The sequence below is a fragment of the Spirosoma horti genome (genome assembly GCF_054776595.1).
This window is the reverse complement of record NZ_BAAHBQ010000005.1, coordinates 634,388-749,730: the sequence shown is the minus strand read 5'-3', so window position 1 is coordinate 749,730 and position 115,343 is coordinate 634,388. Positions and strand designations below refer to the sequence as shown.

Below are 115,343 nucleotides of genomic sequence, written 5' to 3'. Positions count from 1 at the left end.
GTTATCGAGTACAAGGGAAAACTTTATGCGGCCTGGTCAGGTTGGGAAGGCTCTACGAATGGTCGGCAGGACATATTTATTGCCCGGCTTAAAAACCCCTGGACGATGGACGGTAAACGAGTGAAAATCTCCCAACCCGATCAACCCTGGGAACGCCACGGCGATGTGCCGCAGGCCTGGCAAAACAATGGTGAAATCCCGAAAATATACGTAAACGAAGGACCGGAGTTTCTGCCCCATAACGACCGGTTATTTATTGTTTACTCAGCTAATGCCTGCTGGCTCGATTACTGCCTTGGCCTGCTCACCCACGACGGGAAAGGCGACTTGCTGGACCCGAAAAGCTGGACAAAGAGCGCCGGGCCCGTTTTTGCTCAGGCACCCGAAAACGGCGTTTGGGCACCCGGCCATGGCGGTTTTTTTCGCTCGGCCGACGGCAAACAAGATTGGATGATTTACCACGCGAACGCATCGGCAGATGATGGATGCGGCAACAAACGGGCACCCTATATTCAACCCTTCACCTGGAATGCCGATGGCTCACCTCACTTTGGTAAGCCTGCTCCCAGAACACCCATGCCCGTGCCGGCTGAGAATTGATGGACTTATTTATTGGATACTCGCAAAGCCACTCCTTACTAATTCTAATTACTTATTTATGAGCCGTTTAACAACCTTACTTCTTCTTTTCATTTCCACCCTTTCGCTGGCACAGCCAACTGCCGAAACAGGCCGATGGTCGTCAGCAAAAGCAAACGCCTGGTATGCCAAAGAACCGTTTCTCGTTGGCGCAAATTATGCCCCGGCCAACGCCATTAATGAACTGGAAATGTTTCAGGCAGACACGTTCGATCCGGTTACTATCGACAAGGAATTGGGCATGGCCGAACAGATTGGCATGAATACCATGCGTGTTTTCCTGCACGATTTACTTTGGGAAGACCCGGCCGGTTTCACCAAACGGCTTGATCAGTTTCTGGGGATTTGTGCCAAACATAAGATTCGGCCAATGCTTGTTCTATTCGATTCCTGCTGGGATCCCTATCCAAAGCTGGGCAAGCAGCACGAACCAACACCTGGCATCCATAATTCGGGTTGGGTACAAAGTCCCGGGGCTGATGCGCTCAGCGATGTTTCGCAGTACCCTCGTCTGGAAGCGTATGTCAAGGGCGTGGTAAGTGCCTTCAAGAAAGACAAGCGTATTCTAGCGTGGGATGTGTGGAATGAGCCCGATAACACCAATGATAATAGTTATGGCCAAAATCACACCATCAAAACGGAGCTATCGAAACCTCGTAAAATAGCGATCATAACACGACTGTTACCACATGTATTCCAATGGGCCCGGGCAGCCGGAGCCACGCAACCCCTGACCTCGGGAGTATGGGTTTTCCGAACCCCTGACGAATGGCAGAATCCGGCTAAATGGACACCGATGGAAAAAGTACAACTGGAGAATTCAGACATTATCACGTTTCACCAGTACCTGAGCCCTGAAACGCTGGAAGAAACCATAAAGGCGATGCTGACATTTGGCCGACCGGTTATCTGCACCGAATACATGGCGCGGGGCGTCAACAGCAAGTTCCAGTCGCACCTGCCCATTGCCAAGCGGGCGAAAGTTGGTATGATCAACTGGGGATTCGTGGCGGGCAAAACCCAGACATTCATTCCCTGGGATAGCTGGCAAAAGCCTTACGTAAATGGTCGCGAACCATCCATTTGGTTCCACGAGGTGTTTAAACAGGATGGAACCCCCTACGATCCGGCCGAAGTAGCAGCTATCAAAGCGGCAACGGGTAAGTAAGCCTTCTCTTTTAGCTTAAACGAAAAAAATTAACCACATAAACCAACTGATTCCCAACGTATAGGCTAAAGCTGATAAATTTTATCGCATTTTTTTTCAACGAGTCCTTGCACTGAATCCCCTAAACGCCTACTTTTGTGCCACGATAAAGGAAGACGGCAACGTCAACCAGACATCGAAAGTTGGTTCGGTAGTTCAGTTGGTTAGAATACCTGCCTGTCACGCAGGGGGTCGCGGGTTCGAGCCCCGTCCGGACCGCCACTGAAAAAAGGGTTACATCAGAAATGATCGTAACCCTTTTTTGTTGTCATACATTTTTATAAGTAAAAGCGACTAGGTGCTTTGCCTCATTTTTTGCCTTCTCACAACCCCGATCCTTACTTTTCTTTACCTTCTTAACGCTTCACGTTTTTTGCTCAAACTAACTTCATCGGCGTGCCCAACTCGACCTCCTTGGAGCCTATAATGTTTAAATTGATCTTAGAGTCAGCTAATCAATGGTCCAGAATGGCTGGTACAACATGTTTTCCCCGCTGGTTTGTCTAACCAGTAACAGGCTTAGCATCATTGCTTTGTATGTCCTATTGTCGATAAAAAACGCTGGCCCCAAAGAGGCCAGCGTTTGGCTATTTCCACATGATGTTCAACATTACCTATTGTCCATATAAAGATAGACCTGTAACAAAACAGGTACGTTAAGATGAGATTATAATAGACAAACTGGGTAAAATGTCTGTTCATTCCGGAAGCATTGCTTTATCGAACGTTTCACCCGCTATAGGATCAAAAAAAGGCCACAAGGCAACGGTCGTTAGATAAATGAGCCGAATAGGTATAACTTGGCCTTCCTGTTCGGGATGCGGCATTTGCCGAATATAAGGTGGCATAGCGACAATGTATTGACTGGGTTCATCGTCAATTTCGCTAAAAAGCAGTTTGTGCTTAGTGCCATAATCATACGTGTCATCGAATATTTTTGTACGGTCAACCCAAGTGTCCTGCCCAACCTGGGTGGCGCGTCTTCGGTTGACGTCCGTATAGAGCATATAGCGAATTATAGCCTTGGGCTCGATAGCATCTACCTCACTTTTTATATTTGACATTTGCTATTTATATGTTTCATTTATAACATAAAGATAATTGAAAAAACATTATTTTCTACCAAATTCGCGAATTAAATAAATACAAATTAACGAGCTAACTTATTTGCTTATCAAGTGTTTAGCATAAAACTCAGTATGAACTTAAACGAATCAGCCTTCGATATAGCTGAACAGAAAAGACTCACTTGCTGCTTTTCAGTAAAAAAAAATTTACTTATGTAAATCTTTCTTACTCGAGACCCCGTATGTATACACGGATAAAAAGAGGAAGGTTTTCACCGGTCTGCGCTTAGCAGGCCGGCTGATTTTTTTATACCGGTTTACTACACAATTCCCGCCCCGCCATTAATTTTCCTGATTCGACGAACATCTTCCGACTGTGCCCGATTGACCGGGTCCGATCAGCGTCCTGAGCTAACATCTTCTTATTAATTAAGTCCAATTCAACCAAAAGGCCTCTACGTCCAAGCCGCCTGTAAGGAATACGTATGCCTGTAACGCATAAAAAAACCCTGGCATTGCCAGGGCTAAAACGAGGAAACCAAGCTGATATACGAGCCTAATATTCAAACAAGTAGCTTATTAATAATTCAAACGCCTTTTTGAACAACCGATCTGCTGATATACCAGAGGCCATTTACGACGTGAAATTGGGCATTTCATTCCCGTTGTTAAATAGACCGCTACACCATCCAGATCATTATCTACTCGTTCAATAAACCGGCGATTGACCAGATACCGGCGGTGTAAACGAACGAACCAGTTTGCAGGCAATTTAGCCTCGAACGACTTTAAGGTATAAGGGACCAACAGCCGACGTCCATCGGACCAATGTAACCAGGTGTAACTCGTTTCTCCCTCCAGATACACCAAATCAGCAATAGGTATCCACTGGGTTCCAGCGTTGGCCGTGTATACACGTAAGGGGGGCCAGGAGAGCAAATCAGGCGCAGTCACTGGTTCAGGATCAGCATAAAAAGCCATAATAAGTAGTCGTTATACCATGTATTGGGAAGTATATACTAGTAATACGTAATTAACCGTTCGTTAGATTTATGAGATTCCTACCATTTATAAGAAACTTAAATCAATAATCAGGAACATAGATTAACCAGCTAGTTCTCAAGCTATGGGAACAGCCATTTCAAGAAATAAAGTAAAAAGATAACTATCCCACGTAACCTGTCTCCTCTTTGAATTCAGGGGAGAAAATCTGATCCAATGAGTACGATCTATTTGGACAGGCGGATCTTCCGGGTCGACTGCTGAAGTGTCCGGACCGGCCAATAACCCGAAGTTGTTTCGTCCAGAAGCGGTTTTATCCGACGGTAAACGGGTTGTATGGACTCCATTCGACCGGTATAATCGATGTGAGGCTGGAAGGAATAACTTGTTATTTCAATAGAATCAATCTCGTTCAGGTAAAAAATTCCCCATCTGCTGGGCGTCATAAAGTCCGGAACTATATCCCGGCAATACCCATACAGAACTGGACTCTGTGTAACCCCATGAAGACCCATCAGGTAGGGCTCCACCGTACGCCATGCATTCCTTACTTTGATCTGGACTACTTGCTGCCTCCCTATAGCCGCATCGAGGGTTCTGAAAACAACGTCTTTTTGTAAAATTTCCATCATTGAAACTGGTTGAGTCCTGGTTGAAAAGGAAAAGCAATCTATTAGGTGCACAATTTGTGCCAATGCCCTTAACAATACTATAAATGTTAATCTATTAATTTTTTCTTAACATGTACTAGCCCTGTCAATTGGTAGGCATGAGAACACAACAGGCCGTCCCACGATAGCGGTAACGGCCTGACTAGTACAAAAGAAGGTATAACGTTTTTCAATCCAGAAAGTACATTCATATACGTACGTACGAATAACTTGGATTGTCATCAACACCAATTTCCGACTATTCTAATGCCTTATTCTACCGATCACCCAACGGAGTAACCTCAACAGTATAGTGGCATATACGAGCCAGACGTCTGCCAGGATTGACCGGTAACTCAATAGTTGGGAAAATTCTGGCTAACCAAATTGGCTGAACGAGCTTTCTTTCACGGATCCCGCTAAACATCCGCCAGTTGCTTAACGCTACGCTACAACCATCACCCGTTCAGACTTATCGGCAGAACAAGGTCGCCGTTAAATTTCACATTTTCAGGAAATAATAGAACCCTTTTCTACTTGTCAAGAATAATTCTAAATAACCTTTGCTTTATTTAGCACGACCCGTAGCTTTGCGATTACTTATAATTAATCTAAATAAATGAAGCTGTCTTATACTCTTTACACTTGCTTGCTGGCGTTATCTATTCTTTCTGGAACTCCGTCATTTGCCCAAAACCAGGGTTCTATCCGAGGTATGGTTAAAACCAGCGATGGAGCGCCCGCATCGTTTGTTACTATTGGGTTTAAAGAAATCCGCAAAGGAACTACCACCGCGGAGGATGGATCTTTCCACGTGACAGGTATCAACAAGGGTACCTATACGCTACACGTTAGTTTTGTTGGCCTGCAGACACAAGAAAAAACAGTTTCGGTACAGGTAGGAGAAACAACCAACGTTGATTTTACACTGGTTGAAAACACAGCTCAACTAAATGAAGTAGAGGTTACGGCTACCAACAAAGCCGTAACGATGGGAAAAGCAAATTTGGCTCCCCTGGATATGCCTCAAATGACGGGCGTTGTCAGTAGCGTTGTCATTGAAGATCAACAGATTTCACGCCTTGGCGATGCTCTCAAAAACGTGAGTGGGGTTTCGTTGACGCAGCAGCGGGGCGGTGTGGCCGAAACGTTCTCGGCCCGTGGGTATAGTATCGGAATTGCCGGTGCAGGCGGTAACATTTTCAAAAATGGGGTCATTACCAACACAATGGGTTTTCCGGAAGCCAGTACATTAGAGTCGGTAGAGGTTCTGAAAGGCAGTTCGTCACTTTTGTATGGGAACGTGTCGGGTGGTCTGATCGTGAACATGGTGACCAAAAAGCCGAAATTTAATTTTGGTGGTGAGGTGTCCATGCGTGCGGGCAGCTACGATCTATACAAACCCGTTGTCGATGTTTATGGTCCACTGGCGAAAAATCTGGCGTTTCGGGTCGTTGGCACCTACGAGGATGCCAAAAGCTACCGGGATGTTGTGAAAACCAACCGCGTGTATGTCAATCCATCGTTACTCTACAAGCTTGGCCAGAAAACAACGATCCTGCTTCAGGGCGATTACCTGAAATCGAATCTAACGCCCGATAATGGCATCGGCTCCCTGAATCTCAATCAGGATGCCATTATTCCGGATGTTCCCCGCTCGCGGTTTATCAATACGACCTGGGCCTACAATAACCTGAACCAAACTACCGGCTCGCTCAACCTCGATCATGCGTTCAATAATAACTGGAAGCTGACCTTCATCGCTTCCGCGCAAGGCACGAAGGTAACCGCTTACGGAGCGGGCGTACCCAACAACAACGTAGCCGCCAATGGTGACTGGAGTCGTTCGCTGAGCCGGACCCAAACGGCCGAAAACGATTATACGGGACAGGTTAACCTCAACGGTCGATTTACGACTGGCTCACTTGGCCACCAGCTTTTAGTCGGTAGTGACCTGGTCGGTATTGTCAGCGAGACTAACACATTTACCATTACCAGCAATGGCGTTGCTGTAACGACCTACGATAAGATCAATATTCTTGACCCGAACAAATACGAAACCCGTTCCGACATTCCGGATGCAAGAGCTATTTCCCGGACAACATCACCGTCGACCCGGCTCGGCTTTTATGCGCAGGACTTGGTTAGCCTGTCCGATAAAGTCAAGGTGCTGGTTGGTTTACGCTGGTCACAGCAACGGACGATTCAGACGACCATTCTCAACCTGAACAATCAGGTAGAAACGAGAGGAACTGCCGAAACCAAAACCGATGCAGCGCTGTCGCCCAAAGTAGCGCTGATCTATCAGCCACTCAAAACGACGTCGTTCTTTGGTAGCTATGCCAATAATTTTACCATCAATTCGGGCGTTGACATCACGGGCCAATTACTAAAACCATCGATCATTGACCAATATGAGGTGGGCGTAAAGAACGAGTTTTTGGGCGGACGGCTCACCGCCAACGTTGGCCTGTACCATATCGTCAACAGCGATTTAGCACAAATGGCGCTGTTTAAAGCCGATGGTTCGCCAAACACGGATGCGAACGTGAAAGAGTTTACGGGGCAAACAACCAGTGACGGTCTGGAAGTCGATTTGACCGGTACCCTATCGAAAAACCTGTATTTCATAACCGGCTATGGGTATAACAACATGCGCTATACGAAAACAACGCAGGTAAAAGGATCATTCATTGAAGGCGAACGCCTGACCAACAACCCGGCGCATACGGGTAATTTCACGCTCTTCTATACCGTCGACCGGTCGGTGTTGCGGGGTCTTAAACTGGGCGCGTCGGCCTTTTATACCGGTGCTCGCTACGGAGGCAACAACAATACGTACGGCCAGACGCCGGAGTTCAGCCGCCTGATTCCGCTAACCGGTTTTGCCACGTTCGACCTGTCGGCAGGGTATACGTACCAGAAGGTTTCATTGCTGGCGAAAGTCTCGAACATCACCAACGAATTGAATTACCTGATTCACGACCGGTATAGCATTATGCCGATTCCACCCCGGCAATTCGTTACCACTCTTTCCTATCGTTTCTAAACCAGGTCGCTCAAATCGACTTACGATCTAAGAACGTACAGAACGCGAAAAAGCCGTGACGCCCAAACAGGATCACGGCTTTTTCGCGTTCTTTGTCATTATGTTCCAAATCCGTCATCTGGCTGCTCACATCGAAGCACTAGCTCCCCTTGCCTATCAGGAGTCCTACGACAACGTTGGTTTACTGGTTGGTGACCCAAGTACGATCATTACGGGTGTGCTGGTCACTTTGGATGTTACCGAAGCCGTGGTTGATGAAGCCATTGCCAAAGGTTGTAACGTCATTGTCGCGCACCACCCGATTGTGTTTAAAGGCCTGAAAAAACTGAACGGTAAAACGTACGTTGAACGGACAGTTATCAAAGCAATTAAACACGACATTGCCCTCTATGCGGCTCATACTAACCTCGATAACGTAGCGGGGGGCGTCAACTTTAAAATTGCCGAGAAGTTAACCCTGCAGAATGTCAGGATACTGGCGCCCAAAACCCAGGTCTTGACCAAGCTGGTTACGTTTGTTCCTGTAGCGGCTACCCAGACTGTACTGGATGCCCTGTATGAAGCCGGGGCCGGGCAAGTGGGCGAATACAAGAACTGTAGTTTTCGTGTTTCCGGAATCGGTACCTTTCAGCCCTCCGAAAAGGCTCAACCCGCCATTGGTCAGGCGGGAGAATACCACGAAGAAGCCGAAAACCGCGTTGAAGTGATCATTCCGACCCATCAGCAGGGGCAGTTACTTACGGCTCTGCGTCGTGCGCATCCGTATGAAGAAGTGGCTTATTACCTCACCGGTCTTGATAACCAGCATCAGGAAGTAGGCTCAGGCGCCGTGGGTGATCTGGCCGAGCCGCTGGCGGGAGAAGCGTGGCTTTCCTATTTGAAGGAGCACATGAGCCTGAATCTGATTCGGTATACGCCCCTCCCCGACCGACCCATTAGCCGCATAGCGGTGTGTGGCGGAGTGGGAAGTTTCCTATTACCCGACGCCATACGGGCGGGAGCCGATGTTTTTGTGACGGCCGATTATAAATATCACGAATTTTTTGATGCTGAAAACCGCATCAGCATATGCGATATTAGCCATTACGAAAGCGAAGTCTTCACTAAAGACTTAATTCGCGGGCATTTAGCAAAAAAATTCACTACTTTTGCGGTAATTTTATCGGAAACGGACACGAATCCGGTTCGATACTTCATATAGCACTAACTACATTCCGAATGGAACTGACGATTGCGCAAAAATTAGACGCTCTTCTGAAACTGCAATCCCTTGATTCTCAATTAGACGAACTCATCAAAATTCGTGGTGGCCTGCCCGAAGAAGTCCGTGATCTTGAAGACGATATCGCTGGCTTTGAAACCCGGATTGGCAAGTTTCAGAGTGAAATCAAGACCCTGGAAGAAGAAATTGAACGCAATCGCGTGGCAAAAAAAGACGCTGAAAAGCTGATCACCAAGTACAAGGATCAGCAGATGAACGTCCGGAACAACCGCGAATTCGACGCCATTTCTAAAGAAATCGAACTCCAGTCGCTCGAGATCGAGCTGGTTGAAAAACGGGCCAACGAAGCTCAATTCCGGGTTCGGGGTAAAGAGGAAGAAATCAAAACGACCCAGGCCGCGCTTAACGAACGGAAAGAAGACCTGAAAGCCAAACGGCAGGAGCTTGACCAGATCACGTCGGAAAGCCAGGAAGAAGAAAAGGAGATCATCAGACAACGCGACGAGCAGGCAACGACCATCGAACCACGTCTGTTGAATTCCTACAAAAAAATTCGCGGCAACGCACTGAACGGCTTAGCCGTGGTCATGGTGAAACGCGGTGCCTGTGGCGGTTGCTTCAACGTAGTGCCTCCCCAGCGCCAGGCCGACATTAAAGACAAAAAGAAAATTATCGTCTGCGAACATTGCGGCCGGATTTTCGCGGATGTCGAAGGTGTTCCCGAACCAGCACCAACGGGCCGGGGCCGGTAGAAAAGCACTGGACCAACACGTCTTGTCATCGTATGAACCGTTTTTTTGCAACAGCACCGGGTTTGTTCCCGGTGTTTTTGTTTTTATTCATGCCAATGCTGGTCGGTGCTCAGGACTTTACCTGGACATCCGGCTTGCAGCGTGCGTATGCTGATCTGCAAAAACTCGATGTTCAGTCTGCCCAGACTATAGTCGCTCATGAAGCGTCCGATAATGGCGTACGTATGTTCGTTGACGATTACACGGACATGCTCCGGCTGGTCACCTCCGACGATGAGCAGTTATTTTCGACCATCAGTGACCGGGAAGACGACCGGCTCGACGCCCTGAAAAAATTAGACGATCGTTCGCCCTGGCAGCGTGTATTGCAGGCTGAAGTTCGGCTCCACTGGGCGTTCGTTAAGTTAAAGTTTGGCAAAGAAGTGAGCGCCAGTTGGGATGTGATTCGGGCCTATAAGCTACTGGCCGACAATCAGAAGCGCTTTCCGACCTTCCTGCCTACCTATAAATCGCTTGGAACGCTGCATGTCATGATTGGCTCCGTGCCCGACAATTATGCCTGGGTTGCCAGTCTGTTAGGGTTGCATGGTAACGTCAGGCAGGGGCAGCAGGAATTGGTACAGGCTCAGCAAGACGCCACCTTTGGCCTCGAGGCCCGATTAATCGACCTGATGGTGCGCGCTTATGTACTCAAATTTAGCCCTGCCGACGGCCAGACGTTGAAGCAGTTGGTCAATGACCATCCTGATAACCTGTTGCTTCACTTTTTTGGGGCTACCATCGAGCAGAAAAATGGCCATAGTGAACAGGCGTTGGCGTATCTGTCAGCCCGACCAGTCGGTAAAAATTACCTCACACTACCAGTCATCGAAAATATTCTGGGCGATATTTTCCTCCAGAAAGGTGACTATTCAACCGCAACGACTCATTTCCAGCAGTTTCTGGCAACCTACAAAGGGCGCAACTTCCTGAAAGACTCCTACTACAAACTCTTTCTCTGCCACTGGCTAGCCAACAAATCAGAAGCAGGCAGCCTTCCGCTACTGCAAAAAGTGACAACTGTTGGCCGCACAACGGTCGAGTCGGATAAAGCCGCGCAGAAGTTTGCTGAATCGTATTTGCAGAAAGGAGCTACTGCAAACCAGAAAGTCCTGATGCGCGCTCGCTTGGCCTCCGATGGTGGGTTTACGGATAGTGCGCTGGCCTATTTGCGTCCTTACACCGAAACCGCCTTTCCGCTAACGGTTGAAAAAGCGGAGTACACGTATCGAATGGGTCGCATTTTTCAACGCCGGAACGATAACGATGCAGCTATTCCTTATTTGAGCCGGGCGCTTACCCTGAGCGAACCAGACCAGCTTTCCTTTGGGGCGACATCGGCCTTACAACTGGGCTACATTTACCAGCAGAAAAATGATCGTATTCGGGCACGGTCGTTCTTTCAGAAAGCCTTAAGTTTCAAACGCCACGAGTATAAGAACAGCATCGATAATAAGGCGCGGGCTGCCCTGAGTCAGCTATAATAGGACTCCTCATCAAGATCATTCTATTATTACCAATAAAGCGAAACCTTTCTTAGGCCAAACTAGTTGATATAACAACGTAATTATAACATACAATGACGTTCGTAAAAGAACAAGAACTTCAGGCTAGGTTTGCTGAACGGATGGGCACACAAGCTATTTTCATGGTTAGTCATGTGAGTCATTTACTGGCGCGTAAGGCCAATCGTGAACTGGCCCGGTTAGGCTTCACCCTGCAGATCGAACAGTTCCCGATCTTGTTTATAGCGTACTTCTCGGGCGAAGATCTTTTGTCTCAACAGGACATCGCTAATTTTTTGCAGAAGGATAAATCGGGCATACAACGCTCTATCCGCACATTAGAGCGTGATGGTTATCTTCGTATAGTGCCCGATAGCGAAGACCGGCGAAAAAACCTGGTTCGCTTAACGCCCGCCGGGAAAATGATTATTGAACAGGCCTTGACTACAACGGAAACTATAGATCATGAAGTGATGAGTCAATTGACTACCGATGAACGCGAGACATTCGCCAGGATAACCCGGAAGATTGCCGGGTTACTAGAAAAGTAATTTTTTTATTTTATTAGTTGATATATCTACAGTAGACGGATCAACGATTGGATTTATGAAACGATTAATTGCACTTGGTTTAGTTTTTTCGCTGGCATCGACCGGTTTGGGATGGGCACAGGCTCAGCCCCAGGTGCCCGCCCCGGCAAACTTTCGGTTGAAAGACTGTATCGATTACGGCCTCAAGAATTTTGGTAGCATCCGCATTGCCCAATATCAGATCGAAACGGCTAACCAACAAGCTCGTCAGGCATTGGGTCAATATTTACCGCAGGTGAGCGCCACGGGAACATCGACCAATAATATTAAACTCCAGCAGAGTGTTATTCCGGCCGGAGTGTTCGGTCCTGAGCCGCAAGTGCTCATCATCGGCCAGAAATTCCAGACAAACTTAACTGCCCAGGCCACGCAGACAATCTTCGACCGGTCGCTGTTGATCGGTATCAAAGCAAACAAGCCAAACCAGCAACTGGCCTCCCTGAATACCCGCCAAACGCAGGAGGACGTTATTTATAACATTGCCAGCAACTACTACCAGGTTTTTGTTGCCCAGCAGCAGATCGGGTTGTTACGCGACAACCTCGAACGGACCCAACAGGTGCTCAACATTCTGAAACTACAGCGCGACAATGGTGTTATTCAGCCGGTCGATTATACGCGTACGGAAGTCAGTTACAACAGTACCCAATCGCAGTTGACCCTGGCCGAGAATGATCTGAATCTGGCGCTCAACCGGTTGAAATACCAAATGGGTATGCCGCAGGAGCAAACGCTGGTCCTGTCGGACTCAACATTACTGACGCAACTGCCTTCATTGGAACAGGGCGAATTTTCGGCAGGCAATCTGGTTTCGTTTCAACAGGCAGAAACGAATATTCAGTTACAGGAACTGCAATTGCAGCGGATTCGGGCGGGTTATTTGCCCACACTGAGTCTGACGGCCAACTATGGTACGGTAAACCTGGGCGCTCAAACCATCGACAAACTATTCACCAACTTTGTGGGATTTGGCAGTTTTGGCCTCCGGCTGAATGTTCCCATTTTCGACGGGTTTCAGCGCGACGCCCAGATAAAGCAACAACGGCTGACGCTATTAACCCAAAAGGAACAGCAGAAATTGAACGTATCGGCCTACCGGCTTCAGTTCAACAATGCCCAGTCGCAGATTCAGCGGGCGCAGACCAGCGTCCAGAACGATGACCGCAACGTGAAGCTGGCGCAGGAAGTGTATAACATCACAACGCTTCAATACAAGCAGGGAACCAAGCTGTTATCCGACGTAATCAACGCGGATAACTCGTATCGGGAAGCTCGAACAAATTACATCAACTCCCTCATTAACCTGTATCAGGCGCGGCTGGATCTCGAACAATCGCAGGGTAAACTGCTTACTTTTTATAACCAACTCTGATCAATACAACCGACTAATAGATCATGAAAAAGACAACGCTAATCGTCGTCGCAGCTTTGGTAGCCATTACCGCATTGATTGGCTTCCGACTGTCGTCGAACAAGAAGAAGATCGATGCGCAGAAAAAACCCGTCGTTCAAACCAACGTGGCTATTCCCGTAACCGTTGCCCCTGTCGCAGAAGGTACCGTGAGCCAGCAGCTCGTCAAAACGGGAAATCTGATTCCTTACAAAGAGGCCGACATTATTGCCACCACGGCGGGTAAAGTACAGAAAGTCAATTTTAACCTGGGCTCTTCGATCCGGCCGGGTGCCACCCTGGTTGAGCTTGACAACCGGCTCAAGGAACTGTCGCTGGAATCTACGCAGCTTTCCATTGACCGACTGAAGAAAGATGTAACGCGCTATAACACGCTTCTGGCGGGGAATGCCACGACGGAGATTCAGGTAAATGAGACGAAGTATAATTACGAAAACGCCGTTAATCAGGCTGAACAGATCCGGAAGCAAATAGCCGATGCAAACGTGAAAGCGCCTATCGGCGGACGGATCGTGCAGAAAGACATCGAGCCGGGCGAATATATTACCGTCGGTAAAGTGCTTGGTCGGGTACTGGACGTTGACCGGTTGAAAGTACAGGTTCCCGTCAACGAAAGCGATGTGTATCAACTGCGCGAAGGGCAAGCCGTTAAGGTATCGGCAGATGTATTTCCGGGCCGGACGTTTAATGGACGGGTTTCTTACATTGCTCCCCAGGGCAGCGATGAACATAACTATCCAGTCGAAATTACCATCGATAAGGCTAGTGGGTTAAAAGCAGGGACGTTTGTGAACGTCGATTTCTCGCAGAAATCCAATCAGAAAGCCCTTCAGATTCCGAGGTCGGCGCTGGTCGAAAGTATTAAAAATCCGTATGTGTTTGTTGTGAATAACAACGTAGCCACCCGACGTACAATAACGATAGGCCGGGACTTTGGCGATTCGATTGAAGTGCTTAGCGGCCTGAAGGCTGGCGATCAGGTGGTGACCACCGGTCAATTGAACCTGAGTGACGGAAAACCGGTACAAATCACAAAATAATTAACCGAAACCATGTCTATATCTGAAATAGCGGTTAAGCGGCCATTGCTGGTAACGACCATTTTTACCGTCCTGATTTTGTTCGGGGCGCTCAGTTATCAGCAACTATCCTACAACCTGTTACCCAAATTCGAGGCCAACGTCATCAGCGTGGTGACGACCTACCGGGGCGCTTCGGCCGACGAGGTTGAAACAAACGTGACCAAGCGCATTGAAGAAGCCCTCTCGTCGCTGGAGGGTCTGGACCGGATGACGTCTACCTCGCAGGAAGGTGCCTCGAGCGTGGTTATCCAGTTGAAAAATGGGGTGAATACGACCCTGGCGCAGCAGGACGCCCAACGCAAAATCGAGCAGATCATTAACCTTCTGCCTGACCAAGCCGATCGGCCCATCCTGAATAAATTCTCTACGGACGAAATCCCCGTCCTGCGGATGGGCGTGACCGCCAACATGTCGCCAACGGCCCTGTATGACCTGATCGACAACGATATCAAACCTCAGTTATCGAACGTGCCTGGTGTGGGGCAGGTGAACATCGTCGGTGGCAACGAGCGGGAAATCCAGGTAAATGTCAATACCGAAAAATTACGCGGTTATGGCATCTCGATTGGCCAGGTATCGCAGGCGATTAATGCGGCCAACGCCAGTTACCCGGCGGGTCAGTTGGAGACGCGGCAGGCGCAGTATTCGATTCGGTTCGATGCGTCCGTGCAAACCGTGAAGCGGCTGCGGGATTTGATCATAGCCCGCCGTACGGATGGCAGCCAGGTTCTGTTAAAAGACGTGGCTGAAGTCGTCGATGCATCGACTAAGCCAACGGCCATTAACCACATCAACGCACAACCGTCCATTGGTCTGCAGATTCAGAAGCAGTCCGATGCCAATGCCGTATCGGTGAGTCAGGGCGCACAGGTCAAAATCAAACAATTGGAGAAGCAGTATAGCAAGATTGGACTCAAATTCAACATTGCTTCCGACCAGTCGATCTACACGCTGGCCTCCGCCCACGCGGTGGTCGAAGATATGGGACTGGCCGTTCTGATCGTATCATTGGTGATGCTGTTGTTTTTACACAGCTTCCGGTCGGCATTATTCGTCTTGGTGGCGTTGCCATCCTCCATGATTCCAACTTTTGCTCTGATGTATCTGATGGGATTCTCGTTGAACCTGATGACCCTGATGGCTCTTTCCCTGGTGGTTGGTATTCTGGTCGATGACTCGATTGTGGTGTTGGAAAATATTAACCGACACCTGGAAATGGGCAAAGACCGACGACAGGCAGCTCTGGACGGACGTAGTGAAATCGGCTTTACAGCCCTTGCCATTACGCTGGTCGACGTGGTGGTATTCGTTCCGCTGGCCATGACGGGCGGTTTGATTGGGAATATCCTGCGCGAGTTTGCGCTGGTCGTCGTTTTCTCGACGTTGATGAGCTTACTCGTATCCTTCACGCTGACGCCCCTGCTGGCTTCTCGTTTTGGCAAAATCGAAGTATTAAATCCTAAATCGCTTTGGGGCAGCCTGAATATCGGCTTCGAACGCTTTTTGGATCGGTTGACCAATGCTTATGGTCGTATACTGGTCTGGGTGCTGGGCCACAAACGCTATATTTTCCTCGCGGTCATTGCCTTGCTGGTAGGCTCTATCGCCCTGGTACCGGCTGGTTTCATTGGCGGTGCTTTTATGCCGCAAAGTGATCAGGGCGAAATGAGCATTCAGGTTGAACTGGCGCCAACGGCATCCATTTACCAGACGAATACCATCGCGCAACGGGCGGAACAAATCATTATGAAGCACCCCGAAGTGACGAACGTCTTTTCGAATATTGGCTACAGCAGTAATGGACTGGCGACATCCTCAAACAGCAACCTGGCTGATATCAACGTCAAGCTGATCGACAAGAAAGAGCGAAAACTATCGACGGAAGCCTTTGGTCAGGTACTGAAGCAGGAGGTCGGGCGCATTCCGGGCGTGAAAGTAACCGTTAGTCCGGTTGGTATTGTTGGGGCCTCGCAGGCGCCCATCATGATTGCGGTAAAAGGCACAAACCTGGCCGACATTCGAAAGGCAGCCGCCATTGTCAAACAAGTGACCGAATCGGTGCCTGGTACCCAGGACGTTAAATATTCCGTGAAAGACCCAAAGCCAGAAGTAACCGTGAATTTGAACCGGGAACGGATGGCCCAGTTGGGGATTAGTGCCTCTGACGTGGGTATCGCGTTGCAAAATGCCTTCCGGGGTAATGACCAGTCAAAGTTCAAGCAAAACGGGAATGAATACGATATTCTGGTTAGTCTGGATCAGTTCGATCGCACGCAACCCGAGGACGTTAGCCGCCTGACGTTCGTGAACAACCAGGGCAAAACGTTTGAGCTTTCGCAGTTCGCTACGGTGCAGGAGCAGGTCGGTGAAAGTGTGCTGGAAAGGATCGACCGGCTCTCGTCGATCACGATCAACGCGCAGGTGGTGGGTCGCCCGGTGGGTACGGTAGGTACGGATATCCAGACTAAAATGGCGCAGCAGAAATTGCCGGAAGGAGTCAACATCCAGTATCTGGGTCAGTTGCAACAACAGTCCGACGCCTTTGGTAGTCTCGGGCTGGCGCTGATGATTGCCATTCTGCTGGTGTATTTCATCATGGTGGCTCTCTACGAAAGCGTGGTGTATCCGTTCGTGGTCCTGTTCTCCATTCCTGTGGCCCTGGTTGGCGCTCTGCTGGCTCTGGCCCTGACCATGGAAAGCCTGACGGTGTTCTCGATTGTGGGGATGATCATGCTGCTCGGCCTGGTGGCCAAAAACGCCATCCTGATCGTGGACTTTACCAACCAGCTTAAAGCTGAAGGCCACGATGTTGTCGATGCGCTGATTGAAGCGGGCAAAGAGCGGTTACGGCCTATTCTGATGACCACACTGGCTATGATTCTGGGTATGTTACCCATTGCCCTGGCGAGTGGTGCCGGTGCCGAAACCAAGAACGGTATGGCCTGGGTTATCATCGGTGGACTGACCTCGTCACTGCTGCTAACGTTGCTGGTGGTACCATCCACGTACCTGGTTGTCGACCGGATCATTGCCCGGTTCACCAAGAAGAAAGTCGTTCCGAAGAAACCCCAGGAACTGGAAGTCGCGAAAGCAATGGACTAAGCGAGTAGATGTACAAAACAGCCTCTGGCTGTTTGAGTTAAAGACTGATCATAACTATCAGAGCCTTTAATTCAAACAGCCAGAGGCTGTTTTGTACTATAGCGTTACTAAGCTTCCAGTGCGGCAACGCCTGGCAGGGTTTTCCCTTCCATGTATTCCAGCAGGGCACCGCCACCTGTCGATACGTAACTTACGCGGTCGCCATAGCCAGCCTGGTTGATGGCCGAAGCCGAATCACCACCACCGATCAGCGAGAAAGCGCCGTTTTCTTCCGTTGCTTTTACGACCGCTTCGGCAATGGCATTGGTGCCATGCGCGAAGTTTTCAAATTCAAACACACCCATCGGGCCATTCCAAAGAATCGTCCTTGATTTCAGAACGACTTCTTTGAACAACTCAATGGTTTCAGGACCGATGTCGAGACCTTCCCAGCCGTCCGGAATCTGGCCGGTTGCTACCACCTGCCGGTTGGCATCGTTGGAAAAATCATCGGCGCACAGGTTATCGACGGGCATGTAAATGTTCACCCCTTTTGCCTTGGCTTTTTCGAGCAGTTCCAACGCCAGTCCCTGCTTATCGGCTTCGAGCAGTGATTTACCAATGTTGCCACCCTGCGCTTTTGTGAACGTATACGTCATACCACCGCCGATGATCAGGTTATCGACCTTGTCGAGCAGTTTTTCGATGATCAGGATTTTATCGGAGATTTTAGCCCCCCCCATGATGGCCGTAAATGGCCGCTCGGCTTCTTCCAGAATCTTCTTGGCGTTCACCAGTTCCGCTTCCATCACATAGCCCGCCACGCGATCGGTAAAGAACTGTCCCATGACAGCCGTTGATGCATGGGCGCGGTGTGCCGTTCCGAAGGCGTCGTTGACCCAGACATCGCCGAGTTTCGACAATTTTTCGGCAAACGCTACGTCGCCTTTTTCTTCCTCTTTATAGAAACGCAGGTTTTCGAGCAGCAGGATTTCGCCCGGCTGCAAACTGGCTGCCAGATCCGTAGCCGACTGACCAATGCAATCGTCAGCAAATTTCACCTTGCGGCCAAAAGCGGCTTCGAGGGCTGGCAATAGATGTTTGAGGGAATATTTTTCTTCAGGGCCTCCTTTCGGCCGACCAAGGTGCGACATCAGGATAGCCGAACCGCCATCGTTCACGATTTTCAGGACGGTTGGAATCGTCGCCTTGATGCGCGTATCGTCAGTGATGTTAAACGCTTTGTCGAGCGGCACGTTGAAGTCGACCCGAACGAGGGCTTTCTTGCCGGCAAAATTGTAGGAATCTAAAGTTTTCATGCGACTGCGTATGGTCGTTTGTTTTCGAGGCCAAACTTAGCAGTTTTTACGCAGACGCAAGCGGTAAGTTTCGTGTAGCGCCCATTAAACAACGAGTCGAAGGGCTGTATGGCGGGCAATCTGATCAAAGTCTACATCGTTGTGCAGAACTGGAATATCATAGAAGATGGCATAATGGGCGATAAGACAGTCATTCGGTTTACGAATCGTTACGCCTTTTTTGCGCAATGACCGATACAGATCAGCCGCCCCAATGGCCGCTTCGACTGGATCAAGACGGAGCATCGCGATCCCGAGTAATGTCTCTTTTATAGTCAGGTACATATGCTCCTGCCGGACTCCCTGCAATACTTCCTGAAGAATCACAGCAGTAGAGTAAACTGGAACTCTCGCGTTAAAGTAAGCCTCAAGTATAGTTGTCTGGTCAGTATTGCTATTCTTGGTGCTGAACCAGTCAATCCAAACTGATGTATCGACTAAAATTGATTCCATTTAACTCTGGGGAGCTTGTGATGCATCTTCATCACCCCAGAACTCTACCTTTCCGCGTAAATCCAATAGCCTCTGGCTTTGCTGAAGAGTAGTCACGTAGCGCTCTAACGCTCTCTGAATCAGCTCCTCTGTGCTTTGAATATGACTCAACTGCTTCGCTTCATTCAAAAGTTGATCGTCTAGCCTAATATTCGTTTCCATATTTAGCTTGTTTAAGGCAAATCTAGTTAATATCAGTGAGTATCAATACTTGCCTTCGCTCCCCGCCCCGCCAAAGTCGCCACTGCCGTACCGAAGATTATCTTTTGGTGCCTGATGTGCGCTACTGGCTGCCTGAACGGCCACAATAGTAGCGGCATTGAGAAAGAGTTCGTTTGGCGAATCATCGTCCGGCGCATCGGTAAAGCCATGTTTTGGACTCGCCAGATATCGGATGCCGAACACGGCTATTCCGATCAGGGATAGGCCACCCAACGTCAGGGCAATATTGAGCGGAAAAAGTCCGATATACTCATGAAACGTCATGACGGCACCAATGAGCCCAAGCGTTCCCAGAATATTCAGCATGCGATTCCGCTTTGTTAACCCCTGCCACAGGTAAATAGCCGGAATGATGAAGGTCAATACCCAGAATAATCCGCGTAATCCAATTTCGGGCGCTTCGGTGGGACTGATAATGCCTGGATGAGATTCGAGCAAAAGCCCATTCAGCTCGCGAACAACGAAATAATTACCACTAGCCGCCAGGACAATGAGCGATAACCACTGCGCCAGATTCAATGGATCAGCGTAATAGACCTGCTTCGTATCCCGATTGATAATCTGCCGGACGGCTATATAAAGCGCCAGCGAAACTGCCATCATTACAAACGGCAAGGCATCTTTTCCCCAGCTTACTTTCAGCAGGCTGTTAAAAATAGCGGTGTAGAACGTGGCAATGGTAAAGAAGGCAATGAGCGTATCGCCGTAATACCAGAGTATCAGCAGTAAAAGGGGCAGTGTAAACAGGCAATGGGTGGCTAACGACAATCCATTCGGCAAAAATTGATTAAAGCCAAAGGCCAGAAAACCCGTTAAGGTAACCACAAAGGCATTATCAATGCCATTGCGATACAGAAGTCGGCGGTTGATAAGAAACTGGCCGATTATCCCTATGCCGATGCCAAACGCTATATTGAAGATGCCATACGCCTTCGGGTTATCCAGCATGGTGGAAAACAGGCTGGCCGGCAGCAGGTAACAGGCCAGAATGGCAACGGTCGTAAACAGAAACAACCCGATTTCGATGAAGCCGTTTGTCTGCCGAAACTCCACCGGGTAAGCGTTACGGGCGGCCTTGATCTGCTCATCAGACACCAGCGCCTGCCGATGCCAACGCTCGGCCTGCGCCAGTACTTCGCGATTATAAATCCACTGTTCGTTATATGCTCTCATTGGTGCGGTTGCCTTTCGGTAGTTGGGTCATCAGGTAATACACTAGGCCAATGCCGGTCAGGATGAAATACCAGTAATACGCATCGTCTCCCTGCGGACGCACATAATGAAAAAACAGGTAAGTGACGCCGATATAGCCATATACGGTACTCATCAGCAGAAACAGAAAGGAACCATCGCTCCCCTCCGCCGACTGCAACCGACGCCCCCGTCTGGAGTATTGATCAAATACGATACAAGCCGCAGCCAGCCCCAACGCAAACCACAAACGAACACCTTCAAAGTTGAACAGCCCCCCCAACAGCGCCACCATCAACAGGTTTCCGGCAATGGTCAGGTAGGTATACGTAAAATGGGGCTTAATTTTTCTACGCTCCAGGCCAATGGCTATCGCGATCAGGACTAACCCCAGGCCAATGGCAGAAAAGACCGTTTTCTGATCAAAAAAGTTGGTTTTGAAATAAAATTCCAATGGCCGGACCGTCACGCCTACCCACGAAATCAGGGCCGTCAGGGCCATACCCAGAACGCCCCGGTGGTCGAATCGGTAAGCTATTGGTAAAAATAGTAAAGCAGGCAGCAGGGTGACCAAGCCATACCGCGATCCAAATACATTATAGGTATACTGGGCGTACCCTTCGAGGGTTAGAAAAAGAAGGCAGGCCAGAATCAGGGCGTAATCGCCAAACGTTGATCGGCTTCGGGTTTGTGCCAATGTCCACTCGGGGCGAAATCGCCACGCGAAATAAAAACAACCCACACAGGCGGCTGCAATTCCCGTCAGTAAGGCTCCCTGACCAATCTGATCGAAGTTATCGTAGATCAACAGACCCAGTCCGGAACTAAGCAGTAGAATCCCAATGTACAGCATGGACCGGAATTCCCAATGGAGCGAAAAAGGCCGCTGGCGCTCGATTTCGGCTAGTTCAGCTTGCTGCTTGGGCGGTAAAATGCCTTGTTTACTTAGTTCATTCAGAACATCGGTTGGGGACATAAATGCTTGTTTTTTTGTTCTACTTATACCTTGTTGCACCTACGGGTTTTGATCCGTATCAGGCTGTTCACGAACCAAATCCCGCAGGCAGGTACATTCCAGTATTCTATGATCGGACGACAAAAGATTATCCTCACACCCCGGTATTATCTCGACAATTTCCGTTATGTACTGGACTTTGTCAAACGACTTTACGGCAATCTGTTAAACGACGCCGAGTGGGATTTCATCCACCGCTTCGAAGCCCTGAGCCTCGACGCCCAGTGCTTATATGTCCGGTTTAGCAACCGCAAAGGACTCTTTTTTCGGATCAACAAACTACAATATAACGAAATAACTGACCTACCGGCGGCCGTGGGTGAATTGCTCATGGCTGGATTTGTCGAGCGACTTTCGGCTCATCACGCGTCTATGGGCGAATTGGCGCTCTCTGCGTTTACAAAACCCGAGTTACTGAACCTGCTTCCTCTGGAACCGGAAGAGAGTCGCCCGCTGGCCAAAGAAAAAAAGGAATATGTTGTTCGTTACGCTCTTCATGAACTCGATTTTGCCGAAGTTGTTACGAGCCTCACTACCCATGAGACCGTGATCCGCATGAACTTCGAGTCCGAAGGGATGATGGTTAAATACCTGTTTTTTGGCAACCGGGGCAGCAATATGACCGAATTCGTGGTGCGCGACCTCGGCATGGTCAATTTCGAGCGCTACGATGAAAGTAAACTAACGGCCCGTTTTCGAAACCGGAAAGAAGTTGAAGACAAGCTGCTGATCTCGCTGACGAACGAAGAATTCTACGAACTCAAAGAAGCCGAAACGCCCGCCGACGATATCTACAATTGGTTTCTGAACTGGAACGAAACCCGCCCAGAGCTGACCGAAATTGCCATTCCGGGCTATCAGAAACTGGTGTGCCGGGTTGGCGCTTTTCTGGAAAAACAAAAATTACCTGAGCAGGCACTCGCCGTTTACGAACTATCGGATCGGGTACCCGCCCGCGAACGGCGCGTTCGCCTGCTGTTCAAAAATGGCTCGGTAGAGGAAGCCCTTGCTCTCTGCGATGAAATTGCGGTTAATCCGCTAAACGCCGAGGAACGCTATTTTGCCACCGATTTTCGGGAGAAGATTCTTGGGTTGAGCGAGAAGAAGCGTACGCGCAAAGCCACGACACGTTTCTTATCCGATGCAGAGAGTGTCAATATTCCGGCGGCCTACCGTCACCATGTCGAAGCGGGGGTCATGAACTACTACCTGGAGAACGATTTCGACGCGGCCTTTACCGAAAATTATCCCTGGCGCGGCCTATTCGGGCTGGTTTTCTGGGACATCATCTACGACGCCAATGTATCGGCCATTCACCATCCACTGCAACGGGCTCCGTCTGATTTTTACCTGCCCGATTTTTACATAAAACGGGAAGACTTATTAAAAAAACGCCTGCTCGAACTGGATACCAAAGACGACTGGCGCAAGCACGTCGGCCGTATGTTCAACGCCAAATATGGCATTACCAACGTATTGGTCGACTGGTCCGATGAGTTGCTGACGCTGGTTCAGCGCATGATCGAGTTGCTGGACATTGAGCAACTGCGCCTGATTCTGCTCGAAATGGCCCGCAATGTCCGCGAACACACGCGCGGCTTTCCTGACTTACTCGTCTGGAATGAAAAAGGCGAGTATGACTTTGTAGAGGTCAAATCCCCCACAGATCACCTCGGCCCGCAACAATTGCATTGGCTGGAGTTTTTCCAGACAATTGGCGTACGCGGAAAAGTAGTTCGGGTTATTTGGGAGTTATAAAATCCGGCCAACCCGCAGAAAAACAGGAAACTGAATGTTCCGCTCGCCATCGCCCCAAAGCGACTTCAAGTCCTCTCCTAACCCAATAACAGGATCTTCCTCATTTTCGAGGATGTACTGCCGCACGGCCGACCAGGTGCGCAAATAATTCAGAAAACGGTCCAAAGACCAGGTGCGCCGGGCAATGAAATCGGCCCGCTGAACATCGGCAAAAGGAAAGGGCAACGTAGCGTATGCATTGTCGATATACTTCCGCTGTGGATCCCAGTAGGGCCCAATCCGATTCCGATAAAAATCGAGCAGGATGGCATCAAGGACATCGCCGAGTTGCACCAGCCCGTATCCCCATTCGGCAATGACAGCGCCGGGTTTACCCACACGCCGAACTTCCTTATGGAAGGCGTTCACATCGAACCAGTGCAACGCCTGCGCCACCGTAATCAGATCGAAGGTATGATCAGCAAAAGGCGTTTGTTCGGCCCGACTGATTTGGTAATGAATGTTGTCTTTTTTGGTAGCCAGTAACAGTTGTGTTTCGCTGATATCAGTAGCCTCAACCCGGTCGAATCGATCAGCCAGAGCTCCGGCAACCTGCCCATTCCCTGTGGCGCAATCCCAGGCAACCTGATGGCTGCTGGTGAAGGCGTAAATGAACTCATATAAGTCGGCGGGGTAGTCGATCCTGTATTGCGCGTACAGATTGGCATGGCCCGAAAAGCGGTCGAGAGGCTGCATATTTTTTATTTTCAACAATAATTAAACGTTTTTTAAGAACAACTGTCTAATCTTTGGTTTAATAGGAAAAACCGAAGTCAAAATTGGGTTATCATCCCAAAGCATCTATTTTTGCGCGGTTAACTTATTGAGCTCAATCAATCTGTTTGTTCATTTATCGTTTACCCGATTCTCATGAAAAAATTTGTCGGCATTTTTATCGCTTCGGCTTCGCTGGCCCTGGCCGCTATCGACGCTAACGCACAGGCTCCATCCGATATTCCAGAGGAGATGAATACCCTGATGACGAAATACACCTGTATTGCTTGTCACCGTCCAAACCAACGGCTGGTAGGTCCGGCTTATTCAGACGTAGCTAAAAAGAAATACTCGAACGAGGAAATCGTCAACCTTATTTATAACCCAATTCCAGCGCACTGGCCTGGTTATCCGCCAATGGCCGCCATGAAGCAGGTGCCAAAGGAAGACGCCATGAAACTAGCTGTCTGGATTAACTCGCTCGATGGCAGTCCCGCTAAGAAAGGTGGTGCCACCAAAGCAAAACCAAAAGGCAAAAAAGCATAACGAAAAAGCACCGGTTTAAACACCGGTGCTTTTTTTAATATATGGCACTAGTTAAACGTTTAGCGTCAAGCCCAATTTGAGTCCTTTTAACTTGCCTTTTCCGCACTTCCGATCAGGCTCCGTTGCCGCACGGCCTCGTAGAGCACCACGCCCGTAGCCACCGATACGTTCAGGGAGCCAACAGCCCCCAGAAGCGGAATTTTAACGTGAGTATCGACCATACGGAGTAACTCAGGCGAGATACCGTCCTCCTCCGATCCCATAATGATCGCCATTGGTCCGGTCAAATCAGTGGTGCGTTCGTACAGATCGCGGGCTGATTTTTCGGTACAGGCCACAACCGCTATGCCTGATTCCTGCAAATATTTTACCGTCTCGGTCAAATCGGGTTCGCGGCAAACGGAGATGTGGTTCAGCGCCCCCGATGAGGTTTTCATGGCATCGGAGTTGATGGCGGCTGCGCCCCGGCCCGGAATCACAATGCATTGAATACCCGTACACTCAGCCGTACGGGCAATGGCCCCGAAGTTTCGCACGTCGGTAATACGGTCCAGAAGTAGAAAAAAGGGAGTTTCGCCCCGCTCAAATACGTCGGCAATGACATTCGAGAGTTTTACGTACTGTACCTGAGCAATCAGACAAACAACCCCCTGATGATTCTTGCGTGTGAATCGGTCCAGCCGTTCGACCGGTACACGCTGAATAGTGACCCGCTTCTGAAAAGCCAGATTCTGGATATCAGGATTACTCATCCCCTTCTCCATATATAATTTATCAATCTGCTGATCGGACTTAAGCGTCTCTATAACAGACTGAATACCAAACACCATCTCGTCTGGTTCGGGCCGAAATTGTGGTTTTGACCCACCAGGCCGATGCCCGCCAGGACGGGAATTAGTGGGGCGGTTTACTCGCGAATTGTTCCGGTTCTCCATGCTTCGACAATCGGGTACCAGACCGGCTGATACTCAATGAAGCGCACCAGTTCGTAATGATCCTCGACAAATTGATTCGGTTTTTTCGTAAAGGTAAAGTTTACTTCCGAGACATTGGCCCGGCGATTATAAACCCACACTTCGCGTTCGCGGTTCCGTTGTACTCGGTCGGGTGCGCCAAGCACAATGTAAATCATGCCTTTATCCGTTTTCCAGCCCTCTTTATAACTCGTAAATAACCGATTAGCTTCTTCGACCCGGTCGAAATACGCCTTCAGGGTTTTGCGAGCTACTTCCTCGTTGCCCGACATTAAACTCAGCCAATATCGGTCAAACGCTTTTTTGGTATCCTGCGCCTGATTCAGCTCCCCGATTTCCGAGCTGGTACTCATGTACAAAACGGGTTTGATTAGTTTTTCGGGGCGGGTGAGCTTTGGAAACCGTTTATCGGCCACCACCAAACCAATACCGGCGGCATCCGTCGTGTCTTCTACAAAGTAATACAGCCCTTCACGCGGAATAACGAATGGCTTGTTGGTGGAAATGGTCAGGGTCGAGTCCTCGGTCAGCGATTTGGCTGCCGGGCGAGGAGACGTATTCATGGGTGACGAGGCTGCTTCGAAATCGTGTCGGTAACGAAACCCATACAACGGCTTGCTCGTGCCGTTCACATCCCGAATGATGACGGAGTCACCCACATTTACGTAATTACGCAGTTGAGGCAGTTTACCCGACTTGTCAAACAACGTAAAGCGGTCGCTCAGTTTGGTAGCTTTAAAGCGCAGCGACAGATCGTTCCGGGCCTTTGTCCCGTTGGTCGTCTCGGTAATTTCGGTAAGCAAAACGGCATTGGCCGCATCCTTCGGCCGTTTCACATCGAACGTCAGGGTTAGGTGATCGCCCTGAGCGCTAATGTTCTGGGTTGTTAAGGGGACTGTACCATAACCCAAGCGTTCCCGGTTGTTGTAATCGGGATACATGACATAGGCAATCAGAAAATGCTCCGTAAAGTCCGTTGGATTGAGTACCGGCTCACCCGTTGGTGACTTGGCCGTTATATCCATATACACCCGAACACTGGTCGTATCGGTTGCCAGAAATTTGCCCTTTATGGAAGTGACCATCCATTCACCGGCGGCTTTACCCGATACCGCGGGCGTTGTACCCAGGGCGGGACCATCCGTCATTACTTTAACGGATGCCGGATTTTGGCCCGCCGTTGCGGTTGGACGCGAATCAGCCGGACGTTCGGTTCGACGGGAATCGTCACGGGATGTGTTGGCACTGCTGCGCTGAGCCTCTTCCGGTCGGGCCACGTCAGGCCGAGCCACGTCAGGCCGGCTGGGCTGATGTCGCTGCGCTTCAGTGCGAGCGTCATAAGCCGCATTGGCACGGGCCTGCTGCGTTTTTTTGCTGGATGAGCAGGCCGAGGATAGAAAACAAATAACGAGTAAAGCAGATAGAATACGCATAAATAATGTTGTAATCTCTAAAGCTTTTAGACCCATAAAGTTATGGAAGCCGCAACGGCGGCCCGGCTCATGGGTCTGCTGGAGGAATGTCAAGTAATAACGAAAAAAGTGCCCATTTTGGGTTACCGAAGCGGTTCATTTTTCTTTACTTACTACAAAAGAGTAATTTTGCCCACTGAATTGCAAACGCATGTACAAGACAACTGAAATTACCTCCGCCGAAATCGCATCGGATAACCCTGTTCACCAACGCTTGTTATTCCCTTACGTCGAAGCAGCCGCTATTGTAAGCGGTAAGGTGCTCGAAATCGGATGTGGCTGGGGCCGGGGCCTGGAACTGCTGACAAAAGCGGCCGATCACTATACGGGCATCGATAAAAATGAAGAATTGATTGCCGGCCTCAGTGCCGAATACCCTAATTCGACATTTATTGCCGCCAACATTCCCCCACTGCGTAGCTTACCCGACAACACGTTCGATTATATCGTAACTTTTCAGGTGATCGAACACATCGAAAACGACGATGTGTTCATTAAGGAAGCGCATCGCGTTTTGAAACCGGGCGGAAAATTACTGCTCACGACGGTCAACAAAACGTTTTCGCTTACCCGCAACCCCTGGCACGTTCGGGAATATTACGCGGATGGCCTGAAGGCGCTGATGGCGAAGTACTTTCCGACGGTAGAAACGCGTGGTATTCATGGCAATGAAAAAGTGATGGCCTATTATGAACAGAATAAAGAATCGGTCAAAAAACTAACGCGCTTCGATATTTTCAACCTGCAATACCGTCTGCCCCGCCGGTTGCTGCAAGTACCTTACGACCTGATGAATCGTCTGAACCGCAACCGGCTCCTGCAAGCCGACGGACTGGCGGCCGAAATCAATTACACCGATTATGTGGTGAGCAAAGACCCGGCCGGAAGTCTGGATTTCTTTTATGTCGCAACGAAGTAACGGCTAGGCAGGCGGTTGCATCAGCATTCGAATGCGAACGAGCGTACCACGTCCGGGTATGCTTTCGATCTCAACGCTTGCCCCCACCGACTCACTCAGTCGTTTTACTATTTGCAAACCCACCCCTTCGCCATGCATCCCGGATGGCACTTTCGGTTCTTCCTCCAAGGGGTTTGGCGGCAACTCCTGCTTCGTGCTGGGCCGTGGCTCAATGGGCTGGGCTTCTTCCGGAGCCAGTACGCTGGTTGGTTCAACAATGGGTCTCAGTTGCTTATGAAATAAATCCATTATGCCAGGAGGAAAACCCGGCCCAGAATCCTGCACACTAAATACCCAGCGCCAGTCGTTCTCCGCCGACCAGGATACCGATACCATGCCGGGTCGATTTGTACTGGAGGGTGTATATTTCAGGGCGTTTACTAACAGATTCTGCGCAATACGATAGATCTTGAGCCGATCCGTTTTGACCCGTAAAGTTTCCGGACCATCAGCATGTAAACTGATTCCCTTTTCCTGAGCCATTGGCTGAGCGCTGGCAACCAGCTCAGTCAACAAATCAGCGACGTCAAACTCTTCCAGCTCAATCGGTTCCCGACCAGCCTCCAGGCGCGCCAGGTCCATCAGGCCCGTCAACAGGGATTGAACGCTGGTCAGGTTACGGTTCAGCATGTCGACATACTGTTGCCGTTCTTCCGGGCTCAAGTCATCCATCTTTAAAATTGAAGCTGCGCCCAGGCTTAGCCCAAGCCCACTCCGCAAATCATGAGACGATGTTCGCAAGAGATCACCCCGCTGGCGAGATATATCTTCCATCGCCTTTAGCGCTTCTTCGAGGCTGGCTGCCCGGTTAGCCGCTTCCAGCCGCTGCAGTTCATCATGCTTGACAACACTTCCGCCCAGTGTCTGGGTCATTAGCAGCATAATGTGTTGCTGGGCCGCAAGCACAATGTCAGGATCTGATTGCGGGAAAATCTGGCGAAAGAGCCTCAATTCATCGAACAGGACCACCAGCAAATGGGTATATTCGCTCAACAGATTTGCCAGGCTGAGCGACTTCTGCCAGCGTTGCAGGCCGTGCGATTTGGCCGCCAGAACTGGATCCGTTTGGACAGGTTGCCCCAATAACTGCTGTTCCAGCGATTCAAGAATGATCGGGATTAAATTATTGAACTCTTCGCGGGTTAGCGTGGAGATCTTTTTGAGTGATGCATCCACTTCACAAGCCGTTCGCCAATTGTTCAACAAGGTTTCCCGACGATTGAATAAAAACGTAACCAGATCGGTTACGGATTGTGGATGGTTCGATGAAAAAGCAGCCATATCGAATTGATTGTTAAGTGGATAGTCAGCGAGCACTATAGGATTAGGCCCATGGGTTTACGCTCCGGGTAATAACGCCAGCCTTTCGTAATCCCCCACTTTTTGCAGGTATAATAAATGACTCATGATGCCGTGTATATTACTTACTAATCGGTGTGCTTCAGGAAACGTAACCACCCGCAATTGGGTGTGCTCATTTTCTTCCTTTTCGCCTGTCATTTGGCTATCCATCGCTTTAATCTCCGCCAGAGGCATTCGCCGTTCGAGGTAAAAAAAGTGCAGTGCTTCGTCGCTGGTGGCCGTAGCCGAATACAGCGGCTTGTTGAACAGAGGCCTTAACTCCGCCGACTCGACAGTCAGGTTGGCTTCTTCTCCCAGTTCACGAGCAGCCACCTCAACCGGCGAAGGATCGTCTTCGTCGATCATCCCGGCCGGGTGCTCGTAGCTGAACGCCCCATTGCAGACACGTCGTTGTTTCACCAAAAGCACGTATTTTTCGTTCGTCTCTTCCGCAATCAGCACCACCAGCATGGAAACCGCATCGCCCTTCAGAAAGCAGATCGGGTTTAGCGTTGTATCCTCCGGCGTATCGGCCTCTATTTTCAAAAGTGCGTATAAAACGCTGCCATCTTTCTGGGCCTGATACACATACAACGGGTGTATCTGATTGACATTAATTTGATTCTGCGCTAACTGATCGCGCCAGTTTTTATACTTGGGAGCCTCATCCAGTGGTTCCGATTCCATATGCCTTATTCAGTTACTGTTGCTGACTCAGAAAAATCTTGGCCGAATCGGATTTAAGCGTAAACCCCTGATCCTGCTGCTTGACGGTATAGGGTTTGCCATCGATGAACAGACTATCGCCCTGCACTTTCCAGGTGAAGGGCGTGTCTTTCGACAACATGCCCATCTGGATATGATTCGTTCCTTTCCCGCCCTCGCTGAAGCTATAGATGGCTTTCGAGCCGCTCAGCGTCGCTAAGTTCGTGCTGTCAATTCCCTTTGTGGAGTCGACGTTGAAGGTAGCCGCAAACTGCTTATTCATAAAGTTAAGGTCACGAACACCCGATTGACAACCGACCAGCAAACCGAGCGAAAGCCCGCAAATGCTCCTAGCCCAATGCGTCATAAAAAAGTTGTTTTGGCTATTTCTACGTAATTGAGTAAACCTGATTTCTAGTTAAGGCTGGTAAGTGTGGTACCATACCGGCAAGGTCGTTGTCCTGTCAGTGCACGTGAGCAGGCTTGAGCAGATCGGGCAACACGTGTTGTCCGAAATCATCGATAAACCGCTCGTGTTGCAGATTGACATTATGCAGAAAAAGCTGCTCGAACCCTAGGTCGATGTCTTCCTGCAACCAGGCGAGGTGCTGGCTGGTATCGGCCGAAATACGAACCATTTTATCGACTTCGTTCAGGTTGACCAGGTCGCCAGCCATATCGAACTGCTCCGGCCGACGCAGGTCGGTGAGCATCCCGTTGGGGAAAATATTGCCCCGCCATTGATCGTAAGCACCCTGGTGGGCAACCTCTTCAGTATCGGCATAGGAGAGTTGTACTTTCAAATGCATCGGTTTGCCCTCGCCACCTCCGCGCCGGAACGCATCGACGACCTCTCGCAGTTGGTCGGCAGGCTGCGATATGGTCAATAGCCCATCGGCCCAGCTGCCAACCCATTCAGCGGTTTTGCTGGTTACGGCCGCACCAAAAATAAGTGGCTTCACGGCGGGGCGGGTGTATAACGTGGCTTCTTCAACCGTCACCAGGCCCTTGTGGGTAACGGTTTGTCCATCCCACAACGCCCGAATTATATCGACACATTCTTTCAACCGGGCATTCCGGTCGGCTTTGGCAGGCCATTTGTCCCCCGTAATAGCTTCGTTGAGGGCTTGCCCGGTCCCAACAGCCATCCAGAATCGCTCGGGAAACATATCGGCCAGCGTAGCGGCTGCCTGCGCAATGATCGCTGGATGATACCGCTGTCCTGGTGCGTTGACGACACCAAATGAAAGCGAAGTAGCCTGCAAAGCCGCGCCTAACCAGGACCAGGCAAAGCCACTTTCGCCCTGCCGGTTACTCCAGGGGTGAAAATGATCGGATGAGGAGCAGGCCGTAAAGCCAGCCTGCTGCGCCCGTTGCACATACTGTAGCAAGGTACTGGGCTTGAATTGCTCGTGGGATGCGTGATAGCCAATTTTTAGCATAAGGTTGTTCGTATTTGTGGTCTGTGGTTTGTCGTTCGTATCAAAGGCCCCGCGGTCAACTATCCGGGAGCGCTAACCACGAACGACAAACCTCAAACATCATCGGTCATATACCGTCGTCAATTCCCGAAGGTGCTGCTCGATGTCCGGCGTTAATTGTTCAGGAAGCAGCCGCCATGTCCAGTTGCTGGCGGTGGAGGCTGGCGTATTCAAACGGGCAGATTCATCGAGTCCCAGCACATCGGCCAGAGGTAGAATGGCGAGATTGGCCACCGATGCATATGCCAACCGGGCCAGCACCAGATGCACATCCTCTTCCGAAACGGGATGACCAACGTAGCGCTCCAACTGGCTGCGATTTTCCTCATTTGCATTCTGCCTGTACCAACCCACGCTGGTGTTGTTGTCGTGCGTGCCTGTATAGGCAATGGAGTTCGGCGTATGATGGTGCATGCTGTTGACCGTTTCGGGCATATCCTCACCGAAAGCAAACTGAATAACTTTCATGCCGGGCAATCCGAATTCATCTCGCAGTTCGTACACATCCTCGTCGATCTTACCCAAGTCTTCGGCTACAAATGGCAGATCGCCCAACTCCTGCTGCAACACCCTGAAAAAGTCGGCGCCGGGGCCGGGTTTCCACTCACCGTGAATGGCCGTCGGCTCGTCGGCGGGCACTTCCCAGTAGCTGGCAAACGCCCGAAAATGATCCAGCCGCAGTAAATCATAGCGCTCCATATTTTTACGAAGCCGATCGACCCACCACCTATAGTTTTGTTTTTTCAGCACGTCCCACCGAAAGATAGGCATGCCCCAACGCTGTCCGTTGGCGTTGAAATAATCGGGCGGCACACCGGCTACGCTGGTCATATTACCTTCTTTATCGAGGCAGAACAAGCCTGGATTGGCCCATACATCCGCCGAATCGTAGCTTACGTAGAAAGGCAGATCGCCAAATAGCTGAATGCCAATCGTGTTGCAATAGTCTTTCAGCGTTTTCCACTGGCTATCAAAGACAAACTGGAGCCATTTGGCTTGGTTGATGGCCTCTACCTGCTCGTCGCGAAACGTTGCCAGCGCCTGCTGCTCCCGGAATTTATACGCTGTCGGCCACTCATGCCAGGGTTTGTCCGCATGCTGCTCTTTCAGGACTGCATAGAGAGCGAAATCATCCAGCCAGTAGGCTTCCTGCTCACAGAACTGGCAGAACTCAAAGTCCTGACTCGTCGACTGGTCGCGTTGCGCCGTTTGGTAAGCGTTCGTCAGCAACTCCTTTTTGCGTCGACTAGCCGCCTGATAATCAATATGATCTGTAATAGGTTGGTGATAGTCCGACAAGTCTTCTTCATCCAGAAATCCTTCCTGGGCCAGCAAGACCGGGCTAAGCAACAAGGGGTTCCCGGCCATGCTCGATATGGCACTGTAAGGCGAATACCCGCAGTCGGCGCCCACCGGATTAAGGGGTAATACCTGCCAATAGGTTTGCTGACTGCGGCTGAGAAAGTCGGCGAAAGCGGTTGCCTCCGGGCCAAAATCACCAATTCCGAATGGAGAAGGCAGCGAAGGAATGGGCATCAGAATACCCGCCTTGCGTTCGCTGGGGCGTTTTTCCAGCGTAAGCACGGCTAGCGGCAACCCCGCAAACAAGTCCGCAACAGCTATTCCATCGTTGGCTTTACCTTCCGTTTTTTGCAAACAATGCTTCCATTTGTCAGGAGCTTCAACGGGGAGAACAATGCGGGTGTCCTGCCAGTCTAAACCAACGATCGTATCCTCTTTGCCACATAACTGAGCCACACCCAGCGGTACGGCAATCACGAACCAGGTCTGCTCATACCGTCGGGCAAAGGCCAGCACGTGCTTTTTATAACGACCCTCCACCTGCAATGGAATATAGTGTCCATTGGCAAATAGTTCGGCATGTCGATTTCGTTCGGTAAGCAGGGTGTGCACCAGCCAAAGCTTGATGCGGGAATCGTACCGGCTTTTCCATAAATCCGCCCATATCGTCTCCGAATCAACTTCTATCAGATCGTCCAGCCACTGCTGACGGGACGCAAAGTCGACGGGACGCCGGTTGTCGGGGTCCACCATGCTCAAATCCCAGCCGTCGCAACCCTGGTAAATATCAGGTATGCCGGGGCATGTGCATTTAAGAACGACCTGAGCCAGCGAGTTAATGATACCAAAATCACTGATCCGGCGGTGAAACGTCTGAAAGCTTTCCCAGAATGGTCGTTTTCGGTCCAGTAGCTGCAGGGCAAAATCTTTTGTCGCTTCTTCGTAAGCCAGGTTCGGCTCACTGTACGTCGAGTTCCGTTTGGCCTCCCGCATCGCTTTCTGCAGGTATTCCGTCAGGCGATTAGGAAAATCGTCCTCATGCTGATCAGGCATTGGGTAAGCGCCCACCAGCGTTTGATAAATAAAGTATTCGCCATTAGGGTCGGGGGCTCCTTCCGCAGGTATGGCCTCATTATCGGGATCATTCAGTTTAATGTCCCGGTTGAGTTGCTGCCACTCCTGAACCGTAGCAATCCACTCATCGGTCAGGTCAGTAAGCACATTCAGGCGGCTCCGGACATCTTCGCCCCGTTTGGTATCGTGCGTCGAAGTGGCGTTGAGCGCCAGCGGCCAGTGCGTTTGCCGATCGAGCATTTTCTGATGAAACTCCTCGACGGTCAGACCGAAGTATTCGGGCGAGTCACCAACTTCGTCGTGGCCAATGAAGCGGTTATAGGTATACATCAGGGTATCCTCCACCCCCTTGGCCATTAGCGGCCCCGTAAATTGCATGCATCGCTGATAGAACCGAAGCGCGCGCTCCTTATAATCATCCCCGGCCACTTGTGGTTTCTGCACGATAGCTTCTTCCAGTACGTCGACGGCGGGGCCAAGTGTCGGGTTGCGCTTTCTGACCCGATTCATGATGGCCTGCACCTGATCGCTCTCTTCGGGACTCAGCGGCATTTGGTTGCCATAGTACCGATACACGGGACACTGAATCAGGAACTCTCCGATGGCGGCTTTTAATTGCTCGGGGGCTATCCTCGGCAACACGTCCTCATCAGCCAGATTTAGCACCCGGAAAAGGCCATCCAGATTATCCAATTCTCCATTCATGTTCTCGTGCAGGATGTACGATTTCTTGTCGTACAACTCCTGACGAACCGCCATTTTCTCGCCCAGCAACGTGTGGTAGAACCGGGTAAAGCTAGCCTCGCTGTTGGTTCGGGTGAACAGATTATTCACCATCGACAGATACGCATAACCCGTAGCCCCCTGAATGGGCCAGTGCAGCGGCAGTTCTTCGTCGTTTTGCAGAATCTTTTCAACTACGATATAGGCTTCCGGACCGGCCATGTCCCGAAGTCGCTCCAGGTAACGGCTGGGGTCATAAAGCCCATCAATATGGTCGACGCGCAGACCGTGAAAGATGCCGGCTTCGAGCCATAGTTTGGGCAGTTCATGAACGGCCTCAAAAACGACTGGGTCTTGAATGTTGAGGCAGATCAGGGAATTGACCGTAAAAAACCGGCGGTAGTTGATCTGTTGATCGGTTTCGGCATGATAACAGAGCCGGTACGGCTGTTCATCGGCAATCTGCCTGATAAGATCAGGCGACTTATTCACCGTGGTTAAGCACTTTCTGATGTATGTCTTGCTGGTCGCATCGGTTATCAACCCGGCAAGCGATTCCTGACAGTCCGCACTTTGCTGTGCGTAGTCATCTGGGTCGCTGACCGTTAAAAGCTGATCGAGCTGGGTCAATAAGTTCGCAATGGCCCTGTCTGGCTTTTCGTCACTCGCCCGCAAAATGGTTGCGTAAGAACGGGCGTGCAATGGATACGTCGTATCGAAATAAGCGATCCAGAACTTGCCCCCCTTGTGCGTGATTTTCAAGTCGCCCTGCTCAATCACCTCGTCCAGCGGACTTCCCAGGAAAGGCACCATCAGGCGGCCATTGTGCACGGGACTTTGCCAGTCTATGTCAAAAAAGCGGGCATAAGGGGACAGTTGGCCTTTCTCCAGCACATCCATCAGCCAGGTATTATGCGGATGGAAGGCCATGTGGTTGGGGACAATGTCCTGTATCCAGCGCATGCCCCGCCGGGTAAGCTCCTTGCTGATGGTTCTAAGCTGCGCTTCGGTCCCGATTTCGGGGTTTATCCGGTGTGGATTTACAGAATCATAGCCATGCATGCTGCCCGGTACAGCCTCAAATATCGGTGATGCATAGACGGTCTGGACACCCAGCTTGTCCAGATAAGGAATGACGCGCTCAAAATCACGAAAGGTAAAGCCGCGGTGAAATTGGATCCGGTAGGTGGAAACGGGATTTTTCATGATGTTGTGCATATATAACAATCGACTCGGGTTTTACCTGAATTGTTTCAGAAGCCGACACAGTTTCGGGAGCCAAATCGGTCTCCGATTGAGGTTGGGGTTGCCAGATGGAGTCAGCAGAGTCGAGCAGTTTTTGCCAGGGTACACCAGCATCTCCGGCTTCTGGCAGGGATATGGATTGAGGTTGATCCGAAAAATTCATCAGGCAAAGCACATGCTGATCCTCATGCCAACGGTGTAGAACGAGGGTTTCCTTTTGTTCATCGGCACTGACATCGAGCTGGTTCCGGTCCAGGTGAGCCAGAGCGGGTAGCTGTTGGCGCAGCGCAATGAGGGTTTGGTAGTAGCGCAGTAAAATCTGGTTCGATTCCTGTTCCAGCAAATTCCACTGTAGTTTGGCGCGTTCGTAGGTCTCATCACTTTCAGGATCGGGCACCTCCCCTTCCGAATGGAAGGCGGCAAACTCTTCTCTACGGCCTTTTCGCACGGCCTCCACCAATTCGGGCTCGGAATGACTCACGAAGTAATAGAATGGGTCCGTCTCTCCCCATTCTTCACCCATAAACAGCAGGGGAATGTACGGACTGACAAATACGGCGCCAGCCATTAACTTAACAGCCTCATAGCTATACAGTTGACTTGACCGCTCACCCAGCTTCCGGTTACCGATCTGGTCGTGATTCTGCGAAAAGACAATAAACTGCTGCCCCGGATTCGTCTCGGCACGATAGCCGAAGAATTTATGGCGAACCTCGGAGAACTGGCCATCGTATACATAGGCGTCCTGATAAGCTTTAGCCAGATCGCCGATGCCCTCGAAATCGGCATAGTAGCCCAGTGGCTCTTCCCCAATGGAAACCCGAAGGGCATGGTGAAATTCATCCATCCACTGCGCATCCATACCATACCCATTCTCAGCCAGTGGATTGATGAAGCGCGGGTCGTTCAGATCACTTTCAACGATCAGGTAATGCCGACGGCCCGTTTCTGTCATGAGCTTGTCGACTTCCTCCCGCAGTTCCTGAAGTATATGTCTGGGACTGAAATCCTTGATGGCATGAACGGCATCCAACCGCAGGGCGTCTATGTGAAAATCCCGGAGCCACATCAGGGCATTTTCAATGAAATAGCGACGGACACCGTCACACCAGGCGTCGTCGAAATTGATGGCCTTCCCCCAGGGCGTGCAATATTTGTCGGTCAGGTAAGGACCGAACTCGCCCACGTAATTCCCTTCGGGCCCAAAGTGGTTATAGACAACGTCCAGGACTACGGCGATACCTTTGTAATGACAGGTGTTGATGAGGTGCTGCAACCCGGCGGCTCCGCCATAAGAACTTTGAACGGCATAGGTGTATACTCCGTCATACCCCCAGTTGCGGGAATCGGAGAACTGGGCCACAGGCATAATTTCAATGGCATTTACGCCCAGGGCTTTCAAATAATCCAGCTTGCTCTCCAGCGCCTGAAACGTACCTTCCTGCGTGAAGGTGCCCGTATGGATCTCGTAGAGCAGGTAACTGTCTAATGCCGGGTTTACCCAACACTGATCTTCCCAATGAAAAACAGTGGTATCGACCGCCTGTGAGGGGCCATGTACGCCCTGCGGCTGACTCAGAGAAGTGGGATCGGGATATTCCTGATGGCCGTCAAGGACATAATTGTAGAGGTCACCGGGTCGGAGCTGGCTTGTTGTCAAACACCAATACCCCAATTCTTCTTTTTTTAGCGGAATTGCCGCCTGATTCCCGTAGATTTTAATAGCAACGTGTTTGGCAAGCGGTGCCCATAACACGATATTTGCCTGATCCTCGGTCGGGAAGGTTACCCCAAGCGAGCGTTGGCCGCTATTGATGAGGTGTTTCATAGTTGCAAAAATTAAATCTATAGCGTTGCAGGCAGGTTTTAGGCCGTTAATCTGACTGGTCTTTTTCCCGGCGGGTCTAACCCATTCGATCGCTGCTGCCTGACTCCAATTCTAACTGCCAGTGGTAGAAGCCGCTTACAGAAGACGATAAGAAATGAGGAAACGGTTCAGGAGAAAGCCCGTAAACTGACGTACATGGACCGTAGCCTAATAGAATTGACCATTGCATAGACCATTAAGCTATATTTTGAGTTATATACGTAACTGAGGGAAAATATTCAGTCTAAATCCTTGCAGTCATATACAAGCAACTGCTTACCTATTCCTGTATCTATAGGAGTATTTTTCGTCAGATCAGCGTGCAACCTGGTCAAAAGCAGGCTCATGTTGCAGAAAAGATAAATCAGTTACTAATCCAATTCCGTTTTTATGCATTACGATTATGCCATTGTTGGCGCCGGGTTTGCCGGTAGTGTGTTGGCCGAGCGCTTAGCCAGTCAGGCCGGAAAAACAGTTCTACTCATCGACAAACGTCATCATATTGGTGGTAACGCCTATGACTGCCCCAACGAAGACGGCATTCTGATTCACCTCTACGGGCCGCATATCTTCCACACCAACTCGCCCGACGTATTTTCGTATCTGTCGCAGTTCACCGAATGGCGCCCTTATGAACACCGGGTGCTGGCATCGGTCGACGGAAAACTGCTTCCTATTCCTATTAACCTCGACACCGTCAACAAGTTATATGGCTACAATTTCACCTCGGAAGAGTTGGCAGAGTACTTTAAAACCGTTGGCGAGAAGGTCGACGATATTCGTACGTCCGAAGATGTCGTTGTCAGTCAGGTAGGTCGTGATCTATACGAGAAGTTCTTCCGGGGCTACACGCGCAAGCAGTGGGGCGTTGATCCGTCGGAACTCGACAAGATGGTGACGTCCCGGATTCCGACCCGCACCAATCAGGATGACCGCTATTTTACGGATGAGTTTCAGTACATGCCGCTTCATGGCTATACGAAGATGTTCGAAAAAATGGTCGATCATCCCAATATTCACCAGATGCTGAGCACCGACTTCAAACAGGTGAAAGATCAACTGTCGTTCGATGAGCTGATTTACACCGGACCGGTCGATGAATATTTCGATTTCTGCTTTGGCAAACTTCCATACCGGTCACTTCGTTTCGATCACCAGACTCTCGACACGCCAGATTACCAGCCCGTATCGGTGGTCAACTATCCAAACGACCACGCGTATACCCGTATCACCGAGTACAAGAAACTAACCGGGCAGGAACACCCAAAAACCAGTCTTACCTTCGAGTATCCGCAGGATGAAGGGGATCCATACTATCCGGTTCCTCGCCCCGAAAATGCGGCCCTGTACCGTCAGTACAAAGAATTGGCCGACGAACAGACCGGCGTCCATTTTGTGGGCCGACTGGGCACCTATCGGTACTACAACATGGACCAGGTCGTTGCGCAAGCCCTGACATTGTATAAGAAACTGGTTGGTGCGGAGTCGCTCCATGAGGTAGCCAAAGGCTAATGGACGATGACTAAATGTACTCTGAAAATCGGCCCCGAACTGCTTCGGGGCCGATTTTTGGTTTTAGGTACCCGCGTTTGAGAAGAAGCGGGGCAATCGTTAAGCCGCCTATGTGTTTCATGTCTCGGCGTAAATGAGCCGTACAGGCAAAATACTTGAGCCGTAGACGAAACAAGCCCGCGTTGTAAAGTCTGATCTTTGCAGCATGGAAACCATCACAAAAATTCAGTTGGGTCAAAATGGCCCCTTGGTGTCTAAACTTGGTTTAGGCTGTATGCGCATGTCTTCGATCTGGGGCGGGGCTACCCCCGATGAAACAGAAAGCATAGCCACTATCCAGGAAGCGTTGGATAAGGGAATTAATTTTTTGAATACCGGCGACTTTTACGGGGCCGGCCATAATGAACTACTGATCGGCAAAGCGATCAAATCAAGGCGCCAGGATGCCTTCATCAGTGTGAAATTCGGCGCTATCTTTCACAACGGTCAGTTCATAGGCATAGATTTGCGCCCCGTTGCGATCAAGAATTTCATCAACTACTCCCTAACCCGTTTAGGTATTGAAACCATTGATCTCTATCAGCCTAGCCGCATCGATAACAGCGTACCCCTGGAAGACATCATTGGCACGGTCGCCGACCTGATTCAGGAAGGTAAAGTGCGGTACATTGGCGTTTCGGAAATCACGGCTGACCAACTTCGCAAAGCCAACAGCGTTCACCCCATAAGCGCCCTGGAGATTGGCTATTCGCTGGCCGACCGGCAAATAGAAACCGATCTGCTGCCGGCCGCAACCCAGTTGGGTATTGCCATTGTGGCCTTCGCCAATACGGCAGAAGGCTTATTGACCGGTGAACTGACAGCTCCGCTTGCCCAGAATGATTATCGTACCCATTTTTCTCGTTTTCAGGCGGAGAACTTCGTTCATAATCTGGAAAAAGTCGAGGTCTTGAAGCAGATAGCCCGTACCAAAGGCTGTACGCCAACGCAGGTGGCAATTGCCTGGGTAAAGGAGCAAGGCGATCACATCATGCCGTTGGTCAGCATGAGCCGTCGATCGCGCTTACCAGAAAACATCGCAGCGATGGACATTGTATTTACGCCGGAAGAAATGAACGCCTTAACCACTACTTTTGCCATCGGTGCCATCCTTGGCGGCACTTACTTACAACGCTAAATGACCAGTCCAGCCGAAATCCTGCCCGGCGTGATCTTTTATTCGTATCACGCTGCTGAGCGGAAAGAGAAAGTATGTGTATGGAATCACCATACCCTGATCCTGCAGGTTTCCGGACAGTTTATCTTAGAAACCTCCGGGCAAACCGTTTCGATGGGCGCAGGAGACATGCTGCTAATCGGCAAAAACCAACTCGGTACGCTTACCAAAACACCGCCCCCCGGAGGCAACTATGAAACCATTGTCATATCACTGCAGGAAGATCTTTTGCGCAAAATTGCGCTAGAAGAAAAGTTGCAGGCAGATCAAAAATACATCGGTTCGCCCAATAGGCTAATTCCTTCTAATGACTTCCTGCAGGGGTATTTTCACTCTATCGTTCCCTACGCCCGCAGCTCGGGAGCGAGCATGACCGACGAGATGGGTATTCTGAAACTAAAAGAAGGCGTTAAACTCCTCTTGCTTGCCCTGCCCGAACTTCGCCACTTGCTATTCGACTTTTCCGTCCCTTACAAGATCGACCTGGAAAAGTTCATGCTCAGTAATTTCCATTTCAATGTACCTATTGAAAAGTTCGCACAGCTTACCGGCCGTAGCCTGGCAGCCTTCAAACGTGATTTTGTCAAAACGTTCGGAGCTCCGCCCCGTCACTGGCTACAGGATAAACGGCTGAGCGAAGCCAGACACCTCATCGAAACCAAACATCAAAAGCCCTCGGCGATTTACCTTGAACTGGGGTTTGAAAGCATTTCGCACTTCTCTTACTCCTTCAAGAAAAAGTTTGGCATGGCCCCAACGGCTCTGACCTATGGCCATTTGCCTAAGTGATCGTGAGCGCGTGCAGCTGTAGTCTCGTCAAAGGCCCTTCGTTACTGCAGGCCGTACCGTGGGGCTAGCCTGCGGGCTAAAGGAAGGAGAACGGCTGGCAATTGAAGGCCACCCTTCGGAAGAATAGGTGATTCGATCCAGGCACATTTTCCGTAGAAAAATGTTCGTACCTGGAATATAACGATCCGTTGTGTCGACGGCATGATAAATTAACCAGTCAACGCCCGCTTCATCTGTAAGCACACAAACCTGGCCCGGTGAATCCCAATGCTCATTGGCTTTCAGAATAATATGCGGTTCTGGAATAGGTATAAAACCCCGTACTGGATCCGCCGACCAGTACACACTGACCGCATAGCCATTCGGCGCCCATGTATTATCACCTGACACCCATAGGTAATACCGCTTCCAGGCCGGATCATAGGTCACAAAAGTGCCTTCCCGCAAGGTTTCAAAGGGAACACCGGGCCGGGGAAAAAGTACATCGACCGGTTCGCTGATAAACGTGTGCCCATCGGGACCCAATTCGATGGCCCGGATGGGTTCATGCGCCGAACCATAATACAGATAGTGTTTCCCGGTTTGGGGATCCGCGAAAAAGCAGGGGTCGATCATGGCGTAGGAGCCATTTGAGCCGGAAAGGGGCACTCCAATATCAACAAAGTTATCCGGCGTATCGGATAAGGCTAAGGCCAGGTGCATCCCATCGTTGGCATCAGACTCGGCAGCATAATATAAACGATATTGGCCATTGACGTAAACCACCTGTGGACACCAGAAACGTTGACATTGCTGCGCCCAGATGGGCGGACTTGCTAACGCGCCAGTTGCCTCTGACCAGTGAATTAAATCTGGCGATCGACGAAGCAGGATGTTGGCCTGGGTAGGTGAAAACTGGTCGTGGGTCGCATAGGCGTAATAGCCTTCCCGGCTTACCAACAGCACCGAAGGGTCCGGAAAATCGGTGGCTACCAGTGGATTCTGATACAGCGGCTGCTCCATGTTGACTTATATCTAAACGTACCTGTCTTGTCGGGGACATGCCCACCGGAACGGTATGGTAACGGGACAAAATTAAATTAACCTATACAGGCCTGAACGAAACAAGAAGAGGAATAGGCTTAATCTACTCTTAATCCCTATCAGGTAAACACTCCCGGTGAGAATAGGTTAAGGAATGACCCAATGGCATCAGATCAATTGGCAGTACATTTGTTTTCTACAGTATGGTCACTCAGTTTCTGTTTGCCACGGGCATCGAAAATAGCAATCCAACCATTCAGGCCGGAAAATATCGCCAGGATGAATTAGAAAAATGCGGCCACTATCAGCACTGGCGAACCGATTTTGATCTGGTTGAAGAGCTGGGTATTCGTTTCCTGCGCTACGGGCCTCCCATTCATACCACCTTTGTGGGCGAAGGAAAATACGACTGGTCTTTTGCCGACCTGACGTTCGGTGAGTTACGCAAACGCGACATCATTCCCATCGTAGACCTGTGTCATTTTGGGGTACCTGATTGGATCGGCAATTTCCAGAACCCAGATTTCCCCGTTCTTTTTGCTGGCTATGCGCAGGCATTTGCCAGGCGGTTTCCCTGGGTACAGCTCTACACCCCCGTCAACGAGATGTACGTTTGTGCTGAGTTTTCGGCGCTCTACGGCTGGTGGAACGAGCAACTTAGTACCGATGCCGCTTTTGTTACGGCCCTGAAGCACATTGTCAAAGCAAATGTACTGGCGATGAGCGCCATTCTGGAAGTGAGACCCGACGCGCTGTTTATTCAGAGTGAATCGTCGGAGTATTTCCACGCTGAAAATCCGGCGGCTATCAAACCTGCAGAGATTTTGAATGCCAAACGCTTCTTATCGCTCGATCTCAATTATGGGCGTCGGGTCGATTCGGAGATGTACGAATACCTGATGGACAACGGCATGACCCGTGACGAGTATCATTTCTTTCTGGGTAATAATCTCAAGCAGTATTGCATAATGGGTAATGATTATTACCAGACCAATGAACACCGGGTGGCGGCCGATGGTACCACTCGGGCCTCGGGTGAAGTTTTCGGCTATCACGTCATCACGCGCCAGTACCATGACCGGTATCGTCTGCCCGTCATGCATACCGAAACGAATCTGTGGCAGGGGCCCAATGGTGACGAAGCCGTGAATTGGCTTTGGAAGGAATGGGCAAACGTGCTGCGGGTACGGAATGATGGTGTACCCATGGTTGGTTTTACCTGGTATTCCCTGACGGATCAGGTCGACTGGGATTCGGCGCTGCGGGAGAACAACGGAAATGTTAATCCCCTGGGTCTCTGCGACCTTAATCGGCAGATTCGCCCGGTCGGTCAGGCCTATAAGCAACTTATCCATGACTGGAAACAAGTGCTGCCTGCCCAGAGTGTTTGTTTGGAGGTGCCCATTGTTATGCCCAGTGAGAGTAACCAGTCGTGGGCCTATCAGAAGCAAACCGACGCCAAGCAGGCCCGTCAAAATGTAGCCAATGCCGTCTCTAAAACTAACCAAACTGTCGAATAGAACGCATGCGATTTCAGAATAAAGTAGCCATTGTGACGGGTGGTGCCAGTGGAATAGGCCTGGCGGTGGCTAAACGGCTGGCATCGGAAGGAGCCCGCATCGTATTAGCCGATCTGAATCCGGACAAACTCGCCAAAGCCTTGACAGAAGTAAAATCAGCCGGTGCGCCCGATTGCTGGGGAAGCGTTTGTGACGTAGCGATAGAAGCGCAGGTAGAGGCTACCGTAAGTGGTACGCTGACGCGATTTGGTCGGCTGGATGTGGTTGTCAACAACGCCGGACTGATGCAATTCAAACCACTGGAAGAATTAACGGGTGACGACTGGCTGCGCACGCTGAACGTCGATTTATTGGGGGCATTTTACTTCACAAAACAAGCCTTTCTGCACATGAAACCCGGCGGCACGGTGGTGAATGTAGCCAGTATCCATGCCGTTGAAACCGAACCTCTGGTAGCTCCCTACGCAGCCGCAAAGGCTGCGGTACTATCACTGACGCGCTCCTCAGCGCTGGAAGGAAAACCCAAAGGCCTGCGCATTAACGCGGTCTTGCCTGGTGCTATCGATACGCCCATGCTGTGGGAAAATCCAAATGTAAAATCAGGTGTAGAGACGATTGACCGGGCCGACATCGGCAAACCAGAGGACGTAGCCGCCACGATCGCTTACCTGGCATCGGAGGATGCCGCTTTTGTGCAGGGTACGGAGGTGCGCGTTGATGGTGGTCGGCTTAATCGACTGTAAAGTAACCCCGCTTCCGTAGCTGCGGAGCGATCGTGTGACCTAATCCAGTCATTTCTAGTATTCTAATTGCCTGCCCCCTGACCAGGTTGAATTTCGGCCCGTACTGCCGTCGTTTTTTCATTCCTTTCGTTCACAAACTCATCTATGGCCGTCAGCTCGTTGGGATATGCCATAACCATTACAAGTATAAATCCTAGCCGACCGCCTTCATTGTGTTTTAATCCAGTGCCCCCTGTTTTGACCGGATTCTATTTCTGGTCACTAACTATCTTTTTCCGGCTTGATACGGGTGATGATGCACGTTTGCATTTCTAAAAAGCCAAAAGTGACAACTGTTACGGCGTAGTTTACGCCCTGAATAAAAATCATTAGCCTACCATTCTAATTTACCTCTCTCTAATGAGCATAAGTATCTTTACTAACAAGCTATATTTTTTCATGGGCCACCCCGCGCTGGCACTAAGCACCCCGATCAGTCGTGTGAGAAATGGCTTGATTTACAAAGTTCTTCCCTTTTTAATCGGCGCAATTTTTCTTTTTAGTGGCGTCAATGCAACAAGCCAATCCATGGTCCTAAGCTCGAAGCTTGGATCAAATAAAATTACCTTGTCTCTGACCAAAACCGGAGAATTGCGTTACAACGTAACACACCGGGATAAAATCATCATTGCCGATTCTCCGCTTGGCCTCAACTGTGACGATCAGAATTTTACGTCTGGGCTCTCAGTCGTTACGGTCTCACCCATTGAAGTCAGACGGGAAAAATACGACTTGAATGTGGGTAATTTCAAAACGATAAATCATGTTTTTGACACCAGGAGTATAACGTTTAAAAATAAGTCGGGGGCGCTCATGATCATTGATTTGGTCAACGGGAAGGAAGGTGTTGCTTTCCGCTACCGTTTTCCGGATCAGGATAAAAAAATGCGGGTGATCAACTCGGAGAGCACAGGATTTCACATTGAAAAAACAGCGAAGGGCTGGTTGCAACCGTATAATAAAGCGGGAAAGGTTACCCCGGGCTATGAAGATTTTTATTTCAACATACATCCCGGCGACTCAATCAGTAAGCCACGAAACCCGTCTGTAGGCTGGTGTATGCCTGCTCTTTTCCAACTAAATGATAGCAAAAACTGGGTTTTACTGGCGGAGTCCGGAACGGATGGTTCGTTTCCGGGCTGCCATTTGCAACCCAACTCGCAGGGTGGCGTGTACAAAATAGCGTTTGCGGAACAAGACGAAAAATATACCCTTCCCTTGAGCCAAACGAATCATCCAGTTTCTGCGCTTCCCTGGACTATGCCCTGGCGGGTGATCATCATTGGCGAACAGGCCGGGGACATCCTGCTATCAAGCTTGATTACGGATTTAGCTCCTGCCTCTAAACTTGACGATACGTCCTGGATCCAACCGGGAAAAGCTACCTGGTCATGGTGGTCCCATCCCGAGGATCATTCGCCTGAAATCTATAACGCCTTCACGGATCTTGCGTCCTCTTTCGGCTTCGGCTATACGCTGTTTGATGCGGGCTGGGAGAAAGCGAATACAGAAGGTGGGATCATTGCGAAGGCTACTGCCAAGGGCGTCAAACCAATGGTATGGGGCTATTCGGCGGCCTATTTCGACGCAGAAAAAAGAAGAAAGAGATTTAACGAACTGGCGGCTATGGGCGTCAAAGGGGTTAAAATAGACTTCTGGTGTTCAGACAGGCAGGAGGTGATGGCCTGCCTGCAATCATTGTTCGAGGATGCCGCGAAAGAGCATTTGCTGATAAACCTTCATGGAACGACCGTTCCAAGGGGCTGGCATCGAACCTGGCCAAATTTCATGACAGCAGAAGCTGTTTTAGGAACGGAACATTACTTTTATGAAGCTCGCTATCCGGATAAAGCTGCCGAACAGAATACCGTATTGCCCTTCACCAGAAATGTAGCAGGCCCAACGGACTACACCCCGTTTGCCCTAACCATCCGGAAATACCCCCGCTTGAACACAGCCGTCCATGAACTCGCTACGGCGATGGTCTATACGTCGGGCATTATTCATTTTGCAGACTCAAAAGAGATATTTGATTCGCTCCCTATGCCGGTTCGACAATTATTGAAAGACATGCCTGCCAGTTGGGATACAACGGAGAGTATTGTGGCTGAACCGGGTGAACAGATTATACTCTCTCGTCAGAAGGATAACCTTTCTTACATTGTCGGTATCAACGGCACGGATAAAGCAATGCCTGTCAAACTAAATCTGGTCAAGTATGCAAAGGGTTTTCCTAAATTCAGAGTTATAACAGAAGGCGAAAATCCATTGATGACGTTCAAAACAGAGACTTATCCAGTTACGTCTACCTGGCAGTACGCTTTTGTTCCTAAAGGAGGCTTTATTATCCAGTTTGTCAATCAGTAAGACGGGCGAGGCAGGCCTATAGCCCGCCCTTATTTTTCGGCCATTACAGGCACAATCACCTCTTCTCCTTTTACACGAAACGTATAAACACCGGCTTTTTCATCCCATTGCTTTGCTACCGGCACCAGGCGTGTCCTGCGTGGGCCTACTTTATCGGATGAGTTGTGAATGTGGTATACATAATACAATTGCTTGTCTACCCCTTCGAAGAGGTCACCATGTCCGGATCCGTTCTCGCCAACTATAGAGCGATGAATGATCGGGTTCTTTTTATATTTTACCCATGGGCCGTATGGCGAGTCGGCTACGGCATAGCCAATCGCATAATCGATGTTCTGAAAATGGTTGGCCGAATAGAACAGGTAATATTTATTTTTCAATTTGATCACCGTAGGGCCCTCCATAATGGGTGCCGACTTATAATTAGGCGTCGCTTCCCAGGGCTCTGTTTGGTCGAAACATCGTTTCAGGGTTTTAAGATTTATCGTTCCGGTCTTCATGTCAAACTCGGCCACATGCAGGTAATTACCTTTATCAAACCGAACATGATAGAGGTAAAATTTACCATCGGTATCCTTGAAAATATAGGAATCTATATTTTTCTCAGACCCATCAATGGGGTCAATTTCTTTTTGCCTGTATGGACCCAACAGCGATTTTGACTCAGCCAGTGCGGTTTGTTCATCGGCTGTATAGGTAAGATAATAAGTGCCCTTCTCCTTAAATATTTGAGGTGCCCAGAAGCCCCTGGTGCCGAAGGTATGGTCACCTTTGGTCAGGATCATTCCCAGCGAATCGTTTGATTTGGCCGGTACGGACCATGTTTTCAGGTTCGTTGATTCTAAGAGAGCAAATCCCTGGGGCCCGTCGTCTCCACCTCTCGACCCGGTAAGGTAATATTTATCGTTCTCAACATAGATCGTTACATCGGCAAAAAAAATATCCCGCTCTGCCTGTGCTGATGCCTGTAGGGCAGAGCCTAAAAGAATACAATAGATAAGAATCAATTTCATTTTTTCGGAGTACAATCAACAAGTTAATAAGCAGTGGGACTATGAACGAGAGGTAGATGAATGGCTTTAGTACTATATGAACGCCCCAGGATCAAGTCGGGTCAGATACCAGGAACCAGCGCTTTTTAGTCAATTGCCTGTCCTTTAGGCAACGGATCGGATAATTTGTATCTGACTGATGCAACCCGGAAACGCAATTGTTCATCTACCAGCTACTAAATAGAATCACTATCTAGTTAATGTTAAAAGCCATTATGATGATCCGGTTTATAGTATGCATTGGTATCAGCCTGTTTTTCAGTTCGTGTTCTTATACCAGAAACTGGAAGGGAACGTCTAACTCTCAGGTTGCTCAGGCCGAGTTTAAAGACCTGAATGGTAAACAAACGTTCACACTCTATGTACCGACTAACGATACCTATCTAGCATACCGATTCAAGGAAACGAGTGGTGTGCTGGGGGCATCCATAAAGTCCGCATCAAAACACGTATTCAATCAACAGATTGACTCCTCTGAAGCAAATTCAGTTCACTTGGTCAATCAGAAAGGAGTAGCGTATACGGTAACAATGAAGGGTAAGCACGCGTCGGGCGAATTTGATGTCAGGTTTGTATCGTCCAGTAAGTAAGAACGGTATACTGCAACGTGCGTCTACAGACACAGGGCTGTGCCAGTAGACGCACGTTGCGTTGAAAACGCTCATCTTTCCCTTCGTACACCTATTTTTTTAATGAATAGGGCCATTCAGGCCGGGGCCTACTTGATGGCAGCAATAGCGGCAGCGTAATCAGGCTCCTGCCCTATTTCTGGTACTTGTTGTTCATAGACGATTTTCCCTTCGGGATTCACGACGATCACCGCACGACTTAACAGCCCTTTCATGGGGCCGTCGGCAATTTGAACGCCGTAAGAATTGCCAAAATCAGTTCTGAAATCAGAGAGCATCACTACGTTTTTAATTCCCTCTGCTCCACAAAAAGCTTTTTGTGCGAAAGGCAGATCTTTGGAAATACAGAGCACCGTTGTGTTTTTTAGGCCAGCCGCATCCTCATTAAATTTCCGTACCGATTTGGAGCAGACGCCAGTGTTCACACTTGGAAAAATATTCATGATCACGTACTTGCCCTTGTAATCGGCCAACGTCTTATCCGTAAGATCAATACCGGTCAACGTGAAATTTTTGACCGCTGTCCCAACGGCGGGCAGTTTACCCACGGTATGAATTGGTTTACCACCCAGAGTAACGGCTGTACCTGTCGTCTGTCCGAGTGAAATACCGGTAATAAATAGTCCTGCAAGTCCCAAAAAGAAGATTTTATAAGCAAACATGGAATTTTTGATGCTGGTCATACGCTGTATTACATTGATTGTGATTCTACAAATGTGCAAAGAAAACAGTCATGAAAATCAATCAGGTTACCTGATAAAATCAAAGTAAGGATTGTCCTGTCGATAGGGCCGCCAAGTCTGGCCATTATCAACACTGAATTTAGCGACAATGGCCAGACTTGGCCTTTCGATTCCTGACTAATTCGCATCCACTCGCTATTAATTGATTGGTTGGCTCTGCAAAATATCCCACTGCACCTGCCCAGGTAACAACCGGTAAACCGGAATCTGAATCTTATACAGCTGACAGTATTTCTTGATGGCTAAATCAATTTCATCCGGCGAATAACGAGACGAAAAATGACCCAGGATCAACGTCTCGATCGTCAACTGAGCCACCTCCCGTAAGACCTCTTCCAGCGTGCTGTGTCGATTACGATTAGGGTCTGGTTCCTTGATATCTTGACGTCTCAGAAAAGTGGCTTCATGAATCAAAATCGGCGTGTGATTCCATTGCGCTAGCTGGTCGGCGGGGGTATCGCCCGAATAGCCGACCAGGTTAGATCGGACCGGCTCGGTCATCGCTTCCCGGCCGTACGCCAGCGCCATTTGGGTCAGTTGATCCTGGGGTACGTCTACCAGCGCCGTTTTAAGCTTCGGTTTAAGTTGATAGAGCTGATAGCTCACGCTTTTTACCTGGTGTGGCTGAGCGCTAACCACATGGTTGTTACGAAGCGCCTGTACATAGACGTCCTTTTGAATCATGACGCTTTCCTGATTGGCTACCCCCTGCCAATGGGTTTGACCAACACGCGCATCAAACTGCTTGGAGAAGATTTCCAATGCCGAAAACGAACCAGCATCGGCTGGAAAGTACAGCCTGGGCAACCCATCCCGTACAATGAGTTCATTGAGCCGCACCAGTCCCGTCAGGTGATCCCGATCGGCGTGTGAGAGAAAGATATGGTCAATCTTGCGCGATTTTTGCAGCAAGGTAGCGGCTACACCGTCACCAGCATCGAAAAGCAACCGGTATTCTTCAACAAAATACCAGGTTGAGAACAGGGCCGTCGAATAGCCCGTAATGGTTAGCTTCATAGGCTAGTTGACGTGTCCGGATTGAAATACCACGCGTATAAAGATAACTTCTGCCTGACTGGATGGTTAACTTTTCATGCAACAATCAACGTCGGACCGTCAGCGGGCTAGCCTGGAAGTGCCTTTGGCCGACTTTCAGCACCAAATCCAGCAGCTTCTGAACCAGGAGGAGCATTCGCCACCGGGTTCGTTCCTGTCCCGTTTGGCGCTGATTCACCAGGTCGCCAAAGCCTGCGTGGCAGCCGAAATCGGTGGCTTGGATGCTGGCGCGTCTGAAATCGAAGTTGACGAAATTACGGATCCACCTATGTACGAGGTAGGCCCTGAGAATGGCGTTGTGATTATCCAGTACAGTTATGTAAAATCTGGCCAGAATCAGACGTATTAGGTGCTAATCATGGAATTGGCTGTAAGTTACCGAGTCTGATCCGAATGGCCTGTACAGACATGTTCGGCATCCGGGCATCTATTTGCTGGCTGAGCGAAACTCAGACCCGTAGCGAGCCACGAAACCCTCTGGCAGCGTAGTACGATTCGGCACCGTTGTGATACACAAAGATACGGCCGAAGCGGAAATCAGCAAAGATGGCCCCGCCAAGTCGTCTAACATCATCGGGTGTTTTCAGCCAGCTCGATGTTTTCGTATCGAAAGTTCCAAGTGCCTGTAGTTCCCGGTATTGTTCTTCCGTCAGCAGGTCGATCCCCATGTCGGCTGCCATTTCAACGGCGCTATTTTCCGGCTTATTGGCTTTCCTGGACTCCAGCGCTTCATGATCGTAACACATACTTCGGCGGCCCTTAGGACTTTCTGCGGCACAATCATAAAAAATGTATTCGTCCGTCTTTTGATCATAACCAACAATATCCGGTTCACCACCCGTATGTTCCATCTGATGGAGCGCCCTTACTTTCGCTTCATTCGCTTCCAATTTTGTTTGTACGCTGAGCCACATAAGCCCTTTGTGACGGTTCATGTTTTTTTCAAACCGAGCCTTTAACAAGGCGATCAGCTCTTGCTGTTCTTCGAGTGACAGTTCCATTTTCAGGTGTTTAGTGATTAATTAGCGAATTTGCGTTTCATTATCATGGTTCATTTCTTTTATCGAAAAACGCCTGTAACCGGTTGTGGGCCATACTCAACCCTTGTGCGAAGGGTAACCGCAACATCTGGTCTCTGAGCGCGACCGATCGATACACGATGTGCATGCGGAGACGACTGGTTTTATCCGTCAGTTTTTCAAATTCCAGAAATTCAAGTTGAGCCGGAAATCGGACTCCTGAAGCAGGCGTGTTCTCCATTTCAAATGTCCGGGTGATGTTTTGGTTTGGGCTGAAGTCGTGGATGACCCCATGGAAGTTATGTTTGTTTCCTTTAGGATCGGTTGTTTCAAAGTGCCAGCTTCCATGTTTTCTGTTGTCCAGTTTCAGCACTTTTGTCCCCATCCACTGCTCCACGATGTCAGGCTCTACATAGGCTTTGAAGAGTAAGTCCACGGGCAAATCGAATTCCCGGATAATGACTAACTCCTGTTTACCCTCTTCGGCATGAACCCTTGTTTTTAGCTCCATAGTCGTCTAGTCGTTGGCCTGTTGTTTCATGATTGCTTCCAGTTTGTTAAACTTTTCATCCCACATCTGGCGGAAGGGTTCGATGAAATCAGCTATTTGCTTCATGTTCCGGGCGTGTAAATGATAATAAATTTCCCGGCCCTGTTGCTCCTGTTCGAGCAATTCGCACTCGGTGAGTATGTGCAGGTGCTTTGAGATAGTCGGTCTGGCAGAGTCAAAGTTGGCGGCTATTGCGCCGGCGGTCATGGATTGGGAAGCGACCAACAGGAGAATAGCCCGTCGGGTAGGGTCGGCGATGGCCTGGAATACATCTCGTCTTAAATTCATCGCGTAGTCATTTGACTACAAATATACATGTAGCTAAATGACTACGCAAATTTTCAGCGCCTTACAACGAACTTACTTGAAATTAGTCACTACGCCTGCCGAGCCGGTTAATGACTACCAGCCTTAGCCGCTTCCATGCGCCCACTTTCTGTGACCTAGGGAACAGAGCAAGAAAAAAGGGCTCGATCTTCGAGCCCTAGTCTATTTACCGAAAATAGCCTAAACGAACATTTTATCCGCTCAGGTAACCAGCTTCTACCTACTACCAGCCTCCGGGTTTAGGTGTTGTTTCAGGGCTTTATATCTTTCAGCATCAACTGCAGGGTGGTGTTCCCGTTGTAATGATTCTGCTCGACCTGATAACAAATAGCAAACGGCTGACCGGGCCGGAGTTGATCGGCCATGTGAGCAAAGCCGAACCCAATGGCCGTTAAGGTCTGCCCGCTCCTACCCTGGCGAACGTTTATTTTGAGGTGTTTTTCTTTCATAATGATCGGTTCACTAACCAGATAAACATCCTCCGTCATAAACGTGGGCTGTAAATTATGAGGCCCAAATGGACCCATTTGCCGCACGATCCGGTACAGTTTATCGCTGATCTCACTAAAATCCAGCGGCAAATCAATATCAATTAGTGGCGTCAGGTGCTCCTCTTTGATGGTGCGCGCAACAACTTCTTCAAATTTTTTCCGAAAGGCTTCAATGTTACTCACCGACATGGTCATACCAGCCGCGAAGGTGTGACCGCCAAATTGCTCCAGCAAATCGGAACATTCTTCAATAGCTTCGTACACGTCGAAACCCGGCACCGACCGGGCCGACCCGGCCGCCTTGTCGTTCGATTGGGTGAGTATAATGGTTGGCCGGTGAAAGTGCTCGATGCAGCGGGAGGCCACAATGCCAATCACCCCTTTGTGCCAGGTAGCATCAAAAAGCACGGTACTTTTAGCCTGTGTCAGTAGTTCATTTTCGCGGATCATGGCCAGCGCCTGTTCCGTAATATTGCTGTCAAATTCGCGTCGGCTGTTGTTGTGTTTATTGATCGCCATTGCGAACTCGTCCGCTTCCTCTTCCGATTCGGCCAACAGAAGCTGCACGGCCGCTTTGGCGTGCTGAATCCGGCCAGCGGCATTGATCCGCGGCCCAAGTCCAAATACCAGATTGGTGATGTCCAGTTCCCGCGAGAAACCGGCTATTTTGATCAACGCCTTCAGCCCCGTGCGAGGATCTGAGTTCAGTTGTTTCAAGCCATAATACGCCAGCACCCGGTTTTCGCCAGTGACTGGTACAATGTCCGACGCAATGCTGACTGCCACCAGATCCAGGCATGGGTAGAGCTGGCTCAAGTCAATTTCTTTGTGCAGGCAAAACGCATGAAGCAGTTTAAAGCCAACACCACAGCCACTCAGTTCTTTATATGGATAAGCGCAATCGTCCCGTTTAGGATCCAGCACAGCGGCTGCGTCGGGCAGTTCATCGCCCGGACGGTGGTGGTCACAAATAATAAAATCGACCCCGAGCGCCTTTGCTTCGGCGACCCGCTCAACCGACTTGATGCCACAGTCCAGGGCAATAATTAACGAAAATCCATTCTCGGCCGCCCATTGTACACCCTGCTGCGAAATCCCATAGCCCTCCTTGTAGCGGTCCGGAATATAATAATCGATGGCCGTGTGATAGTTTTTCAGGAAGCCGTATACGAGCGCCACAGATGTCGTCCCATCCACGTCATAATCGCCATAGATCAGGATTTTCTCCTGCCGTTCGGGCAGCATCGCCATTTGCAGGCGTGTGATAGCCCGATCCATGTCCTTCATTTCGAACGGGTTATGCAAATGACCTATTTCAGGACGAAAGAACATCCGTGCTTCTTCGTAGGTTTGCACACCTCGTTGTACCAACAGAGCCGCCAGAAACGGACTAACGCCAAGCGAATTGGTTAATGTCTGTAGTACGCCCTGCTGCTCCACCGAATCAGGGAAGGGTTTGGTGATCCAGCGTTTTACAGGAAGTGGCGATTGGGCTATCATAATTGCAAGATAAATCCGTTTTTAGAAAAACTCTCTATTTATGCTCCATTTGCTTTCTCTTTTTGCCCTGCTAGCATCCAGGCCAGCACCGACGGCTCCCCCCGCGAAAACCAGCTTAACCATTGAGGTCCATAATGTTCGTACGCTCAATGGCGCTGTATACGTTGCCCTCTTCCGGCCTGGAAAAGATTTTCCCGAAGGCAAACCGATCGAAGGCAAAAAAGTGGATGCTACTCATGAACGGGTCCATACGAGCTTCACGGTTGAACCAGGTGAATATGCGATAGCCGTTTATCATGACGAAAACGGAAATGGAAAAATGGACAAACGCATGTTTGGTATCCCTAAAGAACCATACGGATTCAGTAACAATTTCCGACCTAAATTATCGGCGCCCAAGTTCAGTGACTGCGAATTTAGTGTGGGCGATAGCGGCAAAACCGTTCGGATCGAGCTCAATTAGCCATTGCCAGCCACCCGGTCATAGCACCGGACCTGACCTGATTTACACCTGAGATTATCGCCGGAGTTATGGACTCTATCGCGAATCTTAGGTGTAAATTATAGAATTGGTATGAATCCTGCAGGAAAGGCTGGGCGGTTCCGTTTTTTTTTGTAATTTTATCCGGCAAATAACATCACTTGTCTATTTGCTATGAGCTTAGATACCAGTAAGTTTCTTTACGAGGCTCTCACCTACGACGACGTACTGCTCCTGCCTGCCTATTCGGAGGTACTCCCACGCGATACGCAAACCGTCACCCAACTCACCCGCAACATCCAGCTAAACGTTCCCCTGATCTCGGCGGCTATGGATACCGTTACCGAATCAGCGTTGGCGATTGCGATGGCGCAGGAAGGCGGCATCGGTATTATTCACAAAAACATGAGCATCGAGGCTCAGGCCGATCAGGTCCGGAAAGTAAAACGCTCCGAGAGTGGGATGATCATTGACCCCATCACCCTCCTCGAAACAGCTACGCTTGCCGATGCGCTGAAGATCATGCGTGAGTTTAAAATCGGTGGCATTCCGGTTGTGGATGAGAACAATAAACTGGTTGGTATCCTCACCAACCGCGATCTACGATTCCAGAGCGACCTGTCGCAACCCGTTACGGGTATTATGACGCGTGAGAATCTCATTACGGCACGGGAAGGCCTGACGCTCGAAGAAGCGGAGAGCATTTTGCAGCAGTACCGGATTGAAAAACTCCCGATCGTCAACAACGATTATCATCTGGTTGGGCTGATTACCTACAAAGATATTCTCAAGAAAAAGAGTCACCCCAACGCCTGTAAAGACGAATTGGGGCGGTTACGTGTCGGGGCAGCCGTTGGTGTTACGCCCGATCTGACCCGGCGCATCGAAGCCCTTGTCAAAGCAGGTGTCGACGTAATTAGTGTCGATACCGCCCACGGCCACTCCAAAGGTGTTCTGGATGCCGTCCGGAGCATCAAACAGCAGTTTCCAAAGTTACAAGTGATGGCCGGTAACGTGGCAACGGGTGAAGGCGCGAAAGCCCTGGCCGATGCCGGTGCCGACGCCGTGAAAGTAGGTGTAGGACCGGGCAGTATTTGTACCACCCGGATCATTGCCGGTATTGGCATGCCTCAGTTAACGGCTGTCTATGAAGCTGCCAAAGCACTACAGGGTACGGGTGTTCCTATTATTGCCGATGGAGGAATCCGTTTCTCAGGTGATATTACGAAAGCGCTTGCCGGTGGTGCCAGTACGGTCATGATCGGTTCGGTTCTGGCCGGTACCGAAGAGGCTCCCGGCGAAGTGGTCCTATATGAAGGCCGTCGGTTCAAGACGTACCGGGGTATGGGTTCTGTAGAAGCGATGGAAGATGGTTCAAAAGACCGCTATTTCCAGGACGCCGAAGATGACATCAAAAAACTGGTACCGGAAGGTATCGTTGGCCGGGTACCAATCAAAGGCAAAGTATCTGAGATTGTGTATCAGATGGTGGGTGGCCTGAAAGCTGGTATGGGCTACTGCGGTGCCATCGACATTCCAACGCTTCAGCAAGCTAAATTCGTGAAAATCACCACGGCTGGTGCACGCGAAAGTCACCCGCACGATATCTCGATTCAAAAAGAAGCCCCGAATTATTCGGTAAGGTAGAAAGAACGATGTAGGGTATAGGATGTATGGAGCAATTTCATACATCCTACACTGACTTTACGTCAGCAAGCAACCTGCTGAGCCGGTTATGAAGGCTGTTGAGCCGGGTCGAGATAAAACACAGCACTGTTGGTGCCATGTGTGGTCAGGTTCACCTCGCGAATACCAATGCGGTAACTCTCAACCGCAAATTCGAGCGCATCCTGCTTCATCTGGTAGAACGTAGAGGGCGTCAGTAAGACAAGCAGATTTCCCCGTTGAACGACTTTCTCTACATGGTAGTGGCCACAAACCACCGTTACATGACACGGTAAATCGCGCACAACCTCAAGAAACTCTTCACTTTGCTGAAAAGCATATTTGCGATCCATGAATGCGACATCAGCGGGCAACGGCGGATGGTGCATGAAAATCACCACATTTGTATCGCGCAAGGCCAGCATGAACTCCCGAAGCCAGTCCCACTGATTATCCGAAAAAAAACCTTTCGACGAATCTAAAAACAGAGCCGGGCGCCCTTCAAGCGGCAATGCGTAATAGAGCTCGCCCGTATGTAGATCGTGCCGCTTGTTGAATACACTCGCCAGCAGAAGGGGGTCATCGTGATTGCCGGAAATAATGTAGTTCGGAAAGGGGAGCTTGTCGATTTGCGTCCTCACCCACTCATACGTTTCCTGGTTGCCAGCCGTATCACAAATATCTCCGCCAAGCACTAGGCAATTCGGCTTCAGTTCAGCCAGGTAGTCCAGCGCCGTCAAAAAGTTTTGCCGGACATCCACGTTCTGTACGAGGTCACCGTCAGCACCCAGGTGCAAATCAGTTAGGAAAGCAATGCGCATGATTCAGGAGGTATGATTAGGTCTTGTTGTACGATATGGGCGATATGGCGTGTATAATGCGACGAATATAAACTACATACTATATCCTACACAATACATCTTTCGTTGTCATACATCTTTCTTGGCTTCATTCCAGTACACGTCCATTTCGGCCAGCGTCATCTCGCTCAGCGATTTTCCATTGGCCCGGGCCTGCTGTTCAATGTATTGAAAACGCCTGATGAATTTTTTGTTTGTCCGTTCGAGGGCCGTTTCGGGGTTTATATCGATAAAGCGGGCGTAGTTGACGAGTGAAAAAAGCAGATCACCAAACTCTGCTTCGGCTCGTTGCTGGTCGATAACGGCCTGTGTATCTGCATTGAATTCGGCTTTAAATTCCTGCATTTCTTCCTCTACTTTCTGCCAGACCTGTTCTTTTTCGTCCCAGTCAAAACCAGCCCCACGAGCCTTTTCCTGAATACGCATTGCTTTCACCAGAGCGGGCAATGAACCCGGAACCCCGCCAAGTACCGACTTATTTCCTTCTTTGAGTTTAAGCTGCTCCCAGTTCGCTTTCACCTGCTCCTCCGTTTCGGCAACGACCTTACTCCCAGTTGCGTCTGCATAAATATGTGGATGGCGGCTGATGAGTTTATCGCAGACACCATTCAGAACATCAGCCATATCGAACTGGCCGGTTTCGGAGGCAATTTTGGCGTAGAAAACCAGGTGTAACTGAATATCACCCAGCTCTTTGCGAATCTCGGGCAAATCATTTTCCAGAATAGCATCCGAAAGCTCGTAGGTTTCTTCGATGGTGAGGTGGCGCAGACTATCCAGCGTCTGTTTGCGATCCCAGGGGCATTGCTCGCGCAACTCATCCATGATGGTCAGGAGCCGGTCAAACGCCATCAGTTGTTCCTGACGGCGGGGAGTCATTTCAGTAAACGTCATACGGTAAAGATAACGGAAAAACGAGGAATGGGCGAACAGAAAATGGCATAACGAGTCCCTACGGGCAACAAGTCGGCTAGCGCATGGGCCGTAGGAAATTCTAACGGAAGATTAGCCACCTTACCGTATGTCCGACATACAGAATTCCATTAATAAATTCTGTCTGAGTCGATGAACCTGAGCAAACGAAGCCTCGTCAAAACCGCCTGGTTCCGTAAGCAAATGGAATCGATTCTCAGCCGCTGAAAATATTTATCCCTTTCGGCTTGACACGGATTTGATTAATGCACTTACTTTGCAAAACAAAGTACTTTACATATGCACATCCCAGCTATATCTCCTTATCCTTCCGGCATGATTTCCCCACGCGATGCCCGCTCTGGCAAAGGCACACGGGCGCTGGCATTACTGACGTTTATTGGGCTTAGTTTAGTGACAACACGGGGTTTATTAACGGGCAACTGGTGGTTTTTCATCATGCTGACCTGGAACCTGTTTCTGGCCTGGTTTCCGCTGGGTGTCGTCCTGATGTTGCGCGACTTACGGCAGTCCGGCTTTCGAAATAAATGGTTACTGGTAGGCGGTCTGGCAGGTTGGCTGGCCTTTTTACCCAATGCCCCTTACATCATTACCGACCTCTTTCACATTAAAAATATCGACCAGCCATTACTCTGGTTTGACACCATGACGCTGTTCGTCTTCGCGTTGACGGGCTTGCTAATCGGGTTATATTCCATCCTCATCGTTCACCGGATGCTTCGGCCAATGGCAGGTACTTTATCAACCTGGTCACTGATCTTCAGCAGTCAGATTCTGTCAGGCTTCGGTATTTACCTGGGCCGCATTGGCCGGTGGAATAGCTGGGATGTGCTGACCAGTCCGACCGCGTTGACAATGGCCATTGCCCGTGCCTACCATGACCACCTGAGCATAAAACTGACCATTGCTTACGGATTTGTTCTGTTCCTGATGTACGTTGCTTTCTACTGGTATATCGAACATGAAAAGGAATCCGACCGGAGTCATTAACCCGAGGAAATTGCTGATGCTGGCAGGTATAAACCCAATCACATCAGGCGTCGGCCAACTGGTAAATAGAAAGCCTGTTTTTTTCGCATTAGATTTGCCAGATGATTGATTTCCCTAAAGTACTGCGCAGTTTTCGGTTTGCGGGGCAGGGCATTCTGGATTTGTTCCGGTTCGAGAACAACGCCAAAGTGCATTTACTGGTGGCTATTCTGGTTGTCGGGGCTGGGTTTGTATTGAGCCTTAGCCCGGTAGAATGGACTATCATCCTCACCCAGATCGGGCTTGTTTGGGCGGCAGAAGCGTTCAATACGGCTATCGAGAAACTGTGCGATTTTGTATCGCCGGGTTTACATCCGCAAATCAAAGCCATTAAAGATCTCTCGTCCGGTGCAGTCCTTATTCTGACTATTGTAGCCATATTGGTAGGGCTCATCATTCTTGGCGGCCATATATTGGCCTTACTTTATCCATAAAACAGACACTCATTTTACACGTTTACACGTTCAACCGTTTACTCTTTACTCATGCACGAATCGCGCGAACATCTACAAACCCTGACGGAAATTCGTAGCCTGATGGAGCGTTCTTCTAAGTTCCTGTCATTAAGCGGCTTGTCGGGTGTTTCGGCAGGAATGATCGCTCTCGTGGGGGCTCTTATCGTCTCGGCACGCCTACAAACAGGTCTATTTACGGCGCTTCGTCACGATTATTCCGATGCGTATTATACCCACATGAATCGTCAGGAAGTCAGGGAGTTTCTGGTAATTGTTGCCCTGGCCGTATTGGCACTGGCCTTATTATCAGGGAGTTATTTCACGGTCCGAAAAGCCAGACGCCAGGGTCAAACCGTTTGGAACACCTCGTCGCAGCGATTAGTGTGGGCCATGCTGGTTCCACTGGCCACTGGTGGTGTGTTTTGCCTGGCGCTGTTGCAGTACAACTTAATCTGGCTGGCTTTTCCCGTAACGCTCATCTTTTATGGCCTGGCGCTGCTGAATGGCAGTAAATACACCCTCCGTGATGTAGAATCGCTGGCCTACTGCGAAATCGGACTGGGCTTGTTATCACTGTTTTGGCCGGGCTACAACCTGCTGACCTGGGCCCTTGGGTTTGGCGTTTTGCATATTGTGTATGGCCTGGCCATGTATATTAAATACGAACGAACCACTGAATGAAGAACGACCTGCTGGCTCAATTCAATAAAGCCTTTGAAAGCAAAGCGCGGCTGAGCATCATGTCGGTATTGATGGTCAATGAGTTCTTGAGTTTCAACGCGCTCAAAGAGTTGCTCGGCCTGACCGATGGCAATCTGGCCACTCACCTACGTGCGCTGGAAGAAGCCGGTTACGTGGCGGTGCAAAAGCAATTTATTGGGCGTAAACCAAATACGACATATTCGGCCACCGATGCAGGGCAACAAGCCTTTTCGGATCACCTGACCGCGCTGGAAGAATTTATTAAAAATATATAGAGACTCCAAAAATCGGTTTCAACCAAGCATATCCGTAACCCATAGCTACTTTTTGTAGTCAACGGCTCTTTCATGCCAATTTTTATTTATCATTTCACTTTGAAAAACAAAGTACTTTCATGAAAATCAGTACTGAAAAATCGCTCTCGCAACTCGAAATCCTCTCCTCGCAGGAAGTTGATAGTAGCTATCCTCCTACCCCAAGGTCCCGTTTGCTGGCCCCTTTCGGGGATTCGATCTTCAGCCTCGGCCTTTTGTTACTAGCTATTTCATCCGCCACGTTCTTACTTTATGAGCTATGGAGCGAGCCCGGAGGCACAGGCAATGGCAATCTTGCCTTCGTTATGGTTCACTACGGAATGGCAGTCGCGTTTACGCTGGCTTTGGAATTTAATGGGTTTTTGAAAGTGCGGGGACCTCATCATGCCCAGGGCCGACCTACCCGATGGCTGGGCTTGCTGCTTTGGCTGATCAGTGCGTACGCCTTAAATCGGGAATTGCCCGTTTTCCAGCAATCGACGGCCTGGTTATGCGGGGTTCTGGTCATCGTTGGCGCAGCGATGGCGGTGTATGCCTGGAAAGATTCGTTGCCCGTCCGGGCACAGCAAATTCAGTATGCGGTGCTGGCCGTTGGCTGGTGGCTGTTTGCGTATATGGCGCTCTACATGGCTCATTTGTACCTTATCAGCGTGCCAATGCTCATTGGTCTGGGGCTATCGGCTCACACGTTTGTGCCCCTTACATTCGCTATTGTTCTCGGAAAACGGCTTTGGCAGGATGCCAAACAGGAAGAACACCTTCGGCTCGGCATTAGTGTTGGGCTCGCCGTTCCGGCATTCGTGATTGGTTTTTTTCTAGTTGGCTGGATCAGCGATCTTAGCCGTATTGAACAAACACAGCAGGAAGCCACAACCCGAAAAACGAGTGATTTGCCTGATTGGGTGCTCATTGCCCAACAATTAAAATCCAGTCATACATGGCCGGGCCAGGCTTGGTTCGATTGGGTTACTAACCGGTTATTGTTAAGCAACCGCGTATACAATCGAGGCCGTTTCTTCGACGGTAACGGCTGGGGGCTTAATGGCCTAACGAGCCTGGACGATGCGAGGCAGCATGATCCGCTGGTTGTCATAGCGTCCCAGCTTTTCCCGGCCGACATGCTCTCAGCAGCCGATCAGTTATCCTTGCTGAAAGTCATATCGGCCGATCGGCACAGTTCTGAAGAGAAATTCTGGACGGGCCGCCATTTAGCCATCAAAGATGTTGTCTCGCAGGTGCGTATTTGGCCGGAATTCCGACTAAGCTATACAGAGCAGACCGTACGGATTCGGAACCAGGCACGCCATACAACGGAAGAAGCTTTGTTAACGTTTCATTTACCGGCCGGCTCGGTCGTATCGTCTATGTCGCTGTGGATCAATGGTATAGAAGAACCCGCCCGACTAACGACTGTCGCGAAAGCCGACACAGCTTACCGAACTATTGTTGGGGTAGAGTCACGAGATCCATCCGTAGTGTATTGGCGGGAAGGTAACCGGGTAACGGTGCGCGTGTTTCCCTGCCGGGCGGGTGATGATCGACGGGTGAAAGTGGGTATTACATCCCCCTTGCAACTAGTCGACAACCAACTGGTCTATCAAAACCCTTATTTCGACGGTCCTAAAGCAGGTTCAGCAACGGAGCTGGTAAGCGTTGCCTTTGCTTCTGCACCCAACGAGCTAAAAACGCCCTGGCTGTTTACGAACCTAAACGAGAACACGCTTACGCATCGGGGCAGCTACCAACCCGATTGGCAGTTGCATTTTGAGGCTCCTCCGCTCTCGGCCAACGCATTCATACTCAACGGGAGCGGATATCGAGTAGAACCATACAAACCCACAAATGAGCCTTTTAGCCCAGCAGATGTCTACATTGACCTCAATGCCTCCTGGCAGAAAAATCAATTCACAACGGCCTTCTGGAGCGCAACCCGAAAGAACTCGTGTCGCGTCTGGGTATTCGATGATGGCTTAAAACAACTCACGCCCGAAAACCTCGACGCTACGTACGAGCGACTGACTCGGCAGTCGTTCAGTCTATTTCCAATTTATCGAATTGTGAACCCAGCAACAGCGCTGTTGATCACCAAAGGCACGCCTATTTCGCCCATCCTGACCGATTTAAAAGGAAGCCATTATGCCCGTAATTTTAATCTGTTAACAAAGCAGACAGCGCCTATTCGGACCTTTTGCTACAAGTCCGAATCCGGCGCCCGCGAATTACCAGCGTACCTGAAAACACTGACCGAACTCCAGGTGCTGAACGTAGTGCATGGCACAAGTTGCGACTTAATTAACCTTCTTGACAAGAGAAAGCAGTTTCCACGCTTACCGGATACCGATGAACGAATCGTACTGGCTGAAGCAGGCATTGCCATTCAGAAAATGCCTGCCAACACCCAAAAAGCATCCGTAGCCCCTGACCATCTTGCCCGCTTATTCACCTATAATCAACTACTTCGCCACGTTGGCCGTCATTATTTTACGAAGAACTACCAAAATGACACCCTGCTTCAGGAGGCCCAACTGGCCCATGTTGTCTCGCCCCTGTCGAGTTTGGTTGTACTCGAAACGGTAAAAGATTACGATCGGTTTGGCATAAAGAAAGACATGACGGGGCTCGATAATGCCACGTTAAAAGAAGAAGGGGCCGTACCAGAACCTCATGAGTGGGCATTGCTGGCTATGGCGTTAGGTGTATTCGGGTGGTTGCTCTGGACGAAGCGCTATGCTCACGCTTGATGTAACGACGCTGCTTTCGGTTGGTCTGCTTCTTTTTGCAGGCTGGCCCGGCAACCCTGGCCGAAGCCGATGGACAGGGCGTTTACTCGTTCTCATCCTCCTTTCGCCGGGGTTACGCTACTTTTCAGCGTTGTTCAGTTTTCCCATTCGACTGCAGCTTAGTCGCTGGTCGGGCTACCTGCTTCGGCTGGCGGGATTTTCGGTACGGACTGAAGGTAATGTGATACTAAAAGATGGCGTTGAGATGGCTGTTGATCCTGCCTGTATGGGGCTTCAACTCACAGGCGTCTCGTTATTGCTGGGTTTATTTTTCCTTATCTGGCAGGAGCGTCAGACACAAAAGTCCATCTCCTTCGGATGGGTTATCAGCTATGCTGTCTTTGTGTTCGGGCTGGCTATTTTTTGTAACATGTTCCGCATTATGGCATTAGTCGCTTTCGGTAGTTTGCCTGGCACAGCATCGCACGAAGGCATAGGCCTGGTTTGTGTGGCTGTGTATGCCTGGCTCCCGGCCTGGTTAATGGCGCACTGGCTCCTCAATCGGTTTGGCCACCCCTTATCAGAACAGCAACCAACCATGCCCAAACAGCGCTTTAACTGGGGGTGGCAGCCTATCTGGGGTACAGCCGTGCTGATGTTTGGCGTGGGGATCTTATTTATGGCCTCGCGCTCCAAAGATCCAGCTGTTAATCGTTGCCAGCGGCTACAGACCTTACCTATTGGCTGGCAGAAGTACGGTGCCGACTGTTTGTGTAAAACATTGTCAAACGGGATTGTACAACTGTCAAAACCCGGCGTTCTAATTTATCTGAAGCCCCAACCCGACTGGTTTAGTGCTGACCATAGCCCCATGGCTTGCTGGCGAGGTAGCGGTTATGAACTCCGGCGCGTTCGCGAAACAACACTCGATGGACACCCGGCTTATGTGGGTGAGTTAAGCCGGAAAGGGAAACGCCTTTACTCAGCCTGGTGGTTCAGCAATGGGAAAACAAGCACCGTGAGCCAGTTGGCTTTGCGTAAACAAATGCTTCTGAATGAAGGTGGTTTTTTTCTGGTCAATGTGACATTGGCAAAACCAACGGCTAGCTTTGGGACAGATGCCCTCAACCCCTTCGGTAACTGATCTACGGTGCTTCTTTCGCGTTCTTTTACTCGTATAGCGTTCGTCGTTCAGCTAAATTGGGGATTGACAGCCCCGCTATTCTATGTATTCTTTCCCGAATAAATCAACCACCCGATCGCCTGGCTTCATGGTCCTGACCTATCTACTGAATTACGATGATTGAAACGCGCTCTTAAAGCTTAAAAAAAGTAGCTCATAGCTAGGGTACTCGTTCCAGAAACACCAGTAAGCCTTTCTTTAAGGTCATGACTTTTTTTTATTTATATCAATCATTAGCCAATTTTAGTTTGCATTATATGTATTTAATAAATTTATAATATACCTTTCAGTTAGTAACTTTCGTTACAATCAGTTTATGTTTGTACAATCTCGATTAATCTGTATTGAAATTACACCTTGATTAGCCACATTTATAGAATAAGGCAATTCCGACTGCAAGACAAATAGGCGGAATTAAGGCAATCTTTGCATAGGTTGCCCTGGTTTCTGCCTGACAGCGACATGACGACATTAACACCTAAAAAAGAATCCGTACGGTTAGATGCTCTGGCCAGCTACAACATTCTGGATACACTGCCTGAACAGGAATACGATGCAATTACCCAGATTGCGTCTCATATCTGCCAGACGCCCATTTCTATGATTGGGTTACTGGACGATCATCGGCAGTGGTATAAGTCAGCGCATGGATTAGCTTTGTCGCAAGCCGTACGCCAGGATACGTTCTGCAACTACGCCATCGACCAACCAGATCACCTGATGATTGTTACCGATGCCCGTCTCGACGAACGGTTCAGCGCCAATCCATCCGTCACAGGCGAAAATGGTATTCTTTTTTACGCGGGTATGCCTCTGGTCGATGGGGAAGGACAGGCACTGGGAACCTTATGTGTACTTGACTATAAACCCCGACAACTGTCAGCCCAGCAAGAGGCAACCCTGAAAGCCCTGGCCCGTCAGGTGGTCTCGTTACTGCAACTGCGCCGAAGCCAGCTGCAACTCGCCCAGGCCAGTCAGACGCTAAAAACCCTAAATGGGGAGTTACATCGGACGAATCAGACGCTTCAAACCATTGTCGACAATTGCCCTGCCGGGCTGGCACTCTGGGAAGCCGTCTGGAAACAAGGTCGTATTGTGGATTTTAAGTACGTTTTCACCAATGCAAAGAATGCCGCCTTCGCGGGTTTGCCGATCGAGCAGATGACCGGTCATTCGTTAAAATCACTATTCCCAAGCGTAATAGAAAATGGTTTTTTCGAGCGATTATTGACCGTCAGCCAAACGAAGCAACCGCAGCAATATCAACAAGTATATACATCTGAGCAACGAACAGTCTGGGGCGAGTTTACACTGACGCCCTGTGGCGATGGCATTTTGTTTTCTGTTCAGGATATTACGCAACTGAAAAAGACAGAACAGGAATTAAAGATTCATACCGATAACCTGACGCAGTTGGTTTCTGAGCGAACAACCGAAATCTACCAGCTATCGGCCCTACAGAAAGCAATTCTTGAACACGCTGGTGTCGCCATTATTTCAACCGATACCGAGGGAGTCATTCAGACGGTTAATCCAGCCGCTGAAAAACTAGCGGGTTATCGTGCCGACGAGCTCATTGGGAAACATAATCCCATTATATTCCATGATCCTGTCGATCTGGAAAATAAGGCAAAAAAACTGGCTGATCAACTTGGCAAACCCATAGAACCAACATTTAGCCTATTCAAACAATTGGCGGATAACCAAGCCGATAACTATACGATATATAGCCGTGATGGCCACCGTACGCCGGTGGTGCTTACCCGGACGGCGCTGCGTGATGAATCCGGAGTAATAACTGGTTACGTAGGTATGGCTACGGATATTACGGCTCAGAAACGAATTGAGTTCTTACTGCAGCAGTCGCTCGAAAGAGAACAGGAGTTAAATAAGTTGAAATCGAAATTCGTCACTACGGCCTCCCATGAGTTTCGCACGCCACTCGCCACCATACAATCCAGTGTCGAGTTGGTGAAGCTCTATCTGGAGCAGCCCAGAGAAACGGCCCAGCCTGTCATTCGACAGCATTTAGCGAGTATCGAAAACCAGATTCTCAATGTGAGCGATATGTTGTCCGATATGTTGAACGTGGCCAGGATCGAAGCCGGTAAAATTGATTATACCCCTGAGCTGATTCATGTTGGCGAACTGATTCACAATGTGATCCATACCCACTTTGCCGAACGACAAGATAAACGGACAGTCCGGGTAACGGTTAACGGGCAGCCGCGGCTGGCTCCTCTGGATAAGAAACTGATGACTCACGTACTGGCCAACCTACTTTCCAACGCGTTTAAGTTCTCAACCGAGAATCCTGAATTACACGTCGATTTCGAGCAGAAGCAGCTCGTCTTAACCGTTGCCGACAAAGGCATTGGTATTCCAGCCAGCGAACTTCCCCAATTATTTAATACCTTTTTTCGAGCCAGCAACGCCGTCACCATCCAGGGCTCAGGGTTAGGGTTAGTCATTGCCCGCCAGTTTGTCGAATTTCATGGGGGAAATCTAACGATTGACAGCGAAGAAAACCAGGGCACGCAATGTACCATTATACTGCCCTATCAGTCCCCCATTAACACTTGAACTAACTACGCCAAAGCACTATCCTACGCCATGCAAAAACTGCTATTGATTGAAGATGAAACACTTATCCGTGAAAATCTAGCCGAATTACTAACATTGAATGGGTTTACGGTGTATGTAGCTTCCAATGGTAAAGAAGGTGTTGTACAGGCTATGCAGCAGCAACCAGACCTGATCCTGTGCGATATTATGATGCCCGAAATGGACGGCTTTCAAACACTTGAAGTCATTCGCGCCAATCCGTTGTTGAACCATACCCCCTTTTTGTTCCTCAGTGCCAAGGCCGACATGACGGACACCCGCAAAGGAATGGCGCTGGGAGCCGACGATTACCTGACGAAGCCGTTCACAATGGACACCCTGCTGATCGCCATTCGGGCGCGGCTCCAGCGTGAAGCGCAACGAAAAGCGAATACGCAGACACTTCTGCAGGAGCAGCTTAGGTCTATGACAAACCTCTCGACCCACGAATACAATACGCCCCTGACAGGGATATTGGGGTTTACTACCTTACTGATTGATTATTACGGAGAGTTTAGCCGCGCCGAAAATTTGTCGATGCTGGACATGATTAAAGTTAATTGCCTACGTCTGAAACGATCCCTGGACAATAATCGATTGATTACCAGGCTACAGACCGTCGACACTTCGGACATGGCCTACAGCTTTTTCAGTACTGGCCATGCTGACGTTACGGTCGATGTGCTCAATAAGCATCTACTTTCGGCAGGCTACCGTCAAAATCGACAAATCCCGTGTCAGCTTGAGGTGGAGAGTGCGCACCTGCTGATTTCGGATGAAAACCTGGCGATCATTCTTGAGGAACTAACGGATAATGCCGTAAAGTTCTCTGCCGACGATCAATCTATTTACATAACTGGGCGGCTAAAGCCAGCTTATTATGAGTTGACCTTTCTCAATCATGGGCAGCCTTTTCATCAGGACGACATTAAACAGACAGCGCCCTACCGGCAGTTCGACCGGCCCAGATATGAACAGCAGGGCTTTGGGTTAGGCCTCGCCATTACAAACAAGTTGCTGGCCTTCAATAAAGGAACTCTCCACATTGAGAGCATAGCCCCGGGCACAACGCAGGTGGTGGTTCAGTTTCCAGTATAGTCGTTCGTTCCGGTGGCCCGGTCTGCTACAATTTCCCGTTTCGGTTCATAACAAAGCCGATGGCTGCAGCCATCGGCTTTGTTATGAACCGAAACTAGAGTAAGCTTACTTCACCGTAAAATCCGAATCTTTCAGGCCTTTATTGAGCTTTACATTGTCGATGGTCATGTTCATCGGGCCACGGGGCGACTGCTGCTGGATCGTCATAGGAAATTTGATGCCGTTTACGACTTTATAATCTGAGTAGACCATTGTCGTCTTCATCTCTTCGCCTTTCTGCGATTTATTCGTCATCGTGGATTGCACTTTGAGCCCCGTCGTTGCATCGAAATTATCCGTCCATGTAACCGACCCATCGGCGGTTGTATGGCTAAGTTTGTAGGTATCTTTATTATCTACTTTTTCGGGGCCAACCATTGTCGTTTTGACCCCATTTTCGGCGTAGTGTAACTCGGGAAAGATGGTGTTGGTAGCGGTCATCTGCTGAGCGGCCGTTCCCTCAAGGGTACGACTTCCCTGCATGCCTCCCATAGCCACCTTCGAGCCATCGCCAGTTTGCCTCATCACTTCCATACCGTTGGCGTTGATAACCATCGAAAACTTATTGGGCAATTTCTGTTTCCGCGTGATCATGATCGCCCCCATCTGCCCTTCACTGGACATGCTGGTGGTCATATCGGTCACTTTCATCAGGGCATCTTTGCCCCCAATGGCCGCAATGTATTTATCGATTACCTCATCGGCGGTTGGCGTTATTTGCGCCATAACCGACTGGCCGAATACGGCGATCATGCCAATAACTAATACTAGCTTTTTCATACTTTTTCAGCAAATGTGTCTAGTCAAAGATACTGTATAGTCCCTAAAACAGCAATAGGTTGGGTGAATGCAGTCATTGCTCAGGAAAGGAGCGCAAACTGGGCTAAAAACACCAAAGCTCCGGCGACATAGCCAATCAGGGCGAGCCAGCTTATCTTACGCAGATACCAACCAAACGCCAGTTTTTCCATTCCCATAACGGCTACACCAGCCGCCGAGCCAATCAGTAACAGACTTCCGCCTGTACCGGCGCAATAGGCCAGAAACGTCCACAATTTATTATCTACAGCATAAGTTTGTAGATCATACATGCCCATAGCCGCGGCTACAATGGGCACATTGTCGACCACGGCCGAGGCAACACCAATAAGCAGGACGATACTATCCAGATCCCCGACGGCCTGGCTCAATGAGCCGGCCAGCGATCGCAATACTTGTGTCGACTCCAGCGCGCCAACGGCCAGCAAAATGCCGAGGAAGAAAAGAATACTGGGTGTGTCGATCCGGCTTAAGGCATAAGATGCCGTAAACTTCTTTCGCTCAGCTTCGTCTTTATCACTGTGTATAACCTCGGAGGCTACCCAGATAAAACCAAGTACCAGCATCATACCCATATAGGGTGGCAAATGAGTAATTGTCTTAAAAATAGGTACAAACAGCATACCACCCAACCCGATGGCCAGCATGATTCGGCGGTCGCGTCGAGACATGGGCGTTACGTAGGGACGACTTATTCCTGATTTCGCCGTTACTGCTTTTTCTTCAGATTTGGATTTATAAAATCGAGTCAGTACAATTAACGGCACCAATAAGGAAACAAGGCTGGGTAACAACACCATACGGATAATATGAGTCGTTGTAATTTGGCCGCCAATCCAGAGCATGGTGGTCGTAACATCGCCAATAGGCGACCAGGCGCCACCGGCATTAGCCGCCAGAATGATCATACCCGCCATCACGCGCCGGTCTTCGGTGTTCCGGATCAGTTTACGAGCTACCGACACCATAACAATGGAGGTTGTGAGGTTATCCAGCAAAGCCGATAAGAAAAAGGCGAGCAGGCTCACGATCCAGAATAACGTGCGAATATTGCGGCTGGCAATCCGGTCAGTAATGAGCGTAAACCCGTCGTGCACATCAATTAATTCGACAACCGTCATGGCCCCCATCAGGAAAAACAGAATCTCAGCCGTATCCGTCAGGTGGTGCTCCAGCTGATGCCCGACGGCTTCAGCATCAGTTGCCATAAGCGCATAAACGGCCCAGCATAAGATGCCGGTAATGAGCGCAGTAGCCGTTTTATTAATTTTAATGGAATGTTCCAGTGTAATCAGCAGATAACCGATTACAAACAGAACTGTGAGTATACTTGTCATAATGAGCCATTTTGCCCTCGTCGTTGTTAGCCACTTATGAACCCGTTCGCATCTATGTTCGTCATTCACCTTGCTTCACTTGGTCCCGATGGGATGGCCCTGTTTCCGTTTATTCTGGTTAAGCAGCCAAATCCAGGGCCTGTTCTCCTCAACCACGAACGAATTCATTTGCGCCAGCAGGCCGAGTTGGGTATTGTCTTGTTCTACGTCTGGTATGTCTTTGAATACCTCATTCGTCGGCTGCAATACCGTCAGCATTATCTGGCCTACCGGAACATTAGCTTTGAGCGGGAAGCCTTTACCAACGAACAGAATTTAATGTACTTGAAGTCGCGACGATGGTGGACTTTCTGGCAATACATGAGGGAATGATGAATGATTTACAAAAAATAATTTATCATTCTCTTAGATCATTACCTCACCTTTCTGCTTCCCATTATGCCCGCCATAACAACCAGATAGAGCAACACCACGACCAGGAGTGGTATGCCTTCCCGGAACCCCTGCAATCGTAAGTCTTCGGGAATGTTTAGATAAAGTAAGATCGTAATCAGACCTCGCGGAGCTACCCACAGCAAAGCGCCTGATGTGCCCCAGTAAGTCAGTCGGAGCGTTACCCAGCGCCAACCAATAATGATGAGGACAAACAAGGCACTCACAATCAGCGCGTCGACATCAACTAATTCACGGGGAATAGCTGCGTAGCCTAAAATGAGGTAAAAGAACGTACGCACCACAAACGAACCTTCAGCCGTCAGGTTTTTGAGTTGGTCCAATTCCTTCTCGAAAAGATCATTCTTGAGAATCAGGCTGAGCCGTCCGCGAATGAATAATTCGGTATTGTTGAGGAACAAGCCGAAAATAAGAATGAGCAGCAGAGACGACAGGTGGTTGATCTCGGCCAGTGCGTAGACCAGAAAAAGAACCGATATGATGGGCAGAAATTTGATTCGGTGGTTGATGCGGCCAATCAGATAGAGCAGCAGAAAGCAGCAGATCAGGGAAATAATGGCCATAATAAACGTATCCTGGGCGAAGAGCCATACGGCGCTCAAGACCGAATCCCGGCTCAGCAGCAGGAAATTATAGGCCATGATCCCCAGAATACTGGCAAAGGCCGATTCATAAACAGCATATTCGCGCTGCCCGCCCAACAGCTGGTCTACCCGCTGAACCGTAACGGTGCTGCTGATGATCGAAAAGGGCAGCGCGGCAATCAGGCAATGGTAGAAGGAATCGTTCAGCAGCAGGTAGAGCATACCCGCCATGAGCAACGTTCCGCCAACGATGGCGAGCAACGAAGCCAGCAACGTCCGACGTAATACGCTCAACCGATCCGTATGAAGCTCCAGATCGAGTCCCCCTTCCAGGACAATCAGAATGAGCCCCAGCGTACCCAGCGTTGGCAGAATGGCATTGACATACGGCACCTGAACATCGAAATACTGCGTCGCCTGCCTGGTCAGCATACCCAGCAGGAGCAGTAACAAAACAGAGGGCGTTTTGAACCGACTGCTGAACAAGTCGAAGCCATAGGAAATCAATACCGATAAACTCAGGACGATAATCAGAATTGATGAATCCATTCGGCAAAATAAATCACGTATACATAGCTGGCGAAACGACCAATTCCGGCATCCATTTCCTTACAATAACAGGGTAAACCCTACTTTCTGGCGTAGTAATATAGGTTTACGGATGAAGCACTCGCCCGTTCGCTAATGGTAAAAAAGCCTTTTGCATCTTTGTCGAAGCAGATAGCTTCTCCCTGCGGCTCCAGGCGGGTGGCCAATGAGCGCCGGGTGCCATACTGGAGTGCATCAGGAATGCTCTGGCTGCCATCACGCTTCCAGTAAAACACCGTGGTGTATGTCCTGATCAGAATTTCTTTCCCATCGGGTGAGATGGCCGCTCCCGTTACATAGTTGGCCAGACCGCCCCCAAACGAGGGTAATTCGCCATAATCAGTGGCTGTAATCAGGTCGCTGGTGCTTTGCGGATAGGACAGTCCATAAAGGTGCACTTTTTCCTCCCGCTTCGAGATCACATAAATATCTTTCGTTTGTGGGTCAACGAACATGGCTTCAGCATCACGGGGCCCCTGCGGATACCGAAAATTGATGCGGTCAATCGAGGTGATCGGAGACTGCAAAGAAGCGGGCTCAGGCAGTCGATAAATCTGGACGGTTTGATATTGGGCGTTGTTATCTCCTATCTCGCCAATGTATAGATAATTTACGCCATCCTTAGGTCCTGGGCCCGAAGACAGTTCTTCCCAGTCGCGGTTGGTAATGGTCGGTATCGCTATTTTACCTCTTACGGTTCCGTTATAGTCCAGCAACGCCAGTTCGGCGGGGCTGCCACTGTCCTGCTCAATCCAAAGCGCACCGGGCTGGCTACGGCTATCCACCATACCCGACGCTTCGTCGATTTGACCGGGTGTCACGGGGGCAACGGTCGGATCAGATGCAAAATTAGCATCATAAACACTGGGTACGCTGAGTTTGCACGCAGCCGCGGCCATCCCTAAAAACAGCAAAATGAAATTACGCATGAAGACTTCCGGTTGATTCAAGTGCCAAAGTAACGAATTGAAAGGCGAAAATGATGAACGCAACGATCAGTTTCGTGTAACTGGTATACTGGACGCTTACTTATACGGGCAATAGAATTCGAAATGTCGAGCCCTGACCCGGCCTTCCTTCGGCCAGAATGTGCCCCTGGTGGTTATCGACAACTTTCTGAACGATAGCCAGTCCAATGCCGGTCCCCTGGTATTCACTCCGGCCATGAAGCCGCTGAAACACCTGAAAAATCCGCTCAGCCTGGTGGGGATCAAACCCGATGCCATTGTCGTTGATTTCAATCAGGTGAAACAGCCGGTCGGCATCCGTAGCAATTATCGTGGCACCCGTAAACTCACGTCCGTGAACCCGGCGGCTTGTGATCGTGATGAGAGGCTGCTCGGCGTTTTTATCCGTTTTGGTAAACTTGAGTGCATTGCTGATGAGATTTTGAAAAAGTTGCCGCAACTGCGCCGAATCGCCCCGAACAGTGGGCAGGGACTCAACGTTTACGACAGCATTCTTCTCGTTAATGGCCGTTTCTATATCGACCAGTACATCCGCTACAACCTGACCAAGGTTTACCGGCCCAACGGTTTCCCGCTTGGTAGCAATGCGCGAATAGGCCAATACATCTTTAATCAATATCTGCATACGGGCCGCAGCCGACTGCATACGGGTAATCATATCGGCACCCGAATCGCCAATTATGGGGGCAAACTGCGACTGGATAATATCACCAAATGCCTGAATCTTACGCAGGGGTTCCTGTAAATCGTGGGAGGCTATGTAGGCAAATTGCTCCAGATTCTTGTTCGACCGCTGTAGGTCGATAACTGAGTTTTCCAGTTGTTGCTGCAGTCGTTTCAGGGGTGTGTAATCCCCGAACGTAACCAGTACCTCATCGCCCGATTTGGTGGTCATAATATCGAGCCAGACATCGATTCCACTACCATTATAATGAAAATCAAACCGTTGAGATTCACCTGTTATGTACGTTTTATGGTACAGCTCGAACAGGCCGTTGGTTTTATAATCCGGGAACCAGGTACTGCCTAAGGCACCTATCACCACCTCTGGCTCCTGTCCTACATACGAGGCCAGTTGCCGGTTGGCTAGCCGGAACCGGAAGTCAATGACCTCACCAACCTGATTTCGGACAGGACTGAACAGGAAAATGCCCGTCTGGCACGTATCAATAACGGTTTGTAATTCTGTAGCCGACGCTTCAAGGCGTTGCTGAAGCTTCTTGAGTTCCGTGAAATCAGAGAATGTTACCAATATATCCGTGCCAACCTTGACAACGGTGTAACTTTCCCAGGAATCGAGGCTATTCGTATCAAAATGAAAGTTGAAATGCTGCGTTCGACCGGTTTCAAAAATGGCAACGTACCGCTGAAACAACCCATTAGTCAGATATTCCGGAAACCATCGGCTAACCAAATCGCCCATCAGTGCATCAGGTTCCTGGCCAACGTAACTGGCAATCATCTGGTTGGCCGTCCGGAACCGGAAATCAGCAATTTTCCCCAATTCATTGTATACTGGGTTTATCAGAAAAATAGCTACCTGGGCCGAATCGATGACGGTTCGTAATTCGTCGGCCGATTGCTCGATGGTCAGGGCCGACCGTTTAGCAACCGATACATCGGTAAAGGTGACGACCAGGCCATCGCCCAGTTTTTGGCTGAATATGTCGAGCCAGAAATCCAGCCCGTCGTGATTATAATAAACTTCGGTGCGGCCAGGCTGCCCCGTTTCGGTCGTTTGTACATATAAGTCGAACAAGCCCGTTTGTACATTACCCGGAAAGATCGTCAGCATCGTACTACCGATCATTTCTTCGACCTTCCTGTTGACCAAGAGGGTGGAACTACGATTGGCCGCCAGAAAGCTGAAGTCGACAATGCGGTTCGTTTCATCCCGAATGGCCTCAAACGCAATAACACCGCTACTGGAGCCATCCAATACACTGTTGAGCAAGTCGGCCTGCCGTTCGGCCTGGTTTGCGGTTTGCTCGAGCGCGTGCTGAACGCCTTTCAGCTCAGTATAATTGGTAAACGTAATCAGTACGTCGCCATTGAAGCGTACGGCCTTCACGTCGAACCATTCATCAAAGCCATCGACGTCGTAGTTGATCTGAAAATGCCTGTCTTCTCCGGTCTGAAGAACATACTTGCACTGGTCAAAAACCGGGGTATCACGATAACTGGTAAACCAGTCGGAGAAGAGCGTCCCCTGCAAACGGGCGGGTATCTGACCAACCAGGGCGGCTAGCGTGCGATTCACAATTTCAAACCGAAAATCGACATGCGTATTTTCGCCATCATAGACGGGACTAATGACGAAAATACCCGTCTGGGCAATATCAATTACGGACTGCAGATCGGCAGCCGATTTTAATATGGCGTTCTCCGCGATTCGGGTCTTGGTTATCTCGGTAATGGACAGCGTGACGCCATCACCCAGTTTAACCGCAGTAACCCGAAACCACTTTACCTGTCCCTTCTGCGCATAAGCCAACTCCTCCAGAAAGGGCAGGCCCGTCTCCGTAACGGATCGGTATTGGTCAAATAAAGCAGTCTCCTGCGGGCCGGGATAAAGCGCCCGAAACGTGTTGTGAAGGAATGTATCGATGGAGTAACTCAGCAACTGCGTCACCATCGAATTGGCGTGCGTAAAGCGAAAATCGGTTAGTATGCCCTGCTCATCCCGAATGGCTTCGAGCACCAGAATAGCGTCCTGCGATGCGTTCAGAACACCATCCAGCAGTGTACGCTGGCGCTCGGTTTCGAGCGCAACCTGCTTTTGCTCGGTAATGTCGTTCCCCATCACGACAACCCCATCGTTCAGCTTCGTGATCGACGTGTTGTACCAGGCTTGAGGACCCGGGTAAAATTGTTCGACCTGGATGGGTTGACCAGATTCGATTACCTGACAAAACAGATTGAACTGCCCTGCCAGCCGTGAATCGGGATTTATCTCAAGCAGCGTTTTACCCGTCACATCGACGCCTAACCGGGACAGCACGTTTACCCGGCCCCGTTCATTGACCAGCCGAACAGTAAAATCCAGAATATGACCCTGTTCGTCGCGGATGGCTTCGTAGACAAATACCGTAATCAACGACGTATTAAGCACATTACCCAGAAGTGCGCGCTGCCGTTCAGCTTCCAGGGCCAGCTCTTTTTCGGTTGTGATCAGACGAGACACACTCAATACGCCATCACCCGCCCTGGAGCGCGTCACCCGAATCCATTGCTTTAGACTATCATCGAAATACTCGAACTCTGTGGCTACCCCACTCTCAAATACGTCGCACAACTGATGAAACGCCTGCTCAGCTAAGGCTTGATAAAGCGGATTCCCGTAGCGAACAGATGTGCCAATATCGATCTTATACGTGCCCGATACGGTTTGCCGAGCCTTTGGATTGGCGTAGTCAATAACGAAATCAACGATCTGGCTTTTATTGACTTCGTTACCGCCATCGGTATGCTCGTCCGGTTGGCCTGCGTTCTGGCGTACAGCCCGCATCCACACCACATTATCGGGCAGTTGATCGAAAAGTTGGGGTAAAGAAAGGTGATTGGGTAAAGCAGAAAGCATTAGATTGGCGACTTAGGCGGTTGTAAAGCCTGGTCAAATAGCGTAGCAAGTTACTCAAATTTATGGTACGACATCTGGGGGTCTGTCTACTTTTGGCGCCAATTTGTTAGACAATCAGCTCATTTTATTAGATTTTAGTACGGCAGACTCCGGATACAACGTAATTCATACAAGTCGGTTGCAGGCAGACCATTAGTTACAGGCCCGTTTTTGCTTTACCCTCTAAAGATCTATTTATGCATACTACTTCAATCCGTTTTTTAGCCGCTATACTGGCGATTGGCCTTTGTATCAGCTTTACCAGTCGGCCAATAGCCAACGGCTGGGTCAGCATTTTCGATGGCAAGACACTCAATGGCTGGAAAGTTACTGAAGAGAGCCCGGAAACGTTTAGCGTTCAGGATGGCGCTATCGTGGTAGCCGGACCACGCGCTCATTTGTTCTACGAAGGACCGGTCAACAACCACAATTTCAAAAACTTCGAATGGAAGGCCCAGGTGAAAACCATGCCAGGTTCCAACTCCGGCATGTTTATTCATACCGCTTATCAGCCATCGGGCTGGCCATCCAAAGGGTATGAAATTCAGGTCAATCAATCCCATACCGACTGGCGCAAAACGGGGAGTGTGTATGGCCTTCAGGACGTAAAAGAAGTATTTGTGAAAGATGGGGAGTGGTATACCGAACACATTATCGTGCAGGGCAAAAAGGTAATCATCAAAGTGAATGATAAGGTGATCAACGACTATACCGAAGCAGATAGTGTCAGCAATGGCAATTCAGGGAAAAAGCTCAGCAGCGGAACCATCGCCCTGCAGGGCCACGACCCTAAAAGTAAGGTGTTTTTCAAAGACATTCAGATCAAGGTGTTGCCGGATTAAAAAAGCCAAGGCATAAAAAAGCTGTAATAATAAGGGCTTCACATCCTGTATATGAATCCCTTATTATTACAGCTTTTTTATGCCTAAATTCCCTAAAGGAGACTTTGTTCGTGTTTAGAAAAAGCCCCCTTTAGGAGATTTAGGCATAAAAAAGTCAATCAGCGGCTACTCGCTGAGCCATTTATTAATCCTTACGAGATTAAATCAAAGTAGAGAGGTTATACGGAGCGCGCGCTTGTCTCTCCTTATTTAAACTGTTGGATGCTATAGGCACTCGCCTGCAACTGAGCCGGATTTTTGGCCGCGACGGCCGCACTGACCTCATCGATACGGGCGTTGATTGTATAAAGTTTATCGTTCACGAGCACGTTGGTGGTAGCCTGATTGTAGCCAACCGAATCTGTTTTGACAAGTGAAGCTGTTTGCCAGCCATCGGTGCTGCGTACCTGCGACACTTTATTGCGGCCATTCACAACATATAAGTCGTTTTTATAGAGTACCATACCGTCGCCGTTGACTAGCGTTACGCCCGTTATTTCCGAAACATGGCTGGTATTGGTCAGGTCGACTTTAAAAAGCTTTCCCTCATTCGATTTAACCACAATCAGGAATTTATCGGGGTGGTAAACGATACCATTCAGGTTGATGCCCTGCGCCCCACTGAAGAGGGGTGAATTTACCAATAGACTTGCCTGGGATGTATCGGCCGGAACTTTGTAGATGACCGGAGCGAACGAATCCGTTACGTACGCATTGCCCTGATCGTCGAAGGCGATGTCATTGGCATAGTGATTGACGCCCGGCAGGAGTGCCGCTAGATCGACCCGTCGTATGGCCTGCCTGGATGACAGATCGTAAATGAATAACTTGGCCGTCTTAAGGGCCGTTTGTGGGGTACTTTTATCGGAAACACCCTGATCGCCATTACACACGTAAAGCAGGTTATTCCGCACTTTCATACCAACGCTGCTGATCAACTGTTTATCGTCGGAAATGAAATCGGTATATCGCCCCTTTTCATCTACCATCCCCACTTTTCCTTGGGTAATAGAGCTAATCAGAAACTGACTGAACGAAGGCGCGTAGGTTATTCCCTCGGGATATTGCCGGGTTGCTGAAAACGCAATACGCTCGGGAATGACGGGAGCGTCGAACACAGAATCGCTCGTGTTACAGGCCGTAACACAGGCCGTTAGAGCAAGAAGTTTGTAGGCTAAACGAACCATTGATCTGTAGCTTTTTAGTTGAATTGTTAACTATAAATCACGCATGATTGGTAAATGTTTAACATGCTGTTGCTCTTCTTAACGGGCTGGCAGAACAAATCAGGATAAAACCATCCAGTCCTGTTTTTCGTTTACCCACAGATAACATCTCTCAACGATTATGAAACATTTCACCACCTTGACCGAAGCGATGGAAGACCTTCGGAGCCGCGGATATACGCATGAGTTTGGGCCTAAGAAAGATTATCTGGAAGAAATAAGCACTGAAACAAAGCTAAAAGGGGAAGATTTCAACGTAGACGAGTTCCACCGTTTTGAAGGAACTTCAGATCCCGGCGACGAAATGACCTTGTATGCCATTACGGCATCCAATGGGATGAAAGGTGTTTTTGTATCGCCACAAGGAACCTACTCGAACGAAGTATCGCCGGAGTTAATGGCAAAATTCAACGTGTCAGACCGCGCCAATGTCAATACCGACGGGGCTGTGAAGCCAATTGACCCCATTTCTGCGGGCTAATAAGTCATTTCTACGATATTTGCAAGAAAAAAGTCCGGAACATGTAAAATTTTCCGGACTTTTTCGCTATATTTGCGGCCTTTACAAAAAACACGCCGTCTTTTTTGGTGCTAATACATTATGAAGTTATCCGAATTCAAATTTGATTTACCCGAAAGTCTTATAGCCAAATACCCGGTTGAGCGGGGTGAATCACGGCTAATGGTTGTAGACCGAAAAGCCAAAACTATTGAACACAAGCAGTTTTCGGATATGCTGGGTTACTTCAGCGATGGCGACGTGATGGTGATCAATAACACCAAGGTTTTTCCGGCAAGATTATACGGTAATAAAGAAAAAACAGGTGCCAAAATAGAAGTTTTCCTTTTGCGCGAGCTGAACCGCGAAATGAAACTTTGGGATGTTCTGGTCGATCCAGCTCGTAAAATCCGGGTGGGTAACAAATTATATTTCGGGGATAGTGATCTGGTAGCCGAAGTCATTGATAACACAACATCACGCGGCCGTACCATTCGCTTTCTATTCGACGGCAATCACGAAGAATTTATGAAAGCGGTGGATGAACTGGGTGAGACGCCTATTCCGCGCGAAATGAACCGGGAAGCCGAAGAAGCCGACCGCGATGCCTACCAAACGGTTTTTGCCCAGCACGTAGGGGCCGTTGCCGCGCCGACTGCCGGTCTGCACTTTACCCGCGCCATGATGAAGCGCATGGAAATAAAAGGTATTCACTTTGCGCCCGTTACGCTGCACGTCGGCTTAGGTACGTTCCGTCAGGTCGATGTAGAAGATTTGACCAAGCACAAAACAGATTCGGAAAACTACCGGATTCCTGAAGATTCAGCCAAGATTGTCAATACGGCCCTCGACGCTGGAAAACGGGTGTGCGCCGTAGGCACAACATCCCTTAAAGCCATTGAATCGTCGGTATCAGCCAACAGTCGGCTGAAGCCCGTTGAAGGCTGGACCGATAAATTTATTTTTCCACCCTACGACTTCAAGATCGCCAACTCGTTGCTGACGAGCCTGCACCTGCCGGAGTCTATTCTGATCATGATGACGAGTGCCTTTGGTGGTCACGAACTCATCAAGGAAGCGTATCAGGTGGCGATCAAGGAGAAATACCGCTTCTTCAGCTACGGTGATGCGATGCTGATTATTTAACCGGCTGACCTGAATAGTCACCAGTCATTTAGTATTTTTGGGGCCTTGTGCCCCTTTTTTTATGACGGATACGAATCGCCCTTCAAGCAGCTCGCCAACGACTAACTTCGCTATTATTGTGGCGGGGGGAAGTGGCAGCCGAATGAAGTCGGACATACCAAAGCAATTTCTACTGCTACAGGGCAAACCCATTCTTCAGCACACCATCGAGCAGTTTCTGTCCGTTGAACTTCCGATATTTACCCGTTCGGGGTCATTAGACACTGGTTCAGAGAAAATCAACATTATCCTCGTTCTGCCCGAACGTGAACGGGCCAGTTGGGATCAACTCTGCCATGAGAACAACTTTCATCCGGCTATTCAAACCGTTGCGGGTGGTAATACCCGGTTTCAATCGGTGCGTAATGGCCTGAATGCGATTGACGCCCTTACAGGTATAGTCGCGGTTCACGATGGCGTCCGGCCGTTTGTGTCGCCCGAAATTATTCGAAACAGTTTCGTAACGGCCGCCCGAACGGGTTCCGCCGTCACCTGTGTTCCGGTCAAGGATTCGGTCCGGGTCGTTGGCGAAGATGGGGTTAGCCAGGCAGTCGACCGAAGTCAGTATCGGTTAGTGCAAACCCCCCAGACCTTCCGGCTGGACTTATTTCGGCGGGCTTTTCAAACGGAGGAGCAGGCTTTTTTTACGGACTGCGCCAGCGTGATGGAATACGCCGGTTTCCCGATCACCCTGATCGACGGCGCGTATGAGAACATAAAAATTACAACGCCGGAAGACTTACGCTAATGCGCCACCGATTCGCTCCTGACCATTATGCTGCGGGCATCCTTGCTGGCGACCGGCTGGTCCTTAGTCAGGCCATTACGCTCATTGAGAGCAGAAGGCCCGATGATCAGGTGCTGGCTCAGCAGGTTCTGGAACGTATTTTACCGAACACGGGCAACTCTGTCCGGGTAGGCATAACGGGGGTTCCCGGCGTTGGCAAGAGCACCTTTATCGAGTCGTTCGGTACCTATTTGACTAGCCTTGGCCATCGGCTGGCCGTCCTCACGGTCGATCCAACCAGCCAGCGTTCGGGCGGGAGTTTACTGGGTGATAAGACCCGCATGGAGACTCTCTCGATGAATCTGAACGCCTACATACGCCCCTCTCCTGCGGGCGACTCGCTGGGCGGTGTCGGTCATCGTACCCGCGAAACAATGCTCCTTTGCGAAGCGGCTGGTTTCGACCTGATTCTGGTTGAAACCGTCGGCGTCGGCCAGTCGGAAACCGTTGTTCATGGCATGGTCGATTTCTTTCTGTTGCTGATGCTGGCCGGTGCCGGTGATGAATTGCAGGGTATGAAACGCGGGATCATGGAACTGGCCGACGCGCTGGCCATTACCAAAGCCGACGGCGACAATGAACAGCAGGCCAACCGCGCCCGGATGGAGTATGAAAATGCACTTCATTTGTTTCCACCCACGGGCAACGGGTGGTTCCCGCCAGTGCTCACCTGTTCAGCCATAACGGGTGCGGGTATTGATGCACTTTGGGCAACCATTTTGCAACAGCAACAGCTAACAACCGAAAACGGCTACCGCAGCCGCCGACGACAGGAACAACAGCTTACCTGGTTCCGGTCATTATTACGGCAACGACTGGAAAGCCACTTTTACGATCAGCCAGGGATGCGAAATCGCCTGGATCGTGTTGAGAACGAGGTTCGGGCTGGTAGACTCCTCCCCGTTCCCGCCATTGAAACCTTATTGACTCAATCGCCTACTGGGCATTGACTTCGTGAACGTTTAATCACCATGCACAAACTACTTGTAGTGATCATTGGTCTTCTGGCCACCGTGCCTGTTCTCGCCCAGCGAGATACGCTTATTCGGATCTCGGCAACGGGCGGCTTGCAGTTTGACCAGAAACGGCTTATTCTAAAACCCAATACGCGGGTCAAACTGGTATTTCAGAATAAAGACGACATGGCACATAATCTGGTCGTTACCCGTCCGAACTCACGGCTCCGGGTCGTTGAGTTTGCCCTGGCGTTGGGCGAAAAGGGCGCGCAGCAACACTACATTCCCGTTATGGATGATGTACTGGCGCATACGACAAGCGTTGAACCCGGCAACACGGATACGTTGACGGTGACACTGGCAGAAGGTGCTTATCCCTTCGTTTGTACGTATCCTGGTCATGGTTCCATTATGTACGGCGTTATTTATGCAACCAGCCAGCCTAAACGATTACCAGCTCCCGAAGACGATCTGAATATGCCTAACCCCGCTCGTAGGGTAGAAATGGCGCATGGCGCACACAAACCTGCGGCCCCGGGTCATCCATACGCCCTGCAACTGCCAGCCATTTATCGAACCTTTATGCCTGACTGCGGGCCGGCTGCCATTGCAGTGGGGTTGCCGGGTGCAGAAGGTGGTCAGTCTTATGTTTTTGATGCTGGCCAATGCCGGTTGCGTTATGCCTGGTCGGGGGGCTTTGTGGACAATACCGAGCAATGGGATGGCAAAGGGCAACTGTTTACAAAAGTAGTGGGTGACATTTATTTTCGGGATACCAGCGAATTTCCCTGGCGGGTTGGCGATGTAATGCCCAAGGCCCAATTCAAAGGGTATCAACTCCAGAATCGGTATCCGGAATTTCGGTATGCGCTCAATGGGATTAACGTCCGCGAACGTATTCAATCCGTACCTAAAGGCCGGGGACTTGTCCGCAGCTTTACCATTAGCCCAACCCAACAGCCGATTTCGTTCATCGCCAATGCCCAGCCCGGCATCCGGATTCGATCTTCAGTTGGTCAATTTCAAAATGGCGTCCTTCATCTCCCAAAAGGCACCACTCAATTTACCTTAACCATCACCACAGACTAAGCGATCTTTTCTACATGGTCTGAAACGATATCATCGATAATAGATCCTACACCCATACTCCTTATGCTCGCATCCCTGCTGCTTTCGACGTTCCTGCTGGCGTCTTCGCCCGCTGACACGATAACGGACTATTATGAAGTAGAAACCATTGCGACGCCCCCTGGCCTGGTTGCCGAAACGGGTGGCTTGTCTTTCCTACCCGACGGGCGAATGGCGGCCTGTTTTCATCGGGGCGAGGTGATGCTTTATAATCCAAAAACGAAAACCTGGAAACTCTTCGCCGAAGGCCTACACGATCCGTTGGGCGTGATAGCGGTTAGCAATCGGGAACTGCTGGTGATCCAACGGCCCGAATTAACCCGCCTGACTGACACGAATGGAGATGGGCTAGCCGATTTATACGAAACCGTTACCGATCAGTTCGGCATGTCGGGTAACTACCACGAATTTGCCTTCGGGCCAGTACGCGATGCGAAAGGCAACCTGTATATCAGTCTGAACACGGCCTCCAATGGGGCCGGTATTCGAGATGAAGTTCGTGGGCAATATGATGCACTAGGGCGACAGGGTCGGATGTATGCCTGTGTTCCTTATCGGGGCTGGGTAATGCAGATTACTCCGGATGGAAAAATCAAACCCTATGCCAGCGGATTTCGGTCGCCCAACGGGATTGGCTTCGATGCCAAAGGGCGTTTATTCGTTACCGATAACCAGGGCGACTGGCTTGGCACCAGCAAACTTTACCATGTTGAAGAAGGTAAATTTTACGGTCATCCAGCCAGTCTGGTCTGGCGACCCGGTTTCCCGGATATAGACCCACTTACCTTACCCGTTCAAACCCTCGATAGCCTGCGAACCGTCGAGAGCATTGCCTTCCCGCATGAGGTAATGGCCCACTCACCAACGCAACTTGTGTTGGACAATACGGCTGGCAAGTTTGGACCCTTTGCCGGACAATTGTTTGTGGGCGACATGGACTTCGCCCATCTGATGCGCATTTTGCCTGATGAAGTAAATGGCCAGATTCAGGGAGCCTGCATACCGTTCTTCAGTAAAGCCGGATCAGCTGGAGTGCCCTTGCGAATTGGCAACAACCGGCTGGCGTTTGCCCCCGACGGTAGTTTATATCTGGGCCAAACCGACCACGGTTGGCTTGGTGCCCGGGGTATCCAGCGCATTCGGTATAAAGCAGGCACGCCATTGGATGTAATGGCTATGAAACTAACGCCTACTGGCTTTGCTTTAACCTTTACTCAGCCTGTTGATGAAGCAACGGCGCGGGAGGTAACCAACTACCACATTCGCAGTTATTATTACGAGTACCATCGAGCCTATGGGTCTCCTCAGATGGACGTTCGAGCCGTCGACATCTCGGGCATTCAGCTTTCGGCCGACCGCAAAACCGTATCACTGACGCTGGCCGGATTGACTCCAAAGCGAATCTACGAATTCACGCTGGGTAACTTACAGGCAGATAACGGCCAGAAGAAACTGATGAATCACCTGATTTGCTACACGCTGAACCAGTTAGCTAAACCATAAAGAAGCCGCTTTGTCAGTTGCTTTTCGGGCAATAACAAAGCGGCTTTCTACTTATTTGTGCCAGTGCGTTGGCGGCCAGCACGATTAACGTCTATGAATTACCCAGCGTCCGATCTGGCTCATTCGCCCGGGTAGCCGGAATAGTAGTATCGTTGGTGCTGTTATTCCAGTCAGCGTTGTCCGTATTGGTAGCGTCTTCGGATACCGGAGGCTGCCCCCACGACGCCCGTTTGGACTCTTCTATTTCGTCACCCGAGATGTCCGTTGCCTTGTCAGGGTCCGCTGCCGTAGCCTGTGTATTTACGTAATCTTCCGGTACATCGACATCACTGCTATCAGCTACACGGGATGGCAGATCGTTATCAAGATTTTTATCGTTCAACTGGGCTAATTCTGGGGGAATACCCATTGTGTTGTGCATGCCTTGAGCCGCATACGACTCGGTACTTTCTTTGCGGGAATTGCTACTTACGCTCATAACGTTGATTAGTTAAGTGTTGAGAATTTAAGAAAAGTCATGACCTATATGGTCATCAATAGGTCGGTTTGTTATTAAGGTCTGTACCCGTCTCAGCTACTTCTTCTTCACGTTCCTGCTGATCTTTGTCATCCTCCTGATTATCATTCTGTTTTTTGGCAGCTTCCTGGGCATTAGGAACGGGAACTTGATCGGCCGAAGCATAATCATCGGGGCCTTCTGTTGTTACGTCGACCATGGCCGTGTTGGTTTTGGCTTCATCGGCAACGGCGGCATTGGCTCCCTCCTCGGTCACCTCCATCGTACTGTTCGTCACGTCACCCATTCGGATTACACCATTCTTACTATCCATGTCTATGCTGCCCATTCCCCGAATGTTGCGCCCATCCTGTCCACCACGGACTTGCTCACTGTCGAGCCCATTGGCTGAATTTTCCTGCTCGAACGTATTTACATTATCGCCCGTCTGGCGGTCTACATCGCTATCGTCAGAGCCAAATGGCCCTTCAGTCCGACCTGTGATCTGGGCATCTTTCCGTTCTACATCTTCTTCCTCTTTCATGGCGTTGAGTCATCTTATTTCATAGATTAACTTCTATTCAGACAAAAAGTTTATGCTTGATTGCATGCGTATTATGTTTAGGAATGCGACAAAACAGGAACAGCAACTATAGTCTGCGTTACCTACCGCTCAATCAATAAGCATACCATATAATATACATAAAGCTTGTTAAAACTAGTTAGAAGTGGTTAACTTGCTATATTCCCGTCTTAATTACCGTTGCTTATTGGGCTCTTTCGTGTTGCTGACTACTGAGTACGCGTAAAGATTTTACCAACCTGTTTTTAAGGAAAGTAAACAATATAAGCATCTCTGGAAACTCGAATTTTAATAGTTGGATAAAGCGTAATGCAAAAAGCGGGTTGACATTGTCGACCCGCTTTTTTTACATCCAAAGTTCAGTATAACGTAAATAGAAAAAGGGAGGCCATCCATTCGATAACCTCCCCTTTTCTGTTAGTTTAGTAACCTTGATTAATCAACATCCCAGAACAATTTGGTGGCGAATACATCAATAGTACCCTGTGCCGTCACGTTTGCTGAGTTTGAGCCTCCTTCGGTATTCGGATAGAAAAGACGAGTAGGCCGTTTGTTATCCGGCACTTGAATACTCTGTGGTGTAACCGGCAGATTCGTCCGGCGGTATTCAGCCCAAGCTTCCAGACCACTGAAGTTGGTCAGGGCAATCCATTTCTGGATGGCAATGGCCGCCAATTTATCGGTCGATGCATCCCAGTCATAGTTCTGGATTTTGCTATCTTTAAAGGCAGCCGCACCAGCGACATTAGCACCCAATACGCGGAACGACTGCACGATACCTTCTTCAAAATAAGCTTTCGCGGTATTTGGCAGGGTAACATCGGAGTACCGTTGTTTGGCTTCTGCCAGCAGAAACTGAATTTCCGACGCGGTCATAATAAGGTAAGCCCGGTTGTATTCGCCCTTTACGATCAGGCTGGGTCCTAAAGAAACGGTGTTGGCGGGCAAATAGCCTGAACTGGCGCCAAACGGTGTTCCTGAATAGTTCGCCATAACTTCGGCTTTCGTACTCACACCCGGTGTGTTGCCATTTTCTCCCCCGTTGGCATAGGCAATCCGCTTTAATCGCAGTGTATCACCGGCTGCTTTGAGGCTGTTCACCAGAAACTGCGTTGGCCGTGGGTAGTTATTCAGTGCCCGTTTGGCACCCGTAGCATCATAACCCCAACGGTCGTAGACCGGATTTAGCTGACCGGCTGCTGGCTGGAAGAACGATGGTCCACCAATGCCAACATCAGATCCGGTAATAAAGCCAGAACCTTCGGTCACAATTTTGTTAACCTCAGTTTTGATATATGCATCCCGGCCCGCGACTTTGGCCTGGCGAATCAGAATGCGCATTTTTAGTGAATTGGCGAATTGAATCCATTTCGTAACATTGCCGTTAAAAACAATGTCTGACGTACCAAAACTACCAGTAAACGCATTCGCTTTCAGATCGACAATCGCTTCATCCAGCAAGGTAATCAACGACTCATAAACGGCCTTCTGGTCGTCGAATTTCGGAGCCAGTACGGCTGCCGCTTTCAGTGCATCTGTATAAGGAATGTTGCCATACAGATCAACCAGTTGCTGAAACAGCATGGCTTTCATCACTTTGGATGGTCCTTTCAGGAATTTCTGACTATTGGCATCGGCGTTATTAATCACGAACTGATAGTCTTCCAGATTATCGTAGTAGGTATCCCAATAATTGAAATCGCCATTGGTAAACTGGTAAGCAAACTGCGTAGTCGTAATGATATACCCGTTCCCCTGCGACCACTGGCCAGCCCAGTAAAAACCGAGTTCGTTTGAGCCTTGCCCATTCGTATTGCCGGCTATGTTCGTCGCCGTCGTATTCAGCGCATTGGTGAATACATAGTTTGGCGAAGAGGTTGGCAACTGGTTTGGGTTCGTATTAATATCCAGAAATGATTTGGTATTGCAACTACTCCCCACTGCCACTAAGGCAGCTATAATTAGTGTTTTGAATTTCATATCAAGTCAATGTTGATGTTACTAGAAAGTAAGGTTGATGTTCACACCATACTGGCGAACGGGCGGGGTCTGGCCGGTCGTGTTGATCCCAATCCCCAGCGCTGATGTCGTGGTAGGCGATGTTGTAGCCTGGCTTCCTGGTGATGGATTGCCCACACTACTGAACTCAGGGTCGGTATAGTAATTCAACTTATCGACAATTGTCAGCAAATTACGACCATACAACGCAATGCTGGCTCCGGTGAAAATCTTGGTCTTACTCAGCAGGCCTTGTGGCAGGCGATACGACAGGTTAATATCTCTGAGTTTGATGAACCAGGCGGGTGTAACGAAGTTCTCAGAAATCAACCGGTAGTTATCCACCCAAAGGGAATACTCAGCCTCCCGAACGTTTACACTCGTATTAGGCACTACCGTTGTACCATCCGGTCCTAAGTAGGCCGAGTTCGGATAGATGTGTGGCGCCCGATCTTCGGTCCATTTGCCCGTTCCGGTAAAGGTCATCTGGCGGCCCAGATCGCTGAACATGACGTTGCCACCCCGATACTCGAAATTGAATGTAAAGCCGAAGTTACCGTACTCCATTTTGGAACCCAGGCCAGCAATGTGCCGGGGCAATACACCACCACGAGGTAACAACGAGGTATTACGGATCGGGTACCCAGTCGTTGCATTGACCAGTACACGACCTGAGTTGTCTGGTGCATATTGATAGCCATCCGTTTTCAGGATCGGGAATCGAGAATCTTTGATTACGTTAAGGTTGGCGTATGAAAGAGGAGAAACCCCATTTCCAGAGCCATACTGAAACTCGTTGATACCCGGATACAAGTCCACGACTCTGTTGTCGTTGTAGGAATAACGAACGCTGGCATCCCAGGAGAACTTTCCTCCTCGGGCAATCAGGTATTTTACTTCAGCTTCATACCCCCAGTTCTTGGTTTCGCCTACATTGATCAGTAAATTCTGGAAACCAGTCGAATTTGGGACCCGAACCGTAATTACCTGACCTTTTGACGTCTGCGTATAAGCTGATACGTCAACGTTGATCCGGTTGTTCAACAGTTGGAACTCGGCACCAATTTCGGACGAATAAACCGTCTCAGGTTTTAAATTGGGATCAGGCAGGGTGTTGCCTACTGTTAAACCAACCGTGTTACCATACGGAAAGCTAGTCCCATTCGGATAGGTCAGGTCCAGGCCATACAACGGGATATTATCGTTGGCGTTTTTGTTGTAGTTGGCCCGTAGCTTGAAGTAGTTCATGAACTCACTCTTGATACTTGGAAAAGCATCGCTGGCAATGAACGACGCGGCTACGCCATAATATGGGTATGACCAGAAACTGGCATCACGGTTGGGTTTGTAGAACTTGGACGTCTGATCGAAGCGGAACGAACCGTTCAAAATCAGGTAATTCTTGTAGTTCATGGTCAGGTCGGCATAGTAGCCCAGACGGCGCTCCTGTGTCAGAATCTGCCCACCCGTCAGGATACCCTGGCGGTTCGATACGTTATATACGTCAGGTACAACAATCGAGCTTGAGCCGACAGCCATGTTGTTGGTTGTGCGCTGGTACAGACTATTCCCTAAGATTAACCGGTTTGACAACGGACCTAAGTCTTTCGATAACTGAACCTGAAACTCGTTATTGATCACGTTTTCTGTCCCTGAGTAATCATTTACAGAACCGGGAATGTCTGTAATAGCCCGATAAATACCGGTACCGTCACCATCCCGGAAGAACGGAGCCGGAATAAACGATTTGGATTTAGCCCAGTCCGTATAGGTAAACTTCCCGGTCGTATTTTTACCCGTCCGAGAATTGTTCATTACGCCCAACCGGTTCGTAACCGATAACCAGTTAGTTGCCTTGAGTGTCAGACTTAGGTTACCGTTTATGTTCGCATCCTTATAATTCAACCGGGCATTGTCGGCCTCGAAATACGGGTTGTTATAATAGTCGTTGTAGAAACCATTCGGATTCGCCAAGGGGTTATTCCGCCAATCGCGCAGGTCATTGAGTGGTAAGTTGGCTGGCTGATTGAGTACGTTATTATAAAAGTCAGATGACGTACGGTTATAAACGCCCTGTACATACCCGGCGTTGAAGCTGGCCGTTAGTTTACCGTATTCCTTCGTGGCCGACAGACGCGTACCCGTCCGAACACTCTTGTCATTAGGAACAATGCCGTTTACGGATTGATTTTCAATCGACATGTAGAACGAACTCGTTTCGTCGCCCCCCTGGAAATTGACCTGGTTGTTCACCGAAACGCCCGTGTTGAAGGCTTTCCGACGCGCATCTTTAACCGCCGAGTACGGAATAATTAGCTGGCTACCATCCTCGGCCGTCCGTCCCTGAATCCGCATCGAGCCGTCAAACATATCCCCATACTGCTGGTTTTCGTACGAACGCCAGTTATCGGCCATCCGAGCCAGGTAATCTGTTTTATACCCTGCCGTTCCGAACGCCGTAGCATAGTGCGAGCCCGAGCCATACTTATCCTGGATCTGAGGCAGGAAGCTGATCTGTTCGAAGTTCGTGCTATTGGAATAATTCACTTTCAGCTTGCCTTTGGCACCCCGCTTGGTCGTGATGATGATGGCACCGTTGATACCCGACGAACCATATAAGGTGGCCGCCTGACCACCTTTCAGAATGGACACACTTTCAATATCGTTGGGGTTGATGGTCGACAAAATGGTCGAGGTTGTCTGCATCCCATCGAGTACGACCAGGGCTTCATTATTACCCGTCAGTGACCGATACCCACGCAAAACGATTTTTACGGCCGGGTCAACGCTATTGTTGACGTTATAGACGGCCAGACCGGTTACTTTTCCGGAGAGCGCCTGTGCCAGTTGAGGAGACCGGCCAACGGTCACATCGCCATTGTCTACTTTGGAAATAGCGTACCCGATTTCCCGCTGGTTCTTCCGAATACCCTGAGCCGTTACGACAATTTCCTGAAGCTGCGAGGCATCTGGTTTGAGAGCCAGATTAATGGTAGTCTGATTGTCAAGCTTTACGCTCTCCGTTGCGAAACCAATAAAGCTAATCTGTAAAGTAGCTCCTTTTTCGGCACTGATTTGAAACGTACCGTCTGAATTGGTAGTGGTTCCCTGGCTTGTTCCTTTAACAAGGATAGTAACACCCGGTAGTGGCGAGCCATCCTCTGATGAAGTTACCTTTCCAGTGACAGCCCTATTTTGGGCAAACAATGGAATAGCAAGTAAACACAGGCAGAGCTGTGTTAGTAGAAATTTACGCATGCGACAATGTTTAAGTTAAGAAGTGGTACTTAAGTATAAAACCTAGAGCAAAATTATTAAAAAACTATTAAAGATATACCCTAAGCTGACACAAAAAACAGAATAAGAATATCTGCCAAGTACCGAATCATTAAAATATTATTCTAATTGAATACACTATAGCCTAATATTATCCCTATAAAAAAGATTGTATATGCAGTTTATCTTCTTAACACCAATTTAATGTTTGCCCGTTACTGCCTTTATACTATCCCAAGAGGCACGTTTATAATCATCGATTACGCATCATTTTGATACATTTGGTTGATAGGCCTTATTGAACGTATAAAAACGATCTACGACTCAAACCTATTTCTAGAACTAATTTTTATAAAAGACAAACAACCCACATATTATATTGTTTGAATAGAAAACAGCGAAATAAATGCCATTTTACAGCTTTGGAATTACTCAGTAAACAGTTATCATTACTTAAGTATAAAGCACCAATAATACAATTTTTATCGCCACGTTAGCGAAGAGGCCTTAATACCTGTCACCTTGCCTTTTTCTAAAAAAAATCAGCTACTTTACCTGTATATTACCATCCCATTCGATAAAAAAGGATTAATTTTGTTTTTTCTTAACTCAGCAATCTAAACAATACCCGTTACGTTTTATGAGAAAAATTATAATTGGAAGCTGGTTACTTTCACTCCTTTTCTGCTTGCCATTGCTGGCTCAGGATGCGGGAGTAACAGGTCGTGTGACTTCATCAGATGACGGTTCAGGACTCCCCGGTGTAAGTGTCGTTGTTAAGGGAACAACGCGCGGAACAACAACCGACGCAAACGGTAACTACCGAATTAACGCCGAACCTACTGTTACGTTAACATTCTCGTTTGTTGGATTTAAACCGCAGGACGTGGCCGTTGGGAATCGTAGTGCGGTCAATGTTGTCTTAACGCCTGATGCGTCGACGTTAAATGAAGTGGTCGTCACCGCGCTGGGTATTCAACGGACCGAACGTGAAATAGGCACGTCGATTGCCCGTATCAGCAATGCCCAGATTACACAGGCAGCCCCCATCAATGTGGCCAACGGGTTGACCGGAAAAGTGTCTGGCCTTCAGATCAGCACCACCAATAATGGTGTGGGTGCGGGTGTCCGGCTAACGCTTCGCGGTAACCGTTCTTTTTTGGGTAACAACCAGGCCTTGCTGGTTGTCGACGGCGTCATTTCAGACATTAGTTTCCTATCGTCGATCAACCCGAATGATATTGAAAACACGACCGTTCTGAAAGGACCCAGTGCGGCAGCACTTTATGGTTCCGATGCCTCCAACGGAGCGCTTATCGTGAACACTGTACGCGGCACTAAAAACAACAAACCGCAGATCACCTACACCAACAATACGCAGTTCGAGACTATATCGTACATGCCGGGTCTGCAAACCCAGTTTGGTGCCAACGGTGGTGAAGCACAGCCATTTTATGATCGCAACTATGCCCGTCTCTATGTACCGTATGAAAATCAGCAATTTGGCACCCCGTTCGACGGCTCCATCCAACCGCTTGGCTATGGCGTTCAGATTCGGGATGCTAATGGAAACGTTCGGATCGATACACTGAAAATTCCTTATTCAGCACCTGGTAAAGACCCACGCAAAGCCTTCTTCAACACAGGGGTTACGCAGCAGCATGATATTTCATACCGCATTGGTGATAACCAGAATTACTTTGGATTGAGCTTACAGCGTGTCGATCAGAAAGGGGTTGTACCCAATGACAAGTACCAACGTACGAATATCGGTATTCGGGGCGGGCGGTCAGTCGACAAGTTTACGACGAATGCGAGTGTACAGTTCACGTATCAGAATACAAACACGGAGAATGGCGACTTCAACCAAAACCGGCCTGTATACTGGAACGTACTGAACCAACAGCCACAGGCACCCCTGAACAGTTATCCGCTCAATGACATCACCTCTCCTTATGGCGATGTGAATGGATTTTACAATGCGTATTATCCGAATCCCTACTGGCAGATAACTGGCGATAACTCCCGGAAGGTCACCAACTTATACACATTACAGGGTTCAGTCGATGCGTCGTACAAGTTTACAAACTGGTTAAGCGTATTATACCGGGTAGGCGGACAGATGTACAATTCGCAATTGAAAGCCCATATTGCCGATGTTACCTTCTCCGACTACGCTACGGGCGATCCCTGGGAAGCAGGCAATATAGCGTCTTCAGCGGGTGGCCATACGAATGCCACCGTTCAGGATGCTACCCAATTGAGAACCCGCTTCACGGGTGACCTGCTTGTTACGGTAAATCCAAAGTTCGGTGATTTCACGACCCGGCTGATTCTGGGTCAGCAAACTCGCCAGGAGTATTCGCGTAGTACGTACGACTACGCCGGCGCCCTTGTTGTTCCCGGTACATATAACGTGGCTAACCGGTTAGGAAACGCTACGTTGGCGGAATACAGCAGCCAAAACCGTCTATTAGGCGCCTTTGGTGACCTGACCTTGGGTTACAAAGATGCGTTGTACATCCACGCAACAGGCCGTAATGACTGGACGTCTTTGTTAGCGCCCAGCAACCGCTCCTTCTTCTACCCAAGTGTCGATGCGTCGGTTATCTTGACTGAATTGATCCCTTCGCTGAAAAACAACCGGGTACTTAGCTATGCTAAACTCCGGGGCGGCTTGTCAAAAGTGGGTCAGGTGAACGTAGCACCTTATCAGTTGCAGAACGTGTTTAACCCAGGCACAGGCTTCCCATTCGGCAGCCAGGCGGGTTTTGAGCAAAGCAATCAGCAGAATGACCCCAACCTGAAACCCGAATTTACGAACAGTAAAGAAGTAGGTTTGGAAGTAGGCTTGTTTGACCGGTTCAACCTCGAAGCAGTTTACTACAATACGGTCACCACGAACCAGACGGTGCCTATTCAAATTTCACAGGCAACGGGCTACAATACAGCGTTGATCAACACGGGTAGTATGCAAAACCAGGGCGTCGAACTGGATTTGCGGACCATTAGTCCGCTCGTAAAAGCAGGAGGTTTCACCTGGGATGTCAACATGAACTTTACGTATCTGACCAGTAAAGTAACTGATCTATATCAGGACCTGCCCCGGATCAACATACCCTACGGAACTGACCCCTACCGGCCAACTCTGACGGGTGGTGCCTCGAACGTGTACGCAGCCAAAACGTATGCTTACCCCGCTCTGTTTGTCAGCGATATTCAGCGTATCCAGACGACGGACGCCAAAGCGCCTTACTACGACGCGAGCGGACAGTATGCCGGTCGCCCCGTGGTCGATGCAACCGGTTATCCTATTCTCGACCCGAACCTCAAATATGCAGGAACAACGCAACCCAAGTATCGTTTCGGCTTTACGAACACCTTTAAGTTCAAAGGCCTGACGCTGGCGGCCGTAGTGGAATACCGTGGTGGGGCCGTTATTTACAATGCCCTGGGTAATGCCCTGGAATTTACAGGAGCGGGTATCCGGTCAGTTTACGCCGGTCGGCAGAACTTTGTGTTCCCAAATTCCGTAGTGGTCGGCAACAATGCAGATGGTACCACGACGATTACACCCAATACGAACGTAACGACCAAAGATGGTAATCTGGTTTTCTGGACCAACTCAGGCTACCACAACGCAGCCTCCAGCTACGTGACGAGCGCCGATTTCTGGAAACTTCGTGAAGTGGTGTTGAGCTACAACATTCCAGCGTCGATTTTGGGGTACACCAAATTTATTAAGACCCTGAACGTTGCCCTGACAGGTCGTAACCTGATTATGCTTCGGCCAAAAACGAACGTATTCACCGATCCTGAGTTCTCAGGTGGTACCAACGCCAACGACACCAGTAACGCTGTCGGTACGACAACCGAATACCAGACGCCCCCAACGCGGCTTTATGGCTTCCGGCTCAGCTTTGGATTTTAATCTCTAATTCAGCAAACAACGATGATTCATATAAAACGACTAACAGCGGGCATACTTGCCGGACTGTTGATGGTAATGACGGGTTGCAAGGACTACCTGGAAGTTAATAATAACCCAAACCAGGTAACCGCAGCCACTCCTCAGTTGGTGCTGCCCGATGCGCTCGCCACTACGGGCTGGTACCTTACGGGTAATGGACCCAGTGGGGTCGCTGGTAACTTTTATTTCCTGAACCTGTGGATGGGCTACTGGAACTGGAGCGGCAACTATTCGATTGCCACCTCGGATAAAAACTACCAGTTTACCCAGGGATTCAACAATAGTATCTGGTCGAGCGCATACCTCAACCTGAAAAACTATAATTACGTCGATACGCAGGCAGCAACACTGGGCCAACCGCTGTTACAGGGTATGGCCAAGATTATGAAAGCGCTGCATTTTCAGCTTCTGGTCGACACCTATGGCGATGTTCCTTACACATCGGCCTTGCAGGGTACGACCACCATTCTGCCTACGTACGACAAAGCGCAGGATATTTATGACGACCTGTTCAAGCAGATCGACGCAGCAACAGCTCTTTTGGTAAAAGGAGACGGCACGCTGAATCCTGGAACGAACGACATCATGTTTCAGGGCGACATTAAAAAGTGGCTCAAGTTTGCCAATACGCTGAAGCTGCGGATGTTGCTCCGCCAGTCAGAAAAACCCGAGCGCGCTTCGTTTATTCAAACGCAATTAGCTACGATCAAAGCCTCCGGTTTTGGTTTCTTGGGCGCTGGTGAAAACGCAGCGGTCAATCCGGGTTACTCGAACTCACAAAATCTGCAAAACCCGTTGTATGGTGCGTTCTACGCCATAAATGGAAACCCAACGACGCTCAATAACCAGTACAAGGGCAATCTGTACGGGATCTCGTTCTACAAGAGCACCAAAGATCCTCGTTTAAGTGCTTACTACCGGCCGGTAGCGGGCACGACGACCAACTTCAATGGTACTCTTTTTGGCACCACCGATGTGTTGGTAAACAGCCAGGTATCGGATATTGGTCAGGGTATATTGAAAAAAGTTGATCAGAGCTCGCCTATTTTGCAGTCACACGAAAGCCTGTTCATGCAGGCCGAGGCCGCACAACGGGGCTGGATTGCGGGTGATCCAAAAGCCTTGTATCAGGCAGCTATCAGCGAGTCGTTCATCAATGTTGGCCGTACAGCCGCCGAAGCAACAGCCTATTATTCTCAGGCTGGCGTAGCAAATGTAAACTGGGAAGCCTCGACCAACAAGATCGAAGCGATCATTACCCAGAAATGGGCATCGGAAAATGGAACCGCTCCTTTCGAAGCCTGGTCGGATTACCGGCGTTTAGGGTTACCAGCCACCATCCCGATTTCGCAGGACCCAAGTACGACGGTCAAACAAATTCCGCTTCGCTTGCTATATCCTACAGCGGAATATAGCACGAATGCAGCCAATGTAGGCGCTCAGGGGACTATTAATCAGTTTACTACCAAAATCTTCTGGGAGAAGTAATGCCTAACCAAAACAAGCACACAACCATGAACAAATTCTTTAGTATTATCGTGGCCGCGAGTTTGGCAGTTGGTCTGACTTCGTGCCTTAAGGACGATGAACACTTTGTCGATTTTGCCGGAGCTGGCTACGTAGCCGAAATTCCATTTGTAGCGAACCGGAGCATTCTTAATACAACCGACTCACTGAGGAGGACAAGCACGACAGCCTATGTTTTCCCGATGGATGTCAACATTGCTTCACCTAATCCACCAACGCAGGACATGCAGGTGAGCGTCGCTGTCGATCAGGCGGCACTAACGGCCTATAATACGGCTAACAAGAAAGCTTATCAACTGCTGCCATCAACGGCATTTCAGTTGACGCCAACAGTAACCATAAAATCAGGCACTCGGATCGGGACGGTCAACATTACCATTCAACCGAATCAGATCCCTGCAACGGGTGGTCCATTTGCGATACCTGTCAGTATTACAACGGTGCCCAGCAATGTGGTCATCAGCGCGAATTATCATACTGAGATCATCGCGGTTCCCTACAAATAGTGGAATTGGAATACGCTTAGAAAAGCAAAAAAGCCTGCCAGTGATGGCAGGCTTTTTTAGTTCATTTAGTAGACAACTCTACATAAAATAGTTAAGCCGACTGAGTCTCGACGACTTCCTTGTTCTGCCCGGTCAGTTCGGCCAGCAGTTCGGCTACATTCACCGTGGCAAAGCTACTGGCATAGTCGGCCATGGCATAGGGAATGATCAGTTCACCATTGTTGATAAGGCCTCCGCAGCTATAAACAACATTGGGCACGTAGCCTTCCCGCTCGTTTTCGTCGGGGCTCAGGATGGGCTCGCTGGTGCGGCCAATAACTTTGCAGGGATCGTTGAGATCGAGCAGAAACGCACCGATCGCGTATTTACGCATAGGACCAACGCCATGACTTAAAACGAGCCAACCAGCTTCCGTTTCGATGGGCGACCCACAGTTACCCAATTGCACGTATTCCCAGTTATAAGTCGGTTTGAGAATGAGTTCTTTCGTCTGCCAGAAATACAGATCGTCGGAATACATCAGGTAGATGTTCTCTCCGTCCTGCCGCGAGATCATGGCATACTTACCTCCAATCTTACGGGGAAACAACGCCATGCCTTTATTGGACACTTCGGCCCCGTTGAGCGTGCTCACGCTAAAGTGTGTGAAGTCCTTCGTTTCCAGCAGTTGCGGAAACGTAACGCGGCCATTGTAGGCGGTATAGGTAGCATAAAAGGTTACTTCCCCATCGTCATCGGTAAACCGCACAAACCGGGCGTCTTCAATGCCGTTCGTCTCGTTGGGTGATGTTGGAAAAATACACCGCTCGTCGAGGCTTTGGTCATCGTCGAAGTGAATTTCATAATTCGACTTAGCCAGTGCCAGTAAGCCACTGGCAATGGTATCGTATTCGGCATTGTACCGATATTGCGCCAAGACGCGCTTGATCTGCGCTTCCAGCTCCGACAGGCCGAATTCGTCACCCAGCCCCACCATCATTTTTTCCTGGATGCTGTTTTCCAGCCGTAATTCATAAAGTTTACGCTCAAACATCGTCCGGTTGAATCGATGATTGGGAACAATTTCCGGAGAAGTTACATACCTGGACGGTTGCCGCAAAACGATTTTACCCGCTTCATCGATGTACCCCATTCGAAACGAGATAGACGAAACGTGCCCCTCTCCGGTTGCGCGCAGACTTAAAATAAAGCGCTTGTATCCCGGAGGAACATTGGTCTGGTCGGGGTGCCAGATCATGGATGGGTTAAACAACGCGGCTGATTCGAGCGAGTATTCCATAGTGAAATACGCACCCAGCAACAGCTTTCGATCTTCGGTAAGTGGCTCGTCGGTGAGCAAGTGGGGCTTTATCTGCTCGAACCGATTCAGAAGAAAGCGTTCGAGTTTATAATGCCGACCACCAAATTCGCGAATTACTTCGTCCAGCTTTTGTTCAGCTTCTTCATCGGTCATGCTTCCCACGCGAGCCACAATCTTCAAGGTTCGGGTCGTGCTACCCAGATCAAAAGGCCGAAAGAGAACGCGGGTTGGATCTGGCCGGAGAACAATGCCCGTTCGGGTGGCTTTTATACTCATTAATATAAATACGTTAGTGAATGACCAATTGAACGTTAGTAAGTTATTTCCGTATAAAGGGTAAACACTGCTTTACACATCACTTACTCTTTACAACTAGATCACCCACCAACTTATTATCCTTATTCTTCACTTACCCATTCATCATAGCGGGCATCGCTACGTTAACCGGCTTTACATCAGAACGTTGCTTTTGACTAGTATATAATTCAGCCAACGCTAATAAATAAGATAACGTGGACTCCGCACCCTGGTTCTGGTTAACGCGGTCAATGTGCAATCCGTCACGGCAACCGCCCGTTTGCTGGTCATAGAGCGGCAGACCCAGGTCATTATAGCCCGTAAACCACTTGAAGATGCGGATAGCTGTTCGATGCCATTCCTCATCACCCGTAGCCGCAAACGCGGCCAGACAAGCTGAGATCGTACTTTGGGCTTCCAGTGGTTGCTGATCAAAGTAAGCACGGGATTGCCCTTTGGTATAGAAACCATTTGAGCCGATCGGCTGAAACTGCCCATGGGGCGATGTTTGCAAACTCACAAGCCAGCGTAAGGAATTTAAACCGATATCGACCAGGTGCTCGTCGTTTGATCGAATCAGCACATGCGCCAGAACAGCGTTGTCATACGAAAGTGTGTTTTCGAACCAGGGCCAGTCTTCGGTAGCCGTTTCGGTGTAACGGAAGGTAAGCTTATCGAGCAGTTGACGCTCAATCGTTTTGGCCAGCCGGTCGTCGTTAAATTTTTTCTGGTACTCATAAATACCCAGCAACGCAAACGCCCACGAACGGGGAGACGACATGGAAACAACCGTCGGCAAAACTTTTTCGAATAAACTCATCGCCCAGGTAACCGTATTTCGGTCGGCCGATCGGCCAATGCAGGTACCCAGCGCCCAAATGGTACGACCCGTACTGTCATCCGACCCAAACTCTTCGAGCCAGCGACGGTCGTAACTCATAAAGTTCCGAAAACGTCGGTGATCATCCGTGTACGCATGGTTGATGAACGCACAATAATTATCGGCTGCTTTGGCCAGTTTTTGATCGCCCAGACCAGCCTTTTGAAGTGTCAGGGCCAGGATCAGCGCCCGGGCATTGTCGTCGGTGCAATATCCCTCATCATAGAAAGGTAAATGATGACGGGCGTGCTGTATGATACCGGTCGAATCCGTCAAGCGAAACAGGTGATCGAGCCGCAGAACGGGCAATTTAAAGACCAGGCTGCTGTGCGCACCAACCGCATACACAGCCTGGTTGTTGACCGTACTCATCCGCTCCTGCCGGGCATGAGCGAACGAGTTGGCATAGGCTTGAATGGCGCGTTCCCAGATCATTTCACGACCCATCAGATACGCTTTTTTTCGAATCTGATGCCGTTTCGATTCATCGCTGAGCAGGTCTATAATTTCAGTAGCAATCGCATCTGAATCACCAAAAGGAACCAGAACGCCCCGGCCGTCGGCCAGTAGTTCTTCAGCATGCCAGTAAGGCGTCGACACAACGGCCTTTCCACAACCAAACGCATACGATAGGGTTCCTGAGGTAATCTGTGCGGGATTCAGGTATGGCGTAATGTATATATCAGCGGCACCCAGGTATTCCAAAAGACCATCCAGTTCGACGAACTGATTATAGAACCGGACATTATCGCGAACACCACAATCCTTGGCTAGCTTTTTCAGGCTATCCCGGTAGGCCTCCCCTTCATGCTTTATCAAATGAGGGTGAGTAGCTCCCAACACCATATAAACGACATTGGGGTATTTTTCAACGATCCTCGGCAATGCCCGGATTACGTTTTCAATGCCCTTATTGGGCGATAGCAGACCAAACGTCAACAACGTTTGTTTGCCTTCCATCCCGAATTTATCCTTAAAAAAGTGTGGGTCTACAAACGGCATATCCGGAATGCCATGTGGAATAAGGTCTATTTTTTCTTCGGGTATCTCGTAGATATTTATCAAAAAATCGCGACCCTTCTCTGACATACAAACTACCCGGGACGACAAATCGGCAATGCTTTTCAGCACCAGCAGTTGGTCTTCGTTGGGATCTTTCAGGATGGTATGAAAAGTAGTCACGATGGGCATCGTCAGGTTACGAAGCAATGTCAGAATATAATTACCAGCTGGCCCCCCATAGATGCCGTATTCGTGTTGCAGACAAACGACATCAACGTCTTTCGAATTCAGAAACTCAGCCGCTTTTTTATACGCGTTATGATCGTGCTGGTAAAAATCGTACCGCACTTCAGCCGGATAATCGTAGCCGTCCGGTGTATCGTTGACAGACACGACCAATGCCCTGGAATCAGGTATAAAGGAATCGTATGAAAGGTAGAGGTCTGATGTGAAGGTAGCGATACCACATTGACGAGGGAGATAATCGCCAATAAACGCTACATTTTTAGGATTATGTCCCCACGTGGATGCCTCCGTTTCGGTTTGATCAGCATGCTTATAATTAATTATGCCGGGTCGGTTCGTGTGAGTTGCCATACTGTTGATAGTGGGAATAATTTGTTACTGTAAAATCTATCAATATAATCCTCTTATTGGCCATTTTGTTTGGCCTAACCACTGATTTTAATGGTCTTAGCTAACTTTCGGGTATAACTGACAAATTTTATTTTCACCATTCTACAATATAGCCTATTTTCTATTGAAAATGCCCTATATCTTATCGATCAGTCGGTACGCGCGAATAGATGCTCCTTAATAACGGTAAGCAATCTGAACAACCTACCATTCTACGGATGTAGCCGCCGGACCGGACAGATTACTCAGCCTGTCAAACGGCAATTGTATTCCGGTTAGGCCACTGTTTTTACGTACCTTGCGGACTTATTTCGCGTTGATCACGTATGATTTGGCATAGTGTCTCTTCTTTTATTCTAAAAAATAGAATTTCACTTGTTCTGGCGGTGTTACTCGGCACCGTTTTTATGGGCTACCAGGCCAGCAGGGTCAAGCTCTCTTACGAACTGGCCAAGATTTTACCCGTTACTGATCCCGATTACCAATATTACGAAGCGTTCAAATCGCGGTTTGGGCAGGATGGCAATGTGATGGTGCTCGCCATTGAAACCGACAGTATGTACCAGCTTGGGTTCTTCAACGACTGGTATGCCCTGAGTCAGAAACTCAAGCGCATTGAGGGGATCAAAGACGTCGTCTCGAATGCGAATCTGTACAATATCATTCGAGACGATTCGGCCCACACGTTCCGTATTCGGTCGCTGGTACCAAAACCACTCACCACCCAGCTGGGCCTGGACAGTCTGAAAACGCGGATTGCAGCCCTGCCGTTTTACCGGAACCTGGTGACCGACAGCAGTGGCAAAGCACACCTGATGGCCATTAGTTTCGACCAGAAAGTGGTTAATACCAAGAACCGAATTTCGCTGGTTCGGCAGGTCGAAGCCGTAGCCGATTCCTTCGGTAGAAACCACACGCTTAAAACCAGTTCCGTTGCTTCCACATCCGACGGCACGGTTCACATGTCGGGAATGCCCTACATCCGCACCGAGTTTACGGCTAAAGTCAGTAAAGAAATGTTTCTGTTTCTGGGACTGGCTTTTCTGGTTACAGCCCTGATTTTATTCTATTTCTTCCGCTCGTTAACGGTCGTTCTGTCGGCTCTTGTGGTGGTAGGTGTTGGCGTAATCTGGGCAACGGGCTACATCGTTCTGCTTGGCTATGACATTACACTGCTGACAGGCCTGATTCCCCCGTTAATCATCGTCATTGGGGTGCCAAATGTTATTTTTCTGCTCAATCGATACCACGAAGAACTGAACCGGAACCGTAGCAAAGACGAAGCCCTGACGATTGCCAGCGAGAAGGTTGGTGAAACGACCTTTTTTGCCAACATCACCACCAGTATCGGCTTCTTTGTTTTCTATTTCACCGGGAGTCCCCTCCTGGTGCAGTTTGGTTTGGTAGCTGCGCTGGGTATCATGACGACCTATGTGGTATCGCTCATCCTGATTCCTATCATTTTCAGCTACCTGACGATACCGACGCTCAAGCAGCGCGGCCATCTGGAACGTCGGCAGGTGAGCGGCTTTCTGAGTTGGGTCGATACGCTGGTACACACCCGCCGAACGGCTATTTATACCTTCATTGCGATCATAACAGCTATCTCCATCGTTGGCGCCCTGCAAATTAATCCGATTGGGTTCGTCGTGGACGACCTGCCCAAAAACGACCCGATTTATACCGACTTAAAGTTCATCGAAAGCCGGTTCAAGGGCGTTATGCCCTTTGAAGTGAGTATTGACGCGAAGCGGGCCGGTCGGGTTTTAACACCCCAGACCCTCACTAAAATCAAACTGCTTGAACGCGAATTTGGCAAGTACACTGAGTTTACCCGACCTCTTTCGCTGGTTGAAGCCGTCAAGTTCTTTTATCAAGCTTACCGGGGTGGCGATCCTAAATATTACGCATTGCCTGGTGCGCTCGAACTAAGCCAGCTGGCGACTTATGCACCTCAGTTGAAAGGAGCCAAAAATGCAGGCGGAGGACTGGCCTTTAAAGCCTATCTGGACAGCACCTTTCGGTATACCCGGATTAGCTTCCAGATGCCTGACGTCGGTACGGTTCGCACCACGCAGCTCCTGAACGAGCTCCAGCCCAAAGCCGATTCTATTTTCAATATAGACCGGACAACGGGCAAGCGTGTGGCAGCCGCCGACCAGTACGACGTCCACATCACCGGCAACAGCGTTGTGTTCACACGGGGCAATGATTATCTGCTTACGAATCTGGCCGAGAGTACGGTTATGGCTATTTTGCTGGTGTCGGTCATTCTCATTATTCTACTGCGCGATGTCCGGCTAAGTCTGATCGCTATTCTGCCCAGTGTGGTTCCTTTGCTCGTTACGGCGGGTATTATGGGCTTTTGCGGTATTCACCTGAAGCCATCGACGATCCTGATTTTCAGTATAGCCTTTGGCATATCGTCGGATGGCACGATTTATTTTATCACCAAATACCGGGATGAGCTGCGAAATCAGAAGATGAGTTTGGATCGGGCCGTTTCCGAGACGATTCGTTACACAGGCATCAGCATGTTTTATACAGCCATGATTCTGTTTGCGGGCTTCGCCATTTTTGCGGCCTCGACCTTTCAGGGAACCGTGGCGCTGGGTATTCTTGTCTCCATCACCCTGCTCATGGGCATGGCCTCCAACCTCATTTTGCTCCCGGCCTTTTTGCTAACTGTCGATAAAAAGCGCAATCAGAAAACGGTTAAGAAAATGATGAATGATAAATGATGAATTTTCATTGTCGATTTACCCCTAAATCCCCTGAAGGGAACTTCGCTCATGTGCGGACAAAGTCCTCTTCAGGGGATTTAGGGGTAAAGAAGCTAAATAGTCTTACTCGGCAAAACGAACTCCTAAAGAGCGTCAATTCATTACTCAACTTAAGCTTCTTCAAGTAGCGTATCGAAGGATATAAACTGATTGCCAAAGCGATGCTGAATCCGTTCACGCAGGGCATCGGCATGATACTGCTGGTAAGCCGCATAATCGGCCATGCTACTAAAATCGAGTTGAACAGAGTACGTTGTGCCGCCATTGTCCAGCTCGGTCAACAACCGCAGAATTTTATGGCTTACGGGCAGTTCGGTTGCCATCACGGCTGGCAAAAAGAAGCGTTTCATCCAGCGAAGCCAGTCAGACGCTACCTCATCGGCAACGCTATACGTTGTATTGTAAAGAATCATAGATGGTAAACAACCAATTTTCGGTGTAAGTTGGTCATTTGGTTGTTTCTTTGCCAAAGAACTAAATTTGCTCGATAAATCTCTCTACTCATGTATTCTGGATTAGTACACGCCCACTCGGGGCTTCGCTGGATAGCCCTTGTTCTGCTGCTGGCAGCCGTTGTTGTCGCTATTGGCAAATGGCAGGGACGCAGTGGTTACACCGATGGTAACCGTAAATTATATTTATTTACCCTGATTGCGGTGCATACACAGCTTCTGCTGGGGCTGGCTCTGTTCTTCATCAGCCCAAAAGTTAATTTTTCACTGATCAGCGAAAAGCTTTATCGTTTCTACACGGTGGAACACACGGCCGGTATGCTGATCGCCATTATTCTGATCACCATTGGCTATTCCCGCTCCAAACGGGCTACCGATGCCATCACCAAGCAACGCCTGATTGGTATTTTTTACGGCATAGGTCTTCTGCTCATTCTGGCATCCATCCCCTGGCCATTTCGCATCATTGGCGCAAACTGGTTTTAAACGGCCTATTCCGTATTGATCGATTCCATTGACGTCCGTAACGATAACCAGTATCGTTACGGACGTCACTTTTTTATTGGTTTGACAAGTGAAAACGGGTGATTCAAGGCAGTTAACATAACTGCCTTTTTGACTATTTTTCAAACCAGTTCAAACGTACTACCAGTTCAAACGTACTATAAGGTGAATAACAGTTTGGCTAATCCCGCTAGGGATGGCCTGTCAATAGTTGTTTAGCTTATGTCTGGTCTGAAGCGCCGTAGATGCGACCTACTCTTGTCGATCTGGGTCGCACCTACGGTGCTTTATATAAAAGCTCACTCTCGCTTTTCTAGTAACAGGTCGCCCATGACAGGGCTTTTCTGTAAGAAAAAAAGAAGTGTAGGCGCCCTAAGGTTAAGGAAGCCACCCCACACTTAACCTCATTATTCACGTTAACAGAAAAATAATCTGAAAATTTGGTTCTCCAATTAGTTTACGGTCAGCGATTTAGAATATTGGCACGACAAAATTCCATGAGCCGTGGGGAAAAATTTCCTCAACGGGTAGGTAGATAGCAGGCGATTCGGTACTTTTATAGTACGTAACGTGGATTTGACCTCAATTCTATGATGAGAAAAATGCTCCTGGCAGTATTTTGTACTGTCTCGTTTGGCATCGTTCAAGCACAAACCGTATCTACCGTAACTGATAAACTGACTGACGTATCCACCGTAACGTCAAACGAAGTAAGTTTTTACGATCAGATTCCGCTCGTAAAAAACGTCATCAACTACGCAAAAGAACATCTCTCTATTCGTTACCGCTCCGGTGGCACAACGACCCGGGGCTTCGACTGTTCTGGCTTCACTCGCTTCTGCTTTAACAAGTTTGGCATTTCGCTTCCTCACTCCAGTGCTGCTCAGGGCAATGTAGGAGCTGCGATCGACAAAGAATCGGCTCAACCCGGTGATCTGATTCTGTTTAAAGGCCACAGTTCAGGCGGCAATCGGATTGGCCATGTCGGCCTGATTACGGAAGTAATCGGTGATCGAATCAAATTCATTCACTCGGCCTGGAACGGGGGCGTTCGGTACGATTACCTCAATGCGAGTTATTACCAGCATCGATTTATGGGCGTCCGGCGCGTCGTTCATCTACTGGCAGAAAAATAAACCAGCTTAAAGTCTCCTTTTTATCTACACATTGTAAAGCGGCTTTCTGGCCGCTTTACTTTTTCAAGGTTGTTCCAGCCCCTTGCCGCACCGCGGTTGCCAATTCATCGGCATGGCAGATAATCACGTTCGATACGCCATTGTCCAGCGCTTTAAAAGCATTGTCCAACTTCGGGATCATGCCCTTGTTGATCGTTCCGGCGGCTTTGTTTTCGGCGTACAGTTCAGGAGTGAGCACGTCAATAACGCTGTTGTCATCGTCCGGGTTACTCAGAACGCCTTTTTTCTCAAAACAATAGATCAAGGTTACGCGATTATGGCGACACATATCGACGGCAATGGCCGACGCCATCGTATCCGCATTTGTATTGAGCAGATCACCCGAACGGGAATACGTTATAGGCGCAAAAACCGGCGTTAAATCCTGGCGAAGGAAGAACTGAATTTGCCCGGAGTCCACTTCCTCTATGTCACCGACCATGCCATAGTCAATGTCTTTCACGGGTCGTTTTTTGGCAAGCACCGTTCCGGCATCGGCACCGGTCATGCCAATTGCATTCACGTCGAGCGCCTGAAGCTTCGCCACGATTTGCTTGTTGACCAGGCCACCATAAACCATGGTGACCACATCGAGCATAGGCTGATCGGTAATGCGACGGCCTTCTACCATCGTGGTTTGAATACCCAGCTTTTCAGCCATCTGGGTAGCCACTTTGCCCCCCCCGTGAATCAGCAATTTAGCGCCTGGCAAACCAGCGAAAGCTGTTAAAAATCGTTTTAAAGCCGCCGGATCGTCAATGACATTACCGCCAATTTTTATTACCGTCAGGTTATCCATTTTTTAGAATTTCTTTTAATACCGCCTGCGCCGACCATTCGCGGTTGGCCGCCTGCTCAATCACTAGCGACTGAGGGCTGTCGAGCACAGCATCGGATACTTTTAAGTTACGGCGAACGGGGAGGCAGTGCATGAATTTTCCATTGTCCGTCAGGTTCATGTCGTCCATCGTGACGGCCCAGGATGGGTCTTGCGTCAGCACCTGCCCATAGTGCGTGTAGGACGACCAGTTTTTCCCGTAAATAAAATCAGCACCGGCAAAGGCTTCGCTCTGGTTGTGCGTGACGCGGGCATTCCCAACGAACTCGGGCGCTAATTCGTAGCCAGCCGGGTGTGTTACAACGAACTCGATCTTACCGGCCTGGGCGCGGGCATTCATCCACTCGCAAAACGAATTGGCAACCGCCTGCGGTAACGGTTTGAAATGCGGTAGCCAGGTCAGCACCACTTTGGGGCGGTCGGTGCGCCGGGCTTCTTCAATCGTAATGCAGTCCGCCAGCGATTGCAATGGATGGCGGGTGGCGGATTCGAGATTAACGATGGGGACACCAGCGTAGGTCGCGAATTGGTGCATGACCTGCTCCCGGTAATCTTTGTCGCGGTCTTTGAGCTCGGCGAAGGCGCGGATGCCAATGATGTCGCAATAGCGACCCATAACCGCAGCCGCTTCCCGAACATGTTCGGCTTTATCGCCATTCATGAGTACACCTTCTTCCATTTCCAGCCCCCAGCTATCCTGCCCCACGTTCATGGTCATGACGTTCATACCGAGATTTTGGGCGGCCTTCTGGGTGCTTAGCCGGGTACGAAGGCTGGAGTTAAAGAAGATCAGGCCAATAGTTTTGTTTTTGCCAAGCAGTTGATCGGCAAACGGATTGGCTTTGGCAGCAAGGCCGGATTGAATCAGGGCGTCGATGCTGGTGACGTCGGCGAGGGAGAGAAAATTGGTCATTTATACTCGTTAGGTAACTCACTTACCCAGTATGAAAAAAAGCAACTAAACTACTGGATACGGCGCTGGCGTATCTTATCATTTTCTACTACGGTGTGCATTCGTTCAAGCATGTACCCTTCTTTTACTAAGTTTATTATCAAGCAGGCGGGTTCATCGGCCGTTATGTTTTGCAAACGGAAATAAACAACACCTGGCGGCCGGTAACCAAACTTAAAAATCAACGTTCAATAGTCTTCATCGAACGTGAGAATGATGTGATTCTCTTTAATAGCAAAATCGGTTACGTCGCTATCTGCTATACCGGGCATGTCAAACGCTACATGCTTTATATCATAACCTGATTCCGAGTAAAATGCGGAAACAGGTAACCGGAAAGTTTTCGGCGGCCAAAAATATCATGATGCCTGACGCAGATTTCCAGTTGGAAAAAAGATCAGATTATCTTTCATCGTCGCATGAACGTAGGCAAAAACCGCTTGCATAGCTTCTTTCGTCAGGCGCGGATAATTATCTAGTAAATCCTGCTCTGACCATCCGTCGGCAACACGTTTCAATAAAAATTCCACCGAAAGTTGGGTACCCTTGGTCACAGGCTTTCCTGAAAGGATACTTTCGTTTGAATGAATATAGTCTTGCCAACTCATAGCCAACAGTGTTTTAACAAAGATAACCGAACAGTAACTTTCTACGTTCAGCAGACTTACTTCCAAATGAAAAAGTTGGTTGAACGGCTTTTGTCTTTAGCTTTTTATTCCAGAGTTGGTAAAAACCCCGTTGCCGTTCAAACAGCCTCTGTTTTCAGGCACAACCGTAAAGCTTCCAGGAATTGATCGGCTTCATCGACGCCAATAGCCAGCGACGGCAGCAGACGAATAATGGTTTTACCCGCTACACCCGTAAATTGTTTATGCTCGAACAACAACGTTTTACGAAGCGCATCCACGGGAAAATCATATTCGATTCCAATCATCAGCCCCCGGCCACGCAACTCCTTATAGCCGCCAATCTGCCGAATGCCATCCATAAAATAGGTACCCATCCGCGTTGCGTTTTCCATCAGCCCTTCGTCTTTCATGATGTCCAGTACGGCAACAGCCGCTGTACACGCCAGGTGATTTCCGCCGAAGGTTGTTCCCAGCAGGCCGTAGCTGGCCTTAAATTTGGGTGAGATAAGAATGCCGCCAATGGGAAAGCCATTGCCCATGCCTTTGGCCATCGAAATAATATCAGCTTCGATACCACTGAACTGGTGCGAGAAAAACTTACCGGATCGGCCATATCCACATTGCACACCATCCAGAATAAGGATAGTACCCGTTTCATCACACCGTTTGCGAAGCGTCTGTAAAAAATCGTCGGTAGCGACCTGTATGCCCCCTACTCCCTGAATACCTTCAATAATGACAGCACAGGTATCCGTTGTAATACCGGCCAAAGCTGCTTCAGAATCGTTATAGGGAAGGAACGTAACGTGCTGATTGTAATTTATGGGGGCAACAATAGCCGGATTGTCGGTTACCGCAACGGCGCCGGCTGTACGGCCATGAAACGATTTCGTAAAGGCAACAACCTTCGTCCGCCCATTGTGAAAAGACGCCAGTTTCAGCGCGTTTTCGTTGGCTTCGGCCCCGGAGTTACACAAAAACAACGCATAATCAGGGTGATCCGACAGAGCACCCAATTTATCGGCCAACTCCTGCTGTTGCGGTATCCGGACGGAATTGGAGTAGAACGAAATCTTGTTCAACTGATCAGTCAGGGCCTTCACGTAGCGCGGATGCGTATGTCCAACTGAAATTACCGCATGCCCACCATATAGATCGAGGTAACGTGTCCCATCGGCATCCCAGAGGTAGCTACCCTTTGCAGTGGTGGGTTCAATATCGTAGAGCGGATAAACGTTAAAAAGTTCTGCCATTTCCTTGTTAATCTAAGCGTGCCGGAAAGTTGGCCTTTCTGGTACTTTCCTATAAATGAGGTGCAAGTTTACGGATAATCAGGGGAATAAAGGGGCTAAAACAGAAAAAGGAAGCTGATTCAGCTTCCCTTCATTGCCTGTGCCAATTTTTACAGTCCGTCAACAAACGAACGAATTGCCCGAAGTGATGCCTCAAGTTGTTCAACCATGCTCAGGTGTCCGGCCTGCTCGATGGTAACGACACGGATCTGCCTGGACAGATCCGCCAGCTGCACCGTTTTTTCGTAGGGGATCAATTGGTCGTCGCGGCCCAACACCAGTAAAACCGGGAATTCCGCATTTCGCAATACAGCCGTTCGATCGGGACGACCCGCGATGGCTTTCACACCCGCCACAAGCGCTTCGGCCGGTAATGTCAGATAGCGTTCCACCAGTTCCTCCGTTTTTTCGGGTGGATACGTAGGAGCCACCATTTTTGGCATCTGTTTCTGAATGAACGGAGCCGTTCCGTCTGCTTGTAAGGCCTTAATTGCCTGTTGCCGGGCCTCCCGTTTGGCATCATCATCGGCAGTAGCAGTTGAATGATAGAGTACCAGCCCTTGGATCACTTCCGGGTATTTTTCGGCCAGAGCCAGCGCCATGTATCCTCCCATTGAATGCCCAACCAGTACAACTTTTTCGACGGTTGAGGCCTGCAACACCTCATACAATTCTGCGGCATAGTCTTCAATCGTCGTCAAGGTTGACAGGCGGGCAAAATCAGGCGTCAATACGGAATGATCCAAAGCCAAATCGGCGTAGATACGATCCCAAATGGAAGCATCTACGCCGTGGCCATGGATGAGACAAATCGTTGGTAATTGGCTCATCAGGAAATTTGTTGCTCTATGAATTATTGATAACGCCCAGCAGGATAAGTACTAAGCCAACAATCAGGCCAATGGCACCGATAACACCTAAAACACTACCACCACCCAAAAGGAGTAATAGCAAACCAATGATACCGATAATTACACCCAGACGGACATTCGAGCTCATGGCTTTCGTTTGGTCTGGTGCTACATGGTTTTTAATTTTCTTGTCAATTTTCTTGAGCATCGCCCGTTCCATCAGCGACATTTTCTTCGTCGAAGCTGCATTGGTAGCTACTTCAGCTTTTGCACTTGTTGTTGCCAGCATTTCGTTCAGCCGAGTCATGCGTTTGGCCAGTTTCTTGTTCGAAGCCAGTTTGTTGTCATTACGTACATACGCTTCTACCTGGCTTACCGCCTGCTTGGTTTGGGCAAGCTGTTGTTCAACAGGGGCTGCTGTTGCAGGCGTTGCAAGAGCGACTTCCGCTGGTTGTTCTGTAGAAACAGGGGCAACGACTGCTACTGATTGAGATTGGGCTGATTTAAAATTTTCGCGGGCAGTTGGTTGAAAATAAGCGACCGGACGGCTGCAGGACGAAAGAATAGCGGCACCCATAAGTGCGGTAAAAAGGTTTTTGGAGAACGTGCTCATAGTGTATTGATTTAAAAATTAACGATTGAAATATAATCCACAACAACTACAACTTCTATGATTTGTTGGGGAGTCCAGAGAAAAGAGAAAACTAATTAGCGTTTTTAACCCAAAAGCTCGGCAAAATCCCCGTCAGCCCGGACTTTCCATTGGCTGGCGGGGATTTTTTCAATCGCCCGAGCGACGATTATAATAAGCCAATCAGCAAAATAACAGCCCCGACCAGAACGGCAACCAGACCTACTGTGGCAGCCGTACCTGATGTTAAAATCAACAGAAGCAAACCGATGATAACCAACACAGCACCACCAGCCAGTGTACCCGAGTTAACCATCGTTTTTTCTGGATTGGCAGGAGCCAGTTGCTTGCTGATTTTTTTGTTCATTTTTTTCAGCATCATCCGCTCCACCAGATTCATTTTTTTAGGTGCATTTGCTTCAGTCGGAGTCAGAGCGGCTTTAGCCGAATTAGCAGCCAGTAATGTGCGAACTTTATTCAGGCGTTTCTGAACCGATTTGTCAGCACTCAATTTGCTGTCATTGCGCACCATAGCATCCATTTGCTCGAGGGCTGTCGTCGTCTGGGCAACCTGTTCTGACGGTGTCGTTACAGAAGCCGTAGCGGTTGTTTGAACAGCCACAGGAGCCGCAGTTTCTGTTTGCGTTACGGGCACAACTTTAGCTGGCGCGGAGGCAAAATGTTCCCGGGCACTGGGTTGGAAATACGCTACCGGACGGCTACAGGATGAAAAGACAGCAACACCTAAAAGTGCAACAACGATGTGTTTGGAGAACATACTCATAGTATATGGTTTAATTAGTGAACGTTTGAGTTACCACCTGATGAACTATAACTTTATTCATTTGTTGGCCTGTTGTTCAAAAAAAATAGCCTACTCCGGCTAAATCAGAAAATTTATAAAACTGACAAGTGGCCCAATAGATCAATACGAGTATGGATAATTACCTACCCTATACGTTATAGAATATAGAAATATACCTGAATTTCAGCTGCCATTAATGGAAACCTTTTCAAATAATTATCTGATTAACAATACGCTAACAAATTATTATTGATCATTTAATACAGCTCAAAATGTGTCCTTAACATCATTCTATTAATAGAATAGACTATTCTTCGCCTTACGTTTACGGACTAAAAAAATTTATTCAGAACTTTTCCATAGCGCCGTACTGGTACAAGAGCAGCTTTATACGAATGTTCTTTTTTTAACGATCCAATTCAAAAAAACAGACCCGACGTCTACGTAGACGTCGGGTCTGTTTCCTGAGAAAACCTGTCAATTATCAGGCAACTGAGCGGAGTTGATATGTAGTGGATTTGCCGAATTTTTCGCGGGCATATTCCAGGCTAACAGTTAGTTCGGTAACGCTCGTTTGAGAAGGCATTTCGAACATAGCGTCGGTAATAATGGATTCGCAGATTGAGCGTAGTCCACGGGCACCCAGCCCATATTGCAAAGCCTGGTCAACAATATAATTCAGGGCGCTGGGGTCCCAATGAAGGGTAATTCCCTCCATCTTGAAAAGCTTATCGTACTGCTTTGTAATGGCGTTTTTAGGTTCCGTTAATATTTGCATCAGGGCATTCCGATCCAGTGGTTCGAGGTGCGTCAAGACGGGCAAACGGCCAATAAGCTCCGGAATAAGGCCAAACGATTTTAAGTCGAGCGCCGAAATATACCGCATCAGGTGTCCGCGTTCGAAGGTATCGTTTAATCGCCGGTCGCCGGAGAATCCAATAGGGCGGGTATTGATCCGCTTGGTAATATGCCGTTCGATACCATCGAAAGCGCCACCGCAGATGAACAGGATATTTTCGGTATTCAGCGCAATCAGGCGTTGGTCGGGGTGTTTGCGTCCCCCCTGGGGCGGCACATTCACAACAGACCCTTCCAGTAATTTCAACAGAGCCTGCTGAACCCCTTCGCCACTGACGTCCCGCGTGATGCTCGGATTGTCGGATTTACGGGCAATTTTGTCGATCTCATCGATGTAGACGATACCGCGTTCGGCCGCTTCCACATTATAATCGGCCGCCTGCAACAGGCGAGTCAGAATCGTTTCCACATCTTCACCGACGTAGCCTGCTTCGGTGATAACCGTAGCATCGGCGATGCAGAAAGGGACTTCCAGAATCTTAGCGATTGAGCGGGCCAGATAGGTTTTGCCCGTCCCCGTTTCGCCAACCATAATGATATTCGATTTCTCGATCGTTACATCATCGTTGGTTTTAGGCTGCATCAACCGCTTGTAGTGATTATAAACCGCGACCGTAATTGATTTTTTGGCTTCGTCCTGACCAACAACGTATTGATCGAGATGCCGTTTCATATCAATCGGTTTAATGAGATTGATATTCAGTTCGGTAGGCTCACTTTTTTTAGGGCGCATTTCTTCCAGCACCACCTGATGCCCCTGCTCAATGCAGTAGTTACAGATGTGTGCATCGATGCCGGACAGGAGCATCATTACTTCGTTTTTGCGTCGTCCACAGAACGAGCAACTAATTTGTGGCATGAACGGTTGCAGGGTAAATAGGCTGGGGGTTATCAGACGCAGCACACAGAAGTGTACCCGCGATCCTGGTTAAAGTAACGGTTCGACTAAATACTTTGTTAAACCAAAAGCTAAATTCGATAAAAAAAACGACTCAGGCGAACCTGAGTCGTTGGGTCTTAGCAAAGTTATTAATTGGTTGCCAGAAAAAGTACTAAGCCGTCAGTTAATCCATGGTCGGTGGCAAATGCGAAAGCACTAGGTTCGTCCGTCCGTCACCATGTATTTCTTTTCTAGGCTGCTTTCTCCCGACGCAGTACTTCGTCGATCAAGCCGTATTCTTTGGCCTCTTCAGCTCTGAACCACTTATCGCGATCAGACGCTTGTTCTATTTCTTCGTACGTACGACCTGAGTGACTGGCCAGAATGTGATACAGGTCTTTTTCCAGCTCGAGCATTTCTTTCATGGTCACCTGCATGTCTTTCGACGTTCCCTGCGCACCACCCGATGGCTGGTGAATCATAACACGGGCATGAGGAAGTGCCGAACGTTTGCCAGCAGCACCGCCAGCCAGCAGCACAGCACCCATCGAAGCGGCCAAACTTGTACAAACCGTGGCCACATCCGGACGAACATACTGCATGGTGTCGTAAATACCCAGACCAGCATAGACCGAACCACCTGGACTATTGAGGTACATCAGGATATCCTTTTTAGGGTCGGCCGACTCCAGGAAAAGCAACTGTGCTACGATGATATTAGCGATATTGTCATCTACGGGCAGACCCATAAAGATGATACGGTCGGCCATAAGCCGTGAGAACACATCCACTTCACGGAAATTCATGGGCCGCTCTTCAATAACCGAGCGGGTCATGTTTTCAACCGAGTTATTTTCAACGGTGTGTTTCACGTAACCGTCCACAGTCAGGCCATTAAGACCCATGTGATTCACGGCGAAATTGCGGAATTCTTTTTCGTAATTCATAATTGGGTTTACTTCTTGATTTGAAAACCAAGAATGCTTGGTGTAAGTTCGAGAATTGTTTCGTTACAAAATTGCGTTATCATCACGAAAAACCCTGTCAGTTTAGGTTTAGATTTTATCGTTGTTACTTGATATGAGCACTATCACCAATCGGGGTCCGGCAGAAAAAATACGCTTACAGCGGCTACAACGCGGTTTATCGCAGGAAAACATGGCTGATCTGCTCAGCCTATCGACAACCGCGTATGGCGATATTGAACGCGGCAAAACGGACCTGACCCTCTCCCGGCTAACCCAAATTGCAAACGTT

Annotated in this window: 96 protein-coding genes and 1 tRNA gene (2 of these 97 running past the window's edge); 47 read left to right on the top strand and 50 right to left on the bottom strand. The window is 49.3% G+C overall.

The features are described 5' to 3' along the window. The 3 genes from ACYVAM_RS18220 to ACYVAM_RS18210 form a co-directional block, all read left to right on the top strand. Positions 1–600 carry the 3' portion of a glycoside hydrolase family 43 protein gene (locus ACYVAM_RS18220; protein WP_461069539.1) on the top strand. It extends 462 nt beyond the left edge of the window, so the window shows 600 of its 1,062 coding nt (coding positions 463–1,062); its start codon lies off the left edge, out of view; its stop codon occupies positions 598–600. Between the two features lie 58 nt (positions 601–658). Next, complete coding sequence (locus ACYVAM_RS18215) at positions 659–1,807, top strand: cellulase family glycosylhydrolase (protein ID WP_461069537.1); 1,149 nt, start codon at positions 659–661, stop codon at positions 1,805–1,807. Between the two features lie 184 nt (positions 1,808–1,991). Next, a tRNA-Asp gene (locus ACYVAM_RS18210) sits at positions 1,992–2,068 on the top strand. A gap of 476 nt (positions 2,069–2,544) precedes the next feature. On the opposite strand, the gene ACYVAM_RS18205 is transcribed toward ACYVAM_RS18210, so the two are convergent. From ACYVAM_RS18205 to ACYVAM_RS18195, 3 genes are all read right to left on the bottom strand, one after another. Continuing rightward, positions 2,545–2,910, bottom strand: coding sequence for a hypothetical protein (locus ACYVAM_RS18205; RefSeq protein WP_461069535.1), 366 nt, complete (start codon positions 2,908–2,910; stop codon positions 2,545–2,547). Between the two features lie 582 nt (positions 2,911–3,492). Next, positions 3,493–3,894: a LytR/AlgR family response regulator transcription factor gene (locus ACYVAM_RS18200; protein WP_461069533.1), complete on the bottom strand. Its 402-nt coding sequence runs from the start codon at positions 3,892–3,894 to the stop codon at positions 3,493–3,495. A gap of 248 nt (positions 3,895–4,142) precedes the next feature. Next, on the bottom strand, positions 4,143–4,547 hold the full coding sequence (locus ACYVAM_RS18195) for a hypothetical protein (protein WP_461069531.1): 405 nt from the start codon (positions 4,545–4,547) through the stop codon (positions 4,143–4,145). 733 nt (positions 4,548–5,280) lie between these two features. Here ACYVAM_RS18195 and ACYVAM_RS18190 point away from each other — a divergent pair. The 8 genes from ACYVAM_RS18190 to ACYVAM_RS18155 all read left to right on the top strand — a co-directional run bounded on the left by ACYVAM_RS18190 (position 5,281) and on the right by ACYVAM_RS18155 (position 17,317). After that, complete coding sequence (locus ACYVAM_RS18190) at positions 5,281–7,614, top strand: TonB-dependent siderophore receptor (RefSeq protein WP_461069529.1); 2,334 nt, start codon at positions 5,281–5,283, stop codon at positions 7,612–7,614. Between the two features lie 100 nt (positions 7,615–7,714). After that, positions 7,715–8,815: a Nif3-like dinuclear metal center hexameric protein gene (locus ACYVAM_RS18185; protein ID WP_461069527.1), complete on the top strand. Its 1,101-nt coding sequence runs from the start codon at positions 7,715–7,717 to the stop codon at positions 8,813–8,815. 17 nt (positions 8,816–8,832) lie between these two features. Next, entirely contained in the window at positions 8,833–9,588 is a 756-nt protein-coding gene (locus ACYVAM_RS18180; protein WP_461069525.1) for a zinc ribbon domain-containing protein, read from the top strand. 32 nt (positions 9,589–9,620) lie between these two features. After that, positions 9,621–11,111: a tetratricopeptide repeat protein gene (locus tag ACYVAM_RS18175; protein WP_461069523.1), complete on the top strand. Its 1,491-nt coding sequence runs from the start codon at positions 9,621–9,623 to the stop codon at positions 11,109–11,111. Between the two features lie 95 nt (positions 11,112–11,206). Continuing rightward, positions 11,207–11,683, top strand: coding sequence for a MarR family winged helix-turn-helix transcriptional regulator (locus tag ACYVAM_RS18170; protein WP_461069521.1), 477 nt, complete (start codon positions 11,207–11,209; stop codon positions 11,681–11,683). Positions 11,684–11,738: 55 nt separating this feature from the next. Continuing rightward, positions 11,739–13,094 carry a TolC family protein gene (locus tag ACYVAM_RS18165; protein ID WP_461069519.1) on the top strand — a complete coding sequence of 452 codons (1,356 nt, stop codon included), beginning with the start codon at positions 11,739–11,741 and terminating at the stop codon, positions 13,092–13,094. A 23-nt stretch (positions 13,095–13,117) separates the two neighbouring features. Then, complete coding sequence (locus tag ACYVAM_RS18160; RefSeq protein WP_461069517.1) at positions 13,118–14,173, top strand: efflux RND transporter periplasmic adaptor subunit; 1,056 nt, start codon at positions 13,118–13,120, stop codon at positions 14,171–14,173. A gap of 12 nt (positions 14,174–14,185) precedes the next feature. Continuing rightward, positions 14,186–17,317: an efflux RND transporter permease subunit gene (locus tag ACYVAM_RS18155; RefSeq protein WP_461069515.1), complete on the top strand. Its 3,132-nt coding sequence runs from the start codon at positions 14,186–14,188 to the stop codon at positions 17,315–17,317. A gap of 107 nt (positions 17,318–17,424) precedes the next feature. On the opposite strand, the gene ACYVAM_RS18150 is transcribed toward ACYVAM_RS18155, so the two are convergent. The 5 genes from ACYVAM_RS18150 to ACYVAM_RS18130 all read right to left on the bottom strand — a co-directional run bounded on the left by ACYVAM_RS18150 (position 17,425) and on the right by ACYVAM_RS18130 (position 21,535). Further along, positions 17,425–18,615 carry a phosphoglycerate kinase gene (locus ACYVAM_RS18150; protein WP_461069513.1) on the bottom strand — a complete coding sequence of 397 codons (1,191 nt, stop codon included), beginning with the start codon at positions 18,613–18,615 and terminating at the stop codon, positions 17,425–17,427. A gap of 84 nt (positions 18,616–18,699) precedes the next feature. Continuing rightward, entirely contained in the window at positions 18,700–19,107 is a 408-nt protein-coding gene (gene vapC, locus ACYVAM_RS18145) for a type II toxin-antitoxin system VapC family toxin (protein ID WP_461069511.1), read from the bottom strand. After that, complete coding sequence (locus tag ACYVAM_RS18140; protein WP_461069509.1) at positions 19,108–19,308, bottom strand: type II toxin-antitoxin system VapB family antitoxin; 201 nt, start codon at positions 19,306–19,308, stop codon at positions 19,108–19,110. It lies immediately after the preceding gene. Positions 19,309–19,350: 42 nt separating this feature from the next. After that, on the bottom strand, positions 19,351–20,541 hold the full coding sequence (locus tag ACYVAM_RS18135; protein WP_461069508.1) for a hypothetical protein: 1,191 nt from the start codon (positions 20,539–20,541) through the stop codon (positions 19,351–19,353). Beyond that, entirely contained in the window at positions 20,528–21,535 is a 1,008-nt protein-coding gene (locus ACYVAM_RS18130) for a DUF2157 domain-containing protein (RefSeq protein ID WP_461069506.1), read from the bottom strand. Before ACYVAM_RS18130 ends, ACYVAM_RS18135 begins: the two co-directional genes overlap by 14 nt. Before the next feature lie 108 nt (positions 21,536–21,643). Here ACYVAM_RS18130 and ACYVAM_RS18125 point away from each other — a divergent pair, with 108 nt between their 5' ends. Continuing rightward, the gene (locus ACYVAM_RS18125; protein ID WP_461069504.1) at positions 21,644–23,332 is read left to right on the top strand and encodes a VRR-NUC domain-containing protein; all 1,689 of its coding nucleotides are present in this window, start codon (positions 21,644–21,646) and stop codon (positions 23,330–23,332) included. Here the strand turns inward: ACYVAM_RS18125 and ACYVAM_RS18120 are convergent. Further along, positions 23,327–24,067, bottom strand: coding sequence for a class I SAM-dependent methyltransferase (locus ACYVAM_RS18120; RefSeq protein ID WP_461069502.1), 741 nt, complete (start codon positions 24,065–24,067; stop codon positions 23,327–23,329). The two genes, ACYVAM_RS18125 and ACYVAM_RS18120, sit on opposite strands and share 6 nt — an antisense overlap. A 174-nt stretch (positions 24,068–24,241) precedes the next feature. Between ACYVAM_RS18120 and ACYVAM_RS18115 the strand changes: the two genes are divergently transcribed. Continuing rightward, positions 24,242–24,631 carry a c-type cytochrome gene (locus ACYVAM_RS18115; protein ID WP_461069500.1) on the top strand — a complete coding sequence of 130 codons (390 nt, stop codon included), beginning with the start codon at positions 24,242–24,244 and terminating at the stop codon, positions 24,629–24,631. Positions 24,632–24,717: 86 nt separating this feature from the next. Here ACYVAM_RS18115 and rlmB read toward each other — a convergent pair whose 3' ends face one another. Further along, on the bottom strand, positions 24,718–25,566 hold the full coding sequence (gene rlmB, locus ACYVAM_RS18110) for a 23S rRNA (guanosine(2251)-2'-O)-methyltransferase RlmB (RefSeq protein WP_461069498.1): 849 nt from the start codon (positions 25,564–25,566) through the stop codon (positions 24,718–24,720). After that, on the bottom strand, positions 25,539–27,038 hold the full coding sequence (locus tag ACYVAM_RS18105; RefSeq protein ID WP_461069496.1) for a GWxTD domain-containing protein: 1,500 nt from the start codon (positions 27,036–27,038) through the stop codon (positions 25,539–25,541). Before ACYVAM_RS18105 ends, rlmB begins: the two co-directional genes overlap by 28 nt. A gap of 190 nt (positions 27,039–27,228) precedes the next feature. Here ACYVAM_RS18105 and ACYVAM_RS18100 point away from each other — a divergent pair, with 190 nt between their 5' ends. Beyond that, complete coding sequence (locus ACYVAM_RS18100; protein ID WP_461069494.1) at positions 27,229–27,996, top strand: class I SAM-dependent methyltransferase; 768 nt, start codon at positions 27,229–27,231, stop codon at positions 27,994–27,996. 3 nt (positions 27,997–27,999) lie between these two features. Here the strand turns inward: ACYVAM_RS18100 and ACYVAM_RS18095 are convergent, their stop codons facing one another. The 6 genes from ACYVAM_RS18095 to treZ form a co-directional block, all read right to left on the bottom strand. Next, positions 28,000–29,316, bottom strand: a complete 1,317-nt coding sequence (locus ACYVAM_RS18095; protein ID WP_461069492.1) for a sensor histidine kinase — start codon at positions 29,314–29,316, stop codon at positions 28,000–28,002. Positions 29,317–29,373: 57 nt separating this feature from the next. Then, a complete protein-coding gene (locus ACYVAM_RS18090) occupies positions 29,374–30,063 on the bottom strand; it encodes an NUDIX hydrolase (RefSeq protein WP_461069490.1) in 690 nt (229 codons plus the stop codon). Positions 30,064–30,076: 13 nt separating this feature from the next. Continuing rightward, positions 30,077–30,448: a hypothetical protein gene (locus ACYVAM_RS18085; protein ID WP_461069488.1), complete on the bottom strand. Its 372-nt coding sequence runs from the start codon at positions 30,446–30,448 to the stop codon at positions 30,077–30,079. 97 nt (positions 30,449–30,545) lie between these two features. Continuing rightward, positions 30,546–31,523: a TIGR03885 family FMN-dependent LLM class oxidoreductase gene (locus ACYVAM_RS18080; protein WP_461069486.1), complete on the bottom strand. Its 978-nt coding sequence runs from the start codon at positions 31,521–31,523 to the stop codon at positions 30,546–30,548. Between the two features lie 99 nt (positions 31,524–31,622). After that, positions 31,623–35,867 carry a malto-oligosyltrehalose synthase gene (gene treY / locus ACYVAM_RS18075; RefSeq protein WP_461069484.1) on the bottom strand — a complete coding sequence of 1,415 codons (4,245 nt, stop codon included), beginning with the start codon at positions 35,865–35,867 and terminating at the stop codon, positions 31,623–31,625. Further along, entirely contained in the window at positions 35,809–37,734 is a 1,926-nt protein-coding gene (treZ, locus tag ACYVAM_RS18070) for a malto-oligosyltrehalose trehalohydrolase (RefSeq protein ID WP_461069482.1), read from the bottom strand. Before treZ ends, treY begins: the two co-directional genes overlap by 59 nt. Positions 37,735–38,163: 429 nt before the next feature. Between treZ and glf the strand changes: the two genes are divergently transcribed. From glf to ACYVAM_RS18055, 3 genes are all read left to right on the top strand, one after another. Next, a complete protein-coding gene (gene glf, locus ACYVAM_RS18065) occupies positions 38,164–39,285 on the top strand; it encodes a UDP-galactopyranose mutase (RefSeq protein ID WP_460933378.1) in 1,122 nt (373 codons plus the stop codon). A gap of 205 nt (positions 39,286–39,490) precedes the next feature. Beyond that, entirely contained in the window at positions 39,491–40,462 is a 972-nt protein-coding gene (locus ACYVAM_RS18060; protein WP_461069480.1) for an aldo/keto reductase, read from the top strand. Further along, positions 40,463–41,290: a helix-turn-helix domain-containing protein gene (locus ACYVAM_RS18055; protein ID WP_461069478.1), complete on the top strand. Its 828-nt coding sequence runs from the start codon at positions 40,463–40,465 to the stop codon at positions 41,288–41,290. Between the two features lie 27 nt (positions 41,291–41,317). Here the strand turns inward: ACYVAM_RS18055 and ACYVAM_RS18050 are convergent, their stop codons facing one another. Further along, a complete protein-coding gene (locus ACYVAM_RS18050) occupies positions 41,318–42,292 on the bottom strand; it encodes a glycoside hydrolase family 43 protein (protein WP_461069476.1) in 975 nt (324 codons plus the stop codon). A gap of 224 nt (positions 42,293–42,516) precedes the next feature. Between ACYVAM_RS18050 and ACYVAM_RS18045 the strand changes: the two genes are divergently transcribed. The 3 genes from ACYVAM_RS18045 to ACYVAM_RS18035 all read left to right on the top strand — a co-directional run bounded on the left by ACYVAM_RS18045 (position 42,517) and on the right by ACYVAM_RS18035 (position 46,982). Then, a complete protein-coding gene (locus tag ACYVAM_RS18045) occupies positions 42,517–43,833 on the top strand; it encodes a family 1 glycosylhydrolase (protein ID WP_461069474.1) in 1,317 nt (438 codons plus the stop codon). Between the two features lie 5 nt (positions 43,834–43,838). Continuing rightward, positions 43,839–44,576 carry an SDR family NAD(P)-dependent oxidoreductase gene (locus ACYVAM_RS18040; protein ID WP_461069472.1) on the top strand — a complete coding sequence of 246 codons (738 nt, stop codon included), beginning with the start codon at positions 43,839–43,841 and terminating at the stop codon, positions 44,574–44,576. A gap of 606 nt (positions 44,577–45,182) precedes the next feature. Further along, positions 45,183–46,982 carry a glycoside hydrolase family 97 protein gene (locus ACYVAM_RS18035; protein WP_461069470.1) on the top strand — a complete coding sequence of 600 codons (1,800 nt, stop codon included), beginning with the start codon at positions 45,183–45,185 and terminating at the stop codon, positions 46,980–46,982. Between the two features lie 29 nt (positions 46,983–47,011). On the opposite strand, the gene ACYVAM_RS18030 is transcribed toward ACYVAM_RS18035, so the two are convergent. After that, on the bottom strand, positions 47,012–47,995 hold the full coding sequence (locus tag ACYVAM_RS18030; protein WP_461069468.1) for a glycoside hydrolase family 43 protein: 984 nt from the start codon (positions 47,993–47,995) through the stop codon (positions 47,012–47,014). Positions 47,996–48,234: 239 nt separating this feature from the next. Between ACYVAM_RS18030 and ACYVAM_RS18025 the strand changes: the two genes are divergently transcribed. Next, entirely contained in the window at positions 48,235–48,624 is a 390-nt protein-coding gene (locus ACYVAM_RS18025; RefSeq protein ID WP_461069466.1) for a hypothetical protein, read from the top strand. A gap of 128 nt (positions 48,625–48,752) precedes the next feature. On the opposite strand, the gene tpx is transcribed toward ACYVAM_RS18025, so the two are convergent. Together tpx and ACYVAM_RS18015 are read right to left on the bottom strand one after the other, a co-directional pair. Further along, positions 48,753–49,346: a thiol peroxidase gene (gene tpx / locus ACYVAM_RS18020; protein ID WP_461069464.1), complete on the bottom strand. Its 594-nt coding sequence runs from the start codon at positions 49,344–49,346 to the stop codon at positions 48,753–48,755. Positions 49,347–49,544: 198 nt separating this feature from the next. Next, positions 49,545–50,423 (bottom strand): MBL fold metallo-hydrolase, encoded by an 879-nt coding sequence (locus ACYVAM_RS18015; protein ID WP_461069462.1) that lies wholly within the window; start codon positions 50,421–50,423, stop codon positions 49,545–49,547. Between the two features lie 76 nt (positions 50,424–50,499). Between ACYVAM_RS18015 and ACYVAM_RS18010 the strand changes: the two genes are divergently transcribed. After that, positions 50,500–50,811, top strand: a complete 312-nt coding sequence (locus ACYVAM_RS18010; RefSeq protein ID WP_461069460.1) for a hypothetical protein — start codon at positions 50,500–50,502, stop codon at positions 50,809–50,811. Between the two features lie 100 nt (positions 50,812–50,911). On the opposite strand, the gene ACYVAM_RS18005 is transcribed toward ACYVAM_RS18010, so the two are convergent. The 4 genes from ACYVAM_RS18005 to recJ form a co-directional block, all read right to left on the bottom strand. After that, on the bottom strand, positions 50,912–51,463 hold the full coding sequence (locus ACYVAM_RS18005) for a DUF4256 domain-containing protein (RefSeq protein WP_461069458.1): 552 nt from the start codon (positions 51,461–51,463) through the stop codon (positions 50,912–50,914). A 43-nt stretch (positions 51,464–51,506) separates the two neighbouring features. Beyond that, positions 51,507–51,992: an SRPBCC domain-containing protein gene (locus ACYVAM_RS18000; RefSeq protein WP_461069456.1), complete on the bottom strand. Its 486-nt coding sequence runs from the start codon at positions 51,990–51,992 to the stop codon at positions 51,507–51,509. A 6-nt stretch (positions 51,993–51,998) separates the two neighbouring features. Then, the gene (locus ACYVAM_RS17995) at positions 51,999–52,319 is read right to left on the bottom strand and encodes a metalloregulator ArsR/SmtB family transcription factor (RefSeq protein ID WP_461069454.1); all 321 of its coding nucleotides are present in this window, start codon (positions 52,317–52,319) and stop codon (positions 51,999–52,001) included. Between the two features lie 290 nt (positions 52,320–52,609). Further along, entirely contained in the window at positions 52,610–54,349 is a 1,740-nt protein-coding gene (gene recJ / locus ACYVAM_RS17990) for a single-stranded-DNA-specific exonuclease RecJ (RefSeq protein WP_461069452.1), read from the bottom strand. Positions 54,350–54,389: 40 nt separating this feature from the next. Between recJ and ACYVAM_RS17985 the strand changes: the two genes are divergently transcribed. After that, positions 54,390–54,812, top strand: a complete 423-nt coding sequence (locus ACYVAM_RS17985) for a DUF2141 domain-containing protein (RefSeq protein WP_461069450.1) — start codon at positions 54,390–54,392, stop codon at positions 54,810–54,812. A 192-nt stretch (positions 54,813–55,004) separates the two neighbouring features. Continuing rightward, positions 55,005–56,477, top strand: coding sequence for an IMP dehydrogenase (guaB, locus tag ACYVAM_RS17980; RefSeq protein ID WP_461069448.1), 1,473 nt, complete (start codon positions 55,005–55,007; stop codon positions 56,475–56,477). Between the two features lie 86 nt (positions 56,478–56,563). Here guaB and ACYVAM_RS17975 read toward each other — a convergent pair whose 3' ends face one another. Both ACYVAM_RS17975 and mazG read right to left on the bottom strand, forming a co-directional pair. Then, entirely contained in the window at positions 56,564–57,316 is a 753-nt protein-coding gene (locus ACYVAM_RS17975; RefSeq protein WP_461069446.1) for a metallophosphoesterase, read from the bottom strand. A gap of 108 nt (positions 57,317–57,424) precedes the next feature. Further along, positions 57,425–58,249 (bottom strand): nucleoside triphosphate pyrophosphohydrolase, encoded by an 825-nt coding sequence (mazG, locus tag ACYVAM_RS17970; protein WP_461069444.1) that lies wholly within the window; start codon positions 58,247–58,249, stop codon positions 57,425–57,427. A 318-nt stretch (positions 58,250–58,567) separates the two neighbouring features. Between mazG and ACYVAM_RS17965 the strand changes: the two genes are divergently transcribed. From ACYVAM_RS17965 to ACYVAM_RS17930, 8 genes are all read left to right on the top strand, one after another. Next, positions 58,568–59,278, top strand: a complete 711-nt coding sequence (locus tag ACYVAM_RS17965; protein ID WP_461069442.1) for a DUF1361 domain-containing protein — start codon at positions 58,568–58,570, stop codon at positions 59,276–59,278. Between the two features lie 101 nt (positions 59,279–59,379). After that, complete coding sequence (locus ACYVAM_RS17960; RefSeq protein ID WP_461069440.1) at positions 59,380–59,751, top strand: diacylglycerol kinase family protein; 372 nt, start codon at positions 59,380–59,382, stop codon at positions 59,749–59,751. Positions 59,752–59,802: 51 nt separating this feature from the next. Continuing rightward, on the top strand, positions 59,803–60,453 hold the full coding sequence (locus ACYVAM_RS17955) for a hypothetical protein (protein ID WP_461069438.1): 651 nt from the start codon (positions 59,803–59,805) through the stop codon (positions 60,451–60,453). Continuing rightward, entirely contained in the window at positions 60,450–60,749 is a 300-nt protein-coding gene (locus ACYVAM_RS17950; protein ID WP_461069436.1) for a winged helix-turn-helix domain-containing protein, read from the top strand. Before ACYVAM_RS17955 ends, ACYVAM_RS17950 begins: the two co-directional genes overlap by 4 nt. A 119-nt stretch (positions 60,750–60,868) precedes the next feature. Continuing rightward, positions 60,869–63,529 (top strand): XrtN system VIT domain-containing protein, encoded by a 2,661-nt coding sequence (locus tag ACYVAM_RS17945; protein ID WP_461069434.1) that lies wholly within the window; start codon positions 60,869–60,871, stop codon positions 63,527–63,529. After that, complete coding sequence (xrtN, locus tag ACYVAM_RS17940; protein ID WP_461069432.1) at positions 63,516–64,652, top strand: exosortase N; 1,137 nt, start codon at positions 63,516–63,518, stop codon at positions 64,650–64,652. Before ACYVAM_RS17945 ends, xrtN begins: the two co-directional genes overlap by 14 nt. Positions 64,653–65,153: 501 nt before the next feature. After that, a complete protein-coding gene (locus ACYVAM_RS17935; protein WP_461069430.1) occupies positions 65,154–67,274 on the top strand; it encodes a sensor histidine kinase in 2,121 nt (706 codons plus the stop codon). 30 nt (positions 67,275–67,304) lie between these two features. Continuing rightward, the gene (locus tag ACYVAM_RS17930; RefSeq protein WP_461069428.1) at positions 67,305–68,393 is read left to right on the top strand and encodes a hybrid sensor histidine kinase/response regulator; all 1,089 of its coding nucleotides are present in this window, start codon (positions 67,305–67,307) and stop codon (positions 68,391–68,393) included. 105 nt (positions 68,394–68,498) lie between these two features. On the opposite strand, the gene ACYVAM_RS17925 is transcribed toward ACYVAM_RS17930, so the two are convergent. Together ACYVAM_RS17925 and nhaD are read right to left on the bottom strand one after the other, a co-directional pair. Next, positions 68,499–69,212 (bottom strand): hypothetical protein, encoded by a 714-nt coding sequence (locus ACYVAM_RS17925; RefSeq protein ID WP_461069426.1) that lies wholly within the window; start codon positions 69,210–69,212, stop codon positions 68,499–68,501. Between the two features lie 80 nt (positions 69,213–69,292). Then, positions 69,293–70,588: a sodium:proton antiporter NhaD gene (gene nhaD / locus ACYVAM_RS17920; RefSeq protein WP_461069424.1), complete on the bottom strand. Its 1,296-nt coding sequence runs from the start codon at positions 70,586–70,588 to the stop codon at positions 69,293–69,295. Positions 70,589–70,624: 36 nt separating this feature from the next. On the opposite strand from nhaD, the gene ACYVAM_RS17915 reads away from it, so the two are divergent. Continuing rightward, positions 70,625–70,960 (top strand): hypothetical protein, encoded by a 336-nt coding sequence (locus tag ACYVAM_RS17915; protein WP_461069422.1) that lies wholly within the window; start codon positions 70,625–70,627, stop codon positions 70,958–70,960. A gap of 41 nt (positions 70,961–71,001) precedes the next feature. On the opposite strand, the gene ACYVAM_RS17910 is transcribed toward ACYVAM_RS17915, so the two are convergent. The 3 genes from ACYVAM_RS17910 to ACYVAM_RS17900 all read right to left on the bottom strand — a co-directional run bounded on the left by ACYVAM_RS17910 (position 71,002) and on the right by ACYVAM_RS17900 (position 76,761). Next, complete coding sequence (locus ACYVAM_RS17910) at positions 71,002–72,174, bottom strand: sodium:proton exchanger (protein WP_461069420.1); 1,173 nt, start codon at positions 72,172–72,174, stop codon at positions 71,002–71,004. A gap of 80 nt (positions 72,175–72,254) precedes the next feature. Next, positions 72,255–73,142 (bottom strand): PE-PGRS family protein, encoded by an 888-nt coding sequence (locus ACYVAM_RS17905; RefSeq protein WP_461069418.1) that lies wholly within the window; start codon positions 73,140–73,142, stop codon positions 72,255–72,257. 100 nt (positions 73,143–73,242) lie between these two features. Further along, entirely contained in the window at positions 73,243–76,761 is a 3,519-nt protein-coding gene (locus ACYVAM_RS17900; protein ID WP_461069416.1) for a PAS domain-containing sensor histidine kinase, read from the bottom strand. Positions 76,762–76,997: 236 nt separating this feature from the next. Between ACYVAM_RS17900 and ACYVAM_RS17895 the strand changes: the two genes are divergently transcribed. After that, positions 76,998–77,642: a 3-keto-disaccharide hydrolase gene (locus ACYVAM_RS17895; protein ID WP_461069414.1), complete on the top strand. Its 645-nt coding sequence runs from the start codon at positions 76,998–77,000 to the stop codon at positions 77,640–77,642. A gap of 245 nt (positions 77,643–77,887) precedes the next feature. Here ACYVAM_RS17895 and ACYVAM_RS17890 read toward each other — a convergent pair whose 3' ends face one another. Continuing rightward, entirely contained in the window at positions 77,888–78,868 is a 981-nt protein-coding gene (locus tag ACYVAM_RS17890) for a gluconolaconase (protein ID WP_461069412.1), read from the bottom strand. A 160-nt stretch (positions 78,869–79,028) separates the two neighbouring features. Between ACYVAM_RS17890 and ACYVAM_RS17885 the strand changes: the two genes are divergently transcribed. From ACYVAM_RS17885 to ACYVAM_RS17860, 6 genes are all read left to right on the top strand, one after another. Further along, entirely contained in the window at positions 79,029–79,388 is a 360-nt protein-coding gene (locus tag ACYVAM_RS17885; RefSeq protein ID WP_461069410.1) for a hypothetical protein, read from the top strand. Positions 79,389–79,508: 120 nt separating this feature from the next. Continuing rightward, a complete protein-coding gene (gene queA, locus ACYVAM_RS17880) occupies positions 79,509–80,552 on the top strand; it encodes a tRNA preQ1(34) S-adenosylmethionine ribosyltransferase-isomerase QueA (RefSeq protein ID WP_461069408.1) in 1,044 nt (347 codons plus the stop codon). A 61-nt stretch (positions 80,553–80,613) separates the two neighbouring features. Continuing rightward, positions 80,614–81,339 carry a 2-C-methyl-D-erythritol 4-phosphate cytidylyltransferase gene (locus ACYVAM_RS17875; protein ID WP_461069406.1) on the top strand — a complete coding sequence of 242 codons (726 nt, stop codon included), beginning with the start codon at positions 80,614–80,616 and terminating at the stop codon, positions 81,337–81,339. Next, entirely contained in the window at positions 81,339–82,328 is a 990-nt protein-coding gene (gene meaB, locus ACYVAM_RS17870; protein ID WP_461069404.1) for a methylmalonyl Co-A mutase-associated GTPase MeaB, read from the top strand. The genes ACYVAM_RS17875 and meaB overlap by 1 nt, the downstream gene beginning before the upstream one ends. Positions 82,329–82,349: 21 nt before the next feature. Then, positions 82,350–83,423 (top strand): plastocyanin/azurin family copper-binding protein, encoded by a 1,074-nt coding sequence (locus ACYVAM_RS17865; RefSeq protein WP_461069402.1) that lies wholly within the window; start codon positions 82,350–82,352, stop codon positions 83,421–83,423. A 63-nt stretch (positions 83,424–83,486) separates the two neighbouring features. Further along, positions 83,487–84,965, top strand: a complete 1,479-nt coding sequence (locus ACYVAM_RS17860) for a PQQ-dependent sugar dehydrogenase (RefSeq protein WP_461069400.1) — start codon at positions 83,487–83,489, stop codon at positions 84,963–84,965. Between the two features lie 91 nt (positions 84,966–85,056). Here the strand turns inward: ACYVAM_RS17860 and ACYVAM_RS17855 are convergent, their stop codons facing one another. The 4 genes from ACYVAM_RS17855 to ACYVAM_RS17840 form a co-directional block, all read right to left on the bottom strand. After that, entirely contained in the window at positions 85,057–85,443 is a 387-nt protein-coding gene (locus ACYVAM_RS17855; protein ID WP_461069398.1) for a hypothetical protein, read from the bottom strand. Between the two features lie 55 nt (positions 85,444–85,498). Then, positions 85,499–86,005, bottom strand: coding sequence for a hypothetical protein (locus tag ACYVAM_RS17850; RefSeq protein ID WP_461069396.1), 507 nt, complete (start codon positions 86,003–86,005; stop codon positions 85,499–85,501). Positions 86,006–86,479: 474 nt separating this feature from the next. Then, complete coding sequence (locus tag ACYVAM_RS17845) at positions 86,480–88,024, bottom strand: SusD/RagB family nutrient-binding outer membrane lipoprotein (RefSeq protein WP_461069394.1); 1,545 nt, start codon at positions 88,022–88,024, stop codon at positions 86,480–86,482. Positions 88,025–88,045: 21 nt separating this feature from the next. Next, entirely contained in the window at positions 88,046–91,300 is a 3,255-nt protein-coding gene (locus ACYVAM_RS17840) for a SusC/RagA family TonB-linked outer membrane protein (protein ID WP_461069392.1), read from the bottom strand. A 658-nt stretch (positions 91,301–91,958) separates the two neighbouring features. Between ACYVAM_RS17840 and ACYVAM_RS17835 the strand changes: the two genes are divergently transcribed. Genes ACYVAM_RS17835 through ACYVAM_RS17825 form a run of 3 tightly spaced genes read left to right on the top strand, consistent with a single transcriptional unit; the run spans position 91,959 to position 97,321 of the window. Beyond that, entirely contained in the window at positions 91,959–95,249 is a 3,291-nt protein-coding gene (locus tag ACYVAM_RS17835; RefSeq protein WP_461069390.1) for a SusC/RagA family TonB-linked outer membrane protein, read from the top strand. Positions 95,250–95,270: 21 nt separating this feature from the next. Further along, positions 95,271–96,776, top strand: coding sequence for a SusD/RagB family nutrient-binding outer membrane lipoprotein (locus ACYVAM_RS17830; RefSeq protein ID WP_461069388.1), 1,506 nt, complete (start codon positions 95,271–95,273; stop codon positions 96,774–96,776). Between the two features lie 26 nt (positions 96,777–96,802). After that, positions 96,803–97,321: a DUF1735 domain-containing protein gene (locus tag ACYVAM_RS17825; protein ID WP_461069386.1), complete on the top strand. Its 519-nt coding sequence runs from the start codon at positions 96,803–96,805 to the stop codon at positions 97,319–97,321. Positions 97,322–97,412: 91 nt separating this feature from the next. Here ACYVAM_RS17825 and ACYVAM_RS17820 read toward each other — a convergent pair whose 3' ends face one another. Then, positions 97,413–98,897 (bottom strand): glycoside hydrolase family 130 protein, encoded by a 1,485-nt coding sequence (locus tag ACYVAM_RS17820; protein WP_461069384.1) that lies wholly within the window; start codon positions 98,895–98,897, stop codon positions 97,413–97,415. Positions 98,898–99,030: 133 nt separating this feature from the next. After that, on the bottom strand, positions 99,031–101,397 hold the full coding sequence (locus ACYVAM_RS17815; RefSeq protein ID WP_461069382.1) for a glycosyltransferase family 4 protein: 2,367 nt from the start codon (positions 101,395–101,397) through the stop codon (positions 99,031–99,033). A gap of 365 nt (positions 101,398–101,762) precedes the next feature. Between ACYVAM_RS17815 and ACYVAM_RS17810 the strand changes: the two genes are divergently transcribed. Continuing rightward, positions 101,763–104,177 (top strand): efflux RND transporter permease subunit, encoded by a 2,415-nt coding sequence (locus ACYVAM_RS17810; RefSeq protein ID WP_461069380.1) that lies wholly within the window; start codon positions 101,763–101,765, stop codon positions 104,175–104,177. Between the two features lie 152 nt (positions 104,178–104,329). On the opposite strand, the gene ACYVAM_RS17805 is transcribed toward ACYVAM_RS17810, so the two are convergent. Then, a complete protein-coding gene (locus ACYVAM_RS17805; protein WP_461069378.1) occupies positions 104,330–104,632 on the bottom strand; it encodes a DUF4286 family protein in 303 nt (100 codons plus the stop codon). 90 nt (positions 104,633–104,722) lie between these two features. On the opposite strand from ACYVAM_RS17805, the gene ACYVAM_RS17800 reads away from it, so the two are divergent. Further along, positions 104,723–105,157: a cytochrome B gene (locus ACYVAM_RS17800; protein ID WP_461069376.1), complete on the top strand. Its 435-nt coding sequence runs from the start codon at positions 104,723–104,725 to the stop codon at positions 105,155–105,157. Between the two features lie 608 nt (positions 105,158–105,765). Continuing rightward, entirely contained in the window at positions 105,766–106,311 is a 546-nt protein-coding gene (locus tag ACYVAM_RS17795; protein ID WP_461069374.1) for a C40 family peptidase, read from the top strand. Between the two features lie 55 nt (positions 106,312–106,366). Here the strand turns inward: ACYVAM_RS17795 and argB are convergent, their stop codons facing one another. The 10 genes from argB to ACYVAM_RS17745 form a co-directional block, all read right to left on the bottom strand. Beyond that, positions 106,367–107,149, bottom strand: coding sequence for an acetylglutamate kinase (argB, locus tag ACYVAM_RS17790; RefSeq protein ID WP_461069372.1), 783 nt, complete (start codon positions 107,147–107,149; stop codon positions 106,367–106,369). Then, positions 107,142–108,101: an N-acetylornithine carbamoyltransferase gene (locus ACYVAM_RS17785; protein ID WP_461069370.1), complete on the bottom strand. Its 960-nt coding sequence runs from the start codon at positions 108,099–108,101 to the stop codon at positions 107,142–107,144. Before ACYVAM_RS17785 ends, argB begins: the two co-directional genes overlap by 8 nt. Before the next feature lie 227 nt (positions 108,102–108,328). Then, positions 108,329–108,412, bottom strand: a complete 84-nt coding sequence (locus ACYVAM_RS17780; RefSeq protein ID WP_461069639.1) for a DUF5615 family PIN-like protein — start codon at positions 108,410–108,412, stop codon at positions 108,329–108,331. An 87-nt stretch (positions 108,413–108,499) separates the two neighbouring features. Continuing rightward, positions 108,500–108,814: a DUF433 domain-containing protein gene (locus tag ACYVAM_RS17775; protein WP_461069368.1), complete on the bottom strand. Its 315-nt coding sequence runs from the start codon at positions 108,812–108,814 to the stop codon at positions 108,500–108,502. Between the two features lie 71 nt (positions 108,815–108,885). Continuing rightward, complete coding sequence (locus ACYVAM_RS17770; RefSeq protein ID WP_461069366.1) at positions 108,886–110,022, bottom strand: aspartate aminotransferase family protein; 1,137 nt, start codon at positions 110,020–110,022, stop codon at positions 108,886–108,888. A 149-nt stretch (positions 110,023–110,171) separates the two neighbouring features. After that, positions 110,172–110,891 (bottom strand): alpha/beta fold hydrolase, encoded by a 720-nt coding sequence (locus ACYVAM_RS17765; RefSeq protein ID WP_461069364.1) that lies wholly within the window; start codon positions 110,889–110,891, stop codon positions 110,172–110,174. Positions 110,892–110,907: 16 nt separating this feature from the next. Continuing rightward, positions 110,908–111,525, bottom strand: a complete 618-nt coding sequence (locus tag ACYVAM_RS17760; RefSeq protein ID WP_461069362.1) for a hypothetical protein — start codon at positions 111,523–111,525, stop codon at positions 110,908–110,910. 187 nt (positions 111,526–111,712) lie between these two features. Further along, positions 111,713–112,327 carry a hypothetical protein gene (locus ACYVAM_RS17755; protein WP_461069360.1) on the bottom strand — a complete coding sequence of 205 codons (615 nt, stop codon included), beginning with the start codon at positions 112,325–112,327 and terminating at the stop codon, positions 111,713–111,715. Between the two features lie 505 nt (positions 112,328–112,832). Further along, a complete protein-coding gene (gene clpX, locus ACYVAM_RS17750) occupies positions 112,833–114,065 on the bottom strand; it encodes an ATP-dependent Clp protease ATP-binding subunit ClpX (RefSeq protein ID WP_461069358.1) in 1,233 nt (410 codons plus the stop codon). Positions 114,066–114,337: 272 nt separating this feature from the next. Further along, entirely contained in the window at positions 114,338–115,033 is a 696-nt protein-coding gene (locus ACYVAM_RS17745) for a ClpP family protease (RefSeq protein WP_461069356.1), read from the bottom strand. A 133-nt stretch (positions 115,034–115,166) separates the two neighbouring features. Between ACYVAM_RS17745 and ACYVAM_RS17740 the strand changes: the two genes are divergently transcribed. After that, positions 115,167–115,343, top strand: the start of a protein-coding gene (locus ACYVAM_RS17740) for a helix-turn-helix domain-containing protein (protein WP_461069354.1). It continues 249 nt past the right edge of the window; only the first 177 of its 426 coding nucleotides appear in the window; the start codon lies at positions 115,167–115,169; the stop codon falls past the right edge of the window.

What these genes read in the sequence shown, in the direction of transcription:
- ACYVAM_RS17995 (WP_461069454.1), bottom strand. Translation starts at nt 52,319, where the DNA reads ATGAATTTAAGACGAGATGTATTCCAGGCCATCGCCGACCCTACCCGA.
- ACYVAM_RS17950 (WP_461069436.1), top strand. Translation starts at nt 60,450, where the DNA reads ATGAAGAACGACCTGCTGGCTCAATTCAATAAAGCCTTTGAAAGCAAA.
- ACYVAM_RS17905 (WP_461069418.1), bottom strand. Translation starts at nt 73,142, where the DNA reads ATGCGTAATTTCATTTTGCTGTTTTTAGGGATGGCCGCGGCTGCGTGC.
- ACYVAM_RS18125 (WP_461069504.1), top strand. Translation starts at nt 21,644, where the DNA reads ATGATCGGACGACAAAAGATTATCCTCACACCCCGGTATTATCTCGAC.
- ACYVAM_RS17825 (WP_461069386.1), top strand. Translation starts at nt 96,803, where the DNA reads ATGAACAAATTCTTTAGTATTATCGTGGCCGCGAGTTTGGCAGTTGGT.
- ACYVAM_RS18060 (WP_461069480.1), top strand. Translation starts at nt 39,491, where the DNA reads ATGGAAACCATCACAAAAATTCAGTTGGGTCAAAATGGCCCCTTGGTG.
- ACYVAM_RS17810 (WP_461069380.1), top strand. Translation starts at nt 101,763, where the DNA reads ATGATTTGGCATAGTGTCTCTTCTTTTATTCTAAAAAATAGAATTTCA.
- ACYVAM_RS17945 (WP_461069434.1), top strand. Translation starts at nt 60,869, where the DNA reads ATGAAAATCAGTACTGAAAAATCGCTCTCGCAACTCGAAATCCTCTCC.
- argB (WP_461069372.1), bottom strand. Translation starts at nt 107,149, where the DNA reads ATGGATAACCTGACGGTAATAAAAATTGGCGGTAATGTCATTGACGAT.
- ACYVAM_RS17745 (WP_461069356.1), bottom strand. Translation starts at nt 115,033, where the DNA reads ATGAATTACGAAAAAGAATTCCGCAATTTCGCCGTGAATCACATGGGT.
- ACYVAM_RS17830 (WP_461069388.1), top strand. Translation starts at nt 95,271, where the DNA reads ATGATTCATATAAAACGACTAACAGCGGGCATACTTGCCGGACTGTTG.
- ACYVAM_RS18000 (WP_461069456.1), bottom strand. Translation starts at nt 51,992, where the DNA reads ATGGAGCTAAAAACAAGGGTTCATGCCGAAGAGGGTAAACAGGAGTTA.
- ACYVAM_RS17965 (WP_461069442.1), top strand. Translation starts at nt 58,568, where the DNA reads ATGCACATCCCAGCTATATCTCCTTATCCTTCCGGCATGATTTCCCCA.
- ACYVAM_RS17785 (WP_461069370.1), bottom strand. Translation starts at nt 108,101, where the DNA reads ATGACCAATTTTCTCTCCCTCGCCGACGTCACCAGCATCGACGCCCTG.
- xrtN (WP_461069432.1), top strand. Translation starts at nt 63,516, where the DNA reads ATGCTCACGCTTGATGTAACGACGCTGCTTTCGGTTGGTCTGCTTCTT.
- ACYVAM_RS18165 (WP_461069519.1), top strand. Translation starts at nt 11,739, where the DNA reads ATGAAACGATTAATTGCACTTGGTTTAGTTTTTTCGCTGGCATCGACC.
- ACYVAM_RS17910 (WP_461069420.1), bottom strand. Translation starts at nt 72,174, where the DNA reads ATGGATTCATCAATTCTGATTATCGTCCTGAGTTTATCGGTATTGATT.
- ACYVAM_RS18045 (WP_461069474.1), top strand. Translation starts at nt 42,517, where the DNA reads ATGGTCACTCAGTTTCTGTTTGCCACGGGCATCGAAAATAGCAATCCA.
- ACYVAM_RS17960 (WP_461069440.1), top strand. Translation starts at nt 59,380, where the DNA reads ATGATTGATTTCCCTAAAGTACTGCGCAGTTTTCGGTTTGCGGGGCAG.
- ACYVAM_RS17885 (WP_461069410.1), top strand. Translation starts at nt 79,029, where the DNA reads ATGAAACATTTCACCACCTTGACCGAAGCGATGGAAGACCTTCGGAGC.
- ACYVAM_RS17755 (WP_461069360.1), bottom strand. Translation starts at nt 112,327, where the DNA reads ATGAGTATGTTCTCCAAACACATCGTTGTTGCACTTTTAGGTGTTGCT.
- ACYVAM_RS17930 (WP_461069428.1), top strand. Translation starts at nt 67,305, where the DNA reads ATGCAAAAACTGCTATTGATTGAAGATGAAACACTTATCCGTGAAAAT.
- ACYVAM_RS18120 (WP_461069502.1), bottom strand. Translation starts at nt 24,067, where the DNA reads ATGCAGCCTCTCGACCGCTTTTCGGGCCATGCCAATCTGTACGCGCAA.
- ACYVAM_RS17925 (WP_461069426.1), bottom strand. Translation starts at nt 69,212, where the DNA reads ATGAAAAAGCTAGTATTAGTTATTGGCATGATCGCCGTATTCGGCCAG.
- ACYVAM_RS17915 (WP_461069422.1), top strand. Translation starts at nt 70,625, where the DNA reads ATGAACCCGTTCGCATCTATGTTCGTCATTCACCTTGCTTCACTTGGT.
- ACYVAM_RS17975 (WP_461069446.1), bottom strand. Translation starts at nt 57,316, where the DNA reads ATGCGCATTGCTTTCCTAACTGATTTGCACCTGGGTGCTGACGGTGAC.
- ACYVAM_RS18140 (WP_461069509.1), bottom strand. Translation starts at nt 19,308, where the DNA reads ATGGAAACGAATATTAGGCTAGACGATCAACTTTTGAATGAAGCGAAG.
- ACYVAM_RS18015 (WP_461069462.1), bottom strand. Translation starts at nt 50,423, where the DNA reads ATGAAGCTAACCATTACGGGCTATTCGACGGCCCTGTTCTCAACCTGG.
- ACYVAM_RS18115 (WP_461069500.1), top strand. Translation starts at nt 24,242, where the DNA reads ATGAAAAAATTTGTCGGCATTTTTATCGCTTCGGCTTCGCTGGCCCTG.
- recJ (WP_461069452.1), bottom strand. Translation starts at nt 54,349, where the DNA reads ATGATAGCCCAATCGCCACTTCCTGTAAAACGCTGGATCACCAAACCC.
- nhaD (WP_461069424.1), bottom strand. Translation starts at nt 70,588, where the DNA reads ATGACAAGTATACTCACAGTTCTGTTTGTAATCGGTTATCTGCTGATT.
- ACYVAM_RS18100 (WP_461069494.1), top strand. Translation starts at nt 27,229, where the DNA reads ATGTACAAGACAACTGAAATTACCTCCGCCGAAATCGCATCGGATAAC.
- ACYVAM_RS18050 (WP_461069476.1), bottom strand. Translation starts at nt 42,292, where the DNA reads ATGGAGCAGCCGCTGTATCAGAATCCACTGGTAGCCACCGATTTTCCG.
- ACYVAM_RS17855 (WP_461069398.1), bottom strand. Translation starts at nt 85,443, where the DNA reads ATGAGCGTAAGTAGCAATTCCCGCAAAGAAAGTACCGAGTCGTATGCG.
- ACYVAM_RS18155 (WP_461069515.1), top strand. Translation starts at nt 14,186, where the DNA reads ATGTCTATATCTGAAATAGCGGTTAAGCGGCCATTGCTGGTAACGACC.
- treZ (WP_461069482.1), bottom strand. Translation starts at nt 37,734, where the DNA reads ATGAAACACCTCATCAATAGCGGCCAACGCTCGCTTGGGGTAACCTTC.
- mazG (WP_461069444.1), bottom strand. Translation starts at nt 58,249, where the DNA reads ATGACGTTTACTGAAATGACTCCCCGCCGTCAGGAACAACTGATGGCG.
- ACYVAM_RS17875 (WP_461069406.1), top strand. Translation starts at nt 80,614, where the DNA reads ATGACGGATACGAATCGCCCTTCAAGCAGCTCGCCAACGACTAACTTC.
- ACYVAM_RS17815 (WP_461069382.1), bottom strand. Translation starts at nt 101,397, where the DNA reads ATGGCAACTCACACGAACCGACCCGGCATAATTAATTATAAGCATGCT.
- ACYVAM_RS18215 (WP_461069537.1), top strand. Translation starts at nt 659, where the DNA reads ATGAGCCGTTTAACAACCTTACTTCTTCTTTTCATTTCCACCCTTTCG.
- ACYVAM_RS17795 (WP_461069374.1), top strand. Translation starts at nt 105,766, where the DNA reads ATGATGAGAAAAATGCTCCTGGCAGTATTTTGTACTGTCTCGTTTGGC.
- ACYVAM_RS17780 (WP_461069639.1), bottom strand. Translation starts at nt 108,412, where the DNA reads ATGCCCGGTATAGCAGATAGCGACGTAACCGATTTTGCTATTAAAGAG.
- ACYVAM_RS18190 (WP_461069529.1), top strand. Translation starts at nt 5,281, where the DNA reads ATGGTTAAAACCAGCGATGGAGCGCCCGCATCGTTTGTTACTATTGGG.
- ACYVAM_RS18170 (WP_461069521.1), top strand. Translation starts at nt 11,207, where the DNA reads ATGACGTTCGTAAAAGAACAAGAACTTCAGGCTAGGTTTGCTGAACGG.
- ACYVAM_RS18090 (WP_461069490.1), bottom strand. Translation starts at nt 30,063, where the DNA reads ATGGAATCGGAACCACTGGATGAGGCTCCCAAGTATAAAAACTGGCGC.
- treY (WP_461069484.1), bottom strand. Translation starts at nt 35,867, where the DNA reads ATGAAAAATCCCGTTTCCACCTACCGGATCCAATTTCACCGCGGCTTT.
- ACYVAM_RS18205 (WP_461069535.1), bottom strand. Translation starts at nt 2,910, where the DNA reads ATGTCAAATATAAAAAGTGAGGTAGATGCTATCGAGCCCAAGGCTATA.
- guaB (WP_461069448.1), top strand. Translation starts at nt 55,005, where the DNA reads ATGAGCTTAGATACCAGTAAGTTTCTTTACGAGGCTCTCACCTACGAC.
- ACYVAM_RS18150 (WP_461069513.1), bottom strand. Translation starts at nt 18,615, where the DNA reads ATGAAAACTTTAGATTCCTACAATTTTGCCGGCAAGAAAGCCCTCGTT.
- ACYVAM_RS17770 (WP_461069366.1), bottom strand. Translation starts at nt 110,022, where the DNA reads ATGGCAGAACTTTTTAACGTTTATCCGCTCTACGATATTGAACCCACC.
- glf (WP_460933378.1), top strand. Translation starts at nt 38,164, where the DNA reads ATGCATTACGATTATGCCATTGTTGGCGCCGGGTTTGCCGGTAGTGTG.
- ACYVAM_RS18105 (WP_461069496.1), bottom strand. Translation starts at nt 27,038, where the DNA reads ATGCGTATTCTATCTGCTTTACTCGTTATTTGTTTTCTATCCTCGGCC.
- meaB (WP_461069404.1), top strand. Translation starts at nt 81,339, where the DNA reads ATGCGCCACCGATTCGCTCCTGACCATTATGCTGCGGGCATCCTTGCT.
- ACYVAM_RS17860 (WP_461069400.1), top strand. Translation starts at nt 83,487, where the DNA reads ATGCTCGCATCCCTGCTGCTTTCGACGTTCCTGCTGGCGTCTTCGCCC.
- ACYVAM_RS18130 (WP_461069506.1), bottom strand. Translation starts at nt 21,535, where the DNA reads ATGTCCCCAACCGATGTTCTGAATGAACTAAGTAAACAAGGCATTTTA.
- ACYVAM_RS18200 (WP_461069533.1), bottom strand. Translation starts at nt 3,894, where the DNA reads ATGGCTTTTTATGCTGATCCTGAACCAGTGACTGCGCCTGATTTGCTC.
- ACYVAM_RS17805 (WP_461069378.1), bottom strand. Translation starts at nt 104,632, where the DNA reads ATGATTCTTTACAATACAACGTATAGCGTTGCCGATGAGGTAGCGTCT.
- queA (WP_461069408.1), top strand. Translation starts at nt 79,509, where the DNA reads ATGAAGTTATCCGAATTCAAATTTGATTTACCCGAAAGTCTTATAGCC.
- ACYVAM_RS18175 (WP_461069523.1), top strand. Translation starts at nt 9,621, where the DNA reads ATGAACCGTTTTTTTGCAACAGCACCGGGTTTGTTCCCGGTGTTTTTG.
- ACYVAM_RS18055 (WP_461069478.1), top strand. Translation starts at nt 40,463, where the DNA reads ATGACCAGTCCAGCCGAAATCCTGCCCGGCGTGATCTTTTATTCGTAT.
- ACYVAM_RS17890 (WP_461069412.1), bottom strand. Translation starts at nt 78,868, where the DNA reads ATGGTTCGTTTAGCCTACAAACTTCTTGCTCTAACGGCCTGTGTTACG.
- ACYVAM_RS17835 (WP_461069390.1), top strand. Translation starts at nt 91,959, where the DNA reads ATGAGAAAAATTATAATTGGAAGCTGGTTACTTTCACTCCTTTTCTGC.
- ACYVAM_RS18135 (WP_461069508.1), bottom strand. Translation starts at nt 20,541, where the DNA reads ATGAGAGCATATAACGAACAGTGGATTTATAATCGCGAAGTACTGGCG.
- ACYVAM_RS18085 (WP_461069488.1), bottom strand. Translation starts at nt 30,448, where the DNA reads ATGACGCATTGGGCTAGGAGCATTTGCGGGCTTTCGCTCGGTTTGCTG.
- ACYVAM_RS18080 (WP_461069486.1), bottom strand. Translation starts at nt 31,523, where the DNA reads ATGCTAAAAATTGGCTATCACGCATCCCACGAGCAATTCAAGCCCAGT.
- tpx (WP_461069464.1), bottom strand. Translation starts at nt 49,346, where the DNA reads ATGACCAGCATCAAAAATTCCATGTTTGCTTATAAAATCTTCTTTTTG.
- ACYVAM_RS17760 (WP_461069362.1), bottom strand. Translation starts at nt 111,525, where the DNA reads ATGAGCACGTTCTCCAAAAACCTTTTTACCGCACTTATGGGTGCCGCT.
- ACYVAM_RS17985 (WP_461069450.1), top strand. Translation starts at nt 54,390, where the DNA reads ATGCTCCATTTGCTTTCTCTTTTTGCCCTGCTAGCATCCAGGCCAGCA.
- ACYVAM_RS17900 (WP_461069416.1), bottom strand. Translation starts at nt 76,761, where the DNA reads ATGCTTTCTGCTTTACCCAATCACCTTTCTTTACCCCAACTTTTCGAT.
- ACYVAM_RS18095 (WP_461069492.1), bottom strand. Translation starts at nt 29,316, where the DNA reads ATGGCTGCTTTTTCATCGAACCATCCACAATCCGTAACCGATCTGGTT.
- ACYVAM_RS18030 (WP_461069468.1), bottom strand. Translation starts at nt 47,995, where the DNA reads ATGAAATTGATTCTTATCTATTGTATTCTTTTAGGCTCTGCCCTACAG.
- ACYVAM_RS18180 (WP_461069525.1), top strand. Translation starts at nt 8,833, where the DNA reads ATGGAACTGACGATTGCGCAAAAATTAGACGCTCTTCTGAAACTGCAA.
- rlmB (WP_461069498.1), bottom strand. Translation starts at nt 25,566, where the DNA reads ATGGAGAACCGGAACAATTCGCGAGTAAACCGCCCCACTAATTCCCGT.
- ACYVAM_RS17895 (WP_461069414.1), top strand. Translation starts at nt 76,998, where the DNA reads ATGCATACTACTTCAATCCGTTTTTTAGCCGCTATACTGGCGATTGGC.
- ACYVAM_RS17800 (WP_461069376.1), top strand. Translation starts at nt 104,723, where the DNA reads ATGTATTCTGGATTAGTACACGCCCACTCGGGGCTTCGCTGGATAGCC.
- ACYVAM_RS17865 (WP_461069402.1), top strand. Translation starts at nt 82,350, where the DNA reads ATGCACAAACTACTTGTAGTGATCATTGGTCTTCTGGCCACCGTGCCT.
- vapC (WP_461069511.1), bottom strand. Translation starts at nt 19,107, where the DNA reads ATGGAATCAATTTTAGTCGATACATCAGTTTGGATTGACTGGTTCAGC.
- ACYVAM_RS18040 (WP_461069472.1), top strand. Translation starts at nt 43,839, where the DNA reads ATGCGATTTCAGAATAAAGTAGCCATTGTGACGGGTGGTGCCAGTGGA.
- ACYVAM_RS17935 (WP_461069430.1), top strand. Translation starts at nt 65,154, where the DNA reads ATGACGACATTAACACCTAAAAAAGAATCCGTACGGTTAGATGCTCTG.
- ACYVAM_RS18195 (WP_461069531.1), bottom strand. Translation starts at nt 4,547, where the DNA reads ATGATGGAAATTTTACAAAAAGACGTTGTTTTCAGAACCCTCGATGCG.
- ACYVAM_RS17845 (WP_461069394.1), bottom strand. Translation starts at nt 88,024, where the DNA reads ATGAAATTCAAAACACTAATTATAGCTGCCTTAGTGGCAGTGGGGAGT.
- ACYVAM_RS18005 (WP_461069458.1), bottom strand. Translation starts at nt 51,463, where the DNA reads ATGGAACTGTCACTCGAAGAACAGCAAGAGCTGATCGCCTTGTTAAAG.
- ACYVAM_RS17840 (WP_461069392.1), bottom strand. Translation starts at nt 91,300, where the DNA reads ATGCGTAAATTTCTACTAACACAGCTCTGCCTGTGTTTACTTGCTATT.
- ACYVAM_RS18010 (WP_461069460.1), top strand. Translation starts at nt 50,500, where the DNA reads ATGCAACAATCAACGTCGGACCGTCAGCGGGCTAGCCTGGAAGTGCCT.
- ACYVAM_RS18185 (WP_461069527.1), top strand. Translation starts at nt 7,715, where the DNA reads ATGTTCCAAATCCGTCATCTGGCTGCTCACATCGAAGCACTAGCTCCC.
- ACYVAM_RS18025 (WP_461069466.1), top strand. Translation starts at nt 48,235, where the DNA reads ATGTTAAAAGCCATTATGATGATCCGGTTTATAGTATGCATTGGTATC.
- clpX (WP_461069358.1), bottom strand. Translation starts at nt 114,065, where the DNA reads ATGCCACAAATTAGTTGCTCGTTCTGTGGACGACGCAAAAACGAAGTA.
- ACYVAM_RS17765 (WP_461069364.1), bottom strand. Translation starts at nt 110,891, where the DNA reads ATGAGCCAATTACCAACGATTTGTCTCATCCATGGCCACGGCGTAGAT.
- ACYVAM_RS17850 (WP_461069396.1), bottom strand. Translation starts at nt 86,005, where the DNA reads ATGAAAGAGGAAGAAGATGTAGAACGGAAAGATGCCCAGATCACAGGT.
- ACYVAM_RS17955 (WP_461069438.1), top strand. Translation starts at nt 59,803, where the DNA reads ATGCACGAATCGCGCGAACATCTACAAACCCTGACGGAAATTCGTAGC.
- ACYVAM_RS18160 (WP_461069517.1), top strand. Translation starts at nt 13,118, where the DNA reads ATGAAAAAGACAACGCTAATCGTCGTCGCAGCTTTGGTAGCCATTACC.
- ACYVAM_RS17820 (WP_461069384.1), bottom strand. Translation starts at nt 98,897, where the DNA reads ATGAGTATAAAAGCCACCCGAACGGGCATTGTTCTCCGGCCAGATCCA.